The organism is Porphyromonas pasteri, assembly GCF_014647755.1.
Lineage (GTDB): Bacteria > Bacteroidota > Bacteroidia > Bacteroidales > Porphyromonadaceae > Porphyromonas > Porphyromonas pasteri.
Genome location: NZ_BMPU01000003.1, coordinates 1 through 115,343, shown reverse-complemented (window position 1 = coordinate 115,343; position 115,343 = coordinate 1). Strand labels below are relative to the sequence as shown.

General features: G+C 56.4%; 78 protein-coding genes and 2 tRNA genes (1 of these 80 running past the window's edge). 41 read left to right on the top strand and 39 right to left on the bottom strand.

The genetic code is table 11. The features are described 5' to 3' along the window. The 17 genes from rfbA to IEX77_RS05640 form a co-directional block, all read right to left on the bottom strand. Positions 1 to 311 carry the start of a glucose-1-phosphate thymidylyltransferase RfbA gene (gene rfbA / locus IEX77_RS05720; RefSeq protein ID WP_188808093.1) on the bottom strand. 568 nt of this gene lie to the left of the window's left edge, so the window shows 311 of its 879 coding nt (coding positions 1–311); the start codon lies at positions 309 to 311; its stop codon lies beyond the left edge, outside the window. Between the two features lie 122 nt (positions 312 to 433). Next, on the bottom strand, positions 434 to 1,159 hold the full coding sequence (locus IEX77_RS05715) for a Bax inhibitor-1/YccA family protein (RefSeq protein ID WP_188808092.1): 726 nt from the start codon (positions 1,157 to 1,159) through the stop codon (positions 434 to 436). Positions 1,160 to 1,230: 71 nt separating this feature from the next. Next, positions 1,231 to 2,946 carry an outer membrane protein transport protein gene (locus IEX77_RS05710; protein WP_188808091.1) on the bottom strand — a complete coding sequence of 572 codons (1,716 nt, stop codon included), beginning with the start codon at positions 2,944 to 2,946 and terminating at the stop codon, positions 1,231 to 1,233. A 53-nt stretch (positions 2,947 to 2,999) separates the two neighbouring features. Then, positions 3,000 to 4,115 (bottom strand): OmpH/Skp family outer membrane protein, encoded by a 1,116-nt coding sequence (locus IEX77_RS05705; protein WP_188808090.1) that lies wholly within the window; start codon positions 4,113 to 4,115, stop codon positions 3,000 to 3,002. A 274-nt stretch (positions 4,116 to 4,389) separates the two neighbouring features. Next, positions 4,390 to 4,914, bottom strand: coding sequence for a hypothetical protein (locus IEX77_RS05700; RefSeq protein ID WP_188808089.1), 525 nt, complete (start codon positions 4,912 to 4,914; stop codon positions 4,390 to 4,392). Between the two features lie 485 nt (positions 4,915 to 5,399). Further along, positions 5,400 to 5,855, bottom strand: coding sequence for a type III secretion system chaperone family protein (locus IEX77_RS05695; RefSeq protein ID WP_188808088.1), 456 nt, complete (start codon positions 5,853 to 5,855; stop codon positions 5,400 to 5,402). A gap of 589 nt (positions 5,856 to 6,444) precedes the next feature. Next, complete coding sequence (locus tag IEX77_RS05690; RefSeq protein ID WP_188808087.1) at positions 6,445 to 7,173, bottom strand: glycosyltransferase family 2 protein; 729 nt, start codon at positions 7,171 to 7,173, stop codon at positions 6,445 to 6,447. Positions 7,174 to 7,198: 25 nt separating this feature from the next. Beyond that, entirely contained in the window at positions 7,199 to 8,551 is a 1,353-nt protein-coding gene (locus tag IEX77_RS05685) for a glycosyltransferase (RefSeq protein ID WP_229770809.1), read from the bottom strand. 16 nt (positions 8,552 to 8,567) lie between these two features. Beyond that, positions 8,568 to 10,088, bottom strand: a complete 1,521-nt coding sequence (locus tag IEX77_RS05680; protein WP_044115324.1) for a lipopolysaccharide biosynthesis protein — start codon at positions 10,086 to 10,088, stop codon at positions 8,568 to 8,570. A gap of 10 nt (positions 10,089 to 10,098) precedes the next feature. Continuing rightward, a complete protein-coding gene (gene aroC / locus IEX77_RS05675; protein WP_188808085.1) occupies positions 10,099 to 11,217 on the bottom strand; it encodes a chorismate synthase in 1,119 nt (372 codons plus the stop codon). A 91-nt stretch (positions 11,218 to 11,308) separates the two neighbouring features. After that, a complete protein-coding gene (locus IEX77_RS05670; RefSeq protein WP_188808084.1) occupies positions 11,309 to 11,878 on the bottom strand; it encodes an FKBP-type peptidyl-prolyl cis-trans isomerase in 570 nt (189 codons plus the stop codon). A 677-nt stretch (positions 11,879 to 12,555) separates the two neighbouring features. Beyond that, positions 12,556 to 14,988, bottom strand: coding sequence for a translocation and assembly module lipoprotein TamL (tamL, locus tag IEX77_RS05665; RefSeq protein WP_188808083.1), 2,433 nt, complete (start codon positions 14,986 to 14,988; stop codon positions 12,556 to 12,558). 36 nt (positions 14,989 to 15,024) lie between these two features. Then, positions 15,025 to 19,818: a translocation/assembly module TamB domain-containing protein gene (locus IEX77_RS05660; protein ID WP_188808082.1), complete on the bottom strand. Its 4,794-nt coding sequence runs from the start codon at positions 19,816 to 19,818 to the stop codon at positions 15,025 to 15,027. A 28-nt stretch (positions 19,819 to 19,846) separates the two neighbouring features. Continuing rightward, complete coding sequence (locus IEX77_RS05655) at positions 19,847 to 20,935, bottom strand: GDP-L-fucose synthase family protein (RefSeq protein WP_188808081.1); 1,089 nt, start codon at positions 20,933 to 20,935, stop codon at positions 19,847 to 19,849. After that, complete coding sequence (gmd, locus tag IEX77_RS05650; RefSeq protein WP_060935334.1) at positions 20,935 to 22,002, bottom strand: GDP-mannose 4,6-dehydratase; 1,068 nt, start codon at positions 22,000 to 22,002, stop codon at positions 20,935 to 20,937. The genes IEX77_RS05655 and gmd overlap by 1 nt, the downstream gene beginning before the upstream one ends. A 54-nt stretch (positions 22,003 to 22,056) precedes the next feature. Next, positions 22,057 to 24,405, bottom strand: a complete 2,349-nt coding sequence (locus tag IEX77_RS05645) for a transglycosylase domain-containing protein (protein WP_188808080.1) — start codon at positions 24,403 to 24,405, stop codon at positions 22,057 to 22,059. A 284-nt stretch (positions 24,406 to 24,689) separates the two neighbouring features. After that, positions 24,690 to 26,948 (bottom strand): glycoside hydrolase family 20 protein, encoded by a 2,259-nt coding sequence (locus IEX77_RS05640; RefSeq protein ID WP_229770808.1) that lies wholly within the window; start codon positions 26,946 to 26,948, stop codon positions 24,690 to 24,692. 717 nt (positions 26,949 to 27,665) lie between these two features. Here IEX77_RS05640 and IEX77_RS05635 point away from each other — a divergent pair. Genes IEX77_RS05635 through IEX77_RS05625 form a run of 3 tightly spaced genes read left to right on the top strand, consistent with a single transcriptional unit; the run spans position 27,666 to position 30,467 of the window. Further along, the gene (locus IEX77_RS05635; RefSeq protein ID WP_188808079.1) at positions 27,666 to 28,658 is read left to right on the top strand and encodes a lipopolysaccharide kinase InaA family protein; all 993 of its coding nucleotides are present in this window, start codon (positions 27,666 to 27,668) and stop codon (positions 28,656 to 28,658) included. A 3-nt stretch (positions 28,659 to 28,661) separates the two neighbouring features. Further along, complete coding sequence (locus IEX77_RS05630) at positions 28,662 to 30,209, top strand: GH3 auxin-responsive promoter family protein (protein WP_188808078.1); 1,548 nt, start codon at positions 28,662 to 28,664, stop codon at positions 30,207 to 30,209. Positions 30,210 to 30,224: 15 nt separating this feature from the next. Next, positions 30,225 to 30,467, top strand: a complete 243-nt coding sequence (locus tag IEX77_RS05625) for a hypothetical protein (RefSeq protein ID WP_188808077.1) — start codon at positions 30,225 to 30,227, stop codon at positions 30,465 to 30,467. A gap of 88 nt (positions 30,468 to 30,555) precedes the next feature. Here the strand turns inward: IEX77_RS05625 and feoB are convergent, their stop codons facing one another. From feoB to IEX77_RS05610, 3 genes are all read right to left on the bottom strand, one after another. Continuing rightward, on the bottom strand, positions 30,556 to 32,703 hold the full coding sequence (gene feoB / locus IEX77_RS05620; RefSeq protein ID WP_188808195.1) for a ferrous iron transport protein B: 2,148 nt from the start codon (positions 32,701 to 32,703) through the stop codon (positions 30,556 to 30,558). After that, entirely contained in the window at positions 32,684 to 33,679 is a 996-nt protein-coding gene (locus tag IEX77_RS05615) for a metal-dependent transcriptional regulator (RefSeq protein ID WP_188808076.1), read from the bottom strand. Before IEX77_RS05615 ends, feoB begins: the two co-directional genes overlap by 20 nt. Before the next feature lie 159 nt (positions 33,680 to 33,838). Then, a complete protein-coding gene (locus IEX77_RS05610) occupies positions 33,839 to 34,702 on the bottom strand; it encodes a sigma-70 family RNA polymerase sigma factor (protein ID WP_009433515.1) in 864 nt (287 codons plus the stop codon). 1,086 nt (positions 34,703 to 35,788) lie between these two features. Here IEX77_RS05610 and IEX77_RS05605 point away from each other — a divergent pair. From IEX77_RS05605 to IEX77_RS05455, 31 genes are all read left to right on the top strand, one after another. Further along, positions 35,789 to 37,222, top strand: a complete 1,434-nt coding sequence (locus IEX77_RS05605) for a TolC family protein (protein ID WP_229770807.1) — start codon at positions 35,789 to 35,791, stop codon at positions 37,220 to 37,222. A 54-nt stretch (positions 37,223 to 37,276) separates the two neighbouring features. Beyond that, positions 37,277 to 38,311 (top strand): efflux RND transporter periplasmic adaptor subunit, encoded by a 1,035-nt coding sequence (locus IEX77_RS05600; protein WP_188808075.1) that lies wholly within the window; start codon positions 37,277 to 37,279, stop codon positions 38,309 to 38,311. Positions 38,312 to 38,329: 18 nt separating this feature from the next. Continuing rightward, positions 38,330 to 41,479 carry an efflux RND transporter permease subunit gene (locus IEX77_RS05595; protein ID WP_188808074.1) on the top strand — a complete coding sequence of 1,050 codons (3,150 nt, stop codon included), beginning with the start codon at positions 38,330 to 38,332 and terminating at the stop codon, positions 41,477 to 41,479. A 15-nt stretch (positions 41,480 to 41,494) separates the two neighbouring features. Continuing rightward, on the top strand, positions 41,495 to 41,824 hold the full coding sequence (locus IEX77_RS05590; protein ID WP_229770806.1) for a PG0541 family transporter-associated protein: 330 nt from the start codon (positions 41,495 to 41,497) through the stop codon (positions 41,822 to 41,824). Positions 41,825 to 42,545: 721 nt separating this feature from the next. Next, on the top strand, positions 42,546 to 44,948 hold the full coding sequence (locus IEX77_RS05585; protein WP_188808073.1) for an anaerobic ribonucleoside triphosphate reductase: 2,403 nt from the start codon (positions 42,546 to 42,548) through the stop codon (positions 44,946 to 44,948). Between the two features lie 113 nt (positions 44,949 to 45,061). Beyond that, positions 45,062 to 45,571, top strand: a complete 510-nt coding sequence (gene nrdG / locus IEX77_RS05580) for an anaerobic ribonucleoside-triphosphate reductase activating protein (protein WP_188808072.1) — start codon at positions 45,062 to 45,064, stop codon at positions 45,569 to 45,571. Between the two features lie 92 nt (positions 45,572 to 45,663). Next, positions 45,664 to 47,013 carry a DNA recombination protein RmuC gene (locus IEX77_RS05575; protein WP_188808071.1) on the top strand — a complete coding sequence of 450 codons (1,350 nt, stop codon included), beginning with the start codon at positions 45,664 to 45,666 and terminating at the stop codon, positions 47,011 to 47,013. A gap of 174 nt (positions 47,014 to 47,187) precedes the next feature. Continuing rightward, positions 47,188 to 47,886 carry a redox-sensing transcriptional repressor Rex gene (locus tag IEX77_RS05570; protein WP_188808070.1) on the top strand — a complete coding sequence of 233 codons (699 nt, stop codon included), beginning with the start codon at positions 47,188 to 47,190 and terminating at the stop codon, positions 47,884 to 47,886. Further along, on the top strand, positions 47,883 to 48,512 hold the full coding sequence (locus IEX77_RS05565) for a fumarylacetoacetate hydrolase family protein (RefSeq protein ID WP_188808069.1): 630 nt from the start codon (positions 47,883 to 47,885) through the stop codon (positions 48,510 to 48,512). The genes IEX77_RS05570 and IEX77_RS05565 overlap by 4 nt, the downstream gene beginning before the upstream one ends. A gap of 745 nt (positions 48,513 to 49,257) precedes the next feature. Beyond that, positions 49,258 to 53,517: a cobaltochelatase subunit CobN gene (locus IEX77_RS05560; RefSeq protein WP_188808068.1), complete on the top strand. Its 4,260-nt coding sequence runs from the start codon at positions 49,258 to 49,260 to the stop codon at positions 53,515 to 53,517. A gap of 37 nt (positions 53,518 to 53,554) precedes the next feature. Further along, positions 53,555 to 54,238, top strand: a complete 684-nt coding sequence (locus tag IEX77_RS05555) for a hypothetical protein (protein WP_188808067.1) — start codon at positions 53,555 to 53,557, stop codon at positions 54,236 to 54,238. A gap of 15 nt (positions 54,239 to 54,253) precedes the next feature. Further along, the gene (locus IEX77_RS05550) at positions 54,254 to 54,853 is read left to right on the top strand and encodes a MotA/TolQ/ExbB proton channel family protein (RefSeq protein WP_188808066.1); all 600 of its coding nucleotides are present in this window, start codon (positions 54,254 to 54,256) and stop codon (positions 54,851 to 54,853) included. Between the two features lie 2 nt (positions 54,854 to 54,855). Continuing rightward, positions 54,856 to 55,221 (top strand): DUF2149 domain-containing protein, encoded by a 366-nt coding sequence (locus IEX77_RS05545; protein WP_044115356.1) that lies wholly within the window; start codon positions 54,856 to 54,858, stop codon positions 55,219 to 55,221. Positions 55,222 to 55,239: 18 nt separating this feature from the next. Then, positions 55,240 to 58,368 (top strand): SusC/RagA family TonB-linked outer membrane protein, encoded by a 3,129-nt coding sequence (locus IEX77_RS05540; protein WP_188808065.1) that lies wholly within the window; start codon positions 55,240 to 55,242, stop codon positions 58,366 to 58,368. Further along, positions 58,368 to 59,807 (top strand): RagB/SusD family nutrient uptake outer membrane protein, encoded by a 1,440-nt coding sequence (locus IEX77_RS05535; protein ID WP_188808064.1) that lies wholly within the window; start codon positions 58,368 to 58,370, stop codon positions 59,805 to 59,807. The genes IEX77_RS05540 and IEX77_RS05535 overlap by 1 nt, the downstream gene beginning before the upstream one ends. A 29-nt stretch (positions 59,808 to 59,836) precedes the next feature. Beyond that, complete coding sequence (locus IEX77_RS05530; RefSeq protein ID WP_188808063.1) at positions 59,837 to 61,102, top strand: DUF4929/DUF8472 family protein; 1,266 nt, start codon at positions 59,837 to 59,839, stop codon at positions 61,100 to 61,102. Positions 61,103 to 61,948: 846 nt separating this feature from the next. After that, positions 61,949 to 62,806 carry a GLPGLI family protein gene (locus tag IEX77_RS05525; protein ID WP_188808062.1) on the top strand — a complete coding sequence of 286 codons (858 nt, stop codon included), beginning with the start codon at positions 61,949 to 61,951 and terminating at the stop codon, positions 62,804 to 62,806. A gap of 304 nt (positions 62,807 to 63,110) precedes the next feature. Continuing rightward, positions 63,111 to 63,183 (top strand) — tRNA-Gly (locus IEX77_RS05520). 88 nt (positions 63,184 to 63,271) lie between these two features. Then, positions 63,272 to 63,958 carry a MarC family protein gene (locus tag IEX77_RS05515; protein WP_188808061.1) on the top strand — a complete coding sequence of 229 codons (687 nt, stop codon included), beginning with the start codon at positions 63,272 to 63,274 and terminating at the stop codon, positions 63,956 to 63,958. A 99-nt stretch (positions 63,959 to 64,057) separates the two neighbouring features. Further along, complete coding sequence (locus IEX77_RS05510) at positions 64,058 to 66,001, top strand: NAD(+) synthase (protein ID WP_188808060.1); 1,944 nt, start codon at positions 64,058 to 64,060, stop codon at positions 65,999 to 66,001. Positions 66,002 to 66,119: 118 nt separating this feature from the next. After that, positions 66,120 to 66,572 (top strand): copper resistance protein NlpE, encoded by a 453-nt coding sequence (locus tag IEX77_RS05505; protein WP_188808059.1) that lies wholly within the window; start codon positions 66,120 to 66,122, stop codon positions 66,570 to 66,572. A 217-nt stretch (positions 66,573 to 66,789) separates the two neighbouring features. Then, a complete protein-coding gene (locus IEX77_RS05500) occupies positions 66,790 to 67,056 on the top strand; it encodes a SemiSWEET family transporter (RefSeq protein WP_188808058.1) in 267 nt (88 codons plus the stop codon). Positions 67,057 to 67,509: 453 nt separating this feature from the next. Further along, positions 67,510 to 68,100 (top strand): BamJ family beta-barrel-assembly machinery protein, encoded by a 591-nt coding sequence (bamJ, locus tag IEX77_RS05495; protein WP_188808057.1) that lies wholly within the window; start codon positions 67,510 to 67,512, stop codon positions 68,098 to 68,100. 3 nt (positions 68,101 to 68,103) lie between these two features. Next, positions 68,104 to 68,910: an FKBP-type peptidyl-prolyl cis-trans isomerase gene (locus IEX77_RS05490; RefSeq protein ID WP_188808056.1), complete on the top strand. Its 807-nt coding sequence runs from the start codon at positions 68,104 to 68,106 to the stop codon at positions 68,908 to 68,910. A gap of 36 nt (positions 68,911 to 68,946) precedes the next feature. Further along, positions 68,947 to 69,843, top strand: a complete 897-nt coding sequence (gene bamJ / locus IEX77_RS05485) for a BamJ family beta-barrel-assembly machinery protein (RefSeq protein WP_229770805.1) — start codon at positions 68,947 to 68,949, stop codon at positions 69,841 to 69,843. 407 nt (positions 69,844 to 70,250) lie between these two features. After that, positions 70,251 to 71,432, top strand: coding sequence for an SEL1-like repeat protein (locus IEX77_RS08490; protein WP_188808055.1), 1,182 nt, complete (start codon positions 70,251 to 70,253; stop codon positions 71,430 to 71,432). A 247-nt stretch (positions 71,433 to 71,679) separates the two neighbouring features. Then, positions 71,680 to 71,751 (top strand) — tRNA-Met (locus IEX77_RS05475). A 105-nt stretch (positions 71,752 to 71,856) separates the two neighbouring features. Then, positions 71,857 to 72,684 carry a threonine/serine exporter family protein gene (locus IEX77_RS05470; protein ID WP_188808054.1) on the top strand — a complete coding sequence of 276 codons (828 nt, stop codon included), beginning with the start codon at positions 71,857 to 71,859 and terminating at the stop codon, positions 72,682 to 72,684. Positions 72,685 to 72,723: 39 nt separating this feature from the next. Continuing rightward, positions 72,724 to 73,215: a threonine/serine exporter family protein gene (locus IEX77_RS05465; RefSeq protein WP_188808053.1), complete on the top strand. Its 492-nt coding sequence runs from the start codon at positions 72,724 to 72,726 to the stop codon at positions 73,213 to 73,215. A gap of 271 nt (positions 73,216 to 73,486) precedes the next feature. Next, complete coding sequence (locus IEX77_RS05460) at positions 73,487 to 74,413, top strand: DUF2156 domain-containing protein (RefSeq protein WP_229770804.1); 927 nt, start codon at positions 73,487 to 73,489, stop codon at positions 74,411 to 74,413. Then, entirely contained in the window at positions 74,391 to 75,434 is a 1,044-nt protein-coding gene (locus IEX77_RS05455; protein WP_188808051.1) for a GNAT family N-acetyltransferase, read from the top strand. Before IEX77_RS05460 ends, IEX77_RS05455 begins: the two co-directional genes overlap by 23 nt. A gap of 82 nt (positions 75,435 to 75,516) precedes the next feature. Here the strand turns inward: IEX77_RS05455 and trxA are convergent, their stop codons facing one another. The 3 genes from trxA to IEX77_RS05440 form a co-directional block, all read right to left on the bottom strand. Beyond that, positions 75,517 to 75,831: a thioredoxin gene (trxA, locus tag IEX77_RS05450; RefSeq protein ID WP_188808050.1), complete on the bottom strand. Its 315-nt coding sequence runs from the start codon at positions 75,829 to 75,831 to the stop codon at positions 75,517 to 75,519. A 42-nt stretch (positions 75,832 to 75,873) separates the two neighbouring features. Next, positions 75,874 to 79,563 (bottom strand): DNA polymerase III subunit alpha, encoded by a 3,690-nt coding sequence (gene dnaE, locus IEX77_RS05445; RefSeq protein WP_188808049.1) that lies wholly within the window; start codon positions 79,561 to 79,563, stop codon positions 75,874 to 75,876. 812 nt (positions 79,564 to 80,375) lie between these two features. Beyond that, complete coding sequence (locus tag IEX77_RS05440; RefSeq protein ID WP_188808191.1) at positions 80,376 to 81,695, bottom strand: UDP-N-acetylmuramoyl-tripeptide--D-alanyl-D-alanine ligase; 1,320 nt, start codon at positions 81,693 to 81,695, stop codon at positions 80,376 to 80,378. Positions 81,696 to 82,169: 474 nt separating this feature from the next. Between IEX77_RS05440 and IEX77_RS05435 the strand changes: the two genes are divergently transcribed. From IEX77_RS05435 to IEX77_RS05410, 6 genes are all read left to right on the top strand, one after another. After that, positions 82,170 to 82,376 carry a hypothetical protein gene (locus IEX77_RS05435; protein ID WP_188808048.1) on the top strand — a complete coding sequence of 69 codons (207 nt, stop codon included), beginning with the start codon at positions 82,170 to 82,172 and terminating at the stop codon, positions 82,374 to 82,376. Positions 82,377 to 82,443: 67 nt separating this feature from the next. After that, on the top strand, positions 82,444 to 85,431 hold the full coding sequence (locus tag IEX77_RS05430; RefSeq protein WP_229770816.1) for a SusC/RagA family TonB-linked outer membrane protein: 2,988 nt from the start codon (positions 82,444 to 82,446) through the stop codon (positions 85,429 to 85,431). 36 nt (positions 85,432 to 85,467) lie between these two features. Further along, positions 85,468 to 87,012, top strand: coding sequence for a SusD/RagB family nutrient-binding outer membrane lipoprotein (locus IEX77_RS05425; protein WP_188808046.1), 1,545 nt, complete (start codon positions 85,468 to 85,470; stop codon positions 87,010 to 87,012). A gap of 21 nt (positions 87,013 to 87,033) precedes the next feature. Next, positions 87,034 to 88,191, top strand: coding sequence for a glycoside hydrolase family 18 (locus tag IEX77_RS05420; RefSeq protein ID WP_188808045.1), 1,158 nt, complete (start codon positions 87,034 to 87,036; stop codon positions 88,189 to 88,191). A 9-nt stretch (positions 88,192 to 88,200) separates the two neighbouring features. Beyond that, a complete protein-coding gene (locus tag IEX77_RS05415; RefSeq protein ID WP_188808044.1) occupies positions 88,201 to 89,418 on the top strand; it encodes a DUF1735 and LamG domain-containing protein in 1,218 nt (405 codons plus the stop codon). 76 nt (positions 89,419 to 89,494) lie between these two features. Beyond that, positions 89,495 to 90,526: a discoidin domain-containing protein gene (locus IEX77_RS05410; RefSeq protein WP_188808043.1), complete on the top strand. Its 1,032-nt coding sequence runs from the start codon at positions 89,495 to 89,497 to the stop codon at positions 90,524 to 90,526. 105 nt (positions 90,527 to 90,631) lie between these two features. On the opposite strand, the gene folD is transcribed toward IEX77_RS05410, so the two are convergent. From folD to IEX77_RS05390, 4 genes are all read right to left on the bottom strand, one after another. Continuing rightward, positions 90,632 to 91,525 carry a bifunctional methylenetetrahydrofolate dehydrogenase/methenyltetrahydrofolate cyclohydrolase FolD gene (folD, locus tag IEX77_RS05405; RefSeq protein ID WP_188808042.1) on the bottom strand — a complete coding sequence of 298 codons (894 nt, stop codon included), beginning with the start codon at positions 91,523 to 91,525 and terminating at the stop codon, positions 90,632 to 90,634. 181 nt (positions 91,526 to 91,706) lie between these two features. Next, entirely contained in the window at positions 91,707 to 93,752 is a 2,046-nt protein-coding gene (locus IEX77_RS05400; protein WP_188808041.1) for a M3 family metallopeptidase, read from the bottom strand. A gap of 145 nt (positions 93,753 to 93,897) precedes the next feature. Then, complete coding sequence (locus tag IEX77_RS05395) at positions 93,898 to 94,893, bottom strand: class II fructose-bisphosphate aldolase (RefSeq protein WP_044124235.1); 996 nt, start codon at positions 94,891 to 94,893, stop codon at positions 93,898 to 93,900. 333 nt (positions 94,894 to 95,226) lie between these two features. After that, on the bottom strand, positions 95,227 to 96,090 hold the full coding sequence (locus tag IEX77_RS05390) for an aldo/keto reductase (RefSeq protein WP_009433614.1): 864 nt from the start codon (positions 96,088 to 96,090) through the stop codon (positions 95,227 to 95,229). A gap of 824 nt (positions 96,091 to 96,914) precedes the next feature. Between IEX77_RS05390 and IEX77_RS05385 the strand changes: the two genes are divergently transcribed. Beyond that, positions 96,915 to 97,778, top strand: coding sequence for an alpha/beta hydrolase family protein (locus IEX77_RS05385; protein WP_188808040.1), 864 nt, complete (start codon positions 96,915 to 96,917; stop codon positions 97,776 to 97,778). 99 nt (positions 97,779 to 97,877) lie between these two features. On the opposite strand, the gene IEX77_RS05380 is transcribed toward IEX77_RS05385, so the two are convergent. From IEX77_RS05380 to IEX77_RS05325, 12 genes are all read right to left on the bottom strand, one after another. After that, positions 97,878 to 98,459 carry a hypothetical protein gene (locus tag IEX77_RS05380; protein ID WP_188808039.1) on the bottom strand — a complete coding sequence of 194 codons (582 nt, stop codon included), beginning with the start codon at positions 98,457 to 98,459 and terminating at the stop codon, positions 97,878 to 97,880. A 99-nt stretch (positions 98,460 to 98,558) separates the two neighbouring features. Next, complete coding sequence (locus IEX77_RS05375) at positions 98,559 to 100,862, bottom strand: GH92 family glycosyl hydrolase (RefSeq protein ID WP_188808038.1); 2,304 nt, start codon at positions 100,860 to 100,862, stop codon at positions 98,559 to 98,561. Between the two features lie 21 nt (positions 100,863 to 100,883). Further along, complete coding sequence (locus IEX77_RS05370) at positions 100,884 to 101,306, bottom strand: SufE family protein (RefSeq protein WP_044115385.1); 423 nt, start codon at positions 101,304 to 101,306, stop codon at positions 100,884 to 100,886. 18 nt (positions 101,307 to 101,324) lie between these two features. Continuing rightward, positions 101,325 to 102,317, bottom strand: a complete 993-nt coding sequence (locus IEX77_RS05365; RefSeq protein ID WP_188808037.1) for a M28 family peptidase — start codon at positions 102,315 to 102,317, stop codon at positions 101,325 to 101,327. A gap of 46 nt (positions 102,318 to 102,363) precedes the next feature. Then, on the bottom strand, positions 102,364 to 102,963 hold the full coding sequence (locus IEX77_RS05360; protein WP_188808036.1) for a nitroreductase family protein: 600 nt from the start codon (positions 102,961 to 102,963) through the stop codon (positions 102,364 to 102,366). 13 nt (positions 102,964 to 102,976) lie between these two features. Next, a complete protein-coding gene (locus IEX77_RS05355; protein ID WP_188808035.1) occupies positions 102,977 to 103,756 on the bottom strand; it encodes a TatD family hydrolase in 780 nt (259 codons plus the stop codon). A 1-nt stretch (position 103,757) separates the two neighbouring features. Then, complete coding sequence (locus IEX77_RS05350; protein WP_188808034.1) at positions 103,758 to 104,750, bottom strand: polyprenyl synthetase family protein; 993 nt, start codon at positions 104,748 to 104,750, stop codon at positions 103,758 to 103,760. Positions 104,751 to 104,922: 172 nt separating this feature from the next. Next, positions 104,923 to 105,642 carry an energy transducer TonB gene (locus tag IEX77_RS05345; RefSeq protein WP_188808033.1) on the bottom strand — a complete coding sequence of 240 codons (720 nt, stop codon included), beginning with the start codon at positions 105,640 to 105,642 and terminating at the stop codon, positions 104,923 to 104,925. A gap of 266 nt (positions 105,643 to 105,908) precedes the next feature. Continuing rightward, positions 105,909 to 107,447 carry a RagB/SusD family nutrient uptake outer membrane protein gene (locus tag IEX77_RS05340; protein WP_188808032.1) on the bottom strand — a complete coding sequence of 513 codons (1,539 nt, stop codon included), beginning with the start codon at positions 107,445 to 107,447 and terminating at the stop codon, positions 105,909 to 105,911. Between the two features lie 30 nt (positions 107,448 to 107,477). Then, on the bottom strand, positions 107,478 to 110,801 hold the full coding sequence (locus IEX77_RS05335) for a SusC/RagA family TonB-linked outer membrane protein (protein WP_188808031.1): 3,324 nt from the start codon (positions 110,799 to 110,801) through the stop codon (positions 107,478 to 107,480). Between the two features lie 648 nt (positions 110,802 to 111,449). Beyond that, entirely contained in the window at positions 111,450 to 112,583 is a 1,134-nt protein-coding gene (locus IEX77_RS05330) for an HNH endonuclease family protein (RefSeq protein ID WP_188808030.1), read from the bottom strand. A gap of 9 nt (positions 112,584 to 112,592) precedes the next feature. After that, the gene (locus tag IEX77_RS05325; protein ID WP_188808029.1) at positions 112,593 to 113,591 is read right to left on the bottom strand and encodes an adenine-specific methyltransferase EcoRI family protein; all 999 of its coding nucleotides are present in this window, start codon (positions 113,589 to 113,591) and stop codon (positions 112,593 to 112,595) included. Positions 113,592 to 115,343: the final 1,752 nt, after the last annotated feature.

Genomic DNA, 115,343 nt, shown 5'->3' with positions numbered 1-115,343 from the left:
AGGCATACAGAGTCGTCGCCGATGAAGTCCTTGCCGATGAGGAAGGCTTGCGCCAGCCCCTCGGGGCGGGGCTGCTCTGCATAGGAGAAGTGCACGCCGTAGTCACTACCATCGCCGAGGAGGCGACGGAAGGCGGGTAGGTCTTCGGGGGTAGATATGATGAGGATGTCCCGTATCCCAGCGAGCATGAGCACCGAGATAGGGTAGTAGACCATGGGCTTATCATAGATAGGCAGGAGCTGCTTGCTCACACCCTTGGTGATGGGATAGAGGCGCGTGCCTGCACCCCCGGCTAAGACTATTCCCTTCATAGATGGATCGACAATGTAGGAGGATCAGTGCTGCTGCACTGTTATCGTTAGATAAAGGTATAAAAAAAGGGTGAGCTACCCGTCTGGGAGCCCACCCTCTATATCGTGATCTCGGTGAGAACTTAGTTGCGTCTGCCGAGGATGCGGAGCAGGTAGAGGAAGAGGTTGATGAAGTCGAGGTACAGGTGGAGTGCACCGAGGAGGGCGATCTTCTTCGTACGCTCTTCATCACCGATAGACTCTGCTACCAGAGACTTGATCATCTGCGTATCGTAGGCCGTGATACCGACGAAGATGAGCACACCGACGTAGCTGATGATCCACATGAGCGTATCGCTCTTGAGGAAAAGGTTCACTACGGTAGCGATGATCAGCCCGATGAGCGCCATATAGAGGTAACTGCCCATCTTCGAGAGGTCACGCTTCGTGAAGTAACCGAAGGCTGCCATTGCACCAAAGGTCGCCGCCGTGATGAAGAACGTCGAGGCAATGGACTCACCCGTGTAGACGATGAAGATGGGGCTTAGTGTGACCCCACTGAGCAAGGAGTACAATACGAAGCCTCCTGTCGCTACAGGGATGGAGAGCTTCATGATATTGCGTGAGAGGATCCATACCAGAGCGAGCTCACCGATGCAGAGCCCCCAGAAGAGCCCCTGGTTCTCAAATAGGAAATCCAGAAGGTTGGAGTCGGCGACGAAGAGAGCTGTAAGCCCCGTGATAGCCAGACCGAGCGCCATCCATACGAAGGCACGTACGACAGACTGACGCACGAGTGCGGGGAAGTCATAAGCGACGCGTGATGAGCTGAGTGGTTCGTCCTGGAAGGGGAATCGAGAATTGTTCATACTGTGTGTAATGGAGATTTTGATATCAATATGCGGGGCAGGTGCCGAGATACCTGCCCCACGTTGGTTCCTTAGAAGCGGATAGAGAGGGTAGCTACAGCCTTGTGACGCTGGTTCGTCTCCTTGATAGCTTGCATACCTACGAGTCCGTCGGGCTGGACCTTACCTGCACGGATGTCAGCATCCGAAGCATTGAGGTAGGAGCCGTAGTCGTTGACGTAGGGGAAAGCGAAGGTGCGAGCCTTGGTGTCGGAGTAGACGTACGCCAGATCCAGCGAGAGGCTGGGGGTGATGCGGAAGCCTGCACCGAGCGAGTAGCTATTCTGGCTGTCGGGGAGGGTGTAGTGTACCGCAGGACCAGATACGAGTACTTCGGTCGACGCCATGTCACCCTTGAGACGAGCGTTCTTGACGGGCGAAGAGGAGTAGCGATAACCGGCACGCAGGGCGATACGGTCGCTAAGCATAGCTTCGGCACCGAGTCGGACGGTGTGGATACCACCAAAGTTCGTCTTCAGGCGAGCGTTGTCTTCTTCAAAGCCAATCTCACTGCCATCATATTCGTCATAGGTGCTGTTGCTGAGGCGCAGAGAACCACTCGTATAGTCATAGTCAGCGCTGATGAAGCCATGACGACCGATGAAGTAAGCACCACTGAGCCCGAAGCGCCAGTTGCCACGCAGGGCGTAGGAGTTAGCTGCACTCTTAGGCGTGACGACTTCGTTGGCCTTGTTGTTGTACCCGCCGAGGCTACTCGCCTGGAAGTCCATCTTCATAGAGTAGAAGGTGGGTGTGTAGAGCGAAGCACCGAGGCGAAGCCCTTCGACAGGCTCGTAGAGAAGTCCGAGGCCGAGGCTACCTCCGAAGCCTGATACACTCTTAGTGTTTTGCAGTGTCAGGTAGTTGTTGCCACGGAAAGCCTCGTGGTAGTACGATGCCATCTCATAGTCCAGCGAGGAGAGCGTGAGCGCTGCCCCGAAGTGCAGGGCATCATTCGCCTCGAAGCCGAGGGCGATATCGTAGTCGGTGATATTCCCCTTCTCGCGTAGTACGAGGTCTGCGTTGTCGGGTAGACCGATGCTGGGCTGTGGATAGGGCGTCCCATCGGGAGCGGTACTATACATATAAGCCGAGCGATAGCTTCTGCTGCCATTGTCGATATCGATCCATCCTGCGCCAGCACCGAGGATAGACATCCAGGGGATATAGTCGTTCTTAAAGGCTGCAGTCGTGGTGATGTAGCTCTTCTCGAAGTATCTATCGACGTTAGGGGATCGCAGATTGTCGTAGCGAGCGTTATTCGTACGCGCAGCAGAGAAGTCTGCCAGCGAGGAGAAGTTCGCGCTCTGAGGCAGTACTGCCGAAGCGTGGAGCTCGCGGTCGAAGCGCCCTGCATTGCGGATGCTGAAGGCGAAGGATACGGGGCCACGTGAGGCTCTATTCGTCCCAGCCTGATAGGAGAACTCCTCAAAGAGGAACTTCCCCTTCATCTCCTGCGAGGTCGATGTGCCGTACCAGACACCACGGTCGGTACCGAAGCCACCACCGAGGGTCAGCGAGAGACGGTTGTTCCCACGGAAGAGGGAGATCCCCGCAGGGTTGCGTACGAGAGAGGCGACGTCAGAGCCTACGGCACCCATAGCGCCCGAGAGGGCAGCGTAGCGTGCTGATCCTACAGGCTCATGAGGAGAGCCAAGGCGGAAGGCCTCCATCTCACTCTGTGCACTCAGTGATAGGGGTAGGAGGCTCAGTGCCACTACGCCTAAGATCTTATGCTTGATGTTCATGAGTTATCCAGTCTAATAAAGGGAGAGTAAACAATATACCCTTAGGGCAAGTCTTAGCGACGGCGTGGGGGAGCTGTGTAGCCACCGCCACCTCCAGAGTTGGAGTTATTCGTCGAGTTTGAGGAGCCCTGGTCATAGCTGCGCTGAGGATAGCTGTCGTAGCTACGCTGCTGCTGTACAGGACGGCTCTGCTGCGTGCGGGGATAGTCGCTGTAGATCGTACGACCCTGCTGTGACATACTACCCTGATCGTAGGAGCGCTGTGGGCCGATGTAGCCCTGATCGCGTACGCTGGAGTAGGCTGAGTAGCCACTTGAGCGGCGAGTCGTCGAGCGAGCTCCGTGCGAGTAGGGATTGTTGTAGTAGTGCTCGTTGTAGGCACGCGTAGCAGCCCCTGCGGCATAGCCGTAGTAGTAGCCAGGATAATAGCCACCGTAGTAGCCGTCATACCAGCCTCCATAGCGAGAGCCGTAATACCCACCATAGTAGCCACGGGTGTAGCCATAGTAGTAGGGATCGTAGTAGCCCCCATACCAGCTACCGTAGTAGCGGGGATAACCGTAGTAGTAAGAGGAGGTGTAGAAGGGATCATACCATGAGCCCCAGCCCCAGCTGGTACCCCAGCCGAAGCGACTTCCCCAGAAGGGGTCGCTGCTCCCTACGCGTACATAGACATCGGGTCCCGCATAGCGGTAGTCGATATCACTGTACCAAGGGTCTGCGTCGATGTAGACGCGACGAGCACCCTGGATCGTCATCGAGCCATCTCCGTAGAAGCGGCTCAGACGAGAGGAGTAGGGGCCGTAGACCTCTGCACCACCATCCTTCTGGCGCTGCTCCTTGAGCAGACGGCCCAGCTCGCTGCGGGTCAGCGTGATGGTATCTTCGGGCAGGGAGAGGTGCCCATTGTATGCATCGATCTCACGATCGGCCTGCTTCTTCTTGTAGTTGGCGATGAGTGCAGCCTGTTCCTTTTCCCAGGCTTCACGCTCGGCCTTCTCGGCGGCGCGGCGTAGCTCGGCCTTGCGGCGCTCTTCCTTATCGATCTTTTTGAGGTCGCTGCGGCGATAGTAGGCGTCGTCGAGGTACTTGTTGTCGGTCTGCGCCAGGGCAGCCGTACCTGACAGGAGCCCCACTCCCATCAGGAGGAATAGCTTCATTGTCTTCATAAGTCCAGTACGTCTTTATTATTCTATATATCCGTTGTCTTAGGCCCACGCTGCGGCTTTTCACTCTCCTGGGTGGAGAGGCGCATAGTGGGAGTTTACAGCGGTAAAGTTAGCATTTATTTACGAATAGCAAAGCGCGTGCCAGTACTCCCGACTTCTGGTTATTTGTCCAGAAATGTCCGCTATCCTATGTCAAGATGACGTGATGTACGGTCGGAGTACTGCTCTTAGAAGTGCTTCGTAGTCTGCCGAGAGACCCTATGAGAGGAGGTGATTAGTTGGGGAGAGTGGTCGTCGGAGCGATAGGGTTGTTGGTCTCGCTATCGTCACCATTCTCCTTGTTGTACTCTTCGACGAGCTGCTTGAGGGCGCGGTGGTAGAAGGCGACCGTAGAGGCCAGAGCGTCGCTCATACGGAGCGCGAGGCGGTCAATGGGTGTGCCAGGCATGATGAAGGCTTCGACCGAGAAGACGATATCGCCCTCTTCATCGACATAGGCCTTACTGACCTTCTGGTCAAAGTCCGTCTTAGCGCAGGCCTTGTAGAGGAAGGCTTCGTGCACGTCATCGAAGGCAGCACGCTCAAAAGTGGCACGTACGAGGAGGAACTCAGGGTCATCCTCACGGTAGTAGAAGCAGCAGAAGATACCTTCGTTCTTATAGACGATGCGGATCTCGTTGTCGCGCTCGGGGCGATAACCTTCCTTGGAGAGTGCTTCTAAGATCGTAGGGAGTACAGATGAGGGGACGAGAGTCGCAGCCTCGCTATTCTTTTTAGTAAACTTATCAAAAAGTGCCATTGCTCTAACTAAAATTGGTTTGTATTCGACAATGGCCCATGCAGCTTGCGCTATATGGGCTTCTACACAAAGATAACCTTTTGGGGATTAATAGCCTTTTAGGCTCCGTGTGGAAGCAGGGCTTACGCATCAAAATCGGTGGGCTGTATCGAGGAAGTAGCTACCAGCGTGAAGCGGATTCTTTAGCAAACTTGCCCTATATCAGCAGTCCCTTGTAGCTCCTCTTGTGGCACCCTTCTCGCGCTACACGACCCCATAATTACAGTGGTTCGTGGGGGATGCTCTATAGGTTGGTTTGTAGACGACTACAGGTGTGTATGCGGACTACTATTGGTACGGGGGCAAACGACTATTCGTCCCGCATACGAACGACTACACGTTCGTATGCGGGACGAATACTTGTATGAGGGTAACCGACTATTTCTTCTGTGTCCGCCCCTCCATCGGTCGTCTAAGGCGGGGGAGTAAGCACCTCGGAGGAGCCGTTATTCCCCTTTATCCCCAGTAAGATCCCAGTACGTGCGGTGGAAGAACGCAATCGTCGAGCCGAGAGCTTTAGCCATGTGTAGCGCGAGAAGATCAATGGGAGTACCCGAGGGGATGAAGGCCTCCACGGTGAAGGTCAGTTCTCCCTCTCCGTCAATATAAACCTTACCCGCCTTTTGGCTTGCATTCACCTTAGCACAGATCTGATGAAGTAGCAGTTCGTCGGCAGCAGAGAAGGCTCCGCGCTCGAAAGTAGCTTGTGCGAGTAGGAACTCGGGATCATTCTCGAGATAGCAGAAGTTGCAGTAGAGCCCGTCGTCGTCATAGCCCACACAGGATTCGGTCTGACGCTGTGACTTGTACCCTGCTTTAGTAAGTGTCTCGATGATCGTAGGAAGTACGGAGGAGGGCGAAGTCGTGTTCTCCTTCTTTGTGAACTTGCCGAAAAGTGACATAGTGCTTAGTTGTTTTGAGTGAGTATATCCATTCTTGAAGCATGGAGCGAACTGTCTTTTGCAAAAGTACTCATTAAGGGGCGAGTAGCGATAAGCCGTTGGCTACGGTGGAAGGAATTCGAACCAGTACTACTTGAGACTGTTGCGGCAGAGTCCTGCCCTCTATTTATTCTGCTAAGGCATCGCACGCCCAGCACCCCGATATACCTCTCCGAAGTGATACGCAAGCCCTTCGCCTTATCGCGAGTATTCCTCTTATCCAGCGGAGGGAAAAGTGTCCTTCTCGTGAAGGAAAAAGCACCTTCACGTAGTGGTTTTCCTCTGTCTATGTACGTAGTCTTAAAGACCAGGCACGCAAATCCAATTATCCACGTACGTAGATATTAGAGCCACGTACGTAGTCCAAACTTATCTGCCACTCGTCCACAACTTTTATCCCTACGCGGAGCAACAACCTATACCTATACTTGCCCTTTGGGATCAGCGGTACTGCACACTCTCTATATAAGGAAGAGGTCTGCTCCGATGGGCTGTGTAGCCTCGGGGCAGACCTCGGTAAGAGGGCGGGATAAAGTAGGGAGGAGCAGGCTTAGCGCTTGCGGTCGAAGAGGAAGCGCAGATGCTGCAGGACGGTCGTCACGAGTCCGTAGTGGTGGCGCATGACGTGGAAGCGCTCGATGAGCGAGGCGCGATGGTTGGCTGTTGTCGTCCCTTCGTTGAGGTAGAGCGCTATGGGCTCGGGATAGAAGGCTGTGGTCTTGGCTTCCTTGAGTACACGGATGCACCAGTCGACGTCGGCAGAGAAGCGGTAGCTGAGGTCGTAGTGGGGCGAGATGCTTCGCTTAGCGACGAAGGCCTGATGACAGACGAGCATCCCTGCGCGGAAGCTACGCCAGTTGAGCTGGTGAGGAGGGCGCAGGCGTCTTAGGCCGAGGTCGTGGTCTTCGGCATCGATGAGGCGCGTGTCACCGTAGAGTACGTCGGGGAGGCTGTCGCCCGTGCAGGTAGCTCGGACGAGATCCTCGACGGTGGTGGGGCTGGCCAGGGCATCGCCTGCATTGACGTACCATACGTAGTCGCCCGTGGCTCGGTCGAGCCCCTTATTCATCGCATCATAGATCCCCTTATCACGTTCGCTATAGATCTCGGCCTCGGGAGCAAGCTCGCGGACGAGCTCCAGCGTGTTGTCCTTAGAAGCTCCGTCGATGATGAGGTACTGGATGTTCGGGTAGGTCTGTGCCGAGACGCTGCGGAGCGTGCGGGTGATCGTGCTGGCAGCGTTGTAGCAAATCGTAATGATGGATATACGTGGTTGCATCGTAGCAGGCGGGGGGTATAGGTGATTATTCAGCGGAGCTACCTCGGTCAAGTGCCGTGCGGTAGAGTTCCACAAGGCGGGAGGCTACGGCAGGTGCTCCGAAGCGCTGGGCGCTCTCGCGGCAGGTGCGGGGGGAGAAAGCCCCTGCGTCGTCTCGCTCTCGCCCAAGGAGGGCAGCGAGGCGATCGGCATAGACTGCCGTGTCATAGGCGGGAACGAGGTAGCCATTGACCCCGTCAAGGATGATATCTTCGGGCCCCGAGCAACGGAAGCTCAAGGCGGGGGTGCCCACGGATAGGGCTTCGACGAGCGTCTGCCCGAAGGTCTCATAGACGCTCGTGGAGATGAGTACGTCCGAGGCGGCGTAGAGGCTTGCGAGCTGTGCGCGATCACGGATGCTCCCGAGGGCGATGTGGGGAAGAGCGAGGCTGTCGAAGTAGCCCGCACGGCGGATGCCCCCTACGAGTAGGAGTGTTGTGTGCTCGGCGATCTCAGGATGGCAGAGCTGGAGCTGCTGAGCGATCTCCATCAGGAGGTGTGGCCCCTTGACTTCATCATCGAGGCGGGCAGCGACGATGGTGACGTAGTAGCGCCCAGCTTCGCGGGTGAAGGGTGGGGGTGTCGCAGCCGCTGTCTCGGGAGAGAAGAGGCTGAGGTCAATGGGATTGGCGAGGATAGCTGGCGCTCCATAGCGCTGCATCAGTGGGCTTCGCTCGAAGAGCTTGGCTTCGGCACTGCTGACAGCGATATAGCTGAAGGGCTTCTCTGCGAGGAAAGCCTTCTTCCGAAGTGTCGTCCGTGAGAGGTCGTGCTCTCGCTTACTCGCCAGCAGGGGGCAGTAGCCGCAACCCGCTTGGTAGCGTGGACACTCCTTAGCCCCCTCACGCCCCAGCTCCAGAGGGAGGTGACAGATGCCCGTGGCAGCCCACAGGTCGTGCAGGGTAGAGAAGACGGGCTTACCGAGGGCAGCGAGCTTCTTGAGGGTGGTGAGGGAGAGGAAGCCTTGGTTGATCCAATGCAGGTGAAGGATGTCGGCCTCCCTTACCCACGGGTGCGAAGTGATATCACAGCCCCAGCGTGCCGTCGAGACACGGAAGAGGTGCTGACGTGAGCGGCCGTTGCGCAGATAGATCTCCAGTCGCTCGAGGAGGAAGGCTGTCTTGGCCCAGAGGCGTCGTGGGGGGGTATCAGCGACGGAGGCGATACGCTCATCCTCCGTACCCTTCTTCACGACGAGCATACGTACCTCGATGCCGACAGCCGTGAGGGCATCGAGGAGACGGCGACAAGCCTCTGCTGCTCCGCCTCCCTCATCAGAGGTGCAGAGCAGAAGCACGCGAAGGGGCGCTTTGCCTTGGGGACTTGTCGGGAGGCTCATCACGTGTCGGCGGGGATTAGCGGCGTAGGCGCTTGGGGAGCTTGCCCTCGAGCATACTCATCAGCTCAGGCGTGATGCGCAGAGCCAGGAGCGCGAGGAGTAGACCCAGCCCCACGAGAGCCGAGCGAACGAAGAGGTCGATCCATACCGAGCTGAAGGTCGGGAGGAGCGCATCAATGCCCCATGCCACGGCTGCGATCGGTATCAGAAGGAGCATACGACTGGTGAAGGGACTGACGTGCATCTTCACACTCAGCAGGAGCTGCTGCAGGCCATAGCTCACGATATTTGTGAGGAGCATCGCCAGCGCTGCGCCGAGTGTGCCGTAGGCTGGGATGAGGAAGACGGTGGAGACGAACGACATCACGAGTACGCTGATCGTGTAGTAGATATTCCACTTGTAGTAGCGTGAGGTGCTGACGACCGTATGGCTACAGGTCAAGGTCAGCTCGACGAGCTTCGCCAGCCCGAGGTAGAAGAAGATCCACTTACCGCCGGTGAACTGCTCGCCATTGGGCATAATACCGAAGATGTTGTCGATATTCACCCAGATCATCGCGAAGATCAAGAGCCCTGAGAGGAGCTGATAGAAGGCTACGAGGCGGTAGACCTCCTCGACGCGCTTCGTGTCGCCGTGCTTCGCTGCCTCGGCGATCTTCGGAGCTGCCACATTGAGGATAGCGCGCATCGGGATCTCGATGATCGAGACCATATAGAAGGCCATCGTATAGACCCCAGCGGAGGAGAGTCCCCCGCGGTCGATGAAGGCCACCATAAAGAGGTCCATACGCCCCGCCAGCGTGATGCCCACCGAGCTCAGCGTATAGAGTGCCGTATAGCGATAGAAGCCACGGCGCATCTCGGGTGAGACGTAGCTGGGGTTGTGGCGAAGGCTCAGCGAGGTGATCTGCCCGAGGTAGACACCGCTGGCAAGCATACAGACGCCGAAGCTCCCGATGAAGCCCCACACCATCGTCGTGAAGTCGATGTAGCCGAAGGCGTAGAGCAGGTAGGCAGCGAGCTGGAGTACACGCAGGAGTACCTCCTTGATGCCCTTCGGCACAGCTACACGCATCAGCTGGTAGGTGTAGAGCTCGAAGATCGTCCAGCCCATCGTGAAGAGCGTCAGCGGTATCACGGCATAGTAGAAGTCCGCGAGTAGTGGGCTTCTGTCGCTGTAGAGCGACATCAGAGGCCCCTTGGCAAGGATGTAGAGGAGCGTCATCAGCACGGCACCGATCGCCCCGACGACCGTGACGTAGTAGAAGAAGCCGTGGTTCGGCCCGTCCTCAGCGCGGTAGGGGTTGGTCTCGGAGTCGCGGAAGAAGGGGAAATAGCGACTGAGTGAATAGGTCATCCCGAGCATGCCCAGCCCCGAGAGCTGTGTCGCCAGCTCGGGCAAAAGGCGCGTCAAGCCGATCTCCTCGGGAGTGAGGAACTTGGCCAAGATAAAGAAGGTCGTCAGGAAGCCTATCCCGACGCCTATGTAGGTCACGATGGTACCAGTGATACTTTCCTTTGCTGCTACGCTCGCCATGTATAGTTGTCTATCCTCGCTCCGCAGTCAAGTAGGCGCGGTGGAGGAGGTAAAAGTCCATAAGGGTAAGGGCCGTCATCGCCTCGACGATGGGTACGGCACGCAGGGCGACACATGGGTCGTGGCGCCCCGTGATAGAGAGGGAGGTGGGGGTGCCATCAGTGCGGCAGGTCGTCTGCTCGCGACCGATGGAGGAGGTGGGCTTGAAGGCCGTGCGGAAGGTGAGTGGTGCACCCGTGCTGATGCCACCGAGGAGGCCTCCGCAGTGGTTGGTCTGCTGCTCGATAGCCCCTGCTTCGGTGGGGACAAAGGGATCGTTGGCCGCTGACCCATACTCAGAGGCGAGGGCAAGGCCATCGCCTATCTCGAAGCCTCGAGCGGCATTGATGCTCATCATCGCTGAGGCCAAGCGGCTGGAGAGCTTGTCATAGAGTGGCTCGCCTAAGCCTGCGGGCAGGCCATCGACACGGCAGGAGATGACTCCGCCGATGCTGTCACGGCTATCGCGTGTCACGGCTACGGCTGCAGCCATGCGCTCTGCTGTCGCCTTGTCGGGGCAGGGGACGACCTGCTCATAGCGTCTCTGGAGGAGCACCTTATCGCCCTCAGTGAGATGAATCGCCTCATACAGGTGGCTGTCATCATAGTGGACAGCTCCGACTTGACTGAGGTAGGCCGAGATGTGGACGCCTTCGGCTCGTAACCACTGATCACAGAGAGCACCTGCGACGACACGCACGACGGTCTCGCGTGCTGAGGCTCTCCCGCCACCTCGTGGGTCGCGGTGTCCGTACTTCGCCTGATAGGTGAAGTCGGCATGCCCAGGGCGGTAGAGGTCACAGAGCTGTGAGTAGTCCTGGCTTCGTGTGTCGGCGTTGTCGATGACGAAGGCAATGGGTGTGCCCAGCGTCCGCCCCTCATAGATACCCGAGAGGAAGCGTACCTTGTCGCTCTCGCGCCGTGGGGTGGTGAGGTTGCTTCGCCCGCCTTGTCTACGACGTAGAGCCCCCTCGATAGCGGCTTCGTCGATGGCGAAGCCTGCAGGGAAGCCGTCGAGCACACCACCGAGGGCGGGTCCGTGGGACTCACCGAAGGAGGTTAGGCGAAGGAGTCTGCCGAAGGTATTCATCGTGATGGGCGGGTGAAGGGGGTGATATAGCAAAGCACGGATGCCCACGAGCCTAAGGCTCAGGGTATCCGTGCTCTATGATTACGCGTGCTTAGTGGCAGCCACAGCCACCACAGCCACCACCTTCTTCGTGGCCTTCGTGGTCATGGTCGCAGCCACAGCCGCAGCCATCATGTCCGCCGAAGAACTGCTCGATCTCCTCGGGCGTAGCATCGTGGACTTCCTTGATAGCGCCGATGAAGTGGAGGTCTTCGCCTGCCAGGGGGTGGTTGAAGTCGAATACGACGACTTCGTCCTTGATCTCGAGGACGCTACCACGGATGATCTGCCCATCGGGCGTGTGCAGGGGCAGCGTAGCACCTTCGACGACCAGAGCATCGAGCTTACCTTCGCTGTCTACGAAGATCTCACGGGGCAGCTCCTGGACGGCTTCGTCAGAAGGCTCGCCGTAGGCATCTTCGCACTTGAGGACGAAGTCGAACTTGTCCCCTGCCTTGAGGCCGAAGAGCTGCTTCTCGAAGGCGGGCAGCATCATACCCATGCCCTGGATGTACTCCAGAGGACGGTCGGGGGTGGTCTGCTCCATCAGGATACGCTCGTTCTCATCACCGACGTACAGCTCGTAGTCGAGTGCGACGAACTTATTAGGTGCTATCGTCATAATCTACACTATGATATTTAGGATGTGAATAATGGGATGCTCCTACCTCATACAAGGCGGGAGGCATCGCCGAACTGGCGCAAAGTTAGCTAATTCTCACCGAATAGCTTGAGGTGTGCGTTGCCACTGCATAGAGCTTCGTCGTTGCGTCCTCGCTACGACTCTTCTGGGAAGGGTGATGTGAACCTATATAGGATGGCTAAGAAAGCTATATAGCGTTGCACTGATTCCTATATAGCTTTGTGAAGTGACCTATATCAGGTTGTTGCTCCGCGTAGGGACAAAAGTTGTGGACGCGTGGCAGATAAGTTTGGACTACGTACGTGGCTCTAATATCTACGTACGTGGATATTTGGATTTACGTGCCTGGTCTTTAAATCTACGTACATAGATAGAAGAATACCACTACGTGAAGGTGCTTTTTTCTTCACGCGAACGATGCTTTTCCCTTCGCTGGATAAGAGGAATACTCGCGATAAGTCGGAGGGAAAAGCGTATCACTTCGGAGAGGTATATCGGGGAGCTGGGTGTGCGATGCCTTAGCGCTCTAAATAGAGGGTAGGACTCTGCCGCAACAGTCTCAATATAGGTTCGTACCCCTTACCGCTATGGGTCTGGGGTAGCACCTTCGTGAAGATGAGGGAAGGAAGAGGGGTAGGCGCCTTTGCTGTAGCGACTTAGAAGGGGTAGCCGATAGCCAGATGGAAGCCTAAGGCATCGCGGAAGCTGGGGATATTGTACCAGCCACTTCGTGTCGTCTTGTAGGGGAGGTGAAGGCCCACACCGACATCGAAGCGCACGACGAGGAACGAGAGGTCGTAGCGCAGACCTGCTCCCGTACCTACGGCGACTTGGTCGAGGAACTTACCCAACGAGCCTGCTTCGCTGAGTGCAGCCCCAGGGCGAGAGGTGTCGGGGCGCAGGAGCCATACGTTCCCCGCATCGAGGAAGACGGCTCCGTAGCAGCTGCCGAAGAGGTGACGACGGAACTCCGCGTTCGCCTCGAGCTTGAATTCGCCCACGCGGTCCATGAAGGAGTAGGCATTGACGGTCGTGGGATTGTAGCTCCCTGGGCCCAGACTTCGTACCGTGAAGGCACGGATACTATTGGCTCCCCCGACGTAGAACTGCTCGATATAAGGCGCCGTAATGGCATTGCCATAGGGATAGATAGCTCCCGTAGCGAAGTGGGTAGCCAGCGTCTGCTTGCGGTCGATACGGTAGGAGTAGCGGAGGTCAATGGCTGCCTTGACGAACTGTGCGAAGGGCACACCGAAGAGCGTCTTCGTGTCATTGTACTCACGACCAAAGGCCCTCATCGTAGCATTGACGAGATTCCCTGCCTCACTGATTTCGCCCGAGAGCTGCATATAGTGTGGACTGTCGTCCTCGCGGTGGGTATAGGTGAAGCCGTAGCCGATCTTGGGGATGAACTGATTGCTTAAGCTAAGCCCAAGAGCGGGGTTGGCGAGGATGAGCTGGTCGAAGCGCTCCGTCGTGCGGGTCAGCCGAGTGAAGTTCAGGCTGAGCGGCGTGATACGATGACTCCATCTGCTCGATGGCTGGAAGTTGTAGTCCATCGTGAAGGAGAGGGAACGCAGGGTATAGTAGCGTGCGTGATTGACACTCTGCAGAGCGACCTTGAAGCTCGTCGACGTCGGATACTTGTAGTACGCGTCGATGAGGCGAGGGAAGAGGATCGAGGGGAAGGTGAGAGAGAGGTCAGCACCGAGCTGATAGCTATTGATAGACACCGAGTAGGAGTCTGCAGGGCTACGCCCCGTCTGCCACTCATAGGAGCCAGAGACGCTGGCAGAGAGCTTCTCCCCACCGCCGAAGACGTTGCTTCGCTCGATAGATGCTGAGATACCTGGCCCGATGAAGCCCGTCGACTTACGCATGAAGGCCGCCCCGAGGTAGGTGCTCCAGGGCTTGTCCTTCCTGAGGAGGATCATCAGATCGAGCGTGCCGATGCTGTCTGCGACGCTCGAGAAGGTGGGGCGCTGTACGGCTGTCGAGTCGCTCGTGCTACTCATAGCTGTACTATCTACCGCTGTGGAGTCCTTGGTGAAGGTCTCGCGAGGGGTGAAGTAGAACTCTACCGAGGAGAAGGCATTGAGCCCCGTGAGTGCCGATAGTGTACGCTCCTCCTCGAGACTGCTGTAGAGCTTGCCTGGACGGATGCGGACACGGGTCTTCAGCGCACCGGGGCGGACGATGGGGCGGCCCGAGTAGTACAGAGCGATGCTGTCGGTGAGGGCTACGCTATCCGTCGTGGTGAGGTTCGTGGGGGCTTCGGGATCTTCGGGGAGCTGGCGGAGCATGATCTTCCCCACACGCCACTGGCGCAGTGCTTCGGGAGGCGTGCTCGCAGAGAGCACTGTGCGTAGGTTCACGCGCTGCGGGGTGATGAGGGTATCAGCTTCGTAGCCGATGTGCTCGGACTTGAGGTAATAGTAGCCGTGCTCTCGGAGGAAGGCACGGGTGACGGTGCGGTCATCCTCGAGCGCTGCGATGGAGAAGGGACGTCCCTTCTGCAGGGCACTGAGGCGGTGATGGTAGAAGTATCTCCCAGGGCGGATGTAGACACGAGGGAAGTACTGCACGCTGTCCAAGAGGAAGAGTGGGCCCAGCTGCATCTTGTAGTCCACACGAGCCTGCATGGAGTCAGCGGTGGCGGGGATGATCTCGGAGCTGGTCGTGGCGCGGAGGTAGCCGTGCTCGCGGAGTGTCTGCTGGGCGACCTTGGCGCGCAGGCTGGGGCTGACGTCTCGCATCCAGACGGGCTTGGCTGTGAGGCGACGCATCACGCGCCCCGCAAGCGTAGAGTCCGCAGAGAAGTGCATGTAGATAGCAGGGCTCAGGAGTGCAAAGGGGAAGCGTATAGAGCTACTACCGAAGACCGACCCGTTGGGCGCATAGTTGAGGCGCTCCTCGGCAGCGGCTATCGCCTGCTCAGCGTAGGAGTGCTGGGGGCGATCGGAGACCTCGATCTTCCGGATACCTATATAAATCTGGTCATCTGGACCCTGATACTTCCTTATCGAGCACGCCCCGAGAGCGAGGAGTGTGAGGGCGGTAAGGAGGCGGGTAGTGAGACGGATATGCATAAGTGGGATAGGTGTAGATAGGGAGGAGCGGAGGCCTTACTTCGCTTGGTAGCGGAGGGTGGGCATCGAGTCGCTCGTGAGGCTCGGCTGAGTCGAGAGCGTATCGAGACGGGGCTTCCATGCTTGGCGGAAGAGCGTCGTCGTGGTGTCGGTCGTCGTCTTCTTGCGCTTACGGCGGAAGAGGTCGAGTAGGCTGGACATCTTGCGGCGTATGACATAGCCCACCCCCGTCTCGGAGAACTCCCCTTCGAGGACGTTGTCGGTGACGAGCTTGTGGTAGAGACTGAGGTACTGCTCACCGCTCTTATCGAGCTGGTACTGCAGCGATACGTTGTCGAGGAAGGTCTGCCCCTGGTTCGTCACGCCTGCGCCACTCTGCACCTTACCCCCGACGATGATACGTATGCGGTCATTGTAGAAGCGGCGGCTGAAGCTATAGGTGAAGTCCGTGCGAGCAGCCTCACCCGAAGAGCCATCGTAGTGGTCGACGCCGAGGTTGAGGTCGGTGCCTTGGAGGAGCTTGCCTGCGGTCTTGTTGATCTGTGACTGCAGGAGTGAGGTCAGTGCGGAGTTGAGGTCCAGATTGCCTGCCCCCGAGCCACCTGCCAGATACATACCTGTCGCCATAAGGGCGATGGCTTGCTTGCTCTGCTCTTCCTTGGTCATCGTCGAGATGCTATTCTGCACGGAGAGGTTCTCCGGAGCGGAGATGCCGAAGCTGAGGTTCATCTTGCTGACGTAGTCCTTGATGAGGATGCTGACGTTGAAGTTCACACGCTGGGAGTTCTCCGATGAGCTGGATACGGTGGCCTTGACCTTATTGACAGCGGAGAAGTTGAGGTAGGGGTTGGATATCGGTCCTGTCCACGTGAGGGTGCTGGTGGGGTCGATGGAGAAGCACTTATTGCCTACGACGGGGAGGGTGTAGCTCAGCTCGCCACCACCACTCATCTCGTAGCGTCCCGTCATACTCATCTCGCCGTAGGGCGGATAGGTGAAGTGGAGCGTGCCGCCCCCCTGAGCATGGACATAGTCAGTGCCGCCAGCCGTGAGGTCAGCGCCGATACGTACCGAGGGATCCACGTTGATCGTTAGGTTCACATCAAGCCCGCCGAGAGAGGTGGGGGCGACCTCTACCTTCTTGGTGAAGAGGGTGTCGGAGAAGTCGATGAATTGGACGAGCTGGTCTGTCTGCTGGCTGGCTGTCAGCGGGTCTTCGCGCATAACGTAGGTGCAGTTCGTACCGCTGAGTACGTTCACGCTACCGCGGACGCGCAGTGAGGTGAGGGGACCCGTAGCCACCATACGTGTCGAGGCGATGATCCTACCATAGAGGAGCTGGTCGTCGCGGGTGGGGCGAGGCTCGTCGAGGAGGGTCAGCTCATCAGAGGTGATGCGTAGCGAAGCCGTAGCCTGTGGTGTGGTACTCTTACGTATCGAGCCATCGATATAGATTGCCTTCTTCGGATCTCCTGAGGGACGTAGCGCATAGTGGTCGAAGAAGATATCTGAGCCCTCCATGCGTACGGGGATAGAGTCGAGAGCAAGGTGTGTCCCGTAGGCGTTGAGGTTCAGCATACCCTTGTTCAGGTGCATCTGCCCCGAGAGAAGTGGCTCGGTGAGCTTCCCTGAGAGTCTGATACTCCCGTCGGCAGTCCCCGCAAGCGTGGTACTATTCTCCGCGAGGAAGGGGTTCGCAAGCTCCAGCGGGAAGGAGGTAAGTGTGAGCGTTCCCTTGAGCGGAGAGACCTTCTCACGGGGATAGTAGATCCCATCGATGCTCATCGCTGGCTGACCGTTGTAGCCGATTTCCCCAGTGATATAGTGCGAGTCACCGCTACGTGGCTCGTAGAAGAGAGAGGAGGTGAAGTGGCCGAGCTTCTTGTCCTCGTAGCGTAGGTCGCTGATGGAGAGGTCGCCCGAGATCGTCGGCTGCTGGCTGAGGTCGCCCTTACGCTGGTAGTGGACGTCGCCGAAGAAAATCCCACCGACGTCGGGGAGTCCCAGACTGCGGTAGTCCTCAAGATGGAGGTTGTGGATGCCGAGTAGGATATCCTGCACCCCAGGAGTCTCCTCTGTAGCTTGGAGAGAGAACTCCCCTCGCTTCTCGCCTGTGAGCTTGAGTGAGCCGAGGAGGAAGTTGTCTCGCTTACGCAGGCTAAGCTGGTTGTCGGAGTTGATGAGGTAGTCGTTGGAGGCGATGCGTAGGCGGTCACCGAGGAAGTGAAGCTGATAGGCTTCGCCCGACCAGCTACCCGAGGCCTCGGTTGCATGCACGGTTTGTCCCCGCTCATCCTGATAGGAGATATCGAGGTGCCCGCCCTGCAGACTCGCGCGCAGGTCGGTATTGATGGTGAAGCCCTCCTGCTCGCGGAAGTGGGATTTCATCACTGTACCGAAGAGTGCGAGGGACATACTGTCGCCTCGTGCGATGGCTGTGCGCTCGGTGGAGATGTTGAGCTGAGCTGCATTGATGCGGAGGGTGTCAATACGCAGATCGGAGAGGCCCACGGAGCCGCTGATGCCCTCTTGGGGGGAGGTCGCGAGGTTAGCCGTCAGAGAGCCTACAGCGATACGCTGCTCTGCGAGGTAGTAGCGGAGAGGATTGTCTTTGCCCATAGAGAGGCTGAAGGTCGCCTTCGGGAGGTGGACGGCAAGGTCCTCAAGGTACTTCGTCGCGGACTTCCCCGAGGTGATGAGGTCGATCTGACGGAGGGTCTCGTCGAGGAGTGTGGTGACTTCCTTCTGCGCCATAGTAGGACTGGCCTCGACATAGAGCGAAGATTTCATATCGCCCGAGGTGAGGCTCGCATGGATATCTTGCGGCGAGGTGGAGACGTAAAGCTCGGCTCGAGGTGGGGCGACCTTCTCATTACCCATGGTGAAGTTCATCCCGTCGAGTACGGCCTGTATGGTATGCGTGTCCTTTAGGTCGGAGCGGAGCTCTCCCTCGAGGCGGAGCTTCCCTGCAAGAGGTGTCTCGGAGAAGCCTAGGCGCTGGAGGTCAAGGTCAACGAGCTCCAGTCCGATGCCAGTATTGATGCCTTGGTGGGAGAAGATCCCGTCAAGCTGGAGCGTAAAGTTTGCCCCGGGGTTCATGCTGTTGAGGGAGAGCCCGAGGTTCCCCGACTGGAGGGAGCCGTCGAGGGTGATGTCTTGCAGATGCAGGCTACCGCGATTTGCCTCATGCAGTCGGCCTCGGATAGAGAGCTGCGTATGGGGACTGAGTGGATCGAAGCCGCGCCCCTGAAGAGCTACGTCAAGGCTCACCCGCCCGATGGAGTCCTGAGGCATGAAGTGACGGCCATCAATATCCTGTGCCTTCAGTACCAGGTCATAGGTCTTGGTAGCCTCAGTGAAGTGGCCCTTCAGCTGAAGCTTACCCGTGCCCTCCTCTGCTGTGAGATCTCCCTCATAACGGCCTCGACGGATGTCGACGTCGCCAGAGATCGTGAGGGGGCTGGGGATGCGATAGGTCTTAGCTTGCTCGGGTGCGAGGAGGCCGAGGAGAGTATTGGCCTTGGGGCCTACACGGCCACGGAGCTTGAGACGGCCCGAGCGGTGCATCTCAAGGACTTCGCTGAGCGTACCCGAGAGGTTGAGGTCAAGGATGTCGGGCCACTTGAGCTCGGCCTGACGAATCTGTATCGCGGTGAGTGTCCCCGTCAGCTCGGTCTGCATCTTGAGTGGAGCGAGGAGGCGGTGGCGGGCAAAGGTGTTGAAGAGTTCGCGTCCATCAGGGGTCTCTTGGAGCGTCTTACCAGCGAAGAGAAGGATGTCCTTGATGCCGAGAGAGGTGTTGGTAGATAGCTCCAGCTGTGCCTTGCGGTCGGACTGTAGGAGGCTCCAGGGCATAGAGAGATAGCCCTTGATGGAGGAGGCGTCGGTGATGAGGTCAAGTCCATCAAGGCGCATAGCAAGGCTGTCCATCTGATAGCGTCCGCTGAGATGGAGGAGCTTCAGCCCCGATTGCTCACGGAGCTGTGCGTGCCGTAGAAGGAGGCTAAGTCGCATACCCTCAGAGTCAATGTCCTCACCCTCGAGGTGGAGGTCATGGAGCTGGATGTGCTGGGGATCGAAGAAGGGTAGCTTGGAGAAGTTCTGGTCGACGGAGTAGCGCAGGCTTTTCGCATCGATCTTGGTGTGCGCGACCTGGAAGCGCATCTTGTTGAGGTCAGCTTCTCCGCGGTCGATCTTGAGGCGGTCGACATCCGCATCGATGAGGAGTGAGTCCAGCGGCATAGCGACCTCAATGCGAGTCTTCTGCAGGTCGATCTCGCCAGCACGGATGAGCCACTTCAGCGGCTCACTCTCTTCCTCAGGCTTCTTCGTGGTGTCGGTCGAGTAGTAGCGGATGTAGCCCCCCTGGGTCGTGAGGCGGTTGAGGTCAACGCGCTCCTTGTTGAGATCAACGAAGAGCTGCTCGGCAGTGGCTGCTGGGAGGTGTACTTGCAGGAGACTCAAGCCGAGGCTATCGCGCTGATTGTAGGTCAGGCTGTCGAGAGCAATACGAGGAACCTCGACTTGGCTGTCGAAGAGAGGACGTAGGGCAGGGGAGAGGCTGAGTGACCCGACCGAGATGAGTGTGTCGCCGGGACTGCGGAGGACCTGTAGCTTCTGAAGCGAGAGGTCAAGGGGGAAAGCGAGATGGATGTTCCCGACAGATACCTGCATCCCAGTCTTCTCCGATAGGTAGGCAGCGGTGCGCTGTACGACAAAGCGCTGCACGGGCGGTACGTATAGTAGTACTGCTACAAGAAGAATTAGGACGAAGGGCGTGAGGAGGATTCCCCACAAGATACGCTTGATATACTTGGAGCGTCGGGACATCTCAGACGAGGTCGCTTCGGGGATGCTATTAGTGGGTGCGGTACCAGTCGAAGAGGCGCTGTACGCCATCCTCGATCTCTACCTGATGTTGCCAGCCAAGGCTGTGGAGCTTCTCTACGGAGGTGAGCTTGCGCATTGTGCCGTCGGGCTTGGTGCTGTCCCATTCGATGCGCCCTTCGAAGCCGATGGTGCGGGCGATGAGCTGTGCCAGCTCTCCGATTGTGATCTCCTTCCCTGTGCCGATATTGACGTGGCAGTTGCGGATGGGGCTACCATCTTGGGGACAGAGTGAGCGGAAGTCCGTATTGAGAAGGATATGTACTGAGGCATCAGCCATATCTTCACTCCAGAGGAATTCTCTCAGCGGACGGCCTGAGCCCCAGAGGTTGACCTGGCCAGGGAGGATGCCGAAGCGCTCGAGGAGCGTGAGGATAGTGGCCTCATCTCCCGTGCCGTCTTCACCAGTGACGGGGTGCTTGCTGAGGTCTGTGCGCACGGCTTGCCAGTCACCATATTGCAGGCGATCGGCAAGGTAGATCTTGCGGATCATCGCGGGTAGGACGTGGCTATTCTCGAGGTGGAAGTTGTCGTTGGGGCCGTAGAGGTTCGTCGGCATGACTGCGATGTAGTTCGTGCCGTACTGGAGGTTGAAGCTCTCGCACATCTTGAGTCCTGCGATTTTGGCGATAGCGTAGGGCTCGTTGGTGTACTCCAGAGGAGCAGTGAGGAGGGCTTCTTCGCGGAGAGGCTGCTCGGCCTCTCTGGGATAGATGCAGGTGCTGCCGAGGAAGAGGAGGTGCTTTACGCCGTGGCGGAAGCTCTCTCCGATGACGTTCTGCTGTATCTGGAGGTTGTCGTAGATGAAGTCAGCGCGGTAGGTATTGTTCGCCATGATTCCCCCGACGTGTGCTGCTGCGAGGATCACTGCCTCGGGGCGCTCCTCATCAAAGAATGCACGTACAGCGACGGGATCCGTGAGGTCCAGCTCACTATGGGTACGGCCGATGAGGTTGGTGTAACCACGCTGCTCGAGGTTGCGCCAGATAGCGGAGCCTACGAGCCCACGATGCCCTGCGACATAGATCTTGGTCGAAGGGGAGAGCTTGGGCGAGTCCATTAGGCGTGCTTGTGGGATTGGACATAGGCAACATCATGGCGTACCATAATGCGTACCAGCTCTTCGAAGGAGGTCTTGCTGGGATTCCAGCCGAGGAGTTCCTTGGCCTTCGTGGGGTCACCCAAGAGGGTTTCCACTTCGGCGGGGCGGAAGTACTTCGGGTCAACCTCGACGAGGACGCGACCTGTGGCGATATCAATACCACGCTCTTCGACGCCTTCACCCTCCCAGCGTAGGTCGATACCTACCTCGTGGAAGGCGCGCTCGGTGAACTCACGTACAGAGTGCTGCTCACCTGTAGCGATGACGAAGTCCTCAGGGGTGTCGTGCTGCAGCATGAGCCACATGCACTCGACATAGTCACGGGCATAGCCCCAGTCGCGCAGGGCACTGAGGTTCCCGAGGTAGAGCTTGTCCTGCTCTCCTGCTGCGATACGAGCAGCGGCGAGGGTGATCTTGCGGGTGACGAAGGTCTCGCCACGGCGCTCACTCTCGTGGTTGAAGAGGATGCCGTTGACGGCAAACATACCGTAGCTCTCGCGGTAGTTCTTCGTGATCCAGAAGCCGTATAGCTTAGCTACCCCATAGGGGGAGCGAGGATAAAAAGGTGTCGTCTCACGCTGGGGGATCTCCTGCACTAGACCGAAGAGCTCGGAGGTCGAGGCCTGATAGATCTTCGTTTTCTTCTCCAGCCCCAGGATGCGGACGGCCTCGAGGAGGCGTAGCGTACCCGTGGCATCGGTCTCAGCGGTGTACTCAGGTACATCGAAGGAGACCTTCACATGGCTCTGTGCTGCGAGGTTATAGATCTCGTCGGGCTGGGTCTGCTGGATAATGCGGATGAGCGAACTGGAGTCGGTCATATCGCCATAGTGCAGGTTGAGTGCCCGACCACGCTTCATGTCGCGCACCCACTCCTCGAAGTAAAGGTGCTCGATACGCTCCGTGTTGAAGGACGAGGAGCGTCGGATGATACCATGGACTTCGTAGCCCTTCTCGATGAGGAACTCTGCGAGGAAGGAGCCGTCCTGGCCCGTTACCCCGGTGATGAGTGCGACCTTATTCACGTGTCTATTATTGGTCTTATCTATTCGGTATGCAGTAGGGGTTCCTACCCCTCTTTAGAATGGGGAGTAGGAGCTTGTGGAGTCGGGGTTGACACCCTCGTAGATCTCGACGGCCTCATCGCTATTGCCTGCGTCGTAGCAGGGCGAGAAGCCCTCGGGGAGCTGGAAGGGTATATTAGCGAGGTAGCCGAGCTTGCTATCTCCGTAGACCTTCTTGAGGAACTTCCCGAAGATAGGCAGTGCAGCCGCCGCCCCCTGACCGAAGGCCATGGAGTTGAAGCGTACGCTACGCTCTTCACCACCTACCCAGCAGCCAGCTACGAGGTCGGGAGTGAAGCCCATGAACCACGCGTCACTATTATTCTGCGTCGTACCGGTCTTACCACCCAAAGGCATCTGCAGGCCGAAGGAGGAGCGTAGGCGTCCCCCCGTCCCGCCGTTGACGACGTTCTGGAGCATGTAGAGCATCTTGTGTGCGGCATCGGCGGTCAGTACCTCAGTCATCTTCGGAGCGAAGGTCGCGACGATATTGCCGTGCATATCCTCGATCTGAGTGACGAGGATGGGGTCGACACGTACGCCATCATTAACGAAGGTGGTGTAGCCCGAGACCATCTCACCGATGGTCGCTTCGGGAGTACCGAGCGACATAGCCATCGTAGCCTCGATGGGGCCACGTAGACCATAGCTCTCCAAGAGACGCTTGAAGGTCAGCGGAGAGGTACGGCTCATCAGCTCGGCCGTCACCCAGTTGTCGGAGTTCTGAAGCCCCCATTGGATGGAGACCATCTCACCGACGCGGCGGTGGTTGGTATTACGTGGAGTCCAGGTCTGCCCATTGTCAAGGCGATAGGTACGCTGTACGTGGAGGACCTGATCGCAGGGAGAAGCCCCGTCGATCATCGCCAGAGAGTAGAGGAAGGGCTTGATGATAGACCCCGTCTGACGGCGCCCGTCAGACACCATGTCGTACTGGAACTGGGAGAAGTTGATGTCACCCACATAGGCCAGGACGTGGCCGTTGTGCGGGTTCATCGCTACGAAGCCCGAGCGAAGGATCCCCTTCATGTAGCGGATCGAGTCGAGGGGCGTCATCACCGTATCACGCTGACCACGCCAAGACCAGACCTGCATCTTCGTCTTGCGGTCGAACTGCGCACGGATCTCCGAGTCTGACAGCCCGTCCTCCTTGCCCAGACGCCAGCGCTCAGACTGGCGGATGGCGCGCTCAAGGATCTTCTTACGCTGGTCGGCAGAGATCGAGGTACTGAAGGGGTCGCCACCACGAGCACGGCGCTCGCGGTCGAAGGCTGGCTGGAGATGCCCTGCGAGGTGCTCCTCGACGGCCTCCTCTGCGTAGCGCTGCATGGCGGGGTTGATCGTCGTGTATATCTTCAGCCCGTCCGTATAGATATTGTATGGGGAGCCGTCAGGCTTGCGGTTCTTATTACACCAGCCGTAGAGTGGGTTCGTCTCCCACTGGATGCTGTCGTCGCGGAACTTGGCGTACTGCCACGAAGCATAGTCGCTGCGGTCGGGCTTGTCTGCCATCATGATCTTGCGTAGGTGCTCACGGAAGTAGGGGGCTACACCCTGCTTGTGGTCCATGCGGTGGAAGGACGTCTTGATGGGGAGGCGTGAGAGGGAGTCGACTTCACGCTCTGTGAGGTAGCCGGCCTTCTCCATCTGCTGGAAGACGGTGTTGCGTCGCTCCATAGGGAGGGGGCTATTAGCACGGAGGATGGGGTTGTAAATAGAGGGGTTCTTACACATCCCGATGAGCATCGCTGACTCCTGGAGGTTAAGCTCAGCGGGCGTCTTGCCGAAGTAGGTGAAGGCAGCCGAGCGGATCCCTACAGCGTTGTAGAGGAAGTCGAACTGGTTCAGATACATCGCCAGGATCTCCTCCTTCGTGTAGTAGCGCTCGAGCTTAGCTGCGATGACCCACTCCACGGGCTTCTTCATCATACGGGTGAAGAAGTTGGAGCTGGGAGGAGAGTAGAGCATCTTCGCGAGCTGCTGGGTGATGGTGCTACCACCCCCTGCACTCTTCTGCTGCAGGATACCCGTCTTGAAGATGGCACGTGCGAGCGAACGGAAGTCAATCCCCGAGTGCCCCTCGAAGCGAACGTCTTCCGTAGCGATGAGGGCCTTGACGAGGTTGGGGGAGAGGTCCTTGTAGTCGACGAGGACGCGGTTGGAGCCCCCGTGGGCATAGGAACCGATGACCTCACCATCAGCGGCGAGGACCTGTGAGGCGTATTTGTCGATCGGGTTCTGAAGCTGCTCGATCGGGGGCAGGTAGCCTATCCACCCCATGGAAATAGCGAAGATACCGCCTAAGATGCTTATCCAGACCAGTGCAAAGGTCAGCCAAAGCAAGGACTTGATCTTATGTTTCATCTAATAATTTATCATCTGTCACCCCTTCATTGGTGGGCGATGAAATTGCCCCAAAGAGGTGCTGTGGAATGCCCGTTCTCCGTCTGGATCCACGGGCGCATACTCGGCACAAAGTTATTAACTTTTCCCTACTTATTGGAGAGTAGGCTTATCGCTTAGCGGTAGGAGGGGAGGTCGATGAGGGGAGAGGTACTATATGAGCCGTCCCCAGATGAGCGGTATCTCGCTCGTCTGGGGACGCTGTCATATATATTATGGTATAGCCGCTGTGGCTACTGAGAGGCTTAGTGCACGATGATCTCGTCACAGAAGATGAAGTGCCCAGCTGAGCGGTTGTTGCTTGCCTTCACGCGGACGTAGCGCGCACGCTCCTTCATCGGGAAGGAGAAGGTCTCGAAGACGGGCTTATAGATATCCTCAGAGGTGAGTGTCTTCTGGCGAGCTACGCTACGGAAGTTCACACCGTCGTCACTCAGGAGGATCTCTACATCACCGGGCATGTAGACCCACTGGACGCGCTCCTGCATGAACTTGGCGAAGATGTGGCTGAGCTCCGTCACGGCACCGAGGTCGATCGTCACGTCCATAGGCGAGGTGAAGCCCTGCCAGCGTCCATCGAGGTAGGTGGGCGTACCACGCACGCCATCGATGAGGGCGCGTGAGCCACCTGCGGTGTAGCGCTCGTTCCACGTGCAGTCGTTGTAAGTGATCTTCTTGCCGATAGCTTTGTGGTAGTCGGTGCGGAAGGAGATCATAGGGGCAGCATCGATCATCTTGTCGCCCTCGAAGAGGCGGGCTTTGACGATGAGGGAGTCGCGTGAGGTAAGAGGCGTACCTGTGTAGCGAGGCGAGCGAGCTGTGGGCTCTGTGCCGTCCGTCGTGTAGCGGATGTCGGCTGTGGGGCGCTCACTGTCGAGGCTTACAGAGACGAGGTGCTTCACGGTGTCGACCTCATTGATGGCGGCGATGCGGCGCAGAGGATAGACGTTGATGCCACGCTTCTTGAGTGCGGGGACGTGGTAGTTCACACGTGTCAGGAAGTTCTTATAGTCACGATCCTGCTGGGGCGTCCATGCGACTTCCGAGAGCGCCAGGATACGGGGGAAGAGCATGTATTCGGCATGGGGCTCATCGAGGACGTACTCCGTCCAGAGGTTGGCCTGCACACCGAGGACGTGCTTGGTCTCGGCAGGCGTCAGCTCCTTAGGTATGGGGTTGTACGAATAGATCTTCTCCAGAGGGATGAAGCCGCCATTAGCGCGGGGCTCGTGGTCGGACTCACGCTGATAGAGGTCCAGATAGACGTGGCTATTGGGGGTGAGGATGACATCGTGCCCTTCCTTGGCAGCCTGGATCGCACCCTCTTCGCCACGCCAGCTCATGACCGTAGCGTCGGGAGCGAGACCACCCATAAGGATCTCATCCCAGCCGATGAGCTTGCGACCCTTGCTGTTGAGGTACTTCTCGATACGGCGGATCATATAGCTCTGGAGCTCATGCTCGTCCTTGAGCCCCTCGCTCTTCATGCGTGCCTGACACTTAGCGCACTTGCTCCAGTGCTGCATCGTAGCTTCGTCGCCACCGATGTGGATGTACTTCGAGGGGAAGATCGCCATGACTTCGTCGAGGATATCTTCGAAGAACTTGAAGGTCTTCTCATTCCCGATACATACATCGGAGTTCTCAAAGGCCCATTCGTTGAGACAGCTCAGCTCGGGATAAGCAGCGAAGATCTCGTTGCTATGTCCAGGGAGCTCGATCTCGGGGATGACTGTGATGCCGAGTCGGGTAGCGTGGTTGAGCACGGCATGGATGTCCTCCAGGCTGTAGTAGCCGCCGTAGCTCCCAGGGGTGCCTTCGTCGACAAAGCGGCGATCCTTCTGCCACCACTGGTCCCAGTCACTTACTGTGCGGAAGGCTGCCTTCTTCGTCAAGAGGGGATATTTCTTCGAGGGGAAGCGCCAGCCCCCACCGTCGACAAGGTGCCAGTGGAAGCGGTTCAGCTTATAGCGAGCCATCTCATCCAAGAGGCGGATGATCATATCGCGGTTCATGAAGTGACGTGATACGTCGAGCATCACGCCGCGATAGGCCAGACGTGCTGAGTCGGTGATGGTGAGGTAGGGTAGGGCTTCTCCGTACTGCTGGGTGATCTGCAGGAGGGACTGCGTACCCTGTCGGAGACCCGCTTCATCACGGGCCGTGAGGGTGATACCCTGCTTGCCGATCTCAAGGCGGTAGCCTTCGAGGCCTGGGACGGAGGCATCGAGACGGGTCGTGATAAGACCCTTCATACGGCCCTTGGCAGCGGTCGTGGTGAAGGACTGCTTCTTGAGTCCGTCGCTGAGGGAGGCAGGTGCTCCAGCGGAGAGACGGAGGGTACGGGGCAGACGGAGCGTACCCGTGCCATAGGTGACGCTTACGGGGCGTGGGATGAGCTGAAGGCTATCCACAGCCGCCTCAGCCTGAGTCGCGAAGAGGCTCGTCAGGGAGAGGGACAAGGCGAGTGCCGTAGAGCGTAAGCCCTGGGTAGTCATTCGCATAGTGCTGTCGTATGTAACTATTTAGAGGGTGAATATATTCCGAGTATCTGCAAAGATAGCTCTTCCATAGTGCCCTGCAATAATAGGGGGTGGTGATAACCTATATTGCTTTGTGCTCTGACCTATATAGGATGGCGAAGAAAGCTATATAGCTTTGGATCGACTCCTATATAGCTTTCGGTGCGAAGCTATATAGCTTTGTGAAGTGACCTATATTAGGTTGTCGCTCCACGTAGGGATAAAAGTTACGGACGAGTGGTAGATAAGTTTGGGCTACGTACGTGGCTCTAATATCTACGTACGTGGATATTTGGATTTACGTGCCTGGTCTTTAAGACTACGTGCGTAGATAGAAGAATACCACTACGGGAAGTGCTTTTTTCTTTGCGAGAAGGACGCTTTTCCCTCCGCTGAATAAGAGGAATACTCGCGATAAGGCGAAGAGCTTGTGTATCTCTTCGGAGAGGGATATCGGGGAGATGGGCGTGCGATACCTCAGCACTCTAAATAGAGGGCAGGACTCGCGGCAACAGGCTCCTCTATTCATTCGTGTACCAAACGAATAGTGGTTTGCAAATCAACTTTGCCTCCATACGCTTGCTGATGAGGAGGCTATTTTGATGCAGGAGCCTCGTGCTCCAAGCAATGGGCGGGGATAGTTTGTATCTTTGCTACTGAACCACGGCGAAGGTCTTCGCCCCTAATGATACGAAAGATTTGCTCCGATATCACAGCATCGTCCCCGAGGGTGAGGCCCTTTTGACCCAGCTCCTCGGCTATATTCACCTCCACGAAGGGGGGAGCAGCGAGCTCCCTCCAGCGGTGCATATCACCGAGATCTACCGCGGGCGCAATGTCCTCTATCGTGTCGAGTGCCCCGAGGGGGACTTTACGATCAAGCACTTCGGGCGCTTGTCGCTCCTACGCCGCCTCTACTACGGCTGGACGAACTCCAGTAAGGCACGCCGCTCCCTGCTGAATGCTGTACAGCTCTTGGCCTACGGTATTGCTACGCCCGAGCCTATCGGCTATGCCGAAGAGCGGAGCGCACTGGGCGGTCTCGAGGACAGCTATTACGTCACGCGCTACCTCGCCTTCACGGGGGCCGACCTTCAGCATGAGGCTCGCTCGGGTGAGGTCAATGAGTCGCTGACGCGTGCGCTGGCTACCTTCCTCGCCGAGCTCCACGAGTGTGGTATCGTACATGAAGATCTCTCGCCTGGGAATATCCCCTATATATATGATCGCGCGAAGGAGGAGTACACGTTCATGCTCGTCGATCTGAACCGTATGCACTTCACCGCTACTCCGCTGAGCCTGCGTGCGAGTATCCGCAATCTTGATCGCCTCTTTGCCCATCCCCGTGCTACCGAAGCTCTCGGGCGTGCCTATGCTGAGGCGCGAGGCTGGGATCCTGCTGTAGTGCAGCCTGCCCTCGAGGCTGCCTGCGATAGCTTCTGGCTTCACCGCCTACCGAAGCTGGCGCTGCGCTATGCCCAGCGCGCCGAAGGGATGAGTGCTCCCACCTTCCTCCGTCACTACAATGCTTATCTCCGCTGGCGTCGCCTGCGTCATCTCTGTCCCATCGGGAGCTGGCAGCGTGCACTCCATGCCCGCGAGTCGGCCTTCTATACGCGCTACCTCGAGGTCGAGGACGTGCGCCGTGCACTCGCCAAGCGTGAGAACTATCCCCATACCCCCCTCTCTTAGTCTATGGATCTCAAGACCAGTCTCGTCTATCAGGTTGCGAAGCTTCGCCTACGCCGTATCGAGCAGTATGCCACACGTGCCGAAGAGCTTCAAGCTGAGCAGCTCCGCCATATCCTCGCCCGTGCGGCCCGCACTGACTTTGGGCGTCGCTATGGACTTACCCGCAAGACTACGTACAGCTCCTACTGCACTGATGTACCCATCGTAGACTACGAGGGGCTGAAGGCCGATATCGAGCGTATGACTCGTGGCGAGCGTGATATCCTTGTCCCTGGGTCTTGCCAGTGGTTCGCCAAGTCCAGCGGTACGACGAGCGACCGCAGTAAGTACATCCCCGTACCCTATCTCCATCTGCAGGACTGCCACTATCGTGGTGGGAGCGATGCGCTGTGGATCTATCTGAGGAACTACCCCGACTCCCGCTTCTTCACGACGAAGGGGCTCGTCCTCGGGGGAAGTCACAGCCCTATGCCCCTGAGCGGAGGTAAGGCTTTCTCGGGTGACCTCAGTGCCATCCTCGTCGAGCACATGCCACTTCTCGGAGATATGCTCCGTGTGCCTTCGCGCGAGACGCTCCTGATGAGCGAGTGGACTGCGAAGATGCAGGCCATCGTGCAGGAGGTCGCCACCGCACGTGTGGGGAGTCTCTCGGGTGTGCCTTCGTGGATGCTCGTCCTACTGAAGGAGGTGCTCCAAGCTACGGGGCGCGAGTCGATCACCGAAGTATGGCCCGACCTGGAGGTCTTCTTCCACGGGGGGATTAGCTTCACTCCCTACCGCAGTACCTATGCTGAACTGATCCCCTCTGAGCGTATGCGCTACGAGGAGACGTACAATGCCAGTGAGGGCTTCTTCGCTATCCAGGATGACCCAGCTGAGGCGGGGATGCTCCTGATGCTGGACTATGGGATCTTCTACGAGTTCATCCCTCTGGATGAGCTACCTGCCTCGGGCGACTACTCGAGCTGTCGTGCTCTCCGTCTGGAGGAGGTCGAGCTCGGGCGTGACTACGCTATGGTCATCTCGACTCTGGGTGGGCTCTACCGCTACATCATCGGCGATACGGTGCGCTTCACCTCGCTCCACCCCTATCGTATCGTCATCACAGGCCGCACGAAGCACTTCATCAATGCCTTTGGTGAGGAGGTGATGGTCGCCAATACCGATGCGGCGCTGAGCGAAGCCTGCCGTCGTGATGGCCGTGCACGTGTAAGCGAATACACGGCTGCGCCACGCTTCTTCCTCGACGAAGGGAAGGGCCGCCATGAGTGGCTCATTGAGTTCGAGGAGCCTCCTCGTGACCTCACGACATTTACCTCCGACCTCGATACTGCTCTGCGCGCGCTGAACTCCGACTACGATGCTAAGCGCTATGAGGATATGACCCTCCTTCCGCTCACGGTAGACGTTGCTCCGAAGGGACTCTTCCACCGCTGGCTCGAGAGCGAAGGTAAGCTCGGGGGGCAGCACAAGGTGCCACGTCTCTCCAACAACCGCCACTACCTCGAGGCGCTTCTTGCCCTCGTCACGCCTTCTTCCTCCGAACTATAATCCTCCCTCAGCAGTATGAAGTCGATCAAGCTCCGCATCCTTCTGCTCCTCCTCTATCTCGTCGTCCTCGGGGTGTACCTCTATCCCAAGGGCGCATCGCTCTCGGATCCCGCAGGCGTACAGTGGCTTGCTGTCATGGGTGGTACGCTGCTGGTCATCGTCCTGCTCTTCCTTGTGCTACGCTACCGCGAGCGACGCCGTGATCATGCCGAGTACGGCTATTACCCCAAGGACGAAAAGGATAAGACGGAGCGCTAACGCCCTCTGCTCCATCGTATAAGATAAAGGCTGAGCCCTCCCACTGTGGGAGGGCTCAGCCTTTATCTTATGGAGTCGTGATGCCCGTCTACGAGAGGAAGCGCCAGAGGCCAGCCACGATGACCGTCGTGATGATCCCGAGGCCGAGGGGTAGAAGGACCGAGAGGAGCGTCCAGCGAATGCTGTGGGTCTCCTTGTAGATCGTGTAGATCGTGGTGCTACAAGGGTGGTGTAGGAGGCAGAAAAGCATCATACAGACTCCCGTCATGAGCGTCCAGCCACCACTCTGCAGGATAGCGAAGGTCTCTGCATCGCCGCCCTCCATCAGTACGCCAGCATCGCCTCCAGTACTGCCGATGACCAGCGTCGTCAGCATCAGCACCGTGGGTATGACGACCTCATTTGCAGGGATAGCGAGGAGGTACGCGAGGAGGATCACGCCATTGAGCCCCATGAAGTAGCCCGGCGTGTCGAGTAGGCGGATGAGGTGTGCTGCTATGCTTTCGCCTCCGATCTGCACATTGCACGTCAGCCAGATGAGGGCTCCAGCAGGAGCGGAAAAGACGAGGGCACGCCAGAGGACGATGAGTGTGCGGTCGATGACCGAGGTGTAGAGCGTACGCCAGAACTGCGGTGGACGGTAGGGCGGTAGCTCGAGGTGGAAGGTCGATACTTCGCCTCGCAGCACGGTGTGAGAGAGTACCCATGAGGAGGCGAACATAACTCCGATGCCGAGCAAGACGATGGTGAGCACTGCACCGATGCTTGCCAGTCCAGCATAGGCCGTCGGCACGGCAGCCCCGATGAAGAGCGAAGCTAAGAGGATCTGTGTCGGCCAGCGCCCATTACACAGCGAGAAGTTATTCGTGATGATAGCGATGAGGCGCTCGCGCTCACTGTCGATGATACGAGTAGAGACAACTCCAGCAGCATTACAGCCAAAGCCCATGCTCATCGTGAGGGCCTGCTTGCCGTGGGCGCCACTGCGACGGAAGAGTTCGTCGAGATTGAACGCGACACGGGGGAGATACCCGAAGTCCTCGAGGAGGGTGAAGAGCGGGAAGAATATCGCCATCGGCGGGAGCATCACCGAGACGACCCATACCGTGGAGAGGTACACGCCGTCGATGAGGAAGCCCGTCAGCCACCAGGGACTGCCCCAGCCAGCGAGTGTGGTCTTGAGGAAGGGATGGAGCGTCCCGACGAGGACATTGCTGAGGAGTGAGGAGGGATAGTTCGAGCCGATGATCGTGAGCCAGAAGACACCACCCAGCAGAAGTAGCATGATGGGGAAGCCCCACAGGCGGCTGGTGAGGATCCTATCCAGCCGCACGTCGAGTGGCAGACGGCCCGAGGCGTAGGCTTGCACGACGACCTCCGAGCAGATACGATAGGCATCCGCATAGATCGCTTCGGTGAGCTGATCGTGGAAGTTCTCCCCGATCTCGATATGCACGCGACGGGCTAAGTCGAGTAGCTCAGGCTTGTCGAAGCGGCTGATGATCGAGGGATCTTCCTCGATGAGGCGGTAGGCTACCCAGCGACTATTTGGTACGGTGGGGTAGAGCCTCTGTATCTCGGCCTCGAGCGTGCTGATGGCTTGCTCGGTGCGCTCGGGTAGGCGGCTCTTGCGGTAGGGCGTGCAGGGGATCTCGCCGAGGGCTACACCACGCACCGTCGAGAGAAGCGTGTCGATGCCCTTCCCCGAGCGTGCACTCGCCCCGACGACGGGGATGCCGAGGCGACGGGAGAGGCCGTTGAGGTCAATCTCGATCTTGTTGCGCCGTGCTTCATCAAGGAGGTTGACGCAGAGCACGGCCTTATCGGTGATCTGGAGCACCTGCAGGAGGAGGTTCATATTGCGCTCCAGGCGGGTCGCATCCGCTACGACGACCGTCACGTCGGGGCGTGAGAAGAGGATGAAGTCACGTGCGATCTCCTCATCCTCCGACGTGGAGGAGAGGGAGTACGTGCCAGGGAGGTCGACGATCGTATATACGTCGCCGTCGTAGGCGAACGACCCCTCGGCCTTACCTACGGTCTTGCCGGGCCAGTTGCCCGTGTGCTGCTTGAGGCCGGTGAGGGCATTGAAGACGGTGCTCTTCCCCGTGTTGGGGTTCCCCGCCAGAGCGATGGTGAAGCGCGCATCCTCGGTGTGCTCGCCACGGCGCTGCAGGGTAGAGGCGGGGCAGGCGGCGCAAGAGGAGCAGGCGGAGTTATTCAGTTGCTGAGGCATGGGGACGTTGGATGAGGATGTATCGGGCCTGATCATGGCGTAGAGCGATAGCGGCTCCACGCACGATATAAGCCGTGGGATTGCCTAAGGGACTGTGCATGTCGATGCGGATCGAGCTACCACGCACGAAGCCGAGGTCCATGAGACGGCGGCGCATAGCTCCGCGGCAGGAAGGGGAGAGGCCGAGGATCGTGGCCTCTACACCCTCGGGCAGTCGGGTCAGACGTATCGTGTCTTCGGAATGGCTCTCCTTCAGCTCTTCCTCCTTGGCGGGGCGAAGGGTGAGAGCCACAAAGGCGAAGGTCGGGAGCTCTAAAGCTTCTCCCTCGTAGTAGATCTGTGAGCGGGCGCTCTCGAGGCGATTGAGTCGGAAGAGAGAGTCACGTGTCAGCCCTGCGTCGATCAGTAGGCGGAAGCTCTCGGGCTCGTCGTCCTCGATATGCTCGACGTAGTACCACTGACCTTCTGTTAGCTCTTCGATAGAGAGGCTGTGCGGTATAGTAGGCTCGGTTCCTTGGCTCGTGGGGATGGGGTCGCCGTGTGGGTCGAAGAGCGGGTTGCCCAGCAGGCGGGCGATACGCTCATGCTCACGCTCGGTGAGCTTATGCTCCTCGGCGTGGGCGATGCGGTGCCAGTCCTCGGGGGCATAGCCCGAGTGCTCGGCGAGATAGAGCTCGTAGAGGCGGTGGGCACGTGTCAGCTCAAGGGCGCGCTGTCGGCCTGCTTCGGTGAGGCGCAGGGCTCCAGGCTCGGTGAGTCCCTCGCGCTCCAGCTCACGCTGTAGGGCTTCGAGTTGCTCGGGTGAGAGGTGAAGGTCGCGCGAGGTGAGGCGGTCGGGAGCCTTACCTGTGCTCTTCTCGTGGTCGTAGAGCTGCTTGAGGAGGTCCTCCGCCTCGGTCTTGCGCGTGAGGCGCTCGGGCAGGAGGTGTAGACGCTGGAGGTAGCTGACCAGATCGAATGTACGGCGTCGCTTCATAGATCTTGGTATGAGGAGGAAGGTGTGCCCTGTGATGTGGGGCAACGAATGGTCTAAAAAGAAGAATGGCTACGCACGAGAGCCCATGCGTAGCCATATAGATGGGCGCCTTGCTTCTCCTGCCTTAGGGGGGAGATGGGCGGAGGCGAATGTGAGGCGTTAGCCTAAGTAGGGCTTGAGGGAGGCGCAGAAGCTCTCCTGACGCAGACGGCGGATAGCCTTCTCCTTGATCTGGCGGACACGCTCACGAGTGAGGCCGAATTTCAGACCGATCTCCTCGAGGGTCATCTCCTGACCACCACCGATACCGAAGAAGAGCTTGACGATCTCAGCTTCGCGCTCGGAGAGGTTCATCAGCACCTGATCGATTTCCTTCGAGAGGGACTCGTTCATCAGGGTGCGGTCTGCGTTGGGGGCGTCTTCGTTGACGAGCACGTCGAGGAGGCTATTATCCTCACCATCGACGAAGGGAGCGTCTACGGAGATATGGCGACCAGATACCTTGAGGGTATCGGTGATCTTGTCTTCGGGGATGCCGAGCTCCTTAGCGAGCTCCTCGCTGGAGGGCTTACGCTCGTTCTCTTGCTCGAACTTAGATAGGGCCTTGGTGATCTTGTTCAGCGTACCGACCTGGTTGAGTGGCAGGCGGACGATACGGGCTTGCTCTGCGAGCGCCTGCAGGATGGACTGACGGATCCACCATACGGCGTAGGAGATGAACTTAAAGCCTCGGGTCTCATCGAACTTCTCTGCGGCCTTGATCAGCCCGAGGTTGCCCTCGTTGATCAAGTCAGGCAGGGAGAGCCCTTGGTTTTGGTACTGCTTAGCTACTGATACGACGAAGCGGAGGTTGGCACGGGTCATCTTGTCAAGAGCCTTGCGGTCGCCACGCTTGATGGCCTGGGCAAGCTCTACCTCTTCTTCGATAGTGATCAGTTCTTCTCGGCCGATCTCCTGGAGGTAGCGGTCCAGGGACTGGCTCTCTCTATTAGTAATCGACTTCGAAATCTTTAGCTGTCTCATTCTTCTACTTCTTAATTGTCCGGCTCAGTCTGCTCATCGCCTCTCCTGCATGTGGAGTAGAGGACAAGACGACGAAGCCCACGTGGCCCGCTCGGGGGAGTGTAGCACGTGCGACGGTTTACTATTCCTACTTATGCTTGCGAAGTCCGTGAAGCACTCATGGCATCCTATCCCTATCTCTATAATATATGGTGCTCCCTGTGTTGTCTTCAGTGGGGCACACCGACCTTACGAGTCCCGTGTCGTAGGGATGGATGGTGGAGCGCATCAAGGCATGCGCGCACGACACCCGAGAGAGCATCGTGCACCTAATCAACTACAAAGATACCACATTTGTTTTATTTTGTGATGAGATTTCCAGGGGTTCCGCATCAAAGAGCCCTCCTCATCAGCAGGTCGTATTCAGGTGAAGTCGGATTGCAAACCCCTATTGGTTTAGAGTGCGAACGACTATTCGTTTGGCATACGAATGAATAGTGGAGACTGTTGCGGAAGAGTCCTGCCTCCTACTTATTGTGCTAAGGCATCGCGCACCCAGCTCCTCGATATGCCTCTCCAAAGCGATACGCAAGCCCTCCGCCTTATCGCGAGTATTCCTCTTATCCAGCGGAGCGAAAAGTATCGTTCTCGTGAAGAAAAAAGCGCCTTCCCGTAGTGGTTTTTCCGCATCTATGTACGTAGTCTTAAAGACCAGGCACGTAAATCCAAATATCCACGTACGTAGATATTAGAGCCACGCACGTAGTCCAAACTTATCTGCCACGCGTCCACAACTTTTATTCCTACGCGTAGCAACAGTCTTATATTGGTCAGCGGGTGGACTTATATAGGTTCATATCACCCCCTCGATGAAGTGGTGCTACCTCCCTTTCGGAGCAAAGGTGGATGGTACTATGGGGAGTAGGGAGATCTTGCGCTTGGGCGGGCTGGATGCTGCAGGGGAAATGGGTGGATGTTGTACCATATTACGCTAAGAATAGTCCATTCTTCGCTATTTGTATCTTTGTGTGAACTAACGTATCTCCCCTATGTTGTGAAGGAGAAGTACACCTCGTGTATGCGCGAGGACCTATTATTATATAATGTATGAGTAAGACGAATTCCCCGAAGCTTTGGCAGCCCGGTATGTGGGCCTTAGCGCTCGGGATCATTGCCCTGCCTGCGACGCTACAGGCGCAAGATAAGCCCGCCGAGACGGAGATGATCATCACCAAGGATCAGTTCTCCCTCACGCTCAATGATGCTGTACGCATCGCTCTGGAGATGAGTCCCACGCTACAAGCTACCCTCCTCGGTATCGACGGGGCGAAGTATGATCAGAAGAAGAATCGTGGCTCGCTCCTGCCGAAGGTCAGCCTCTCGGGCTCCTATGGCTATATGCTCAAGAAGCAGAAGGTCTACTTCGGTGATATGGGCGGCTCGGGCTCTCCTATGGGGAGTTTCTTCCCCGATGACGGGATCGAGATGGGGCAGACGCACTCTCTGCAGGGCGGTGTCAATGCGGGTATGGCACTCATCGCTCCACAGCTCTGGGCTTCACTCAAGCTGGATAAGGAGGCCGTCGCGCTGGCCGAAGAGAAGGCACACGGCTCGAAGATCGATCTGGTGGCTGAGGTGAAGAAAGCGTATATGGCCGTCCTCCTCGCACAGGAATCCCTACGCGTGCTGGAGGCGAACTATGCCAATGCACAGGCCAACTATAAGGATATCGCGAATAAGTACCAGCACGGGCTCGTCGCCGAGTACGACAAGATCCGTATGGAGACGCAGATGAAGAATGTCCTGCCGAATGTCGTGGCAGCGCGTACCGCCGTGCGTCTTGCTGAGGCGAAGCTGAAGGTCGTTATGGGGCTTCCCTTAGAGACTCCTATCACCGTCACCGAGCATCTGGTCGACTACAAGGATCGTGTCTATCAGCACCTCCCTACCGAGAGTGCTGCGATCTCGCTACAAGACAATAGCACGCTGCGCCAGCTCGACCGCCAGGGACGCCAGCTTGATGCTGCACTCCACGTCAAGCGTATGGCCTATATGCCGACGCTCTCGCTGAGCTTTACCTATCAGTATAGCTTTGCTTCGGATAAATTCCATCTCGATGACCGCAAGCGCTGGAGCCCCTTCTCTACGATCGGCCTCTCGCTCGACGTGCCTATATATAATGGTGGTGCGCGTGGCAATGATGTCCGCTCCACCGAGGTTCAGATCCGTCAGCTGGCAGCTCAGCGTGTGGCTGCAGAGAGCCAGCTTCGTCTCGGGCTGATGAATAGCGTGAGTGAGCAGAAGACGGCCCTCGAGCAGTTCGTCTCCGCGCAGGATGCCGTGGCTACGGCAGAGCGTGGTCATAGTATCGCTGAGGTGCGCTACAAGAGCGGTGCGGGTACCCTCCTCGAGCTGAATGATGCCGAGACTGCCCTCCTGCAAGCTCGTCTCAACTACAGTCAGGCCATCTACAACTATATGGTCGCTGTCTACTCCCTCGATGCTCTCAAGGGCGAGGGCCTTCCTGTGGAAGTGAAGTAACATCCCTTCCTTCCCTCTTCCCCATTGTACAAACTATAAGAATAAGATAAGAAGATGATCTCGCAGAAGACCATTAAGACCCTGAGCCTTGCCGTGCTGAGTGCTGGGCTCCTCGCCAGCTGCTCCTCCTCGTCCTCGAGTAAGGCTACCGAAGAGCAGAGTGCTGACACCGTTCGCCTCGTCGAGGTAGCTCCCGCAGAGATGCGTGCGCTTAACCTCTCGGAGGAGTTCACCGCCCAGCTCGAAGCTAAGGTGGTCAATAACATCACTGCGCAGGCTGGCGGTCGCCTCAAGCAGCTCCTCGTCAAGGTCGGTGACCGCGTAGGTGCTGGGCAGGCCGTGGCTCGTATGGAGGCTACGCAGGCTGCACAGGCACAGATCCAGCTCGCTGATGCTAAGACGAACTTCGCCCGTATGGACGAGCTCTACAAGGTAGGTGGCGTCTCGAAGGCGCAGTGGGAGCAGGCTAAGAGCGCTGTCGATCAGGCGAAGCTCGCCTATGGCAATGCCGCGGAGAACACCGTGCTGCGTAGCCCTATCAGTGGCTTCGTCACGGCGAAGAACTACGACAATGGGGATATGACTTCTCCCCAGCTCCCTGTCGTTGTCATCCAGCAGATCGCACCCGTCAAGGCTGTCATCGGTGTCTCCGAGCAGTACTACTCCTACCTGAAGAAGGGCGCAGCAGCGACCCTCTCTGTCGATGCTCTCGGCGAAGAGACCTTCAGCGGTATCGTCACGAATATCTTCCCCACGCTTGACCCCGTCACGCATACGGTATCTACCGAGATCGAGGTAGCGAACAAGGATCTCAAGCTTCGCCCAGGGATGTACGCCCGTGTACACCTTGACTTCGGTACGAAGGAAGCCCTCACCGTACCCGACAAGGCTATCGTCCGTCAGGCAGGTAGCGGTGCACGCTATGTCTATGTCTTCTCTGGTGGCAAGGCCGTCTACCGTGCGGTAGAGCTTGGTCAGCAGCAGGGCGATCTCTATGAGGTCGTCAGTGGGCTCAATGCTGGAGATCAGGTCATCACCTCTGCGCCCTCTAACCTCAAGAACGGGCTCTCTGTCAAGCTCCGTAAGTAATTCAGCTAAGCGTCTGCTATGAGTATTTACGAAACCGCCGTACGGAAGCCCATCACTACCGCCCTGATCTATGTGGCGATAGCTGTACTTGGGCTCTTCGCGCTCTCTCGACTCTCTATTGAGCTGATGCCGAAGACCGAGACGACCAACGTCATGGTCGTCACCTCCTATCCCGGTGCCAGCGCCGCGGATATCGAGACGAACATCTCCAAGCCCCTTGAGAACTCGCTCAATGGTATCGACCGTCTCAAGCATATTACCTCGAAGAGTCAGGACAATTCCTCGGTCATCACGCTGGAGTTCCGCGCTGGTACTGCCATCGCGGAGGCTACGAATGATATCCGTGACAAGCTCGATGCGATCTCGGATTACCTGCCTGCGGGGGCTAAGAAGCCGACGATCTTTAAGTTCAGTACGAGCTCGATCCCCGTGGCCATCCTCTCGGTCGAGTCCGAGGAGAGTGCCTCGGGGCTGTCGAAGCTCTTGGAAGACCGTGTCAGCAACCGCCTGCAGCGCATCGATGGCGTCGGGACGATAAATATCTCTGGTGCCTCTAAGCGCGTCGTGCAGGTCTACTGTGACCCCACGAAGCTCGAGGCTTACCACCTCACTCTGGCGCAGATCTCGCAGCTCATCGGTGCGGAGAATGTGAACATCCCTGCGGGGCAGATTGACCTCGGCTCGCGTACCAACTCGATCCGTGTGCAGGGGGAATTCACCGATCCTATGCAGCTCGGCTCGATCATCGTGACGAGTGTCGGCGGGAAGGACATCTATCTGCGCGACGTCGCAGAGATCAGGGACACCGTCGGGGAGCGTCAGCAGGAGAACTTCGTCAATGGGAAGAGCGGTGCTATCGTCATGATCACGAAGCAGGAAGGCTCGAACTCTGTCGAGATCGCTCGTCAGATCCGTGCTGCCCTCCCTGAGATCCAGCAGAACCTCCCCTCGGACGTCAAGATCGGCTATCTCATTGATACCTCGAGCTTCATCGTCAATACGATCGATTCGCTCCAAGAGACCATCATCATCACCTTCGTGATCGTGGTGCTCGTCGTCCTCTTCTTCCTCGGGCGCTGGCGTGCGACCTTCATCATCGTCCTCACGATCCCGATATCGCTCGTCGCCTCGTTCATCTACCTCCTCATCTCGGGGAACTCGCTGAATGTCATATCGCTCTCCTCGCTCTCCATCGCCATCGGTATGGTCGTCGACGATGCTATCGTGGTACTGGAGAACGTCACGACGCACATCGAGCGCGGGAGCTATCCCAAGCAAGCTGCCGTACATGCTACCAATGAGGTCGGTATCTCGGTCGTCGCCTCTACGCTGACGATGCTCGCGGTCTTCCTGCCGCTGACGATGATGCCCGGCGAAGCTGGGCTGATGTTCCGCCAGCTGGGGTGGAGTATCAGTATCGTGATGATCGTCTCTACGGCAGCAGCCCTCTCGCTGACGCCGATGCTCACCTCACAGCTCCTGAAGCGCAATGAGAAGAAGAGCCGACTGTCCGAGAAGATCTTCGCTCCTATCAATGCCTTCCTCGGCAAGCTGGATGCGCTCTATGCTCGCCTCTTGGGCTGGGCTGTCCGTCACCGCCGTGCGACTGTAGCTATAGCCTTCGGGATCTTCGCCCTCAGCCTTGCAAGCCTCACCTTCATCAAGACCTCATATATGCCGAAGCAGGATGTGGGCTTCATCGAGGTGAAGGCCGAGCTCCCCGTCGGTACCCGTGTTGATGAGACGCGTCGTCTGAGCCTCGACCTCGACAAGCGTATGCGTGAGGAGATCCCCGCTATCCAGACGGCATCCATGACGGTGGGGCAGGCTGGTGACGGCGACTCGTGGTCGCTCATGCAGGACAATGGCTCCAATATCATCTCCGGCTACATCGGTCTGCGTCCTCGCTCTGAGCGTACGCTCTCACAGGACGAAGTGTCCGATAAGCTCCGTAAACTCCTCGCCTCCTACCCTGAGCTCTCTTCGTATAGTGTGACGACGGGCGGAGGTGCCAACGGTAATAATACAAGTGGTGTCACGCTCGAGATCTATGGTCAGGACTTCTCTGAGACCGATACCTATGCGCGTCAGCTCCGTGAGGAGATGGAGAAGAGCAGTACGACCTCGGGTGTCACCATCAGCCGTAAGGACTACGTCCCTGAGATTCGCTTCGTCTTCGACCGCCAGAAGCTCGCTGAGAATGGGCTGAACTTAGCCACGGCATCCTCCTACCTGCGCTCTGCTGTCAACGGGACCATCGCCTCGTACTTCCGTGAGGATGGGAATGAGTATGATATCCGTGTCAGCCTCGCTCCTGGGGCGCGTCAGTCACTGCAAGACCTCTCCAGCCTGCTGGTCTATACGCCGCAGGGTAAGACTCTTCGCCTCTCTGATCTGGGGCATATCGACGAAGCCTTCACGCCTCCTACTATCGAGCGTAAGGACCGTAGCCGTGTCATCACGCTCTCCCTCACGCCTACGCCTGGCGTCCAGCTGAGCGAACTCGTCGGGAAGCTCAACGAAGTCCTCGCCGCTCACCCCGTACCCTCGGGTAATGTGAGCTACAAGATCACGGGGGCTTATGAGAGCCAGCAGGAGACCTTCGGCGACCTCACGACGCTGATGCTTCTGATCATCATGCTCGTCTTCATCGTGATGGCAGCGCAGTTTGAGAGCCTTGTTGACCCCTTCGTCATCATGTTCTCCGTGCCCTTCGCCTTCTCGGGTGTCTTCATTGGTCTCTTGATCACACAGGTGCCTCTCGATACGATGTCGTTCATCGGTCTGATCATGCTCATCGGTATCGTGGTGAAGAATGGTATCGTGCTCATCGACTACATCCGTCTGTGCCGTGAGCGTGGTATGGGCGTCGCCAAGGCCGTGACGACCTCGGGTAAGTCCCGTCTGCGCCCTGTGCTCATGACGACGGCCACGACCGTCCTCGGTATGGTGCCTATGGCCCTCGGTATCGGTGAAGGCTCTGAGATGTGGCAGTCGATGGGGATCACGGTCGCTTGGGGGCTCTCGATCTCCACGCTGGTGACCCTCGTGCTCATCCCCACGCTCTACGCCGCTCTCGAAGCTCGTCGTATCGTCCGTGAGCGCAAGAAGCTCGAGAAGAAGCTCGCTACGCGCGCCGCTGAGAAGACGCTTGCCGCCCAACACTAATCTCTCCACCACGCTATGGATAAGTATCAAATGTTCGCCCCCGAGCAGCCGATGAAGACCGTCTTCATCACCTACAATCAGGCCTATCACGAGATCATCGTGCGCCTGCTCACTAAGATGAGCCTCCGTGGTTACACCTCCTTTGAGCGGGCTCAGGGCCGTGGCTCGAAGACGGGGGAGCCGCATATCGGTGACCACGCTTGGCCTACGATGAACTCGGCGATGTACGTCATCGCTCCCGAGACACGTGTGCCTGAGCTGCTGGAGCGCCTGCGTGCGCTGGACGAAGCTACCCCCGACCAAGGACTTCGTGCCTTCGTCTGGGCTGTCGAAGCGATGATCTAAGTTCGCCTCTTCGGCAGGCTACGGCCTCGCTTCCTTCCCTTTCTTACGGTATACGCCCCGCGCTGTGATCGCCCGATCCAGCGCGGGGCGTGTCGTATATATACGGGTGGGAGAGGGGCGGCTATTGGAGCTCGCAGCTTCGCTTCTATTGAGAGGTAAATGCGACCAGTACTGGTCGGCGAGTTGACCAGTACTGGTCACTCGTGTGAGCAGTACTGGTACGATAGGGTGAGTAGTACTGGTTCGCTTGCTAACCAGTAGTGGTCGCTTTTTTGATCTGTGGAGGCGTTGGCTATGATGCTGTGGGATAGCTTGTTGTTTCGGTGCGGGAATGGCGGGGATTTCACTCCCGATATAAGTTGTCTCTTGGGGGACTTGAGGAGCTGGTGAATAGGGGCTATGTTTTCCACCTTCGGTTGGTGGATATTTTCTCCCTTGAAGGGGCAAAAAAACTTCCTCCCGATCTTGCCTTCGAGAGATAATTTGGCCGATCGGTGCGTAACCGCTGATTGATGTCGAGAGCAATACCCCGATGGATAGCGGGCTGTAGAGGTTGTGGATAACTTTTCCCTGCGGATGTGTGTAACCCTATGGATAAATGCATACATTTGTCTCGGTCCCGATGCCACTCCCTCGAGCTGGTCGATCGCCTTGACGAAGGAGAAGGGTAGGGCCGACCAACCGAAACTTAACTACAAACTACGCAACTACTTAAGATCCTATGGGACAAGAGTCGATCTACATCCTCAAGCGGGATGGAAGTCAGCAACCTTATGACGGCGAGAAGATCCGCAGTGCTGTCGATAAGGCCTTCCGTGCGGCAGGCCTCTTTGATGAAGAAGGCTATGCTCTCCGTATCGAGTCACTCATCCAGACAGAGCTCTGTCATCGCAATGCTCAGGTCGCCGTCGAGGAGATCCAAGACCGTGTCGAGGCTGAACTGATGAACCTCGCGCCTCAGGTCGCTAAGAAGTACATCATCTATCGTGAGTGGCGCACCGTCCAGCGTGAGAAGCGCACGACCCTCAAGCGCACTATGGATGGTATCGTCTCCATCGAGAAGAATGATATCAATCTGGGCAATGCGAATATGAGCGCCTACACGCCCTCGGGTCAGATGATGACCTTCGCCTCTGAGGTGACGAAGGACTATGCGATGAAGTACCTCCTCTCGGCACCCTTCGCTCGTGCTCACGCTGCGGGAGATATTCACATCCACGACTTAGACTACTATCCTACGAAGACCGCTACGTGCGTGCAGTACGACCTGGCGGACCTCTTTGAGCGAGGCTTCCACACGAAGAATGGGAGCATCCGTACCCCACAGAATATCCAGAGCTACGCCACACTCGCGACGATCGTCTTCCAGACGAATCAGAACGAGGAGCACGGCGGGCAGGCTATCCCAGCCTTCGACTTCTTCATGGCACCAGGTGTGCGTAAGACCTTTATCCGTCAGCTCGCCGACCGCCTCCTCTATGCCCACTGCCTTCTCTCGGGGAGAAGCCTCACGGATGAGGAGCGTAAGGGCTTCGTCGACGCACTCCGTGGCCTCGAGCCCCCTCTCGCCCATACCGATGCTGCAGCCGAAGCTCTCGCTGCTGGCCTTGAGCGTATCGGCTGTCAGCTCCCCGCTACGGCTGTGCGTCTTGCCCTCGAAGAAGCCTATCAGCGCACCAAGCGCGAGACTCATCAGGCGATGGAGGGCTTCGTGCACAACCTCAATACCATGCACTCGCGTGGCGGTAATCAGGTCGTCTTCAGCTCGGTCAACTATGGTACCGACACCTCCGAAGAGGGCCGTATGGTCATCCGTGAGCTCCTCGCTGCTACCGTCGAGGGCTTAGGCCAGGGCGAGGTGCCTATCTTCCCCATCCAGATCTTCAAGGTCAAGGAGGGCGTGAACTACTCCGAGGCAGACTATGCGAAGGCACAGGCAGACTTCGCTGGGGCACTCGCTGGGAAGTACACCTTTGAGACGCCGAACTTCGACCTCCTACTCTTGGCGTGTAAGACGACGTCGCACGCTCTCTTCCCGAACTTTGTCTTCCTCGATACGCCCTTCAATCAGCACGAGCTCTGGCGCGCCGATGACCCGAAGCGTTACCTGCATGAGATCGCTACGATGGGCTGCCGTACGCGCGTCTTCGAGAATGTCTGCGGGCCCAAGACCTCTGTCGGGCGCGGAAACCTCTCGTTCACGACGATGAATCTGCCTCGTCTGGCTATCGAAGCCTCTCGCCGTGCCCAGCGTGAGCTCCCTACGGCTCCCGTGGAGCAGCAGCAGGAGCGTGCAAGGGCACTCTTCCTCGAGTCGGTGCGTGAGATGGCTACCTTCATCGGTGACCAGCTGCATGAGCGCTACCTCTACCAGCGCTCGGCCTTAGCTCGTCAGTTCCCCTTCATGATGGGCAATGACGTGTGGAAGGGTGGTGCAGCCCTCGCCCCACAGGACGAAGTGGGCTCGGTCTTCGACAGCGGCACGCTTGGTATCGGCTTCATCGGCGGGCACAATGCGATGATGGCACTCTATGGTGAGGGTCATGGACGCAGCGACCGCTCTTGGCAGACGCTCTATGATGCCGTGCAGGTGATAAACGAAGTGGTGCGCGAATACAAGCAGAAGTACCACCTCAACTACTCTGTCCTTGCTACTCCTGCCGAAGGCCTCTCGGGGCGCTTCACCCGCATGGACCGCAAGCGCTACGGCATCATCCCTGGGGTCAATGACCTCGACTATTATGTGAACTCCTTCCACGTCGACGTGCGCGAAGAGATCGGTATGCACGACAAGATCCGTCGTGAAGCCCCCTTCCATGCGATCACGCTCGGTGGGCATATCAGCTATATCGAGCTCGATGGCGAGGCGAAGAAGAATGTCTCCGTCATCCTTAAGCTCGTCAAGACAATGAAGGATACGGGTATCGGCTACGGCTCGATCAACCACCCCGTAGATACGTGTCAGGACTGTGGCTATCGTGGGATCATCTACGATAAGTGCCCCGTCTGTACCAGCGATCGCATCGCTCGTCTGCGTCGCATCACGGGCTATCTCACCGGTAGCCTCGAGAGCTGGAACTCTGCTAAGCAGGCAGAGGAACACGACCGCGTGAAGCATCACTGATCCTCCCAACTCATACTATTAAGCAGCTGACGAAGAGCCTGGGTCCCGAGGCGGCTCCCCGCCGACGGGCTCCAGGCTTCGTCTTATCCATCCCCCTCCTCACCCCCGTCTCCGTGCGCCTTCTCAACGTCTATCGTGAGAGCATCAGCGATGGCCCTGGCCTTCGCTACTCGATCTATCTGGCTGGTTGCCGCCATGCTTGCCCAGGATGTCACAATCCCGAGAGCTGGTCGGCCGAGGCGGGTATTCCTCTCACCGAGGAGGTCCTCAGTGATATGATCGAGGAGATACGGGGCAATTCTCTCCTGGACGGCATCACCGTCTCTGGGGGAGATCCCTTCTATGATCCCACGGCTCTTACTACGCTCTTAGCACGCCTACGACGTGAGACGGGGCTGTCGATCTGGTGCTACACAGGCTTCACGGTGGAGTACCTCCTGCAGTCAGAGGCGCATCGCCCCGCGCTCGAGTTCATCGATGTGCTCGTCGATGGCCCCTTCGTCCAGAGCCTTCTTGACCCGCGCCTCTACTTCCGCGGTAGTCGTAATCAGCGCCTTGTACATATCGATCACGGCGTACCACTCTCTGAGGCGGCACTCTCGTTCCTCGATGATGCCTTCTGAGGCGCACTCTTGCTGTCTCGAGCCTTCTCCTTATCTTTATATCTCACGGGGGCTTCCCCTGCTGACACATCCACTTACCTTCCTATTAGACGATGATCTACTTCCTTGGGGCACTCTGCCTCGTCTTCCTCGTGCTCTTCCTCTACGCAGGGAAGCGCATCAAAGAACTTACTGATGTAGTCGCAGCCGCTGAGCGTGCCGAGCATGAGAAGGCGCTCGAGCTCAAGGCCCTTGAGACGAAGCTCCAGACGACTGCAGAGGCACATCAAGAGCTTCGCCAGCGCTACGACGCCCTCCAGCAGAAGGCTGATGAGGCCGCCGTGAGTCTGGCTGCCGTCGGGACCGAGCGTGCAAGTCTCGCTGCCGAGCTGGAGAAGCTCCAGGCAGAGAAGGGCAAGCTCGCCGAAGAGCTGCGCGATAGCTTCCGTGCTGTCGCGAATGACATCATGCGCGAGCGTACCGAAGACCTCGACAAGCGCACGAAGGAGACTCTCTCCCCGCTGCGTGAGGATCTCAAGCGCTTCGGTGAGCAGGTCGATAAGACCTACCAAGAAGAGGCGCGCGAACGCTTCAACCTCAAGGACTCCATCGAGAAGCTCATCCTCCGCAGTCAGGAGATCAGTCAGGAGACCACCAGCCTCACGCGTGCCCTGCGTGGCGATAGCAAGGTGCAGGGCGACTGGGGTGAGCTGGTCCTCGAGCGCATCCTCGATCAGAGCGGGCTCATTCGTGGCGAGCATTACTTCGTGCAGGAGACGCTGCGTGATGAGTCGGGAGCGGTCATCACGACGGGAGATAGCCGTGGCGGCCTTCGCCCCGACGTCATCGTGCGCTACCCCAATCGGGGTGCCATCGTCATCGACAGTAAGGTCAGCCTCACCGCCTATGCACGCTATGTCGCCGCTGAGACAGACGCAGAGCGTGACCAAGCACTCAAGGAGCACCTCCTCAGCCTACGCAAGCATATCAATGAGCTCTCGGGTAAGCGCTACGAAGAGTACACCGAGGGCTCGCCGAACTTCGTCATGCTCTTTATCCCCAACGAGCCCGCCTACACCATAGCGCTCGCTCACGACCCCACGCTCTGGGAGGAAGCCTATCGGAAGAATGTCGTCCTCATCAACGGCACGAACCTCATCGCTGCCCTGCGTATGGCGCAGGATATGTGGCAGCGTGATAGCCAGCAGCGCAATGTCTTGCAGATCGTCGATGAGGCGGGTAAGCTGTATGATAAGTTCGCTACCTTCTCCGAGACCTTCCTGAAGATCGAGAGCAAGCTCGAGGATGCGCAGAAGGCGTTTGGCGAAGCTAAGGGCCAGCTCCGTGATGGTCGTGGCGATATCCTCGGCCGCTTCGATAAGCTGAAGGCGCTGGGAGCGAAAACGAAGAAGGCACTGCCAGGCGGTATCCAGCCCCCTGCAGCCTCCTCCGAAGATGAATAGCCTTCACTTCTCTGCGGAGATCGATAGACCTAACTAAGCGCGACAGCCAGCTATCCTCTTACGGGATAGCTGGCTGTCGCGCTCTTGTCGGGGAGGGATATACTACGGGGCTTCGTATTGAATTCGTAAATTTGTACTCACCAGGAATAAGATCACTTACTTAAACGATTATAAATGGCTAAATCTAAGGACGAGAAGAAGCGCAATGGAATTATCCCCGAGCCGACGCTGCGCCGACTCCCTTGGTATCTCTCCTTTGTAAAGCTTCTCCAAACAGAAGGACATAAGTACGTCTCCTCGCCCCGTATCGCTTCGGGAGTCGGGGTCGATGCTGCGCTCGTGGCAAAGGACCTCTCGTATGTAGAGCTCCAGGGGCGTACACGCGTCGGCTATGAGACGGAGGCTCTCATCAATTACCTCGAGGAATTCCTCGGCTTCACGAAGCGTCATCAGGCCTTCCTCATCGGTGTCGGGAGCTTGGGCTCTGGACTCCTCTCGGACAAGGGGCTACGACAGTTCGGTCTTGAGGTGACTGCTGGCTTCGACGTCGCTGAGGATATCATCGGTACGGAAGTATCGGGGATCCCCGTCTATCATATCGATGAGCTGGCGACACGTATCGAGAGCGAAGGCATCAAGATCGCCATCCTCACCGTACCTATCCTACAAGCTCAGCTGATGACCGACCGCTTGGTGCGTGCCGGTATCCGTGCGCTGTGGAACTTTACGCCCGTTCGTATCCAGACGCCCGACCACGTCGTCGTGCAGAATACCTCGATGTATGCGCACCTGGCACTGATGTTCACCCGCATGAAGGCGCTCCAGGAAAGTCAACCTACTACCCCCACCAGTAAGCCTCGCTCCAGCCGATGAAGATCTTAGGCGTAGGCTTCAATTACCGCCCGCACGTAGCCGAAGCATCTCAGCTCGGCCTTCCTGAGCAGGCGGTAGATAGCCCTCCACTCTTCTTCCACAAGGGTGATGCGCTACTCAAGCCCCGCACGCCCTTCTTCCTCCCCGATATGGGTTCGTCCATCGAATACGAGGCGGAGCTGGTCATCCAGATCAGTCGGGTAGGGAAGTGCATCGCCGAGCGCTTCGCCCATCGCTACTATGAGCGAGTGACGGTGGGTATTGACTTCACGGCACGCGACATCCAGCGGCGTGCTATGGCTGAGGGCCGTCCGTGGCTGGAGGCTAAGGTCTTCGACGGCTCGGCTGTCGTAGGCGAGTGGCTGGACAAGACGGCGCTGGGCTATCCCGAGCGCCCCATCTCCTTCTCACTACGGCGGGATGGAGAGGTAGTGCAAGAGGCTGATAGCTCGGAGATGATCCATAGCTTCGATGCGCTGATTGCCTATGTGAGCCGCTCCCAGACGCTACGTATGGGTGACCTCATCTTCACGGGCACCCCTGCAGGTGTCGGGCCTATAGCTATCGGGCAGACCCTCGAGGGCTTCATCGGAGAGCGCAAGGTGCTCCACGTCCCCATCAAGTAGCTGGCTACCCTTTCGTGTAGGCCACACCCCATCGCCCCACCGATCCTATCGCGATCGGTGGGGCTTTTTTGTGTCTTGCGTAATGGTCTCATATAGTAGGTGTATAGGTGCGTCGGTAGAGCTATATAGGATGGCGAAGAAAGCTATATAGCTTTGGCCTGATTCCTATATAGCTTTGCTTGGATTCCTATATAGCTTTGTGAAGTGACCCATATTGGGTTGTTGCTCCGCGTAGGGATAAAAGTTGTGGACGAGTGGCAGATAAGTTTGAGCTACGTACGTGGCTCTAATATCTCCGTGCGTGGATATTTGGATTTGCGTGCCTGGTCTTTAAGACTACGTACGTAGATAGGAGAATACCACTACGTGAAGGCGCTTTTTCCTTCACAAGAACGATGCTTTTTCCTCCGCTGGATAAGAGGAATATTTGTGATAAGGCGCAGGGCTTACGTATCACTTCGGAAGGGGTATATCGGGGAGCTGGGCGTGCGATGCCTTAGCACTCTAAATAGAGGTCAGGACTCTCGGAAGCAGTCTCATTAGATGTGGGGAGAGTTAACGCTGATAAGCTGTGTCTATACCTATATATAGGTTGTCTATGTGGGGGCAAATCCCTATTCATAGGTATTTACTCGCCTCCTTGTAGCCTATAACTTTGCCTGCTAATTTCCACCCCTGTGTCTATGCGGGTCTGTGGGGAACATGAAGCAGAGATAATATATAAGGTATAAGCTATATGAGTGACATGAAATCGGCATCCCGTAGTAAGCGCCTGCGTCGCTTCCTCTTCGGAGGGATTGCCCTCGCCCTTGTCGCCCTCGTCGCCTACTTTGTCTGGGGACGCTATGGGTCGACGACGCGCATCGCCCTGGTGAACTTCCCCGGCTATCAGTCTTCGGGGATCATCCTCTCCAACGACAATAAGCACGTCCGCTATGACGAGCTGGAGCAGGGGGATATCGATAAGTTCGACAGCTACGATTGCGTCCTGGCCTTCGGTATGGGCCTCAAGTGGAATGATGAGCAGCGTGCCGAGATCAAGAAGCTGGGCGATAAGGGTCTTCCTATCAAGGTCGTCTATGCTACGACGAAGGAGAATGAGATCTCCAGCCTCGAGACTGCAAAGGATCAGCGCATCAGCGAGTACCTTGACAACGGGAATAAGAAGAACTACCGCTCTCTGTCACACTATATCCGTCGCTACATCGACGGGAAGAAGTGGTTCGCTCCCGAGCCCGACTCGGTAGCTCCCAGCTCGGCCGACGTCTACTACCATCTCGATGAGAATGTCGCCTTCGATAAGCTCGCCGACTACGAGGCCTATATCAAGAAGCAGGGCTTCTATCATGAGGGGGCGAAGAAGGTCCTCGTCATCGGGGGGCTCAACGATCCCTTCAGCGGCAATAAGCAAAACCTCGATAGCCTCATCACCAGCCTTGATCGTGCGGGGCTCAATGTCTATCCCGTCTCTTCCTTCTCTGACCGCCTCCGCTTCATCCAGGAGGTCTCACCTGACCTCATCATCCACTTCCCTCACGGACGTATCTCGATGATGGGTGGTGACCGTGTCGTCGAATACCTGCGTGAGCGTAATATCCCCGTCATCGCACCCCTGACGCTCATGACCAGTCGTGAGGAATGGGAGGCTGATCCACAGGGTATGATGGGGGGCTTCCTCTCTCAGACCCTTGGTATGCCCGAGCTTGATGGAGCTATTTATCCCTACGTGCTCACCACGCAGGAGAAGAATGACGACGGACTCTACGTCCTCAAGGCTGTACCCGAGCGCCTCAAGAAGCTCACCGAGCTGGTACAGCGCTTCCTCACTCTGCAGACCAAGCCCAATAGCGAGAAGAAGCTCGCTATCTACTACTTCAAGGGCCCTGGGCAGGAGACGCTCGCAGCACAGGGTATCGAAGTCGTGCCCTCGCTCTACAACCTCCTGCTCCGTCTCAAGGCTGAGGGCTATAACCTCACGGGGCTCCCTACGGATGTGAAGGCCTTCGAGGCGCAGCTGATGCGCGAAGGTCCCGTCATCCAGTCCATTGCTGGCGGGCAGATGGAGGAATACCTCAAGACGGGTAATCCGGCTTGGGTCGATAAGGCAGACTTCGATAAGTGGATCGCCGAAGACCTGACGCCCCTTCAGATCAAGGAGCTGGAGGAGATCTATGGCCCCACACCTGGGAGCTACATGACTCGTACCTCTTCGGCTGGTACACCGCAGCTTGCAGCTACACGCATTCAGTACGGCAATGTCGTCCTGCTCCCTCAGCCTGTAGCGGGTATCGGTAGTGACAACTTCGCTATTGTGCACGGTGCCGCTTCGCCTCCTCCCTATCCCTATGTCAATGCCTACCTCTGGGCTCGCCACGTCTTCGGGGCAGATGCCTTGATGCACTTCGGTACGCATGGGAGCTTGGAGTTCACCCCGAAGAAGCAGGTCGCACTCAGCGCCAATGACTGGGGCGAAGCACTCATCGCACCTTACCCACACTTCTACTATTATACGATCGGGAATATCGGGGAGAGCATGATGGCTAAGCGCCGCTCTTACGGTAGCCTCATCTCTTATATCACCCCTCCCTTCGACGAGAGCAAGACGCGTCATATCTTCACTGACCTGCAGCAGGCCATCGAGAAGTACTACGAGCTGAAGGAGCCTGCGGCGAAGGACACGCAGAGCCTGGCGGTGAAGAAGCTCGCTGTCGGCCTCGGTATCCATCGTGAGCTCCGCTTAGACTCCATCCTCACGAAGCCCTATACGGCTAAGGATGTTGAGCGCATCGACAACTTCGCCGAGGAGATCGCCTCAGAGAAGGTCAATGGCCAACTCTATGTCACGGGCGTGCCCTACACCCCAGCGAAGACGACCTCGACTGTGCTAGCGATGACGGCTGATCCCATCGCTTACGCCAAGGCGCGACTGGATCGCCTGCGTGCCGCTCAGCCCATCGATAATACAAGCAATAAGCACCGCTTCTATAAGGAGTACCTCCAGCCCGCTCAGCAGCTCGTCCGTGGCATCCTCGCCTCGGGCTCGGTGAGCGAAGCTACCGTCCTCTCCTATGGGGGCATCACGAAGGAGCAGCTGGAGCGTATCCATGCACTCGCTGCACCTAAGAAGCCCATGGGTATGAAGGCGGCTATGGCAGCTGCCAAGGGCGATAGCAGTAAGTCGGGCGGTAAGCCTACCCGCCTCGATCAGATCCGTGGCGGTAGCCTCAAGGATAAGCCCGCTGGTCATCCTGGCGGTCATCCAGGGGGTAAGCCTCAGGGACACGCTGCCGACACGCCCGAGCCATCAAAGAAGGAGCGGGATGAGATGGAGGCGGTCACCGAGCTGGAGCGCGCTATCCTCAACGTCATCACCTATCGTGATGCCCTGCAGAATAGCCCTCGCCTCGAGCTTGATGCTACGATCAATGCCCTTAACGGGGGCTTCACCGCACCCTCGTCGGGTGGTGATGCCGTCGCCAACCCTCAGGCTGTACCCACGGGGCGTAACCTTTATTCGGTCCGTGCCGAGAGCACACCTTCGCAGCGTGCGTGGAGTCAGGGCGTACAGCTCGCTCAGGCTACACTGAAGGCCTACAAGGAGCAGCACGGCAAGTATCCCACGAAGGTCAGCTATACCTTCTGGAGCAGTGAGTTTGTCGAGACCGAAGGGGTGACTATCGCCCAGGTGCTGTATATGCTCGGGGTCGAGCCCGTGCGCTCGCAGTTTGGCTCGGTCGAGGATGTTCGCTTGATCCCCACCTCCGAGCTGGGGCGCCCACGTATCGACGTGGTCATCCAGACCTCGGGACAGTTCCGTGACCTCGCAGCTTCGCGCCTGGCGCTGATCACGAAGGCCGTCGAGCTGGTCGCTTCTCTCGGCAAGGAAGATCAGGAGAACTACGTCGCTGCAGGCTCCGTCGCCACGGAGAAGGAGCTCGTCGAGCAGGGCCTTTCGCCTAAGGAAGCCCGTGAGCTGGCGAATGTCCGCATCTTCGGTGGTATCAATGGTATGTATGGTACCGGCATCCAGGAGATGGTCACCTCTGGAGACAAGTGGGAGCAAGAGAAGGAGATCGCTGATGTCTATCTGAACAACATGGGTGCCGCCTACACCGGTAAGCAGGAGGACTGGGGGCGCTTCGTCAAGCCTCTCTTCCGTGCTGCACTCAAGAATACCGACGTCGTCGTGCAGCCACGTCAGAATAATACTTGGGGTGCACTGAGCCTCGATCACGTCTATGAGTTCATGGGTGGCCTCACGCTCTCGGTACGTAATGTCACGGGGAAGGATCCCGATACCTATCTCGCTGACTACCGCAACCACAGCAACATGCGTATGCAGGACCTCAAGGAGGCTATCGGCGTCGAGAGCCGTGCTACCGTCCTCAACCCTGAGTACGTGAAGGAAGTCCTCGCCGGTGGCGCGAACAGCGTGGCTAACATCACAGAGGTCGTCACCAACACTTACGGGTGGAATGTGATGAAGCCCGAGGTCATCGACAAGGAGCTCTGGGATCAGCTCTACGATATGTATATCCGCGACGTCAATAACCTCGGTGTTGCCTCGGCATTCGAAGGGAAGAGCCCCGCAGCTCTCGAGGAGATCACCGCTGTGATGCTCGAGACGGCTCGTAAGGGGATGTGGAAGGCTTCACCCGAGCAGCTCTCTACGCTCGCCCAGCGCCATTCGGAGCTCGTCGCTAAGTACGGCCCCTCGGGTGGTGGTATGTCGGCGGATAATAAGAAGCTCCGTGCCTTCATCTCCGAGCAGCTCTCTCCCGAGGCCGCTAAGCAGTATCAGTCTCAAATGAAGCAGATGGATGAAGGCTCTTCGGCCGATGCTCCCAGCCAGGATGGTATGGTGATGAAGAAGGAGACGGTCGCTGATCAGGCTGGTGCCGTGACGCGTAGCTTCAATGGCCTATGGATCGTAGCTGGTGTCGCTGTCCTCTTCATTGGCCTCCTTGTCCTCCTGCGTCTCAAGCGCCGTCGTGATGCTGAGTAGTCCCCTGATGCTAACCTCTATCTTCTCGGTGTAGCTGATGGAACTCGTCGTCCAGATCCTCCTGCTCTTCATCATCGTAGCCTCCGTGCTACGCCTCTCCTTTGAGCGGGGCTGGATCATCCCCACACTCTTTGCTGTCGTGGCAGCTGTCTTCGTCTACTTGACCTATCCCTATGCGATTGAGCAGACGAAGACCGGCCTCGCAGCCTATATCGCCAACCGCTCGCTACGTGAGTATGCAGCTATCTTCATCTCGCTGGATGTGGCACTCATCGTGGCCTACAGCTTCTCCCGTCTGAGTCACCCACGTGGTCGAAGGGGTAGGGTGATAGCCTTCCTCCTGCGCCTCTATCCAGGGGTGCTTATCTTCCCCGTGCTCTTCTATCTGCAGTCGACGCTGATCTTCGCCCTGCCTGGGATGGACTTCGGGGTTGTCTCCCTCCTCCTTGCCGCAGGGACGGTGGTGCTCCTGCTGGGGCTTACCTTCCTCTTGCGCTTCCTCCTGCCCGAGGAAGAGCAGCGCTTGGAGGTGCTCTTCTTAGTAGAGCTCTTTGTCTTCATCCTCGGGATCATCGCTTCGGTCGATGAGACCATCCGTATGGCACCCACCGAGAGCCCCATCCAGTGGAGTGGGCTGGTGCTGACCCTTGGCATCGGACTGCTGTGCTTTGCCGTGGGCTACTTCGCTCCCCGCATCCGTCGATCACTAAAACACAAATAATATATACCCGCACTTATGGATCAGATATCCAAGGTACTCTTCGTCATATCGAATAGCCTCCTCATCCCCGACATCCTCTTCCTCATCATCCTCTTTATCCGTTCGCTCATCCTCGTCGGGGGCTTCTATAATAGCTTCATGCAGCGCCGCCGCATGAATGCACTCCTCGGCGATGTGCGTACTCTGAATGCTGGGAACCTCTCCGAGCTGTCGGGCCGACTGCCTAAGTCCAACCGCTCTCCCTTTATTGATCACCTTGATGACTTGCTCACGCGCGAAGGCCTCACGGAGGACTATGCAAACTATGTCATCAGCAGCTACGAGAATGTCTGCGAGAAGGACCTCTCCCTCTCTAAGCTCCTGACTAAGGTCGGCCCCGTGCTCGGTCTGGTCGGGACGCTCATCGCTATGAGCCCAGCACTTGTCGGTCTCTCCTCGGGGGATATCGGTGCGATGGCCTACAACATGCAGGTCGTTTTTGCTACCACCGTCGTCGGTCTGGTGATCAGCTTGGCGGGTCTGGTGACCCTGCAGTACAAGCAGCGCTGGTACACCAAGGATGTCGCTCTCCTCGACTACATCTCTTCGCTTCTCCTTGATAGCCGTACGAAGTAACTATGGGACGCAAGCCACGCCGCCCGAGCAAGCTCATGCAGGGCGAAGATACCGACCCACTGACCGTCGTCGTCAACCTCTTCGACGTATCCATGGTCTTCGCTGTCTCCCTCATGGTCGCTATGGTGATGAACATGAATATGACCGAGGTCTTCACGCAGGAGGACTTCTCCGTGGTGAAGAATCCTGGGAAGGAGAATATGGAGATCATCACGAAGAAGGGTGGTAAGATCGAGCGCTATACCCCCTCTGATGAGAAGACCGATAAGTCCAGCTCCCGCGGTCGCCGTGTCGGTGTCGCCTATGAGATGGAGGATGGTCAAGTCTATTATGTCCCCGAGGACGCCCTACCTGCTGAGTCAAAGTAGTTCCCTTTACCCTCATATATGCCGCAGACCAAGCTCCTGCTGACCCTCTTGACGAGCCTGACACTTAGTGCTGGGCTCGCTCTTCCTCCTCTTGCTGCTGCACAGATCACTCAGCAGACGACGGCCTTCACCATCACGGGCGCTGTCGTCGAGCGGGATGGTAGTCCTCTCTACGGGGTGATCGTCCGAGCTGGGAATGCTAAGACGATGACCAACGCAGGCGGCCGCTTCACGCTGACCCTTGCCACACGGCCCGAGGGCGGACGCCAAGCTCTCACCCTCTCTGCTGTGGGGAAGAAGACCCAGCAAGTGACCTTCGTCGAGGGTCATCCGCTCCGTGTCGTCCTCGAGGATGCTGTCGGGGAGATCAAGGAGGTCGTCGTCCGTGCTCGCCCCAATATCAATGCCCTTGACCTACGTGCCCGCTCGGGTGTCGTGGCACAGGTCGATATGAAGCTCCTGGCGCAGAAGCCGATGATCGACCTCTCGCTGGCGCTTCAGGGTGCTGTGCCTGGGCTCACTGTCGTCAATCGTGGCGAGCTCGGTATGAAGCCGGAGATACGTATCCGTGGCAACAACTCCTTCACCAAGGGCGATGCTGCCAACGAGCCCCTCTATGTGCTCGACGGGAAGATCATCTCTCCGCAGGCCTTTATGACGCTCAATCCGCTCGATATCCGTGAGATCAAGGTACTCAAGGATGCTGTAGCGACAGCGCTCTATGGGGTGAAGGCTGCCAATGGCGTGCTGGAGATCTCCTCACGTCGTGGCGTCTCGGGCCCTATGTCGATTAGTCTCAGTACGCAGGCGGGTGTCACGCTACGTGGCCGTCAGACTACGACGATGATGGATACTGACGAGAAGCTCGAGCTGGAGCGACGTATGCAGGTGACCACTGCGCCGGGCTACCTCTTCTCTCCCGACTTCATCTCGTCAGCGACGCTCAGCGACCTCCGCCAGAGCTATCAGTCGACACTCGGTATCGCCCCGACGTGGACGCGAGAGGAGTATCTGGCTTACGGGAGCAGACAGCTTGATTCCCTGCGTCAGATCCATACGAACTGGTGGCACGACCTCATTCGCCCCAATTCCTATCAGAGCCACAACCTCAGCTTGCGTGGTGGGAGCCAAGATGTGACCTACTACGTCTCGGGCAACTTCTCCCGCCAAGGTGGGCAGCTGGAGGGCAATGATACCAAGCGCTTCACTCTGACCAATAGCCTCGACTGGCAGAGTCGCCTCGGCTTCGTCTCGCTCGGCCTCACGGGTGGCTATGCCAAGACCAATAGCCCGAATAGCAGCGACTTCAGCCCTGAGCAGCTGGTCTATGAGCTTAACCCCTATGAGACGAAGAGCTCACAGCAGCTCTTCTCCTACCCTGGGCGCAAATACAGCGACCTCACGGGGCAGTTCCGTCGCTGGACGAAGGAGGTTCGCTTCGGTACAAGCCTGAGTGCTAACCTCCGTCCCTTCGAGGGGATGCAGCTGGATGCTGTCCTCGGCCTTGACTACGTGCTCAATGAGAGTGAGCAGATCACTCCCGCTACGGCCTATAGTGAGGTGATGCGTCGCCGTCCCATCGAGCGAGGGATGATCTCCGTGGGGAAGAATACCGACTTCAACTACTCGGCCAACCTTCGTGCGACCTATCAGCGTCTCTTCGCCGAGAAGCACGATCTCAGTATCTCTGCCAATACCGACTACTACTACAGCGAAGGCCGTCTGCTCTCGGTGACGGGGCATGGTATCGGCCTGCAGGAGTATCTGGCGGGGGTGAACAAGGGACTCACGTCAGTAGACCTACGCCCCGACTTCTCCGGCTCTAACGCCACATCCGCTCAGCTGGGCTTTGGGCTGGCTACGGGCTATACGTATGATAAGAAGCTCGACCTCTTCGCTGCTTACAAGGCGGATGCCTCAAGCCTCCTGCCCCGAGACAAGCGCTGGAATACTGCGTGGGCACTTGGTGGAGGCTTGCATCTTGAGGAGCTTCTGCCCTTCCTACGTGGTGGAAGTCTACTGACGGGGCTTGGACTAAAGGCTTCGTGGGGGCTGACAGCAAGCCTCGGGGGGATTACCTCGGCCTCAGCTGTGCCCATCTTCTCCTACCAGCAGAGCTCCTTCTACGCAGATCAGTACCGCCTCATCCGCCTCTCCACTCTCTACAATGACCGCTTGAAGCCCGAGCAACTCAAGAGTGTGGACCTCGGCCTCTCCGTGCAGCTGGCTCATGCCCATACGCTCGATGTGAACCTCTACCGCCGCGATACGAAGGATGCCCTCATCATGACGGATATCCCAGCGAGCAACGGCTTCCTCTCGATGCTGGATAATGTCGGTAGTCTGCGTAATGAGGGGGTGGAGCTCTCTGCTTCGTCTCGCCTTCTTAGCGGTGAAGACTGGCGCCTCTCGCTCCGTGCAGCCTTGGCCTATAATCGTAGTAAGGTGCTCGACCTCTATGGGAAGACCGCCATCTATTCGGGCGACAATGTCTACCCCGACTACGAGGTGGGTCGCTCCTACGACTATGTCTATGGGCTGGATGCCCTTGGGGTCAATCCACTCTCGGGCGACCTGATGTTCCGTGACCGACAGGGTGCGGAGCAGAGCTTCGGTAAGACGATCGTGCGCGATGACCTCGTGGGTATCGGCTTCCGTACGCCACCCTATACGGGTACCTTCGGCCTGACCTTCGGGTACAAGGCGCTGGAGCTGGATGCGCAGTTCTACTATGTCTTCGGGGGCTTCAAGGCCTACTCGATGACCTACGTGCGTGGGGTCTCCGATGTGAATAAGAATGCCATCGCGGGGCAGGTGTCCCGCACGTGGTTTGCCCTCGGTGATGAAGATCGCCTCTATCCCAACCCACGAGCGGGGACGCAGACCTTCAATAACCTCTCCCACTATCCCAATACACGGATGATCTCGCGCAGTGACTACCTGCGTCTCTCGATGCTGAGCCTGCGCTACCGCCTCTCTTCATCACTGCTGCGCCATATGGGCGATGTCGTGAAGTACGCTACGATAGCCCTGCAGGGCTCGAACCTCTTCACGCTCACGCCGTATAAGGGTGGTAGCCCTGAATCGGGTACCTATGACCTCGGCGTGCAGCCCGTCCTTACCCTTCACCTCAATCTCAACTTCTGATGTCCTTGCTTCTCCGACGCTCTGCGCTACGGGCGCTCTGCTCCGTCCTCGCGGTAGTGCCATTCCTCTCGGCCTGCTCGCTGGATATCCCCGTGGAGAATGAGTTGACCGACCCGAAGGCGATCTCCTCCGTGCAGACGGCTTACGAGGCACTTGCCTCCGCCTATAGCTCCTATCCGAAGGTAGAGCTTGAGCTTAGTCTCCTCTCCGACGAGCTGGTGCCCACGCATCGTGCCAGCCAAAGCCCGCAGATGGCGCAGCTCTATGCCTATACCGACTATGCCCTGCAGAGTCTGGCCTCTGACCTCTGGTCGGGCTACTACGAGACGATCAAGGATGCGAACGCTGTGCTCGTTCGACTCCCTGACCTCCGCTCACGCCTCTCTTCTGCCGAGCAGCTCCAGCTCGATTACCTCGCAGGAGAGGCGAAGACCCTTAAGGCGCTCTCTTACCTCCAGCTCCTCCAGCTCTTCGCTACGCCCTATGATGATGCCGAGCATACGGGCGGGATCATCCTCAAGGATCGTGTGGAGCGTGAGGAACTCCCACGTAGCACGAAGGCCGAGACGGTGCAGGCTATTGAGCGCCTGCTGAAGGAAGCCCTCACGGCTTTCGACACGACGACGCGCCCGCCCTACGGCTCTGCCCCAGGCTTCGTCAATGCCGCTACGGCTCGCGCACTCCTCGCTCGCCTCTATCTCTATGCTGGTGACTGGGCTAAGGCCGAGGAAGTGACTCGCACACTCGTCCCCGCGATGCTCTCCACGTCGATGGTCCCCACGACACCTCTTGCTTGGGCGCAGGGTGCATCTACTATAGCCCTCTTCGCCAGCTCGGTGCCCGTGACCTACTATAATAGTATCTACGCTCAGGCAAAGTCGGCTACTAATGCGACCTACCAGCTTCCCCAGCGAAGCTACTTGGCCTCGACAGACCTCCGTCATCGCAGCTATGCCCTCGACAGCACTCTGCAGGTCGATGCTACCACGACCCGCTCGCTGCAGATCATCGGGAAGTATGCCGCCCTCCTCTTCGCTGGAGGGCTCCCTTCTTACAACTGTGTCGTCCGCACAACCGAGCCTATCTTCCTGCGTGCCGAGGCCTTAGCTCGCAGTGGTGATGAGGCGGCTGCACGCGACCTCCTCAATAGCTACCTCCGCCTGGTCGGTGCAGATGAGGTCGCTTCGACCGTGATGGGCACTGCTCTTATCAATGCTATCATCGCCGAGAAGGCGCGAGAGTTCGCCGGCGAAGGCCTACGCTTCTTCGACCTCAAGCGTCTGAGACTACCTATCGAGCACTATACCCCCAATGAGGAGCGTGTCTCCCTCACACTGCCAGCAGGGAGCTACAAGCGCACCCTGCCACTGCCCGCCTCCGAGCGCTCAAATAAGAACCTCGGGGCACAGAACCCTGGGTGGCTAGAGCTTACCCATTGATCTCATCCTTTTACTATCGTATCTCCATTATGAAGACTTCCCTTTATCATCGCTTACGGAGCATCGGGGCCATCGGGCTCTTCTCCCTGCTCCTCCTCTCGCTCCTTCCCTCGTGTGCGAAGGATACCCCCGACAATAAGTATCGTGGGGAGAATAAGATCCAGCTGCGCCTGCCTGACGGCTCTCGCTCGGTCCTCATAGCTGCGACCTCTACCTCTCCTATTAAGGTGACCGTACGCCTGACCTCTCGTCGCACGGATGCGGTCACGCTGCAGCTCAATCTCACGGGCGAAGCTGCCTCATCCCTCACGCTCTCCTCGAAGACGCTTACGATCCCCGCAGGTCACCTCGAGGGAGAGGTCGTCATCACGCCTTCGGCTAAAGAAGTGACGACCCAGCAGCAGGCCAAGCTCTCCGTCACGTCCGCTGCCTCGGGTCTGATGGTCGAGGGCGATCTGACCATCACGATCTCGCCCTTACCCGTGTGGACGCCTACAGCAGCTCAGCAGGCGCTCATCGACGGCTATCGCGCCAAGGGTATCGACCTATCCACGATCCTCGGCTATCATACGGTCGAGGGTACTGTCGATTGGGCGGGCTTTACCGAGTATGACTATGGTACGGACATCCACTCGCAGGCCACCTGGCGCATCAGCGGTGCCACGATGCTCGTCGAGCTGAGTGACCGTGCTACGGCCGACCAGCCCGTACTGAAGTTCTCATACAATGCCCTTGGTCTGAACGATATCTATAAGAAGCTCTGGGACGGCTACACGGTCAATAACCTTAACTACTTCTATACCGAAGGGGCATCAGGTCTGGAGGTGATGAAGGCCATCAACTGGACGCAGACCTCGGCTGAGACCTTCAATGTCGTGCTGGACAACGTCCGTGTGAATGCTTCCACGGGTACGCTCGCCTTCACGGGCAAGCGTCTCTCGGGTATGCCTGCGACTTATCCGCTCCGTGAAGACGAGTCGGACAGCCCCATCGTCGTACCCTTCACCTACGAGTCCTCGGTATGGACGCGTGTGATGGCGAAGATCGCTGCTGAGCCTACCTTCAAGAAGACGGTCGAGTCGGCCGATGGGCTGATGGAGCTGTACAGCGTCCTCTCCAACACGGGTATCGACGAAGATCGTTCGGCTGAACTCGACGTAACCGAAGGCCATTACGTGAAGCCCGAAGGGAAGATTGATCTCAAGAAGGGTACGCTTTCCTTCACGTTCCCCTTCCACGGCTACAACTCGGATTACTATTCGGTGGTGAAGGTGACTTCGCAGCAGCGCAAGTAACTCCCCACACATTGCCACTCTAAATACCCGCCCCCGAGGCCGTCTGACTGTTCCGTAGTCAGCGGCCTCGGGGGCGGTCTTTTGTTGGGTAGGGGAGATGCTCCCGCAAAGGCGGTGGGAATGAGCCTCTACGGAGACTGTTGCGGCAGAGTCCTACCCCTACTTATTGTACTAAGGCATCGCACACCCAGCTCCCCGATATGCCTCTCCGAAGAGATACGCTTTTCCCTTCGCCTTATCGCGAGTATTTCTCTTATCCAGCGGTGGGAAAAGTGCTGTTCTCGTGAAGAAAAAAGCACCTTCATGTAGTGGTATTCTTCTATCTATGTACGTAGTCTTAAAGACCAGGTACGTAAATCCAAATATCCACGTACGTAGATATTAGAGCTACGTGCGTAGTCCAAACTCATCAGCCACTCGTCTACAACTTTTATCCCTACGCGGAGCAATAGTCTCCTACGGGTAGATGTTTTCGACCCGTATTGGTTGGTATAGGTGACCAGTACTGGTCACATCGCGGACCAGTACTGGTTCGTTTTCTTGAGTTTGTGTGACGTGTTGAGTTCCTCCATCAGCGTGGCTTCGCAATACTCCCACGTACCCCTCCATCTGAACCTCGGGGCTTGAAGGGTTATCCTTATGTTGTTGGTGTGGGTGTTAGTTTTTTTTTCTATACTTGTAGTGGAGTACGCAATCTCCATTAAGATACATACTATGCAGCCGCAGAATCTAAATCATCGTATGAAGAAACTCCTCTTTTCTTTGCTCCCTCGTCCACGAGACTTGGCAGTACCCCCACGCACCTGTACGTCCCTTCGTCATAAATGTGCTGAAGCCAGTATCCTATTGGCAAGCATTTTATTTGTCCTTATCTCTTGCCCTACGGCCTTTGCTCAGGAAGTGTCCTCGCTGGGTAAGCTTGGTACGGAGCGAGTCGACTCCGTGAAGAAGATGGTCGTCGATACCGCGAAACTTCGACTACTATATAAGTGTACCTACCGCCCCGACACGGCCAACCTGAAGCGGGAGGGTGAGGCTTGGCGTCTTCTGCAGGTGGGGTCGCATGCGACGAAAGAGTGGACGATGGGGGCAGCGCGCATCGATTCACTGCGTGATGCCTCGGCTGCTCAAGGGCGGACTTGGATGGAGATCTTACCGCTCTATATGGGCGCACTCTCTCAGCAGGCGGGGGACAATCAGATGATCCTTGCGGATATGAGGAGCGGTGTGCTTACGGAGCAGAACAACATAGTCGTAGATGAGTACCTCTACGAGGAGCCTATTCCTACACAAAGGTGGGAGTCGCTTCCTGGAGATACGACCCTCCTCGACTACCCTTGTCGCCGAGCAAAGACCCACTTTCGAGGCCGTGACTTCATCGCTTGGTATACCGATGAGTTACCCTTTAGTGTCGGGCCTTGGAAGTTCTCGGGTCTTCCGGGACTGATCCTCTGTGTCTATGATACGCAGCGTCACTATGTGTACGAAGCCGTGGGGCTGGAGTATGCTAAGGCGGGCGAACTGATTTACCTCAGTCCCCGCTCCAGCGAGCAGCGGGTGAGCCGACTGGATTATCTCAAGGGCAAGGCAGCCTATGCCCGTGATCCAGCTGCTTATATGCGACAAATCCCTGGGGTGATTTACTCCAAGGAGACCCTTCGTCGGATGAAGCCTCGCTCATACAATCCACTGGAGCGCGAATAGCGATCTCTATTCTGCCTCTCTCTGAGGGTACGGAGCAAAGCGGTAGAAGACAAGGATAATAACGAGTAGTCGGACTCTCTGAGCTTCACCTATGACGCACTCTAATTATGAAGTCGCGCGCTGTAGGGTGCAGAGGTAAGGCTACAAGGGCTTCTTACTGGGGGAGTCTTACAGAAGGAGGGTGGATGTAGCCTCAGTCTGAGCCTCGGATTTGGAGGCGGAAGCACAGGTGAAATCCTCTTGCAGAATCAAAAGTTCTTCCTATCTTTGCGGACAAGAAAACCCCTTGAGGGGTCTTAACCCTGCGGTAGTAGCTCAGTTGGTAGAGCATCAGCTTCCCAAGCTGAGGGTCACGAGTTCGAGCCTCGCCTACCGCTCACTATGTGAGGGGGTATCCTTCTTTCCAGAGGAGGGATATCCCCTCGCTATTTGCTACATACACTACTCTCTAAGCTCATTCACGTAATGATGACTACTCCACTTCTCGGGGTAGACCTCGGTCAGATCGCCTCAGCGATAGGGCATGAGTTTACCCTCTTCAGCCTCGACGAGCTCTACAAAGCGTTCTTCACGCTCTTCGTCACCATCGATATCATCGGAGCTATCCCCATTATCCTCTCACTTAAGTCCAAGGGGAAGACCTATCACTCCGCACAGGTCGGCATCTATTCGGGGATTATCCTGATCGCCTTCCTGCTCGTAGGGGAGCCGCTCTTAGGGTCTTTCGGCGCGGATATCTCGACCTTCGGGGTCGCTGGGGGGATCGTGCTCTTTGTGATGGCCGTCGAGATGATCTTCGGTATCGAGATCTTCAAGTCTGAGGACGACTCGAGCGGCAATACGACCTTCGTGCCGCTGGTCTTCCCGCTCTTTGCGGGGGCTGCCTCGTTCACGACGCTCCTGACGCTCCGCTCGGCTGGTATCGCGATGATCAATCTGGCACTGAGTATCGTGCTGAACATGGTCCTCGTCTACCTCGTCCTGCGCTATGTCTCGCTCCTCGACCGTATCCTCGGTAAGAACGGGGTCTACATCCTACGTAAGTTCTTCGGGGTGGTCCTCCTGGCGATCTCGGTGAAGTTCATCACAAAGAATCTGATCGAAGTCATCGCCATGGTACAGCATGGGGTGGCCGCTCTCGGACAATCGTAATCACCATCCTCCTTGCGTGCGTGGGGAGGCCTCATAGACGGCATGCGTGTATCCTCGGCAGGGGCTGCACGCATATCGCCTCTATAAAAGCAATGTAATATGAAGCATGGATTTGTCAAGGTCGCAGCCGCTGTCCCCTTCGTGCGGGTCGCTGACTGTGAGTATAATGTCGAGCGAATAGAGGCTCTGGTACTGGAGGCTGACGCCAAGGGCGTAGAGATCATCACCTTCCCAGAGCTCTCCATCACGGGCTATACGTGTGGAGACCTTTTCCTCCGCCCTTTCCTCAACGATCAGGCTGAGGCTGCACTGCTTCGCCTTGCAGAGCGTACGGCACATACCTCGGTGCTCATCATCGTCGGTATGCCTATTCGCATCCAGTCACAGCTCTTCAATGCGGCTGTCGCCCTTCAGTCGGGGCAGATCCTCGGGGCTATCCCCAAGACTTATCTGCCGAACTACCGTGAGTTTCAGGAAGCACGTTGGTTCGCTGCTGCGCGTGACCTCAAGCTGGCTCACGTACAGATCGGCCGCTTCCAAGTGCCTATCGGGCACAACGTCCTCTTCCGCTCAGGCAAGCTCACCATCGGTATAGAGATCTGCGAAGATATGTGGACGCCCTACACCCCAGGGACACGCCTGGCTCTCTACGGGGCACAGATCATCTTCAACCTCTCGGCGAGCAACGAGCTGGCTGGGAAGAATACCTACCTGCGTAGCCTCATCAGCGGGCTCTCCTCGCAGAACCTCTGCGGCTATGTCTATGCCTCCGCTGGCTATGGTGAGAGCTCTACGGATACCGTCTTCACGGGTAAGGGCTTCATCGCCGAGGTCGGTAAGCTCCTCATCGAGACTCCGCGCTTCACCTACGAAGAGCGCCTGATCATCAGCGATATCGATGTGATGCGCATCGACAACGACCGTATGATGACCAATAGCTTCAATGACTCGATCGTCGACCACACCGAGCGTGGCCTCCTGATGGAGATCCCCTTCCGTCTGCGCACCCACGAGGAGTCGCACGATGTAGACCGTCAGATCGAGCAGAATCCCTTCCTCCCCGAGAGCCGCAAGCGTGACGAGCGCGCCGAAGAGATGTTCGACATTCAGGTCTGTGGTCTCTCACAGCGCCTGCGCTTCATCGGGGCGCGTCATGCCGTCCTCGGTATCTCGGGTGGCCTTGACTCGACGCTAGCACTTCTGGTCACCGTGGCAGCCTTCGATGCACTGGGTCTCCCACGTGAGGGCATCATCGCTGTGACGATGCCTGGGCTGGGTACGAGCGACCACACGAAGAACAATGCCATCGAACTGATGCAGGGGCTTGGCGTCACGTCACGCACCATCGATATCACGGAGGCTTGTATGCAGCACTTCGCTGCTATCGGGCACGATCCCGAGGTGCAGGACGTCGTCTTCGAGAATACGCAGGCTCGTGAGCGCACGCAGATCCTTATGGACCTGGCGAATAAGTATAACGCTCCCGTCATCGGTACGGGTGACCTCTCCGAGCTGGCTCTCGGCTGGTGTACCTTCAACGGCGACCACATGTCGATGTACTCGGTGAATGCGGGTATCCCCAAGACAGCTATCCAGATCATCGTCTCGCGTATGGCTGAGATCGGGAAGTTTGGTGCTGAGCTCTCGAAGGTCCTGCGCTCCGTCGTCGATACGCCTATCTCTCCCGAGCTGAAGCCTACCAATGCTAAGGGTGATATTGATCAGAAGACCGAGGATGTCGTCGGCCCCTATGAGCTACATGACTTCTTCCTCTACAACTTCCTCGGCTACGGCTATCCACCTCAGAAGATCTTCTATATGGCGAAGGTGGCCTTCAAGGATAAGTACGATGCGAAGTCCATTAAGCGCTGGCTACGCGAGTTCTATCGCCGCTTCTTCGCCCAGCAGTACAAGCGCAACTGCCTGCCTGATGGGCCTAAGGTGACGGCTGTGAGCCTCTCGCCACGTGGCTACTGGCGTATGCCCAGTGACGTGTCTTCGAATGCTTGGCTCGCTGAGGTTGATGCTTTGTCCGAAGAGTAGTCAGAGGGCATTGTACATTGAATAGTATTTTTTTGTACGTTTGTAGCCAGTTCGAGTTCCTGATATGTCAGCATGGTGCTGGCGGGGAGCTTGACTAAACAACACACATAGTACGATTATGAAGAAAGTATTTGTTTCATTCGCAGTACTGGCACTGGCACTGGCCTCTTGCCAAGGTAACACGGAGGCTTCGCAGAGCGATAGCCTGAATCAGGACTCTGTAGCTGCTGCAGTAGTAGACTCTACCGCTAACGTAGCTAACGAAGCTGCACTGGGTACCTACGAAGGTACGATCCCAGGTGCTGACGGCTCGGTGAAGACGACCATCGTCCTCAACGCAGACGGCACGTACAGCAAGCACGAAGAGTTCTCTAAGGCAGGCGCTGAGCCCATCGATGAGAACGGGACCTACAAGCTCGGTGCTGATGGTCTGCTGACGCTCATCACGCCTTCGTCCAACCTCGAGACCTACTACAAGGTAGGTGAAGGCAAGATCACGCTGCTCGACCAGACGACTAAGCAGCTCCCCGAAGGTGAGCTCGCTGCCCAGTACGACCTCGCAAAGAAGTAAGTCACCAACCGATACCCGCCTCTTGTGCGGGAATAACCCTCAGGGGCTATGCCTACAGCGCAAGCTGTGCAGGCGTAGCCCCTGCTCTTTTGTGCCCTGTCGTGGTCGGTGATCTTGCTGAAGAAGCGGCTTGGTAGAGCGGGTGGGGGGGACGAGTTTGTATGGTTTTTATACCTTTGCGCCCGATAAGATTGTATTCATTAATCCTAAGAAGTATATGGCAAAGACTAAGTTCCTCACCATCTTGGGTACCGTCGCTTCGGTGACTGCTATCCTCATGTATGTCTCTTATATCAGCACGATCCAGGGCAACCTCAATGGTCAAAAGGGGGACTGGATCCAGCCTCTCGTCGCAGCGATCAACTGTACCCTCTGGGTCTTCTACGGCCTGCTCCAGCAGCCTAAGCGCGACTGGCCTATCGTGATCGCTAACGCTCCCGGTATTGTCTTCGGTCTGGCAGCTGCCATCACGGCGCTGATGTAGTCCGACTCCTTCTGGTAAAGACTTCCCCGATATAGCTTTCGGCCCCGCCACATATCTACCGCCCTATGGCGTAGTATGTGGCGGGGCCGAAGTGCTTCTGTATAGGACGGAGTAGAGTGGGGGAGTATAGGGAGGTGCGACGACCTATATAGGTCGATGGGGTGACCAATATATATAGGTCCCGATGCGAAGCAGTATAGGTTACATAGAGAGACCTATATTGGTCCGAGCAGTGACCTATATAGGTTGATTTGCCCTCCTCATGTAGTCGCTCGGGAGCGTGCCGTATGACCAAGTGCCAGAGGTCGCCGTAGGTCTTTGCTTATACCACTATTTCCTCCTGCTCCGTGCGGGCTTTGCAACGAGGTAAAAATGACTAACTTTGTCCTCTGATATGCATTTGTATCTCGCTACGAGATGCACTCCCCACATCACAGACAATATATAAGTACAATGAATAAAGTAAGCTATGCCCTCGGGCTGAGCATCGGCCAGAACTTCCGCGCCTCTGGCTTCGATGAGATCAATCTGGATGACTTCCTTGCTGGTGTACGTGACGTACTCGAAGGCGCTGAGCCTCAGATGACCTACGACGAAGCTAAGGTCGTCATCAACGACTACTTCCAGGAAGTACGTCGTAAGGCCGTCGAGCAGAACAAGGAAGCAGGCGAAGAATTCCTCAAGATCAACGGCCACAAGACGGGTGTCGTCACCCTGCCCAGCGGCCTGCAGTATGAGGTCATCAAGATGGGTGACGGCCCCAAGCCCGAGCTCACCGATACGGTCGAGTGCCACTACCACGGCACGCTGATCAATGGTCAGGTCTTTGATAGCTCGATGGACCGTGGCCAGACGGCTAAGTTCCCCCTACAGGGCGTCATCAAGGGGTGGACGGAGATCCTCCAGCTCATGCCCGTAGGCTCGAAGTGGAAGGTTACGATCCCCTCGGATCTTGCTTACGGCGACCGCGGTGCTGGTGAGATGATCCAGCCCGGTAGCACGCTCATCTTCATCATCGAGCTCATCGCTATCGTCGGTAAGTAAGGGATGAAGCAGCTTACCAAGCACCTCGCCCTGTCGGCAGGCCTTCTCGTCGCACTCGCCTCCTGCTCGCCCAAGCTGAGCAAGCAGAAGAGTGCTGCTCTCACTACTCGTCAGGATAGTGTCGCCTATGCCTTCGGCGTCCTCAATGGGCAGGCCTTCTCCGAAGTCCTCTCCCGTATGCCTGGCGACACGCTGAGCCGTCAGCAGATCCTTGCTGCCTTCGGTGATGTCCTCCTCGGGCGCTCGACGAAGGTCTCGGCATCTGCAGCTAAGGCGATCTTCGACGAGTATGCTGCGGATCTGCAGCAGGCTGAGACGCGTCGCACGGCAGCTTCGGCTGACTCCGTCCTCGCAGCCAACAAGGCTAAGGAGGGTGTGAAGGTCACTGAGAGCGGCTTGCAGTACCGCGTGCTCCGTGCCGCACAGGGCACGCGCCCCATGGCACAGGATACGGTCGTCGTCCACTACAAGGGGACGCTCCCCTCGGGGAAGGAGTTCGACAGCTCCTACAAGCGTGGTGAGCCTGCCGTCTTCCCCCTCTCTCAGGTCATCGCTGGCTGGACGGAAGGTATCTGTCTGATGACGAAGGGCTCGAAGTATGAGTTCCTCATCCCTGCCTCCCTCGCCTATGGCGATCGTGGTGTCAGCGGTGTCATCCCAGCTGGCTCGCCCCTCTTCTTCGAGGTCGAGCTGATCGACGTGCGTCCCTTCAAGGCTGCTCCCTCGAGCGAAGAGCACGTCTCAGAGGCTTCCTCCTCTACTACCCCCAAGGCTGCTAAGCCCCGCAAGGCAGTCAAGCGTAAGAAGTAACAACAGAATATCAATCCAATATCTATCAAAAGAAAAATGAAAAAGATCTCAATGCTCCTGGCTGCTTCGGCCATGGCTCTCGGTATCTTCTCTTGCTCTAAGAGTGGCTCTGCTGACCTTAAGGATGGTGCTGATAGCGTATCTTTCGCTGTCGGTTTCGGTAATGCTACCGAGCTCGTCAACGCTATCCAGGGCGCAAAGGCTCAGGGTGAAAACGTAGACTCTGCACTCTTCTTCAAGGGCTTCGAAGAAGGCTTCAACAGCGACACGACTAAGCTGTGGTACTACGTCGGTCAGATGCAGGGCGTCCAGGCTGCTATGCGCTTCAAGGACGACTCTACGCTGAAGAAGGCTGCCTTCATGGCTGGCTTCAAGAAGGCGCTCGGCCTTGACTCTGCTGCTCGTGCTAAGCAGGCTGACAGCCTCGGCGCTATCGCTCAGTCCTACTACGAAAAGAAGCAGGAAGTAGAGCGCGCTAAGTACGAAGCTGAAATGGAAAAGCAGATGGAAGAGCAGTACGGTGAGAACAAGAAGAAGGGTGCTGAATTCATCGCTAACTACAAGAAGGAAGCTGGCGTGAAGACGACTGCTTCTGGTCTGGCTTACCAGGTCCTCAAGGAAGGTAACGGTGCTACGCCTAAGGCTACGGATATGGTCCAGGTGAACTATGTCGGTAAGCTCATCGATGGAACGGTCTTCGACGAATCAAAGGGTACGCCTGCTGAGTTCCGTGTTGACCAGGTCATCAAGGGCTGGACGGAAATGCTTCAGCTGATGAAGGTCGGTGAGAAGGTCAAGGTCGTCATCCCTCAGGAGCTGGCTTATGGTGCTCGCTTCGCTGGCGAAAAGATCCCTCCTTTCAGCACGCTGGTCTTCGAAATCGAGCTGCTGAAGATCTCTGCTGCTAGCGCTGCACAGCCCGACTCTCTCTAAGCTATCGGCGCGTCCCCGCGCTAATCACTTATCTCCCCATGTGGCTGCACTCCTCGCTCGAGGTGTGCAGCCACATGGCTTTTTTTATGCCATCCATAAGGCTCCTGTTACGCTGTAGGGATAGGAGTAGAGAGTGAGTAGAGCGACTCTATTGGGGTAGCATCTACGCCAAAAATGCTGGTATACTAAAGTGTGTATCTTTGTAGAGGTCGTTGAGATGTGCTACCAATCTTGTCTCACAAAAGGAGCGTGTCACGCTCCATCATTCACGTCCCCTTATCTCACACATAATTCGCACTATGTCTAATCTCGATACTTCTACAGAACAGCCTTCTTTCCCAACTGCAAATAAGCTGAAGTGGTGGAAACCGGTGGCGCTCATTCTTGGGGTAGCTCTCATCCTTCTGATGTTTATATTCTCCAATGAGCTTGAGTTCTACTGGTACCATTATAGAGCAAATCGGGGGGATGCTGAAGCGCAGTTTAATTTAGCTCTTTGTTATGATGAGGGTAAGGGCGTTGCTTTAGACCAAGCAGAAGCTGTCCGTTGGTATCGTCGGGCTGCTGATCAAGGAAATGCCTCCGCACAGCATAATTTGGGCGTTTGCTACTCTCAAGGAACGGGTGTCCCTCAGGATTATGTAGAGGCTGTCCGATGGTTTCGTCGGGCTGCAGATCAAGGAAGTGCTATAGCGCAGAATGCTTTAGGCGTTTGCTATGAAGAAGGTGGTGGTGTCCCTCAGGACTATGCAGAAGCCGTCCGCTGGTATCGTCTGGCTGCCAATCAAGGATATGCTGCGGCACAGAATAATTTGGGCAGTTGCTATGATGGAGGGGTCGGTGTTCCTCAGGACTATGTAGCAGCAGCTCGCTGGTATCGTCTTGCTGCTGATCAGGGGCTGTCTTCTGGGCAGTATAATTTAGGCCTTTGCTATGAGTTGGGTCGGGGTGTTCCTCAGGACTATGCAGAGGCCGTCCGCTGGTATCGTCTGGCCGCCGATCAGGGAAATGTTGATGCTCAGAATAATTTAGGTACTTGCTATGAAGCCGGGGTGGGTGTCCCATTGGACTATAAAGAAGCCGTCCGCTGGTATCGTCTGGCCGCCGATCAAGAGAGTGCTGAAGCTCAGAATAATTTAGGCACTTGCTATGCCTCTGGTAAGGGTGTCCCTCAGGACTATGTAGAGGCCGTCCGCAGATATCGTCTCGCTGCCGATCAGGGACATCCCTTCGCTCAGTATAATTTAGGTGTTTGCTATGACTCGGGTAAGGGTGTCCCTCAGGACTATGCCGAAGCTGTCCGCTGGTATCGTTTGGCTGCCGATCAGGGGGAGGCTGCTGCTCAGAATAATTTAGGCACGTGCTATGGCTCGGGTCGGGGTGTCCCCCAGGACTATGTAGAAGCCGTCCACTGGTATCGTCTGGCTGCTGAGCAAGGTGATGTTGATGCACAATTCAACTTAGGGTACTTTATGTATAAAGGACTTGGCGTGAAGCCTGATCACAAGGAAGCTCTCGTTTGGCTGAGGAAGGCAAGTGCCCAAGGAAGTGAGGAGGCAAAGACGTTCCTGAGTGAGATCGGAGAATGATGAGATAGCGGTTCTTTTTACTCCCTCCGAGATGTGATCGTATCCCTTCGCAGGTTGATATTGATTTGCCATTAGGATTGCTCACTGGTCATCCTTATTTCACTACTGCAAAGTAGTTTCTGAAGCAGGGGGAGCGTGGGGAAGATGGAGATAAAAACTGGATGAAAGGATGCTGTCGTGCAACGGGATTTTTACGTTGTTTTGGTTATTAAGAAAAATGTAGTACCTTTGCAGTGCAAAAAGATAGCGCGGAGTGGAGCAGTGGTAGCTCGTTGGGCTCATAACCCAAAGGTCGTAGGTTCGAATCCTGCCTCCGCAACAAAGATGATCAGTCAAAGCTGATACCAGAGCCTCCCCTGAATTCCAGTGGAGGCTCTTCTTATTCATACTACACTTACTATTTTCTTCACCTCTCACGGTAATTATGGCCCAATCGAAACCTTGTCCTCTGCGTGAGGATATTGACAAGGAGCGTCTCTTGGACTTCTTATTGCGCTATGCCACGACGCAGACAAGCGTCGGCGTGCAGACCAATCGTATCGTAGTCAATACGACGCGTATCGCCCATGCCTATGGCTACGAGCCGACGATCATGACCTTCCAGCGCAATATGACGATGACACTTAGCCCTGTCTTAGGCGATGGTCGTCACTCCTATCGTCCGCTGGATGCGCATCCTGTATCTGGGATGCTGCAGCATAGACATGGCCCCCTGAACTTCTTCTTCAATGCAGAGCTGAGCCGTCTGTCTTGGTACACCTACGATAATCACCCAAGTCTCGACGAACTCGAAGAGCGCTTCGAGAAGATCCTCAATACACCTCCGATGAATCGCTGGCTTGTGCTCTATCTGATCAGCCAGGCGAACATGGCCTTCTGCCTGCTCTTCGGTGGCGATCTGATGTCGGGGCTCTTCGTCTTCCTTGGTACGTTCTGCGGCTTCCTCCTGCGTCAGGAGCTGAATCGCCGTCACGTCTATCACTATCTGACGGTAGTCCTCTCGGCCTTCGTCGCTTCCTTCGTCGTCGGTCTCGGTGCGAAGTTCGGCTACGAAGAGTTTCCTAAGATTGCCCTAAGCGCCAGTGTGCTTTACCTTATCCCTGGCGTCCCCTTCATCAATGGTATGATGGATATCCTCGATGGCTATATCCTCAACGGCATCTCGCGTCTTCTGACAGCGGTGATGATCGTCGTGAGCATCACCGTAGGCCTCTCTGTCACGCTGATGTCCCTTGGTCTCTCGCTTCTCTAACCTCTTATCACCATCGCAATCGTATAGGACTACGCTACTATGGACTTCCTCCTTATCTTAGAGAAAGGCTTCTTTGCCGCTATCGCTGCCTTGGGCTTCGCCGCCGTTGGTAATCCTTCTAAGGCGGCCTTCCGATATGTTCCGATCATCGCTTTCTGTGGGAATGCCCTGCGCTTCACGCTGATGACGTATGCGGGCATGAATATCGCCATCGCCACATTCTTCGCAGCGGTCTTCGCTGGCTTCATCGCTGTGGGCTTTGCCTATCATGCCCGCTACCCGATCGAAGTCTTTGCCTTCCCCGCTCTTCTGCCTATGATCCCAGGTCAGTTCGCCTACCGCTCTATCTTGGGCACGATTCGCTTCATGGAGTCGACGCAGGAGGTGGCGCAGGAGCAGTATCTTCCGGGCATCATCTCGAATACGATCACGGCACTGCTGACGATGTTTGCCCTCGGAGTGGGCGTCGCCATCCCGCTATTCATGTGCTACCAGGCCTCCTTCCGCATGACGCGAGGCGAGGCGAAGTAGTGAGAAGGCACGGCTTCTCCGAAGGCCTTCTTCGCTCACCTATATAAGTACAGAGAGAAAGGTATATACCCTTCTGCCGAAAGTAATATAACCTCGGGTCAGAAGTTATATAACTTCCGAGGAAAAGTAATATAACTTTTGCCGAAAAGTAATATTACTTTTGAGTGAAAGTAATATAACATTCGGCTGAAAGTAATATAACAATTGGGATCATCGTCTGGAAGCGCGCCCGAGGGCATGCTAATCGGTGGTCCCAAGCTATTCGATGTATATGGATTTATTGCACTTTACCCCCATCACAGCGGCCTCGAGAGAGGAGATAACGGCTTATACGCTCACCAACCAGTCCCGTATCTGCGATCTGGCGTTCGCTAACCTCTTTGGCTGGGCTGTGAAGTATGAGACGAGCTACGCCATAGCTGACGATACGCTCTTCATTCGCTTCACCTCGTCCGCACGTCCACATCCAGCGTACCTTATCCCTATTCGTCGGGGTGGGGGCTGTGGCTCGGATGCGCTGGATCGGCTACGTCACGAGGCCGATGCAGGTGGTTATCCGCTCGTCATGATGGGGATCACGCCGCATTGTCGGGAGCATCTCGAGGAGCTTTGCCCTGGCGCCTTCACCTTCCTCGAAGACGAAGGAGCGGCGGACTACATTTATCTCCGAGAGCGTCTGGTCAGTCTCTCGGGGAAGGCGCTGCAGTCGAAGCGCAATCACGTCAATAAGTTCGAGAAGCTCTACCCTGATTTCAGCTACGAACCCATCACAGGAGCCAACGCGCTGGAGTGCCTTGAGGTCGAGAAAGCCTGGCTACAGCAGCACGGCAGCGAAGACCAAGGCGAGGACAAGGAGCAGGAGGTCATCCTGCGTCTCCTCTCTTCCTTCGACGAACTGCAGCTCTCGGGTGGCATCCTGCGTGTCGGCGGGCAGATCGTCGCCTTCACTATCGGTTCGCCCATCAATGAGACGACCTTCGGTGTGCACATCGAGAAGGCCAACCGTGACTATGATGGCGCCTTCACTGTGATCAATAAGCTCTTCGCCGAGACCATCCCCGAGCGCTACACCTATGTGAATCGCGAGGAGGACTTAGGTATCGAGGGGCTCCGCAAGGCCAAGCTCTCCTACAAGCCTGATATCATCCTGCAGAAGATCGCTGCAGTCCTGCGCCATGAATGCCCCACTGAGCCCTAAGGCACGGGATGCCTATCGCCTTTGGCAGCTCTGCTTCGGGGATACGGATGCCTTCCTCTCATCGTACTTTAGTGAGGTCTACCGCGACGATAGCACGCTCATCGGCTATACCGAAGGAGTAGCGACGACGCACCTGCAGTATCTCCCCGTGGAACTTTCTTCGGGTGGCGAACGCTTGCCCGTGAGCTATGTCGTGGCAGTATGTACGCATCCCGACTACGCTGGACGTGGCTTGATGAAGGAAGAGCTGAAGACTGCCCTCAGCCTATCGCAAGAGCGTGGCGATGTCGCTTCACTTCTCTTGCCTGCCGAAGATTGGCTCTTCGATTACTATACGAAGGCTGTGGGCTATGCTCCCATTCCTGTCGCCGTGACGACAACCTCCCTTGACGCCGTGCTCTCTGAGTCTGACCCCGAATGTGAAGGGGCGACGCTCGTCCAATACCTCACTACCGTGGAGTGTGCAAGCAAGGCGTCACAGCTCCTGCATACTCCTGCACTTTGGCGTGTAGTGACCGAAGACTACCCGACAACTGAGGGCTATGTGCTTCGTGAGCATCGCACGGCAGAGGGCAAGATCAATGGCGCGCTCTTCTACGTAGAGCGGGAGGACGAAGTCGTTGTACAAGCTATCTACGGAAGCTCAGCAGTGCGAGAAGTCTTGCTTCAAGAGCTATCCGATTCGGCGAAGAAGGTGAGCTATTATCTTCGTCCCGAGGGAGGACGAGGGGTAGGGGAGGAGCGACGGGGAATGATTCGCCTCCTCGATCCTCTACGCTTCCTACAGCATCTCGCTACGCTTCATCCCGACCTTAGAGGTGCTTGGGCTTATAGTGACGAGCTGTTCCCTGCGCTCGATGGGCTATATACAGTCGAGGGTGGGGTAGTGCGTCGCACGGCTTACCCTACTTCGGATGCCTATCCTAAGTGCCGCACGACGGCAGAGCTATTTGCTCAGCTTGGGAAGTCCCTTGGCGAGGAGCTGAGCTACTCGCTACGCCTCTTCTTCGAGGCGGTATAATTCGGCTATAAAAGAGATAAGGGCTGTACCACCCAGCAGGTGATACAGCCCTTATGCTATTTCCGGCTATCGGATATGGAGCTTAGAGCAGCCCTTCGATAGACTTCTTCAGAGCGTCCTTGCTCTGAGCGCCGACCTTCTTCTCTACGACTTCACCGCCCTTGACGAAGATGATCGTAGGGATGTTGCGTACACCGAAGCGGTTGGGAAGCTCGGGATCCTGGTCGACGTCGCACTTACCGATGACGACCTTACCTTCGTATTCCTTTGCGAGCTCTTCGATGATGGGAGCCACCATCTGGCAGGGGCCGCACCAAGTAGCACTGAAGTCGAGGACTACGGGCTGGTCGCCGGCGATGAGCGTGTCGAAGTTCTGGCTGTTGATTTCTAATGCCATAATTGTTTCCTTTCTTATAGGTGAGACTAATATTATTACTTACTACTTAGCTGTCATCTCGATGCCGTACTGACGGCAGAAGTCGAGGAGGATAGGTGTCGGAGCTATCATACCTTGGTCATAGGTGAGCTCGACATCATTGCGCCCCGTACCATCCGAGAGTCTTATTGATAACATAGCAGAGCCGCTATTGTTCGATATGATCTCTCCGAGCTCGCTGATGATGCTCTGATTGACGATGCGTACATCGATATTCAGGTGGATGCTGGAGATGATTCGGTCGATGACATCACTCAGCAGGCTCACGCGCTGGATATTCAGCTCCAGCTCTTCGCCGTAGCGGCGCTTCTGGATGACCCCTTCGACGAAGACGAAGAGCCCCTTCTGGCAGTACTGCGAGTAGCTCACATAGTTCCCACTAAACAGCGGAATCGTACACGAGCCTTGTGTATCCTCGATCGTGATGCGAGCATAGGGGTCGCCACGCTTGGTCGTTCCGATAAAGACGTTCGACACCATACCGCCGAAGGAGACTTGACGGCCTTCGCCGAGAGCCTCTGGGTCATTCATCATCTGTGCATTGACGGGGCAGTAGCACTCGAGGAGTACGCGGTAGGGGTCAAGCGGATTGCCTGAGAGGTAGAGCCCGACGAGCTCACGCTCCTTATTGAGACGCTCCATATCCGAGAGCTCGACGAAGTGCGTCGGAGGTGTGGGGCGTGGGATCTGTAGGGCATCGTCATCGCCTCCGAAGAGGGAAGACTCATTGAGGCTCTGCTCTGCCTGGCTGACCTGACCGAAGCGCACGAGGGCGGAGAGGAAGGAGTCATCATTCCCCGTCTCCATCGGTGCGCTATAGATCTCACGCTGCAGGCCGAAGCTATCGAAGGCACCGGAGAAGATGAGGCTCTCAAGCGTCTTCTTATTGACGATGCTCATGGGCACGCGCTCGAAGAAGTCATAGACATTCTCGAAGGGCCCATTCTCCTCGCGCTCACGGATGATCATCTCGACCGCTGAGCTACCTACGCCCTTGATGGCGTTAAGCCCGAAGCGGATGTTGCCGTCTTGGTTCACGGAGAACTTGAAGTCGGACTCATTGATATCTGGCGTGAGTACGCGGATGCCCATAGTACGGCACTCGTCCATGAGCTTGATGATTTCGGAGATGTTGTTGAGGTTGCGGCTCAGCGCACCAGCCATGTACTCCGCGGGGTAGTTCGCCTTGAGGTACGCTGTCTGATAGGCGACCCAGCTGTAGCAGGTAGCATGGCTCTTGTTGAAGGCGTAGCTGGCGAACTTCGCCCAGTCGGCCCAGATCTTCTCTAGCGTGTCCTCCTTGTAGCCCTTCTTCGTGCCACCAGCGAGGAACTTCACCTTCAGCTCGGCCATCTTGTCGGCAAGCTTCTTACCCATCGCCTTACGCAACCCGTCGGACTCCCCACGCGTGAAGTCGGCGATCTCACGGGAGAGTAGCATTACCTGCTCCTGATAGACGGTGATACCATAGGTGTCCTTGAGGTAGCGCTCCATACATGGCAAGTCGTAAGTGATGGGCTTACGGCCGTGCTTGCGGTCGATGAAGTCGGGGATGTAGTCCATAGGCCCTGGGCGATAGAGGGCGTTCATCGCGATGAGGTCCTCGAAGGTCGAGGGCTTCAGCTCGCGCAGGTACTTCTGCATCCCAGCGGATTCGAACTGGAAGGTCCCGACGGTCTTCCCCTCGGTGTAGAGCTCGTAGGTCTTGGCATCATCAATGGGGATCTTGTCGATGTCGATCTCGATACCGCGGCTCTTCTTGATGTTCAGCAGGGCTTCCTTGATGACCGAGAGGGTCTTGAGCCCGAGGAAGTCCATCTTGATCAGGCCCGTAGACTCGATGACCGAGCCTTCGTACTGCGTCACGAGCATGCTCTCGCCCGTGGCCTTGTCCTCGGCGGTGCTCAAGGGGACTACGTCGCTGATATCCATCTTCCCGATGATGATACCGCAGGCATGCACGCCCGTACTGCGGATGTTGCCCTCGAGCATCTGAGCGTACTTCAGCGTATCGTGAAGTAGGGGATCGGGGCTAAGAGAAGCCTGCTTCAACTCGGGGACGTGCTCAATGGCTGCCTTGATAGAGATGTTCTTGACATCGGGGATCTTGTCAGGGATGAGCTTCGTGAGGCGGTCACTCTCCGAGAGAGGGAGGCGCTGCACGCGTGCGACGTCCTTGATGGCACTCTTGGCGGCCATCGTGCCATAGGTGACGATATGGGCTACACGCTCGTAGCCGTACTTCTCCGTGACCCAGTGGAGCACATCCGCACGCCCGTCATCGTCGAAGTCCACGTCGATATCAGGCATGGAGATACGGTCGGGATTGAGGAAGCGCTCGAAGAGGAGGTCATAGCGGATGGGGTCGATATCCGTGATACCGAGGCAGTAGGCTACGGCTGACCCTGCAGCCGATCCACGCCCAGGGCCTACGAAGACGCCCATATCACGGGCGGCAGCGATGAAGTCCTGCACGATGAGGAAGTAGCCAGGGAAGCCCATGCCAGAGATGACGCCCAGCTCGAAGTCGATACGCTCACGTACCTCGTCGGTGATGCCCTCTTCGCCGTACTTGCGGCGGGCACCCTCATAGGTCAGATGACGGAGGTATTCGTCGGCATTGGCGAACTGCTCGGGGATGGGGAAGTCTGGCATGAGAGGATCGTTCTCGATGCTATAGAGCTCGACCTTGTCGCAGATCTCCTGCGTCGTGGCGAGCACCTCGGGTAGGTCGGCGAAGAGCTCGTTCATCTCTGCCGTCGTCTTCAGCCACTCCTGCTTGCTGTAGCGCATGCGTCGGGGGTCGTTGAGGTCCTTACCCGTGCTGAGACAGATGAGGCGGTCGTGCGCCTCGGCATCCTCTTCGTTGAGGAAGTGAACGTCGTTGGTAGCGATGACCTTCACACCATGCTTCTTCCCCAGCTCGAGGAGGACAGCATTGACCTGCTGCTGCTTTTCGTAGGTCTCTTGGTTACCGAGCGGGTTGTCGGTCTTGTGACGCTGTAGCTCGAGGTAGAAGTCATCACCGAAGAGCCCCTTGAACCACTCGATGCTCTTCTCCGCCTCGTCAATATTGCCGTACATGATGTGCTGGGGGATCTCCCCACCGAGGCAGGCCGAGGAGGCGATGATGCCTTCGTGGTGTGCCTCCAGCAGCTCCTTGTCGATACGTGGGCGGTAGTAATAGCCGTCGATCCACGAGCGTGAGACCATCTTGATGAGGTTCTTGTAGCCCGTGAGGTCCTTCGCTAAGAGGACTAAGTGCCAGCCACTATTGTCCACGGATTGATTGGGACGATAGGGGTTGGGGACGTTAGCATCCTTCTTGAAGCGCGAGCGACGAGCGCAATAGACTTCGCAGCCGAGGATGGGCTTGAAGAGAGGCTTAGCTTCGGCCGCCTGCAGCTGTTCTCGCAGCTCGCTCAGCTTAGCTTCGTCCTCAGCACTACGCTCCTCCTGCTCCTCAAGGGCCTTGATCTGCTTCTTAAGATCCTTGCGCTCGCGAAGCAGGGGGCCGTTCTTCTTATTGACGTAGTCAAAGAACTCCTTGATGCCGAACATAGCACCGTGGTCCGTGAGGGCGATGCCTGGCATACCGTCGGCCATAGCTTTGTCGACAAGGCCTTTGATCGAGGCCTGGCCGTCAAGGAGGGAGAACTGTGAGTGTACGTGGAGGTGTACGAAAGGCTGCATAATGACTGAAAATGAATGGATTGCGAGGGCGGCTTCCTCTGCAGTGTGGTGCAAAGTTACCGCAAATAGCTCAGAATTCTGTGCCCCGAGAGGAGAAAAATTTCCCTCCCGAGAGCTCGATCTTTGTAGTGCTTTGAGGTCTAAATCAATACACGGAAAACTTACGCTTCGCGGAAGAAAAATTCGTTCCTCCGCGACTAAAAGCCATCATCCCGTAGAGCAAAACTTCCGACCACGCACGTAGTCCTAAAATCTACGTGCGTAGACTTTAGGTTTTACGTGCGTAGTCCTTATGTCCACGTACGTAGACGAAGGTATAGCTGTATGACTTCGGAGAAATAGCCCCCTAAGCACGAGCGAATAATACCAGTGATCGACGATTATTTTCAAATAACGTGCATGAAACAGGTGTGGTGGTCTGTCGGTGCAGGAGTACTCAGGATGTAGAAGCCCCTCTACGAAGTGCGTCGCGACTGAAATGGGAGGGTGACGATAAAAGAAGTAGGTCACTCACATGATACTCGGTGAGTATCGGTGAGTGACCTACGCTTGGGGGAGCCACGAGCAGATTAAGTGAAAACTCCGAAAAACAGGATTTGAGATCCCCGCCCCCTTTGTAATCTACTCTGCTCGCCATAGGCGAGGAGACCCGAAGGTCTCGGTAGCCCGCCATTGGAGGAGAGGGTTGCCTCGGTTTTCAACTTAGTACGATGAGTTTCCCAATCGACAACGTGGCTCTTTTCTTTTGTTCTACTACAAAGATAAGCATTTGTTCGGATCTCGTCAATACGGTAGATCTATGCGCTCTTTGCTTATAGTGAGGGGAGGAGACGGCCGAGGTGGATGCCGTTGGAGCCCTTGACGAGGATGAGGCTGTCCGTGATGGGCTTTGCCTCGATGCGTGCGATGAGCTCCTCGACCGAGGAGAGAACGTGGTCCGAAGCTCCGAGCTCCTCTACCCAATGCGGACCGCAGAGGTAGATCGTCAGCGGCGAGGCGGTGTGCGCCTTGAGACGGGCATACAGTTCCTGATGGGCTTCGTGGCTCGACTCGCCCAGCTCGTTCATATCGCCGAGGATGACGGTGCGTGGACGATCCAGAGGCTCAATGTGGAGGAAGTTGTCCAGCGCCGTGTGCATACTCGATGGGTTGGCATTGTACGCATCTGCGATGATTTGGTTGCCACGGGCGGAGGTGATGAGCTGAGAGCGGCTGTTGCTGGGGGTGTAGCTGGTGAGGGCTTCGTCGATGCGCTCGGGAGCTACGTCGAAGTAGAGACCGATGGTGATCGCTGCGAGAGCGTTGGCGAGGTTGTAGTCCCCGACGAGGTGAGTCTGTACGCTACGCTGCTCGATGCCGAGGGTGGGGCAGGCCCAAGAGAAGTGGAGGAAGAGCTGGTCGCCAGTGCTGGGGGTAGCTTGCCCGACGATACGTGCCTCGGGGTCGGTGCCGTAGTCGATGCGATCGATACCTTCGCTCATCTCCTCGAGCGTCTTGTCTTCGGCACGGAAGAAGACGATACCCTTGCGTGCGCGGAGGCTATCATAGAGCTCGCCCTTAGTGCGGCGTACCCCTTCGATGGAGCCGAAGCCCTCGAGGTGCGCCCGACCGATGTTGGTGATGAGTCCGTAGTTGGGCTCGGCGATGCCGCAGAGCTCATCGATGTCCCCAGGCTTGCTGGCTCCCATCTCGATGAGAGCAAGCTGATGCTCAGGGGTGAGGCGCAGGAGGGTTAGGGGGACACCGATATGATTATTGAGGTTGCCCTCGGTATAGAGGAGGCGGTAGGTCGTCGAGAGGACGGCTGCGGTCAGCTCCTTCGTCGTCGTCTTACCATTCGTCCCAGTGATCGCGATGACGGGGATGTCCAGCTGCTGACGGTGGTGGCAGGCGAGCTGCTGCAGAGCCTTCAAGCTGTCTTCGACGAGGATCGTGCGCTCGTCGATCTGTGCGGTGGGGTCGTCGATGATAGCGTAGGCAGCACCAGCCTCCAGTGCGGTACGGGCATACTGATTGCCGTCGAAGCGCGCTCCGCGCAGGGCGAAGAAGATGCAGCCCTCGGGTAGCTGGCGGGTATCGGTGCTCACCACGGGGTGGGCGAGGTAGATGGAGTAGAGGTCTTCTATCGTGATCATAAGTCGGGTCATAAGGGAGTAGGGGAGTGGGAAGCGCCCTACGGTGACACTACTATTATATATGGTGACACAAAGGTACTACATAGCCTCAATACCGCGTAGATAGGCTGGGATTCATCTCGGGGACTGCTGTGAAGAGTAGCTACCTCCGTCCTTTCCCTACCTATTGTTGTTAGGTGTATGGCATATTATTGTATAGGGGGAGGGTATGCTATTATATAGGTGTATGGTATGATTTGCTCACCTTTGTGCCTCGCCCTTCCCTTGCGCCTTCTATCTGACTTGCGGAAGAGGGGACGCAAACCACTATACTTCCTTAAATTTTTTATTAAGTGGAGGATTGAAAAGCCTTATACTCTGCATGTTATTTATCCCTATCTTTGTCCCCCAGATTGTAACGGAAGGTACATGGATAAGCATTCGGGCGTGATGCCCCTTTTACTCTCAAATGACTCTGCATATGTGTGTCGCATGGCTTGCGATATGCGCGAGTGGTCGGTGGCTATGCCCCTCATTGAGGAGATGGCGACACAGATGGACAGCTCCATTTGGTCGACGCGTCAGACCTATACCTCCTACCGATATAATAATAGAGCCCAGAAGATGCTCGGCTATGGCCGTCAGCTCTTCGGGGCTTTTCTTTTGTGTGCCCCTCAGCTCCGTGCTCCACGAGCATAGATGAGGGACACCTGTGTGTTGCCTATTTTTTAATGTTTCAGATATGAAGAAAGTACTATCTATCCTCATGATCCTCTTCTTTACGTTCGCTACCGCGATGGCGCAGGGTAAGAGTATCAGCGGGGTCGTCCTCGACGCCGCTAATCATGAGCCTGTGATCGGGGCTTCTGTCCTGGTCAAGGGCGTACAAGGCCAAGGTGCTTCCACGGACATCAACGGGAAGTTCAGCCTGAAGAACGTGAAGGCAGGTGCGGTCCTCGTAGTATCGTCCATCGGCTACAAGAAGATCGAAGTCCCTGTCGGTAACCAGACCGAGCTCAAGATCGAGCTCCCCAGTGAAGACAATCAGGTGGAAGCCGTTGTCGTCACCGCTCTCGGTATCAAGCGCTCGCAGAAGGCCCTGAGCTATAATGTCCAGGAAGTCAAGAGCGACGCTCTCACGACGGTGAAGGATGCCAACTTTATGAACAGCCTCAATGGTAAGGTGGCTGGGGTAAACATCAACGCCTCTTCCTCGGGTCTCGGTGGTGCTACGCGTGTCGTCATGCGTGGTCCTAAGTCGATGAACCAGAGTAACCAGGCTCTCTACGTCATCGACGGGATACCCATCATCAACACTAACGGTGGTGAGACGAACGGTCGCTACTCTTCGCAGCCTAAGGGTGAAGGTATCTCTGATATCAACCCTGACGATATCGAGTCGATCAGCGTCCTCAGTGGTCCTGCTGCTGCTGCACTCTATGGTGCAAGCGCTGCTCAGGGGGTCATCATGATCACCACGAAGAAGGGTAAGGATGGTCGCGTGCAGGTCATGCTCTCCAACAGCACCTCCTTCTCTCGTCCCTTCGTCATGCCTCGCTTCCAGAACGAATTCATCAGCGCTCCTGGTGACGTGAAGAGCTGGGGTGCACAGACGGCTTCTCCCTATGGGAAGTTCGATCCCGCTGACTTCTTCAACACGGGTTCTAACATCCAGAACACGGCTTCGCTGACTATCGGTAACGCGAAGAATCAGACGTACCTCTCTCTCGGATCAACTAATGCTGCTGGTATCATCCCCAACAGCAAGTACGACCGCTACAACTTCAACTTCCGCAACACGACGAAGTTCCTCGAAGATAAGCTGACGCTTGACTTCGGCTTCAACTACATCCGTCAGGGCGACCAGAACCTCATCGCTCAGGGTGAATACCTCAACCCCATCGTACCTCTGTATCTCTTCCCCCGCGGTGAGAACTTCGATGGTGTACGTACCTATGAAGTCTATGACCCTGTCCGTAAGATCTACGTCCAGAACTGGAACTACGGTGATGCTTACTCACAGCAGAACCCCTACTGGGTCGCTAACCGCATGCTCACCACGGGCAGCAAGGATCGCTACATGATCAACGGCTCGCTCAAGTGGAAGATCAACGAATGGATCGACATCACGGGTCGTGCTCGTGCTGACGTCATCAATAGCTTCGACGAAAGCAAGCGCTACGCTTCTACAGCTACCCTCTTCACGGGGTCACCGTATGGCTACTACTCTTACAGCAAGGGTAACAACACCTCACTCTATGGTGACGTGATGGCCAACATCAACAAGCGTATCGACGACTTCTCTATCGCTGCTAACGTCGGGGTGTCTACCAACCGCTCTTACAACGACGCTCGCGGCTTCCGCGGCGGTCTCCGCTCTATCTCTAACGTCTTCGATCCTAACCAGATCGACTACGGTCAGCCTACTGCAGGTAATGCTCCTATATACACTAATAGCTCGCACATCACGAACTCTGCTTTTGCAAGCGTAGAAACGGGCTGGAAGAACATGGTCTTCCTCACGCTTACGGGTCGTGAAGACTGGGACTCTGCTCTGGCTCACACCACGGCTAACCCCTTCTTCTATCCCTCTGTCGGTCTCTCTGGTGTCATCTCACAGATGGCTAAGATGCCTAAGTGGGTCAACTACCTCAAGACGCGCCTCTCTTGGGCTAAGGTAGGTTCGCCTATTCCTGCTCAGATCTCTTCTCCCTACCGCTATACCTACGACCCCGCATCGCAGAGCTATGCTACGGTCACGTATAAGTTCCCGGATGACTTCAAGCCTGAGCTGACCTATTCATGGGAAGCTGGGGTAACGGGTAAGTTCTTCCGCAACCGCCTGAGCCTCGAAGCTACGATCTACCAGTCCAATACGAAGAATCAGACCTTCCTCATGCCTCTCTCGTCGGCCTCCAACGGCTATAACAGCGAGTACATCCAGGCAGGTAATGTTCGTAACCGTGGTATCGAGCTTTCTCTCGGCTGGACGAGCCAGTTCGGCGAGCTGGAGTGGACCACGACGGGTACCTTCAGCGCTAACCAGAACCGCATCGTTGAGCTGATCCCTGGTCGCAAGGATCCTATCTCTAAGGGTGGTCTGAAGGGTGCTGACGTCTACCTCCGCGAAGGTGGTACGATGGGTGATATCTACATCAACACCGGTATCAAGCGCACTCCCGAAGGTTATCCTGTCCTCTCTACTGATGGCAAGATCATTCCCGAGACGCTTGACAACCCCATCTATAAGGGCTCTGTACTGCCTGATGCTAACCTCGGCTGGAGCAACGAATTCAACTGGAAGGGTCTGAACGTGGGCTTCATGTTCTCAGCTCGTCTCGGTGGTATCGTCCTCTCTCAGACGCAGGCGATCCTCGATGAGTACGGTGTATCTCAGGCTTCTGCTGATGCTCGTAAGGCTGGTGGTATCGCTGTCGGTAACGGCCGCATCGATGCTCAGGGCTACTACTCTGTAGTCGGTGGTGCAAGCCCCGTCTGGTCAGAGTACATCTATGATGGTACGAACGTCCGCCTCCAGGAAGCTCACGTCTCCTATCTCATCCCTAAGAAGCTCCTCGGCGATAAGGTCCGCCTCTCGCTCGGTCTGACGGCACGTAACCTGCTGATGATCTATAACAAGGCTCCATTCGACCCCGAGCTCACCGCTTCTACTGGTACCTACTACCAGGGCTTCGACTACTTCATGCAGCCCAGCCTGCGTAACCTCGGCTTCACGGTGAAGCTCCAGTTCTAAGCGTATTCTTAGAGACGTTTATTAAGAATGTATCTTATGAAGAAGAATCATATCGCCAAGGGGCTCGGCATCGCTGCCCTGTCACTCGCCTTGGCCTCCTGCACCAGTGGCTTTGAAGAAGCCAACCGCCCTGGCGGTAGCCAGAGCAAGGAGGTCCTGCAGCGTGATAACTACAATATCTCCTCCTTCCTCGTTCAGCTGCAGAATGTAGCTTTCCCCGAGCAGGAGAACGCATACCAGTGTAACTTCGACCTCGTGGGTAACTACCTCGGTCGCTACTTCACCTACGCTAACAACGGCTGGAGCTCTAAGAACTTCGCCACCTTCAGCGCTCCAAGTGGCTGGCTCGGGTGGTCAAACTCTCAGATCCTCGTCCCTGCAAAGAGCGCGTTCGCTGAAATCGCAAGCCTCGCTGGTAAGGAAGACCTCAACTACAACTGGGCACTCATCATGCGTGCTCACACCTTCCTCGCTCTGACCGACAAGTATGGTCCTATGCCCTTCGGCCTTGATGCGACCAACCTCGAAGGTTACAACTCTCAGGAAGCTATCTATAAGGCTCTCGTAGCTGACCTCGATGCTGCTGCAAGCAATATCAACGCCTTCGTCCTGGCTAACCCAGGTCGTACGGTCAATGAGGCTGCAGACAAGATCTACTCTGGAGACTTCTCCAAGTGGGTCAAGCTCGCTCACTCACTCAAGCTTCGTATCGCTATCCGTATGCGCTATGCTGCTCCCGCTCTGGCTCAGCAGTACGCTACTGAGGCCGTGCAGGCTGGTGTCATCGAGTCTTCGGCTGACAACTGCGCTATCACCTATATCCCTCGCGGTCTTTACAAGACTTCGGTCGAGTGGGGTGACTCTCGTGCTTGCGCCGACATCGACTCCTACATGAACGGCTACGAAGACCCTCGTATCCCTGCTTACTTCGCGGCTCCTGCTAAGGCTGGTGACCGTAAGCTCATCGGCTGTCTCGCTGGTGCTGACGTGAAGAATAAGAACACTGCTGACGAACTTTATTCGGCTGCTGCTGTCACGAAGAACTCCCCCAGCGTATGGCTCTCTGCTGCTGAAATGTGGTTCTGCCGTGCTGAAGGTGCTCTGGCCGGTTGGTCGGGCATGGGTGGTACTGCTAAGGACCTCTATGAGCGCGGGGTGAAGGAATCCTTCATCCAGTGGAATGTCTCTGGCGCTGATGCCTACCTGCAGAGCAACAAGACTCCTGCTGACTACAAGGATGCCGATGGTGGCTATGGTAAGGATATGTCCGCTACCAGCACCATCACGCCTAAGTGGGATGACTCAGCTTCTGAAGAAGCTAAGCTCGAGCGTCTGATCGTCCAGAAGTGGATCGCTCTCTTCCCCAATGGTCAGGAAGGCTGGTCGGAAATTCGCCGTACTGGCTATCCTAAGGTCTTCGCGCTCCCCGTCTCCACCAACGGCTACACCATTCACGTGGCTAACCGTATTCCCTACGACGTCAACGAGCGTACCCGTAACCAGGCTAACTACAACGCAGCTCTCGTCACCCTCGGTGGTGCTGATGACTACGCTACGAAGCTCTGGTGGCAGAAGAAGTAACTATAGCTAACGAATCAAGAAATGAAGATCAAGAATATCCTCGCGGTATCGGCTCTCGCTCTGACCACGCTGGCTTCGTGCAGCAAGTGGACGGACATGGAGATCCAGCATCCCGAAGACCTCACCCAGCCCAACCACTCAGAGGCCTACTACAAGGCTCTGCGCGACTACAAGAACTCTGATCACCAGATCGCATTCTCTTACTACAGCGCTTGGACGGGTGTTGGTACGAATATGCAGAGCTCACTGATGGGCCTGCCCGACTCTGTAGACCTCGTCTCTCTCTGGGGCGGGTGGAAGAATCCAACTGAAGCTCAGCTTAAGGACCTTCGCGCTGCACAGCAGAAGAAGGGCCTGAAGGCGATGATCTGCTTCCTCGTCCTCGATATGGGCGCTGGTATCACCCCAGATCCTACGGATGCAGAAAAGGCTACTCTTAAGAGTGGCGAAAAGTGGACGCATAAGTATTGGGGCTGGAGCACTGAGCAGACGGAAGAAGGTAAGGCTGCTCGCCGTGCTGCTGTCGTCAAGTACGCTAATGCTATCTGCGACCTTATCGACAAGTATGGCTATGATGGATTCGATATCGATGCTGAGCCAAGCTATATTCATCCCTTCCATACGGACTATGAAATGTGGCGTACCGATGTGGAGAATGGTGTGCCTACGCTCATGACGCTCTTCATCGAAACGCTCGGTAAGCGTATTGGCCCTATGGCTGAGACGGAAGCTGGTCGTAAGAAGGTCCTTGCTGTTGACGGTCAGCCCGATGCTCTCCCCCCAACGCATGCCAAGTATTTCAACTACTTCATCATCCAGGCTTATAGCAACAGAGTATGCTATCAGAATCCACACTTCCAGGGAGCCCTTCGAGTCTTTAAGGATGTACTCTCTGTGGAAGAAATCTGTAAGAAGAGCATCTTCGTGGTAAACTTCGAATCGGGCGCTACTCGTGGTGGTGAAGCCGAACTCGGACAGATCCTCAACTTCGCCCTTCAGAACCCCGTCGTCGATGGTGTCACCTACCGTAAGGGTGGTGTCGGAGCCTTCCGTGTAGACCTTGAGTATGCCGTCAATACGCCTGACGTCGTGAACGGGATCGACATGAAGCCTGTCAAGGGCCTCTCTTATCCCTGGTGGCGTCGTGCTATCCAGCTTATGAACCCCCAGATCAAGTAGACGAATCCAATGAAGATCAATAAATATCTCCTCGGAGTCGTAGCTGCTGCTGCACTCCTCAGCTCCTGTAACGACAGAGAACTCAAGGAGCTCACGAATCAAGCCTACATCGCTCAGACGGGTACACAGGCTGGGCGTCTCGGGTCACTCCAGCTCGGAGACAGCGAAGTCTCTACGGATATCAATATCCGTATCTCTTCGCCTCAGAGCAAGGACCAAACCTATGCACTCGAGCTGAGTCAGGAGGCTCTCAATGAGTACAACAAGATCAATGGGACTGCCTTCACGATGCTCCCCGCAAGTCAGGTGGCTCTCTCCTCCTCGCAGGTTGTCGTCAAGGCTGGTGCTGTCTTCTCCGAAGCGGTTAAGGTAACTCTCCAGCCTCTGACGCAGGAGCAGATGAACCTCGGTAAGAAGTATGCTGTCGCCTTCAAGCTCAAGAGCGTAGATGCCTCTACCCCTATCCTTAATGGGGCAGATACCTACGTCTATGCTATCAAGACGATCACCTCAGCAAGTGCTCCTATCCTCGGTACGTATAAGGGAAGATACTATCGTGCCATTGCTCGTGGTATTCCTGAAACGAGCCTTGAACGCTTCACTATCGAAATGCGTGTCAATATCAATGGGCTGAATAAGAATAACCAGGCGATCTTTGGTGCTTGGGCTCAAGGCTCAGAGATCTACATGCGTTTCGGTGATGCTAACCCCCCATACAACTACCTGAACATCAAGTTCGGTAATGGTGGGCAGATCGACCGTACCTTCGAAGGTGCTAAGACGGATACGTGGTATCACATTGCCCTCGTTTACGATGGGGCACAGGCTACGCTCTACGTCAATGGTAGCAAGGTCGTCAGCACGGACAAGCCTGCTGGTCGTACCTTCAAGCTCAACGATGCTATCCACGTCGCTGGCTCGGGTGCTGCATGGTTTGTCAATGCTTGTATCTTCAGCGAACTCCGTATCTGGAATACGACTCGTACGCCTGAGCAGCTGAAGGATAACGAGTACACCGTAGATCCTACGACCCCAGGTCTCCTCCACTACTGGAAGATGAACGAAGGTCAGGGTGGCACGTTTGCTAATTCGATCTCTGGTGGTCCTGCTCTCAACGTCTATGGTGTGTCATACGATGAGAACAACCCTGGTAACAGCCAGATTCTGACTCCAGTTTGGGTTTCCAACGTTCGCTCTGACGGTACTGGTACGGTTAAGGTACCCTAATCGTAATATTGGTGGTACGGCACGCCCCTCCCAGCGCTGGGAGGGGCGTGTACGACCCCTCTAATAGAAGTTTAATATGCAAAAGACTCTATCTATAGCTTGCGCAGCGCTCTTCCTTGGCCTCACGTCTTGTAGCAAGAGCTTTGATCTGGATACTCCTCTCTTTGATAAGACCGAGACACAGACTGCTGCATCCGTAGCGTATATCAAGACGGGTGAATTCGACCTCGCTAAGTCTATCAAACCTCTTACGGTTACGCTAGAGGGAACGACCATTTCTGAGTTCACTGCTCAGGAGCGCTATGTCTACCTCTCCAAGCCCGTTGATCAGGATGTGACGGTGACTGTAGCTCTCGCTACGTCGGAAGCTTCTATCGCTTCCTTCACCAGCACCCTCTCAACCAACCCTGGCTATAAGGTCGCTCCCGAAGGCTATGCTAAGCTTTCTACCACGACCGTAACCATCCCTAAGGGGCAGACGAAGAGCTCTTCAGCTATCACCATCAGTGTGGGTGATAAGTATGCCGAGATCTCTACGGCTAATGCTGCTACGGAGTACTATGTTATCCCTGTCCAGGTATCTGCTGTCTCGGGCTCATCCACTGTCGGTGTCAGCCAGGACTATGGTACCTACTTCATCCCTGTGAAGAAGAGCTTCCAGAATATCGGTTACTATACGCGTGGCCCTCAGGGTACGGCGCTTGCTTCTACGGATGTTACCTATGAAGTTTCTACAGCATACTCTAGTAGCTATGGCAAGGGCAATCTCTATGATGGTGACGCCTCTTCTGCATGGTATGCTCAGTTTGCAGATAGCTCTCCATGGGTATCAGGTATCCTTACTAGCGGTACGAAGAAGTTTACAGCTATTCACTTTCAGGGAACGAATGGTTCTATGAATGCTGAGCAGATTGAGATCTTCACGACGCAGGACGGCACGACCTGGACTTCTCAGGGAGTACTCTCCGCATCCTACCTCAATCAAGAAAGCTCTGCTACCGTTCGCTTCCTTAATCCTATTGAGGCAAAGGGCGTGAAGATCCTGGGTATTAATTATTCATTTGGATACTTCGGTATCGGTGAGCTGACCTTCTACGCAGAGAACTAAGCTTCTCCCTCCTACTAAAAGACCTCAGGGGCTGTATCTCCATCGTGAGATACAGCCCCTGAGGCTTTTTATTCCCTTCGCAAAGGAGGGGACGGTGTGTGCGAATTAGTCCTCAGCTTGCTTAGCTGCTGCGAGGGTATTCAGCATGAGGGAGATGATGGTCATCGGGCCGACGCCACCAGGGACGGGCGTGATGTAGGAGGCGAGGGGTGCTACTTCATCGAAGGCTACGTCACCGGTGAGCTTGAAGCCACTCTTACGCGAAGCATCGGGTACACGCGTCGTGCCTACGTCGACGATGACGGCACCAGGGCGCACCATATCGGCCTTGAGGAACTCAGGCACGCCGAGAGCTGCGACGATGATGTCTGCCTGCAGACAGAGCTCCTTGATGTTGGGGGTGCGGCTGTGGCAGACCGTGACGGTGCAGTCGCCAGGAGTACCCTTGTGCAGGAGGAGCTGTGCCATGGGCTTGCCGACGATATTGCTACGGCCGAGGACGACGCAGTGCTTACCACGTGTCTCGATGTCGTAGCGGCGAAGGAGCTCAATGATCCCCTGAGGGGTCGCTGACACGAAGCAGGGAAGGCCGATGCTCATGCGCCCTACATTGATGGGGTGGAAGCCGTCGACGTCCTTGCTGGGGTTGACAGCTTCGATGATACGCTGCTCGTTGATGTGCTTCGGCAGGGGGAGCTGTACGATGAAGCCATGCACCTCGGGGTCGTTATTCAGACGCTCGATCTCGCTGAGCAGACGCTCTTCGGTGACGTCGTCCTCAAAGCGGATGAGTGAGGAGCGGAAGCCCACCTCGGCACAGGTCTTGATCTTAGCTGCTACATAGGTCTCGCTGCCGCCGTCATGGCCGACGAGGATAGCTACCAGGTGAGGGGCTTTTTTGCCAGCTGCGACGCGGGCTGCTACTTCGGCTGCGATCTCCTGCTTGATCTGAGCGGAGGTTGCTTTACCATCGAGGAGCTTGTAGGTTTGTTCTTTCATTGGGGTAGTACGATGAATGAGTAGGTGGGCGGATAGACTCCGCTCTGAGCCCTAAGGCTTATCAAAGATAGGCAAAGTTTAGCGCCTATGAGGTAGATCTACTTATGAAAAAGCCCCGCCCCACAGACCTCGCGGAGAGGCTGTGGGGCGGTACTGCTTTATTGGAGTGGAAGGCGTACTCTTAGCGCTCGATGCCGTCACGACGAAGGAGGGCATCAATGGTGGCCTTCTTGCCACGGAAGCTCTGATAGAGATCCTCGGCATCACGGCGGTCACCTTGACTCAGTACCTCACGGCGGAAGCGCTCAGCTGTAGCCGTAGAGAAGATCCCCTCTTCTTGGAAGGCAGCGAAGGCATCGGCATCCAGCACTTCGGCCCACTTGTAGCCGTAGTAGCCAGCTGCATAGCCACCCGAGAAGATGTGCCCGAAGGAGGTGCTCATCTGGCAAGGTGCAGGCGTGGCGGGCAGGAGCTGGGCCTTCTGCCAAGCCGTATCTTCGAAGGTCTTTGTGTCAAGGCCCTCGGCGAGTGGCTCGGTGATCGTGTGCCAAGCCATATCGAGGTAGCCGAAGCTCAGCTGACGACAGGCAGCGTAGCCTACGAGGAAGTGGCGGGCACGCTCCATACGCTCCATAAGGACCTCGGGTAGTGCTTCGCCCGTCTGATAGTGTACGGCGAAGCTCTGGAGCCACTCACGCTCGTCCAGCCAGTTCTCCATCAGCTGGCTGGGTAGCTCGACGAAGTCACGGACGACATTGGTCCCGCTGAGCGAGCCGTGACGGCATGTGGAGAGCATACCATGCAGGGAGTGACCGAACTCATGTAGGAAGGTGCGTACCTCACCTGGCGTGAGCAGGGCGGGACGATCGGCCGTGGGCTGGGTGAAGTTCATCACCAGCACGATGTGGGGACGATGGTCTTCACCCTCGGCAGTGTGATACTGCTCCTGGAGGTTGTTCATCCAGGCACCGCTCTGCTTGCCCTCACGAGGGAAGAAGTCGGTGTAGAGAAGTCCAAGATAGCTCCCATCGGCATCGTGCACCTCGTAGGTATGTACGTCGCTGTGGTAGACGGGCAGATCCGTACGCTCGGTGAAGCGGATGCCGTAGAGGCGTGTTGCCAGCGAGAAGATAGCATCCGAGACGCGCGATAGCTCGAAGTAGGGGCGTAGCTCTTCTTCGTCCAGCTCATAGAAGGCCTGCTTGTAGCGCTCTGCCCAGTAGCTCCAGTCCCAGGGCTGGAGGGGGAGCGCAGCTCCTGCCTCGCGTGCGAAGTTAGCCACTGCTGCAAGCTCCTTCTCTGCCACAGGCTTGTAAGCCTCGAGGAGCTCGTCGAGCAGCCCATAGACTGCCGTCGTGCTACCTGCCATACGGCGGGCGAGGACCTTCTCAGCAAAGCTCTTGGAGCCTAAGAGCTGGGCAAGCTCCAGACGCAGGTTCGCGAGGCGACGGATGAGCTCTCTATTGTCATATGCGTCTCCAGCAGCCCCGACAGCCATCTTTGCCAGATACATCTTTTGGCGTAGGGTGCTCGAGGGGCAGTGCTGCATGAAGGGGAAGTAGCTGGGGGCTGAGAGGGTGAAGAGCCAGCCTTCGCCCTTACCCTCCTTCTCTGCCAGCTCGCGTGCTACGGCGAGTGTCGAGTGGGGAAGCCCTTCGACCGCAGCAGAATCATCGACGAAGAGGCGGAAGCGCTGCTGGTCCTTGAGGTTGTTTTGTCCGAAGGTGAGGCTCAGCTCGCTCAGCTCACGCTTGACTTCGCGCAGTCGCTCCTTCTCCTCGGCAGGGAGCTGGGCACCGCTCTCGCTGAAGCCTTCATAGCAGCGCTCGAGGAGGCGAAGGTCTTCGGCATCGAGCTGGAGGCTCTCACGTGTCTCCCATACCTGGCGTATCCGCTCAAAAAGGGGCTCGGAGAGGGTGATGAAGGAGGAGAGTGCCGAGAGCTCAGGGCTAACCTCCTGACTGATCTGCATCAGTTCGTCCGTAGCCTCAGCATGTAGGAGGTTGTAGAAGCTACCTGATACCCACTCGAGGAGGGCACCGGAGCGCTCGAGAGCAAGGATGGTATTGGCGAAGGTGGGGGCTTCGGGCGAGGCGATGATGACCTCTACCTCACGGCGCTTCTCTTCGATAGCCAGACGGAAGGCCTCGCGGAAGTCCTCTGTCTTGAATTGGTCAAAGGCATAGGCTCCGCGGGGGAGCTGGCTGGGCTGACAAATACTATTCATGTCGTCAGTGATACACGGGAGGGGGTGAAAAGAAAGCTACCTGCCTTCGTCGCAGCCACGCGAAGGGGCAGGCGAAGGCAGGTAGCCGTATGGTGTATCCCTCCAGCGGAAGGCCGCAGGGGTAGGATACGTAGGGATCGACGTCTTAGAGGCGGTCGTTAGAGCCGAGGACGTTGATGATCTTGTGTTCGTAGAGCTTCTTGAGAGACTCACGAGCTGGACCGAGGTACTTACGTGGGTCGAATTCAGCAGGGTTTTCTGCGAAGACCTTACGTACAGCAGCGGTCATAGCGAGACGGCCGTCAGAGTCGATGTTGATCTTGCAGACAGCGCTCTTAGAAGCCTGACGGAGCTGCTCTTCGGGGATACCGACAGCATCCTTGAGGGCACCACCGAACTTGTTGATCGTAGCGACTTCGTCCTGGGGTACGCTGGAAGAACCGTGGAGTACGATGGGGAAGCCAGGGATCTGCTTTTCGATCTCAGCGAGGATATCGAAGCGGAGGGGGGGAGGTACGAGGATGCCGTTAGCGTCGCGGTGGCACTGCTCAGGCGTGAACTTGTTAGCACCGTGTGACGTACCGATAGAGATAGCGAGTGAGTCAACACCCGTCTTGCTGACGAAGTCAACAACTTCTTCGGGCTCGGTGTAGGTGTGGTGCTCAGCTACGACATCGTCTTCGATACCAGCGAGGACACCGAGTTCACCTTCGACCGTCACGTCGAACTGGTGAGCGTACTCAACGACAGAGCGTGTCAGAGCGACGTTCTCGTCGTAGGGGAGGTGCGAACCGTCGATCATCACAGAGGAGAAGCCCATTTCGATACAGCTCTTGCAGAGCTCGAGGCTATCACCGTGGTCGAGGTGAAGGGCGATCTGAGGATTGGGGCAGCCCAGCTCCTTAGCGTATTCTACAGCACCCTGAGCCATGTAGCGCAGGAGCGTCTGGTTAGCGTACTTACGTGCGCCGCTGGATACCTGAAGGATGACGGGAGACTTGGTCTCTACTGCAGCGCTGATGATAGCCTGCAGCTGCTCCATGTTATTGAAGTTGAAAGCGGGGATAGCGTAGCCACCCTTGATAGCCTTTGCGAACATATCGCGGGTGTTCACAAGACCCAGTTCTTTGTAACTAACCATTACTGTTCCTATTTATAGTTGATACGTTTATCGTTCTATGCAACAAAGATAAGGGAAATATATGTAAAACGGTTCGATATACTTAAATTTTTCAGGAAGTTGAGGCTACTCCTCTCCCCTCATAAAGCTTGTATCTCGGGAATGGTGCTGACTATTGGGGTATTCATCTCCTGATTTACCCTCTGCTCTCACCCCATATTCGTCTCACTTTTATGGGGTTGTGGGTATCGAAATGTGAGGGTGTATAAAGCACGGAGAGCCGACTCTACTCAGTAGAATCGGCTCCCCTTATTCGCTCTTAGGCGGTTTTTATCTTCTCAGAAGTCGAGGCCTTTACTTCCCCTTGCGTGGGGCAAAGCCCATGAACATCTTCGTGACCTCGGGGTCATGATGGCTGGGCATGACGAAGGAGTGCCCCGTGTCCAGCTTCAGGATCTCCTGCATCTCGCTCTCTGTCAGCGTGAAGTCAAAGAGCTGGAAGTTCTGCTCCATGCGCTCCTTGCGGGTAGACTTCGGTATGATGATGATACCACGCTGCAGGAGATAGCGCATAGCTACCTGTGCTACCGTCTTGCCATGAGCGGCGCCGATCGTGAGCAGGGTCTCATTGTTGAGGAGTTCGCTACTTGCTTCGGCAAGGGGGCCCCACGACATTAGCTTCACACCCAGCTCATCCATATAGCGACGCTCCTCGATACGCTGGGTGAGGACGTGGGTCTCGACTTGGTTCACAGCGGGTACGATATCCGTGAAGTGACAGAGGTCAATGAGGTGGTCGGGGTAGAAGTTGCTCACGCCGATAGCCCTTACCTTACCCTCCTTGAGGGCATCTTCGAGGGCGCGATAGGCATTGTAGCGATCGCCAAAGGGCTGGTGAATCAGCATGAGATCGATATAGTCGGTGCCGAGCAGACGCAGGCTCTCATCCAGGCTACGCTTCGGGGCGTCACCCTCGAAGTTGGATATCCAGATCTTGTCCACGATGAAGACTTCATCACGGCTTAGACCACTCTTTTTGACTGCGCTACCGACACCTGCCTCATTCTGATAGATCTGTGCCGTGTCGATCATGCGATAGCCTACGCTCAGGGCATCGGCTACACAGCGCTCAGCTTCGTCGGGAGAGACCTGATACACGCCGTAGCCCAAGAGGGGCATCTCGACGCCGTTGTTTAGTGTGATTGTCTTCTGTTCCATACTGTTGGGAAGGGTTGATTGTTCGGGATAAGAATGAGAGTTTATGGGCGATGAGTGTCCCCGCACTATGGCGATAACAACTCGTCTTCTTGCAAGGTTTCCCCATGTGCGAGTACGGAGAGAGAATACCCACCCATATAGGAGGGAAAGACAACCTATATGGGTCGCTGGGCTGACCTATATAGGTCGCCGAGCTGACCAATACTGCTTCGCTTCGTGACCTATATAGGTTCGCTCAGTGACCAATATGAGACTGTTGCCGCGAGTCCTGCCCTCTATTTATTGTGCTAAGGCATTGCATGCCCAGCTCCCCGATATCCCTCCCCGAAGAGATACACAAGCTCTTCGCTTTATTGCGAGTATTCCTCTTATCCTGTGGAGGAAAAAGTGTCCTTCTCGCGAAGAAAAAAGCACCTTCCCGTAGTGGAATTCTTCTATCTATGCACGTAGTCTTAAAGACCAGGCACGTAAATCCAAATATCCACGTACGTAGATATTAGAGCCACGTACGTAGCCCAAACTTATCTACCACTCGTCCATAACTTTTCTCCCTACGCGGAGCAACGGCCTGATATAGGTCACTTCACAAAGCTATATAGGAATCAGTCCAAAGCTATATAGCTTTCTTCGCCATCCTGTATAGGTTCACCCCGCGACCAACATAGGTTCACTCAAGGGGGGGGTAGTGGGAGCTTATCCATAGGTATGAGTGAAGTGGGAGATATCCTGTGAAGCCCTTATCTTTGCTAAGGTGGATTGGGGGGGGCTTCCCCATACCACTACTATCGTATCTCCTGACTTCACTCTTATTTAGATAGACTATCATGAAGAGAACATTCAGCCTACTCTTGGCGCTTATGACGCTGACCTTGGCCTTGAGCTCCTGCTCCTTCTTCCGCTCCGCTGGGATGCAGAGCCGTCGCCACGTGCTACCCGAGCAGCGTATTAGTATCGAGGAGGTGTATAGCTCGCGCGATCACCTCGGTATCTATGGTCGCCTGTACCGCCCGGTTGGAGTCAAGGGGCGCCTACCGCTGGTCATCCTCAGTCACGGCTTCGGCGTGACGCACCGTGACGGTGAGGGCTATGCCGAGCTCCTGACGCGTATGGGCTACCTCTGCTATACCTTCGACTTCAACGGTGGTGGACGTGAGAGCCTGAGTGCTGGTGCGACGACAGATATGTCTGTCCTCACCGAGCAGGCAGACCTCAATGCGGTCATCGATCAGCTCAAGCGTCGCTCCGACGTCGATCCCCGACATATCACCCTCTTGGGCTTGAGCCAAGGCGGGCTCGTCTCCGCCCTCACTGCGGCATCGCGCCCCGATGATATCGCTTCGCTCATCTTGATTTATCCCGCCTTCAGCATCCCTGAGATGGTGCGTAAGCAGTGGGGCGAGTATTCGAAAATCCCTCTGGCAAACACCCTCTGGGGAATGCGTCTCGGGGAGAAGTACTACAAAGATGTGTGGAATATCGACCCCTATGCCGTCATCGGGCGCTTCCAAGGCCCTGTGCTGATCCTTCATGGGGATAAGGATCGTATCGTAGAGCAGTCCGTATCGGATCGTGCGGCCACCATCTACAAGAATGCCGAGTACCACGTGATCCCAGGTGGTGAGCATGGCTTCTCTGGAGAGGCCCTTCAGCAGGTCAAGCGCTACATCCAGACTTTCATGAAGCGATAGCTACGGAGAACCCTCCTTGATAGAAACAGCTCCGCCCCGATCGTCCATTCTATGTGGGCGGTCGGGGCGGAGCTCTTTGATGAGGTGTGCTTGTGCGGGCTAAAGATTGTAGCTGAGACCGACAGCGAAGGCCATGAGGTCGGGGTAGCCTGGGACGAAGGTCGTCGCTATGTCGAGCTTGGAGCTGAGAGCGAACTTATACTCCAGCTCGCCTCCGTACCAGAGGAACTTACGCTGCCACTTGTCCGTGGGGCTACCCTCGAAGTACTTCGTGTCGACGTACCCAGGCAGGCGGTACCAGTTGCGTCGGTAGATCCATGTCGGTCCGATACCACCGTAGAGGCGATGCCGCCCGATGTGGAAGATACGAGCACGTAGGCCGATACTCGTCACACCAGCAAGCTGGGCTGTGCAGTCAGCATAAAGCCCTTGGATACCCTTGACGGAGAGGATCTCGGGGATAATGAAGTACTCGTAGGAGAGTAGGGCGCCCAGATCAACTACGAAGTAAGCCTCGGGGTCCAGGCGGTTCGGCATCAGCTTGGCATTGGGCCTCCCGCTCAGAGGGTGGAAGCTGAGGCCCATGAACTTCAGGCTGATGTTTTGACGGCTCTGCCCTTGTAGGGGGAGTGAGCAGAGGATGAGCCCGATGAGGGCGTATAGGAAATGGCGTATACGCATAGATGAGGGGGGATGAAAGCGTAGCGCCAGCTTCTACGTGGAGCAATGGGATTGCTGTCGGAGACGCTGGCGCTACATGCTTAGGAGAGCTGGTGCTCCTTAGCGTCGGGGCTTGGGACCCATGACGATGGTGAGCTTGCTATTGGGATGGATATCCTTGTGCGTGAAGGTGAGGCTTTCCGTGATGTCACGTCCGTTGATGGAGGCCTGCTGCACGTACTTATTCTCCTTACTATTGTTACGCACCTCGATAGTGAAGATGCCCTTGGGGAGCTGGATCTTCGCCATATCTACGAGCGGACGGCCGATGGTGTACTCGGCTTTCCCTGGGCAGACCTGATAGAAGCCCAGCGCACTGAGGACGTACCAAGCAGACATCTGACCGCAGTCCTCGTTGCCAATGATACCCGCAGGCGTAGGCTTGTAGAAGTGTCGCAGGACGGTGTCGAGGATTGCCTGACCCTTGTGTGGTGCAGCGGTGTAGTTGTAGAGGTAGGCGATGTGATGGCTGGGCTCGTTGCCGTGTGCATACTGCCCGATGAGGCCCGTGATGTCACCCGACTGCTCAGCCCCATCAATACGTGAGGACGTGGTGAAGAGCGTATCGAGGTTACGCTCCAGCACCTCACGACCACCCATGAGCTTGAGGAAGCCCTCCATGTCGTGGGGCGCGTAGAAGCTCCACTGATAGGCATTGCCCTCGGTATAGTCGCTCTTCTCGTGAGCGGAGAAGCGGGGGTTGAAGGGTGTGAGGAACGAGCCATCACCCTTGACAGGGCGCATGAGGTTTGTCTCACGATCCCAGTAGCGGCGGTAGTAGAGCCCGCGCTGGTCGTAAGCCTTAGCTACGGAGTCGAGGCCTGCAGCCTCAGCGATCCGGGCGATACACCAGTCATCGTAAGCCATCTCTACACCCCAGCTGACGCTCTCGGGGACGGAGTCGCAGGGCACGAAGCCGTAGCGCTCCTTGTAGTAAGGATGGCGCGTGATGAGGTCGAGCTCACGCGTACCGGCGAACTTCTCCGCCAGATCAGCGCGATAGATCGAGCTACGCTGCGCAGCCTCCGTCCAGTGACGCAGATCTTCACTTGTAGCCAGACCCTTAGCAACGAGGTCGGCAAGGATGCTCACCGAGTGGTAGGCAGGCATACAGCCCGTATAGTTCGAGGCGAGTGGCCAGCGTGGGAGGATCGTCCCTTCGTCATAGTCGCTGACGAGGCTCTTGCCATAGCGCAGTGCCTGATCGGGGTCGATGATCGTGAGCAGAGGATGCAGCGCACGATAGGTATCCCAGATAGAGAAGACGGTGTAGTGACCTTCTTCGGGGCGGGGATTCTTATGGATAGCCTTGTCCATGCCACGGAAGCTACCATCGACATCCTGATAGTTGAAGGGGGCGATATGCGAGTGGTAGAGTGCGGTATAGAAGTTCTTTAGCACTGCTGTGTCAGAGGTCTCGATGCGGATCTTGCCGAGGAGATCAGCCCAGATACGGCGGCTCTCGGTGCGTACAGCCTCGAAGTCCCAGTCGGGGAGCTCTGCCTGCATATTGCGCTCAGCACCCTCGGGAGAGACAGCCGAGAGACCGACCTTAACGAGATAGGGCGTGCTCCCCTTGGGGAGATAGAGGTGGAGCTTCAGGTCAGCCGTGTCACGCTCGACGGCGAAGCCTGCGCTGAGTCGCTGACGCTCACCATCACGATAGAGGGCGATGCTATCGGCAGGCGTGGAGAGGCGGAGGATGTAGCTCATCTGATGATGCTCTGCCCAGCCCTTGGTGTAGTAGGTGCCGACGATAGTCGAGTCATTGACGAGGCGGAAGTCATTCCCCACGACCTTATGCCCCCAGTTGGGCTGGAGGATATGACCGAGGTCAAGGAGGAGCTTGCGGTCTGTGCTGTCAGCATAGGTAGCTCGTAGGAGTCCGACGCGGTCGGTGGAGGTCAGTTCAGTCTGGATACCGAAGTTCTTCAGACGTACCGAGTAGTAGCCAGGGGAAGCAGCTTCCTCTGCCTTGTCGAACTGAGCTATGGGGCGCAGCGTGTCAGCTCCGCTATAGGGAAGGATCGCCACATCACCGAGGTCACCAATACCCGTCCCTGAGAGGTGGGTGAGGCTGAAGGCATAGATGACGCTGTCGGACTCATGGTAGCCACTGCTGGCATCCCATCCGATGAGGTGGGTGTCAGGGCTGAACTGCACCATCGCATTTGGGCGTGTAGCCCCTGGGAAGGTGTGTCCGTGCTCACCCGTACCGATGAACGGATCGACGAAACTCAGAAGATCCTCGCTGGAACTACTGCCCGTAGTCTTCGAGGAGCAGGCCGGCAGGAAGAAGGTGGCCGCAAGGAGGGCTGCTGAGGACGCGGCAAGCGACCTCAGTGAATGGGGTAATAGATGCATGAGATAGGGTGAGATAGATACTTAGCTTTGGCTGGCGAAGGCTGCAGCGAAGAGACGCATCTGACGGAGCATCGAGACGAGCCCGTTGGAGCGTGTAGGGGAGAGGTGCTCGGAGAGACCTATCTCCTTGATGAAGTACAAGTCGGAGTCGAGGATGTCCTGTGGCTTCTGATCATTGAGGACACGTAGCAGAAGGCTGACGATACCCTTAACGATGATCGCGTCGCTCTCTCCCTGGAAGTGCACGCGCTCACCGTCAAAGTGGGCGGTGATCCACACGCGACTCTGGCACCCCTCGATGATATTGGTCGGGGTCTTGTCGCTCTCGGGGAGTGGCTCTAAGGTATTGCCGAGGTCGATGATGAGCGCATAGCGGTCCATCCAATCGTCCAAGGCAGAGAATTCTTCTATGATCTCGTCTTGTAGTTCGTTGATTGTAGGCATGGAGTGTGGGTGAAGTGATTAGATGTCCTCTCGGATCGTGGTGGCTACGGTCTCGCCGACAGCACGCAGGGTCTCTATGTGGATGACGTTCATGTTGTCTGCTGAGGTGTGCCAGTGAGCCCCAAAGCCCGTGGCTCTATTGGGGTCGAAGTTGATGATGTCCACGCAAGGGATACCACGATAGCGGATCACGGGGCCGTGGTCATCGGTCATCTGTCCGCCATTAGCCTGGACGAAGTAGTCGCCCCAGCCAAGCTGAGCAGCGGTCTGCCAGAGGGCGGAGAGTAGGGGGCGGGCATATTCTCGTGAGAGACCCTCCCAGTAGAAGCGGGCACCTTGGGAGCCGACCATGTCGAGGAGGATACCCCACTTAGCCTTGTAGTCACTCTGGTGGGGGTGCTGTGCCCAGTATTGTGAGCCGAGGCACCAGCTGTCTTCGTCTTCGCTCTGACCACCATCTTCGAGGTCAAAGAAGACGAAGTCCAGAGCCTTCCCCGAGGGGTTTAGGCTCTCTTGACGAGCAAGCTCAAGCAAGACGGCGACACCGCTGGCACCGTCATCTGCCCCCTGGATGGGCTCACCCTGACGCTGTACGACAGGGTCGTGGTCAGCTACTTGGCGGGTATCCCAGTGAGCCATCAGAAGGATGCGGTCCGTACCCTCGGGAGTGCGGGTGGCGATGATATTCGTTCCTGCCGCCTGCTTGCCGAAGTGGTCCTTCCCCTCGAAGCGCTGTAGGGTCACCTCGTAGCCCCACTGACGTAGCTTCTGCTCTATCCAGGCGGCAGTCGCACGATGTCCTTCACTGCCAGGAGTGCGCACACCAAAAGCTACTTGCTGCTGTATGTACTGGTAGGCAGAGTCAGCGCTGAAGGGGGCCGCAGTGCGTCTCTCGGCGCTTTCGCTGTCCGTGCTGTCGGTACTCTGTGCTTGGCTCTTCGTGCCACCGCAGCTGATGAGAACTGCGCTGAGGCCTACACTGAGGAGATAGAGAAGGGGGGACTTAGGCATAATCTTCTTATTCTTGCTCTTGGATGAGGAGGGATATGAGATGACCTTAGAAGATCGAGGGCTTGTTGGGCTCGATGATGATTTCGCTCAAGGGACGCTTGGGTACGTGATGACGCCCTTCTTCGTCGCGCCAGTAGCGGACGTCTTCGGGGCTACGTGCTTCCTCGAGGATGACCTCTTCGGCTGGCTTGCCGATAGCGACGATCGCATTGATAGATAGGTGCGTGGGCAGATCTAGGCGACGTGTGATCTCACCCTTGCCGTGGCCAGAGAAGATACAGACGCCATAGCCCGCATCTGTAGCCAGCAGGCCCAGCGTCTGGAGCTGGATGCCTTCGTCAAAGCGAGCTGCGGGAGCGATATCGGTGTCGATGAGCTGGAGAAGGTAGGCACGAGGGCGCTCACCCACTGCGGGACCATCCCACTCGGGGAGCATAGCAGCCCAGTGCTGGAGCTCTGTGATCTCGTGACAGAGGGCTTCGTCCGTGATGATGATATACTTCAGTGGCTGGACATTGCGTGATGATGGCGTCTGGCGGACGACGTCCAGCCAGCGGAGGATCTGCAGGCGGTCAATGGCTACCGATTCGTCAAAGCGGCGGTAGGTGCGATCCTTCTTGATAAGAGTCTCGATGAGCGAAGACATAGATAGTGGAGATTTAGTATTCGGGTAGTGCGAAGAGCCGGCGTGCATTCTCGCTGGTCTTCGTGATCAGTGCATCGTTAGTCAGCTCGTAGCAACTGGCTACGAAGCTCGCCGTGTGGGGGAGGAAGGCTGGTTCATTGCGCTTGCCTCGCTTGGGGACGGGCGCAAGATAGGGAGCGTCAGTCTCCAGCAAGAGCCGCTCCAGGGGGATGGAGGCGACGTACTCCTTGAGCGAGCTGTTCTTAAACGTCACGACGCCATTGATCCCGACGTAGAAGGAGGGGAAGGACAGTGCCTCCTCAAGCTCCTCGCGTGTGCCAGTGAAGCTGTGGAAGACTCCGCGAAGCTGTGGGAGATTGACTCGACGCAGCGTATCGAAGGCATCAGCAAAGGCCTCGCGGATATGGAGGATCACGGGGATATCAAGCTTAACCGCCCAGTGGAGCTGGCGCTCGAAGGCTTCGATCTGCTCCCGCTGATAAGTTGTATCCCAATAGTAATCCAGCCCGATCTCGCCGATAGCTACATGAGGGCGCTGCGAGAGCTCCCGCTCCATATAGTTGAGCTGGGAGGTGTAGTCCTCCTTAACATAGGTCGGGTGCAGGCCGATGGTGGGGAAAAGTCGATCGGGATGTGCGGCGCAAAGATCAAGGACGCGAGGATAGCTCTCTGCATCGACATTGGGCAGGACCATCTGCCCAACACCAGCCGCAGTGGCGCGTGCGAGCATCTCGTCACGGTCCTCGTCGAACTCCTCTCCGTATATATGTGTGTGGCTGTCGATGAGCTGCATGCTACTTCGTACGACCGGAGAGGGTGTGGAATAGAGAGAGAAGGAGCTCGCGCCCTTCTTCTCTGAGAGGAAGCTGCTCCACTCCGTGGTAGGCTTCGGCCGTGAGGCGCTCGATCTCTGCCTCGGCATAGAGGCGTGTGCCCGCCTTATCGTAGAGTGCGCGTACCTCATCGATGTAGGCTCGGCGCTCCTCGGGTGTGTAGGTCAAGATCTCTTGCAGGCGCTTGAGATCCTCGCCCTGTAGCTGCTCTAATGTATATAGGAGAAGGAGGGTCTTCTTGGCATTGACAATGTCGCCACCGATAGGCTTACCAAAGGTCTTCTCATCGCCATAGACGTCCAGTAGGTCATCTTGGATCTGGAAGGCCAGCCCCAGCTGGATCCCCACAGCGTAGAGTGCGCGGGCTTGCTCTGCCGTGGCACCGCCGACGAGTGCTCCCAGCTCCAGTGATGAGCCGAGCAGTACGGAGGTCTTCAGGCGGATCATCTCCATATACTCCTCGACGCGGACCTCGGAGCGAGTCTCAAACTCCATGTCATACTGCTGCCCGACGCATACCTCGAGGGCCATCTGGCTGAAGCGAGGAAGGAGCTCGGCAAGTAGGGACTTGTCTGCGACCTCTGCAAGGGATGCATAGGCCTCGATACTCATGGCATCACCTGATAAGATTGCGGTGTTGTCACCCCATCGACGATAGACCGTCTCTTGCCCACGGCGAAGTGGAGAGCGGTCCATAAGGTCGTCATGAAGGAGCGTGAAGTTGTGGAAGATCTCAAGGGCTACGGCTACGGGGAGGGCACGCTGCCAGGCTTCGGTGAAGGCGACAGCTGCAGCGCAGGCCAAGAGTGGGCGGATGCGCTTGCCTCCGAGGCGCAGGGTGTAGTCGATGGGGGCAAAGAGCCCTTTGGGAGAGCGAGTGCCAAGGGAGCGGGCTGTGAGCTGCTCCTCTACGGCCTCACGGATGAGCTTGAGCTTCTGTTGGTCTGGGTGCATTGTCATAAGACGCTATTGTCGGCGATGTGCCTTTTACAAAGATACGACTTAGCCAGCGAATAAGCCCCATCGCTGAGTCTGGGGATAAAAGAGGTTCGGGCAGATGCTCCACTGTGGAGAGCATCTGCCCGAGCTGTATGTGTCGCCTCCGTGGGGAGTGCGTGAAGAGGTCTTACTGCAGAGAGAAGACGATAGGGATGACGTAGCGCGTACGTACAGCCTTACCCTGCTGCTTACCAGGCTTCCACTTTGGGATGGACTTGACCACGCGGACAGCTTCCTTGTCAAGTGCGGGGTCTACGCCCTTGTAGACTTCTACAGCGGTAGCTGAGCCGTCACGCTCTACGACGAAGCGGACGATGACCTTACCCTGGATACCTGCATCCTGTGCGCTCTCTGGGTAGCGGAGGTGATCCTGCAGATACTTACGGAAGGCGTTCATACCACCGGGGAACTCTGGCTGCTCTTCTACGACTTCGAAGGGCTCGTCAGAGAGCTCTTCGGTAGGCGTGCCTGGTACATCCTTGGGGCCGAAGGGGATGTTGACGGGAGGAAGATCCTTGCCTTCATCGGCAGAGACGAAGGTGGGCTTATCGACCTTGACGTTGTTGTCTACGACCTTGAATTCCTGAGGCAGCTGGATCTCGGTCTGCTGGGGCTGCTCCTGTGGCTTAGGCTCTTCAGGCTTATCCTCAGGTTGCTCTTCCTTGACGAGGAGCGCTTCTTCCATTTCGGTCTTGTGGCCAGCTCCATCAAGGTTGCCTGCTTGGGCAACAGAGCTACGCCACTCCAAGCTTACGAAGGTCAGGGAGAGTGCTACGACGAGACCCAGTAGGAGCGAGAGCCCCTTGCCCTTCTCGAGGTCAGCTTCTGGTGACTTCTTGATTTCCATACCGTTTACACTGTATCTTTAGTGGTTGATGTTGATCCTGTACGTTGCGTACACTTGTTTTCTTGACCACAAATATACGAATATATTCGTCTACATACTATATGTAGGCAAAAGATTTATCCGCGAGCTTCGCATGAGGAGGGATGATTGCTCGTAGAGGAGGGATAAGCACCCCTATTTTATATAGGTATAGCGCCCCCGTAGCAAGAGAGCTACGGGGGCGCTATCGCTTAGAGGATGGCTCGATGAGAGCCTATGGGATTCAGCTACTTGATCAGCGGGTTATTGGTCGTTTCGTTCTGAGGAATTTCATACACGAGACGAGAGTCATTCCACTTGATGGCCTCTTCCTTGAAGAAGAGACTACGAGCTGAGCGCTTGTTGTCGTACTTGAAGCGCTTGATCACCGTCAGGGCAAGACCTTCACCCCACATTTCGACACGCCAGTTGTAGAAGATCTTTTCCAGCAGCTCATCGTGGCCGAGAGCCGTGATGTCTGTCTCTACAGTGGAGTACTTATCAGCAGCGGTACGCTCCTTGAGGAGCTTCAGCAGGATGGTCTTTGCAGAGGCATCATCACCATTACGAGCGGCAGCTTCGGAGGCGATGAGGTAGATCTCAGCCATACGCATGAAGACGATGTCGCTTAGCCAAGTGCGGTCAGCCATAGTGCCGATGGGCTTACCCGTAGCGGAGAAGAATTTGTTCCAGGGTATCCCACTCTTGGGGTGGAACCAATCCTTACGCAGGTCGTACTCAGGGATCTGATCCTGAAGGTACTTGTTGATACCCTTGCGGGCACCGACGGCAGCATAGCTATAGGTGTAGATATCCATATGCCCCCAGAAGCTTCTCAGTGAGCCTGTGATATCCTCAGTGATATCAATAGCCCAGATGAATTCAGGAGTCTTATAGTTGTTGAAGCCGTTGGTCGTCAGTTCGCTGGCAGGGATGAGGGGGTAGTTGGTGGCTTGATTCGTGATCACGTCATTGGCTACCGTGTAAGCTTCGCTCCACTTCCCCAGATCCATGTAGGCACGAGCCAGAGCGCCCTTAGCTACTGTCTGGTCTATGTACTGGCGGTCAGCTCGCTGCATGCCAGAGACGTCCATAGCAGCGATACCCTCGGTGAGATCCTTGACGATCTGGGTATAGAGCTCTTCGATGGTAGCGAGCTTCTGTGGCTTGCTGGCATCGTCGGTAGCAGCATAGATGGGTACTACAGTGAGGCTCTTTGTATCGGTTGCATAGGGCTTGCCGTAGAAGTGCACCAGGTTGAGATAGGCTAAGGCGCGAAGCGTCTTCACCTGCCCCCAGTCAAAGATGTCCTTCATTCTCTTGGCCTTCAGATTCGGCTCCGTCGTCACTTCGGGAGGCGTCGTGTCACCCGTGCTTGAGCGGAAGAAGCTATTGGCCATTGATATCGTGCGGTAGCTGATACGCCAGACGGCATAGTTGAGGCTCCCATCTCGCTTATACGAGAGTAGGCGTGCTGCCTCTTGGAACCATCCATAGCCCAGCCCCCCTTGCAGCTCCATATCGCCAGACATGAGGTCAGAGCTGATATCAAAGGCCTTCTGTGCGAAGTCATCGTGACGGCTGGAGGATTGCCCATTCTTGAAGAAGGTACTGAGGATACCATTGATGTATCCCTCATTGATACCATCATTCCACTGGCTGGCCTTCTTGAGCTGATCGGCCGTGAATAGCTGGGAGGGATCTTGCTCGAGGAAGTCCTTCTTACAAGCCGAGAGAGCGACCAGGGCGAGTGCAGCCCCTACGAAGGTTCTTATACTTGTACGCATAGTATATAGGTGTATAAGAGGTGAGACGAATTAGAAGCTGATGCGTGCCCCTGCGACGAAGGTCGATACAGGCAGGTAGCGGTTCGTACCTGAGCCCCCATTGAGGCTGGTCATAGCAGCGTAGCCCTTACGAGCGGAGATGAGGAAGAGGTTGTCACCGCTGACGTAGACGGAGGCGCTGTTGAGGCCGAGGTGCTTCATCAGACTCTTGGGCAGGTCGTAGCTGATACGAGCATTGCTAAGCGTGAGGAAGGAGCGGCTCGTGAGGAAGCGCGTAGAGGTCGAGTTAGCGAACTTAACTGCTTCCACGTTGTGCGTGAGGATAGGCAGATCGGTGTGCTTGTCGGCGCTCCAGTAGTTGCGGATATCCTTGTGCCAGTTGCGGGTACCGATGACGCTACCGCTGCTCATCAGCTCAGCGTAGACACCGTCATAGCCCCAACCGCCGAGGCCGTAGCTGAAGTTCGTCGAGATGCTGACGTTCTTGATCTGCACGTCGAAGCCGAAGCCACCGACGAAGTCGGGGATAGCGCTCTTGCCGACGAATTCGTTGACAGCCTTGTTGTAGTCCGAAGTCGTCGTCTCGGTGAGTGCCTTAGCGTCACCACCCGTGCTGATGTACTTTTCGTAGTCGGTGACGTAGGCATCATTGCCACTGGCATCCTTGTAGGTGTAGGCCTTCCACATAGGCAGCCCTTCATTGCTGACACCCTTCCAGATAGGCATATAGTAGTCGAGTACGGAGTGACCCTTCTTGTAAGCATAGTTGCCATGGAGCTCGTAGTGCTTGGGTACGCCGAAGGGGTCGACGGGCATGATGAGCATCTTGTTCTTGTAGTAGCCACCATTAGCGCGGACGTTCACAGAGATGTCCTTGCTCTTGTAGGCCTCCCAGTTAAGCTCGACTTCAAGCCCGTTGTTGCGCAGGCGACCTTCGCTCACAGGGTAGTAGGCATAGCCAAGTGAAGGAGCGACTTGCTTCTTGAAGAGCATGTTGTCCGTCGTCTTGACGAAGTAGTCGACGTTGAGCTCGAGAGCGTTGAAGAGGCGAGACTCGAAGCCCACGTTGAAGGTGCCAGAGCGCTCCCACTGCAGGGCACTGTTACCCTTGGCGTAGAAGGAGAACGAGGGAGAGTTATTGAAGTTGTCTACTTCGTAGAAGTCGTGGTAGAGGTAGTAGTTAGGAGTAGTACTACCATAGGCGAGGTTCAGGGACTGGTTCCCCAGGACACCATAGCTGGCCTTGAGCTTGAGGTTGTTGATCCACTTGACCGAGGAGAGGAACTTTTCCTTACTGATGATCCAAGCGGCACCTACCGAGCCGAAGGTACCCCAACGGTAGTCGGGAGCGAAGCGAGAAGAGCCATCTCGGCGAACCGAGGTGCTCAGGTAGTACTTGTTCTGATAGTCGTAGCGAGCTTGACCGAAGTAGCTCTCGATAGCGTAGGTCAGGCGGTAGCCAGAGATATCACCACGGATGAGACCGTCATCGAGGGTGGTTACGTTCCCGAGGATGAGCTTCTTCTTGCCCGAGTAGTGGAAGTCGAGCTCGTTCTTTGTGGCTTCGTGAGCGATGAAGGCATCCACGGTGTGGTCACCGAAGGTCTTGCCCCAAGAGAGGATCTCGTTGAGCGTCCAGCTGAAGTCGTTTTCATTCGTATTGGAGATACGGCCGATCTTCGCAGCATCCCCGTAGTAGGGGTTGGCCAGCGTTTCGTTCTTGGAGGCCGTAGACTGGAAGCCGTAGGTGACGGCGAGCTTGAAGTCCTTGAGGAAGCGATACTCGAGGTTGAGGTTCCCCGTAGTGAGGTTCGTGAGGTCTTCGTCGCGGTCGAGGCGGACAGCACCAGCAGGGTTGATACCACCAGCATAGGCACGGCTACCTTCGGAGGTCTGACCGTAGTCGTAGCTCTTACCGCCAGGGATCTTGGGGTCATTGACGAGGTTCCCGTTCGCGTCATGCTCGAAGACAGGGTAGATCGCAGGGATCTGGTTGACGAACTGGAAGCCGTTGTTGGAGTTGCTCCCCTGGCCTGGGCTCTTAGCGAGTGAGCGAGAGTAGGCGAGGCCGAGGCTTACCTTGAAGTCCTTAGTGGGGCGGACGGTGACGTTGTTACGTAGGTTCAGGCGATTGAATTCGGAGCTGATGTAGTACCCGATGTTGTCCTGATACCCCAGCGAGGAGGAGAAGTTGACCTTCTCAGAGCCACCTGATACGCGTACATTCGTTTCCGTGATGCGACCGGTGCGGAAGATGTGATCACGCCAAGACTCAGGCGTATAGAGGCGCTTGTAGCTGTTGTTGAACTTACCCGTGTTCACATCGATCATCTGACCTGAGCCAGCCTTCCAGAGATTGTAGTGATCCCAGATACCGGTAGCATCTTCGCCACCTGCGAGGATCCCAGGGAAGAAGAGCAGGTCGGCTGCGTTCTTAGGAGCATCAGCGATAGTCTTGCCAGCGGCGAACTTGGCGTTGGGGTTGGTATAGAGCTGGTTAAGCTTGTCCTTAAGGCCGAAGCGTTCGTAGGTGTTCTTCATGGCCTCATAGGCTACCTCCATGTATTCTTCAGGGGAGTCGATGACATCGTACTGGGGAAGGTAGCGGACATTGATCCCACTCTTGATCTCGGCGTCGAAGGAGAGACGACCAGCCTTACCCTGCTTGGTGGTGATGAGGACGACCCCGTTAGCAGCGCGTGCCCCGTAGAGTGCGGTAGCCGAAGCGTCCTTGAGGACCGTGAGGTTCTCGACGTCGGCCATGTTGAAGCCGCTGAGGAGGCTGGTGTAGGGTACCCCGTCGATGACGTAGAGAGGTGACGTGCTGGAGTTCACAGAGCCGATACCACGGATCTGTACCGTAGCGGCTGCACCAGGCTGGCCGCTGGTCGTGAAGACCTGGACCCCAGGAGAAGCCCCTTCGAGAGCCGAGGTGATATTAGATCCCGTCTTCTTCGTTAGGCTGGCGACGTCGATACGAGCAGCTGACCCCGTGAAGGAGTTCTTAGTCTGCGTACCATAGGCGACGACGACGACCTTATCGATCGACTTTTCCTCATTCTTTAGGGTGATCTTGAGCTCTTGCCCCGTGATGGCTACGGTCTGGGTGAGGTAGCCAATGCTGGAGACCTTGAGTGTCTTAGCCTCGGCAGGGAGACGGAGTGTGAACTTCCCGTTGACGTCGGTCAAGACCCCGTGGGAGGGGAACTCGACGCAGGTCACGGATGCGGCGACCACGGGCTCCTTGTCATCTGCAGCGATGACGACACCGGTGACGGTGACTTGCTTTTTCTGAGCCCACGCTACTCCTATAGAGATGCAGAGGAGTAGGACGAAGAGTAAACTCTTTCTCATTAGACTTGTGGTGATTAGGGTGAAACGGATGTTAGACTGCTGTGGGGGAGTGTGACCCTTGGGTGATGATTCCTCGGTCGTCATCTCGCTGTGGTAAAGATGTGACGTGTGATATTTGATGTGTGTGCCACTGCGAGATGAGGAGCTCTGTTGAGGAGCATGCGGCCGCTTGCCACAAGCATTCCTGCGGTCTGGTGGTAGTGCAGTCTGTCGATGTGAGGGGAGGTGGTACTCGGATCTCCCTCGCTCCATGGCAGTCTGTGTGCTATATCAGACTCTATGAGCAAAGGTAGCAATCTTTCTTTCCTATGCAAGTCCGCTGGTAAATACCTCCCTTCAGGGGCGCTATACTTCTCTTGTATAGCTTTTTAATTATCTGAAAGATGGTGTGTTCCCATGCGGATACTTATTTAATTTCTTTATGTAGGGTGCGTATATGCTACCGCACGTTGCGCTACTTCGGGCTCGTGTATGAGAAGTCTTTGTGTTGAGTGGTACCGAGGATAAGTAGGAGGAGAGCCCCAGCCGAATGTCTGCTGTCAGATCATTCGGCTGGGGCTCTCCCTTATATATTATGGTGTAGAGGTGGCGACTACTCCTTTGCCTAATAAGGCAAGGAGGCCGTGTGCTGTCTACCTCTATCCGTAGCTACTTATTGCTCTTGCGGCGGTTGCAGTCTCGGCAAAGCATCTGTAGATTCTCTATCTCGGTCTTCCCGCCCTTGCTCCAAGGCTTGATGTGGTCGCCCTCCATCTCCTCGTACTTGTACTTCTTCCCACAGCAGGTGCAGATCCCGCCCTGCTGCTCGTAGACGGTGCGCTTTTGGCTGTCGCTGAAGGCTCGGATGCCGAGCAGGCTCGGGTCATCGTTCCCGATCGCCTTCTCCAAGACGTACTTATAGATGCCACTCTTCTTAGTCACATCATCATCAGCCATCAGGGTGGCAACCTCCTTCTCCAGTGCTATTGGGTCGTAGGTGTTCTTGTGGTATCTGTTGTAATAGATCCCCCAGGGAAGCCCTTTCATCTCCTTGCGATAGGTGGGGAAGAGCAGCTCGACCCATTCGATGACACGTCGGAAATAATCCCAAAGGTCTTGGGCATTCGGATCCTGCTGGTGCTTCATCATGCACTCCTCGATGCTCTGTTTGGGGTTCTCTCGGTCACCATACCAATAGATCACGGTCTCCAGGTAGTCCTGTCGGTTAGCTGTTCCCTTGAGGTACTTGCTCCCAAGCCCGTAAGCGGCACAGCCCGTCTTGCTGAAGTAGCGCTTCGCATCTGATACCCAGGGGCCTATATAGACCGCATTGCGTAGCTCTTGGTCGGTAAGCTCTTCGCCTGCGATATTGATGGTCTTGAACCACTCGAGCTTCTCACTCTCTGTCCCATCGCAGATATAGACGGTGAGTTCGTAGTCAAGAAGTTGCACCCTTAGGTCCTCTGGAAGCGTGTGGAATGCCTGAGGCTGCTTGATGCCAAAGAGTCCAGCACAGGAGAAGTCCCCATCGAGGAAGGTGCAGATAGATAGCGTTCTTTGCTGACCATCGATGAGCTCATAGCGCCCATTCCCATGATCAGCCCAGTACATGACGTTTAGCGGGTAGCCTTTGCTAAGGGTATCGATGACCGCTTGCTGTTGCTCGGGTTTGTAGACGAATTCGCGCTGGTAGGCAGGGCGTACATCCAGCTTGCCTCCATAGGCGACGACACCATTGTCGCCGTTGTCTTGATATCCGTTGAATAGATCACGGACTTTAATGTGTACGAGTTGAATGTTCATAAGCTCTTGCTATTTGCGTTTACGGATAAGTATGCGTGCGTATACGATTCGCCCTTCTACACTCCCATCCTTATCTTTAATTAGGCCATGGGGCTTTTGGGGAGCTCTATTCCCGATGATAAAGTCATTCGCGTCGAGTATCTCGAACTGATCGGGGTTGTGCTTATCCAGGTAGGTAATGGGTACTCCCATTACTCCGTCATAGTCACAGGGAATATCAGCGGTCTTATTTACGTTGATTGCATCGTAGTTATCGTAGTGGGGGTATTCCTCTGGCCTATACTTCTTGTGAAGGATAAGTGCCTGGTGACGTTGGGGAAAGTCTAAGTTGGTAAACCAACGTACACCCTTCATGCGTATGAATTTTCGCCCGTCACCATCTATGCGGGAACTCGCAGCTTCCAGGGGGTAACTGCTTGGTATCTCAAACTCACGGTCTCCGCTATGAATGCTTGGCCCTAGCCAGATCTGCTCACTCTGTACGAAAGGGAAGATCTCCTTATAGGTGACGGCATTTATATTACCGATGATGATAAACTTCTTCTGGTATTCGATCAGCTGAGCGATGTATTCACGGAAGAGAGAGAAGGGAGGATTGGTGACGACGATATCTGCTTCTTTGAGGAACTCGATACACTCTTCACTGCGGAAGTCCCCATCCCCTTTCAGCGGATGCACGAGTCCAGCGATATTCGGGTTAGGTGGTATGCCGATATCTTCTCCCTCGTAGACGAGGTAGACCGCCTGCTCGGTCGCACTGACAGAGAAGAGATCTGGATTTTGATTCTTGTAGCAGGTCGTGATGAGCTTCTTGAGACCGAGGTGATGGAAGTTTAGGACGAAGTAGTAGAAGAAGTTGCTCATCCTAGGATCGTCACAGTTGCAGAGCACCGTCTTGCCTGCGAAGTGTCCTCGATAGTGCTTGAGCTCAGCGTCGATGTCCGCCAGCTGGGTGTAGAATTCATCCTTCTTCCCCTTCTTGGCTTGAGAGAGTTGGTTGTTTGCCATAAGCGCATAGCATAATTGGGCGCTGGCTATCTCTCGGGTGGGCTACTCAGGGCTTGGGTACAAAGAGAAGCGTAGACGCGCCTCTCTCCGTACCTTCAGGCCCTAGGAATAGCCCACGTCACAAGAGATAAGTCACGCCTACGCTATGCGCAGGCGTTCACTGACTTATTCGAGCGACGTAGCTTAGAATTTCCTAGGTTCGAAGGTACTTTCCGAATAAATAGCAAACGCTATGTTAGTACTAAAGATGGAGTGCTATTGGCAGACGCTTCTGCCCGACTCCAAGTGCAAAGGTATGGATAATCGGATACCTCCGCAATGGTAGGAAGACTGCATCGGAGTGTGAGGAGCAGGTGTATGCGCTACTGCTTTTTCGCAGGGCTTTCCCTGCTTAAGTGAAGGCGTATAAATCATACTTCGCGAGGAGGTGGGGTGAAGCAATAGTTGTTTGCGTCTGGTTCAATAGTTGTTTGGGGTACAAACGAATAGTTATTCGCATACGAAACGAATAGTTGTTTGCCCCTCAAACCAATAGTCGTTCATATGCAGACCAATAGTTGTTTGTGACTGGATCTCTTGAGCTTCATCTGTGAGGCCCCATAATGACGAGGCGCATTAGTGGGGTGGGGAAGTCGTCTCTTACAGGGGTGTTTTCGAGACCTTCGCATAGAGGGTGATGTGAACCTATATTGGTCGCTGGGTTGACCTATATAGGTCGCATCAACAACCTATATAGGTTCGCACGACGACCAATATAGGTCGACTCACTGACCAATATAGGTTGATATTATGTCCTTCTATAGGGCTTTGGGATGGTGTCGCAGTCAGAGCTTCTGTCGCATGCGGACGGTGTGGGAGTAGCTAATCTTCAGCTCTGCTCCCAATTATATAATGTACGCGCGCGAGAAGTGGAGTGCTCGCGGGGAGAAGTAAGTGTGCGGAGTTCCTATGTAGATATATGGGTGCGTGGGTAGAGCTATATAGGACGGTGAAGAAAGCTATATAGCTTTGTGAAGCGACCTCTATTTAGGTTGTTGTTCTGCGTAGGGATAAAAGTTGTGGACGAGTGGCAGAAATGTTTGGACTACGTACGTGGACGATAAATCTACGTACGTGGATATTTGGGTTTACGTGCCTAGTCTTTAAGACTACGTGCATAGATAGAAGAATACCACTACGGGAAGGCGCTTTTTTCTTCACGAGAACGATACTTTTCCCTCCGCTGAATAAGAGGAGTATTTGCGATAAGGCGAAGGGCTTGCGTATCACTTCGGAGGGGTATATCGGGGAGCTGGGCGTGCGATGCCTTAGCACTCTAAATAGAGGGCAGGACTTTCGGCAACCGTCTCTATTTGGAAGTACGGGGATTATTGCTGTATCTTTGCAGTCGCAAGTCAGGCGGACGAGCAGCGAATGACAGGGTTTAGATCGAGAGTGGTAACGAAAAAGTTTCACTCAAGATTTGGTGGAGTGAAAACTTTGCTTTATCTTTGCACTCGCAAAAGAAACGAACGGCCTAGCGGTGACGCGGGTAGTTTGACTTTGAGAGATCTTTGAGATAATTGATATTGACAAACAGAAGTGTAGTAACAAACGTTTAGGGAAATGAAGACCTAACCGTCAATTACGACCTTTACTTAGGTAGAGATACACTAATAAATCTGAAGCAAGAATCATTTTTAGAGCAAGACAAACAGAACAAAGTACAATAAAAATATTGACAATGAAGAGTTTGATCCTGGCTCAGGATGA

Bases quoted from the DNA above. Each gene is read 5' to 3' on its own strand.
- IEX77_RS05345 (WP_188808033.1), bottom strand. From the start codon at position 105,642: ATGGAAATCAAGAAGTCACCAGAAGCTGACCTCGAGAAGGGCAAGGGG.
- IEX77_RS05465 (WP_188808053.1), top strand. From the start codon at position 72,724: ATGGACTTCCTCCTTATCTTAGAGAAAGGCTTCTTTGCCGCTATCGCT.
- tamL (WP_188808083.1), bottom strand. From the start codon at position 14,988: ATGCATATCCGTCTCACTACCCGCCTCCTTACCGCCCTCACACTCCTC.
- IEX77_RS05455 (WP_188808051.1), top strand. From the start codon at position 74,391: ATGAATGCCCCACTGAGCCCTAAGGCACGGGATGCCTATCGCCTTTGG.
- IEX77_RS05355 (WP_188808035.1), bottom strand. From the start codon at position 103,756: ATGCAGCTCATCGACAGCCACACACATATATACGGAGAGGAGTTCGAC.
- IEX77_RS05705 (WP_188808090.1), bottom strand. From the start codon at position 4,115: ATGAAGACAATGAAGCTATTCCTCCTGATGGGAGTGGGGCTCCTGTCA.
- IEX77_RS05690 (WP_188808087.1), bottom strand. From the start codon at position 7,173: ATGCAACCACGTATATCCATCATTACGATTTGCTACAACGCTGCCAGC.
- bamJ (WP_229770805.1), top strand. From the start codon at position 68,947: ATGAAAAAGATCTCAATGCTCCTGGCTGCTTCGGCCATGGCTCTCGGT.
- IEX77_RS05385 (WP_188808040.1), top strand. From the start codon at position 96,915: ATGAAGAGAACATTCAGCCTACTCTTGGCGCTTATGACGCTGACCTTG.
- IEX77_RS05610 (WP_009433515.1), bottom strand. From the start codon at position 34,702: ATGAGACAGCTAAAGATTTCGAAGTCGATTACTAATAGAGAGAGCCAG.
- IEX77_RS05395 (WP_044124235.1), bottom strand. From the start codon at position 94,893: ATGGTTAGTTACAAAGAACTGGGTCTTGTGAACACCCGCGATATGTTC.
- IEX77_RS05350 (WP_188808034.1), bottom strand. From the start codon at position 104,750: ATGCACCCAGACCAACAGAAGCTCAAGCTCATCCGTGAGGCCGTAGAG.
- folD (WP_188808042.1), bottom strand. From the start codon at position 91,525: ATGAAAGAACAAACCTACAAGCTCCTCGATGGTAAAGCAACCTCCGCT.
- IEX77_RS05470 (WP_188808054.1), top strand. From the start codon at position 71,857: ATGGCCCAATCGAAACCTTGTCCTCTGCGTGAGGATATTGACAAGGAG.
- IEX77_RS05540 (WP_188808065.1), top strand. From the start codon at position 55,240: ATGCCGCAGACCAAGCTCCTGCTGACCCTCTTGACGAGCCTGACACTT.
- IEX77_RS05530 (WP_188808063.1), top strand. From the start codon at position 59,837: ATGAAGACTTCCCTTTATCATCGCTTACGGAGCATCGGGGCCATCGGG.
- IEX77_RS05410 (WP_188808043.1), top strand. From the start codon at position 89,495: ATGCAAAAGACTCTATCTATAGCTTGCGCAGCGCTCTTCCTTGGCCTC.
- IEX77_RS05505 (WP_188808059.1), top strand. From the start codon at position 66,120: ATGAAGAAAGTATTTGTTTCATTCGCAGTACTGGCACTGGCACTGGCC.
- IEX77_RS05625 (WP_188808077.1), top strand. From the start codon at position 30,225: ATGAAGTCGATCAAGCTCCGCATCCTTCTGCTCCTCCTCTATCTCGTC.
- IEX77_RS05420 (WP_188808045.1), top strand. From the start codon at position 87,034: ATGAAGATCAAGAATATCCTCGCGGTATCGGCTCTCGCTCTGACCACG.
- IEX77_RS05390 (WP_009433614.1), bottom strand. From the start codon at position 96,090: ATGGAACAGAAGACAATCACACTAAACAACGGCGTCGAGATGCCCCTC.
- IEX77_RS05325 (WP_188808029.1), bottom strand. From the start codon at position 113,591: ATGGCAAACAACCAACTCTCTCAAGCCAAGAAGGGGAAGAAGGATGAA.
- IEX77_RS05400 (WP_188808041.1), bottom strand. From the start codon at position 93,752: ATGAATAGTATTTGTCAGCCCAGCCAGCTCCCCCGCGGAGCCTATGCC.
- IEX77_RS05550 (WP_188808066.1), top strand. From the start codon at position 54,254: ATGGATCAGATATCCAAGGTACTCTTCGTCATATCGAATAGCCTCCTC.
- IEX77_RS05335 (WP_188808031.1), bottom strand. From the start codon at position 110,801: ATGAGAAAGAGTTTACTCTTCGTCCTACTCCTCTGCATCTCTATAGGA.
- IEX77_RS05330 (WP_188808030.1), bottom strand. From the start codon at position 112,583: ATGAACATTCAACTCGTACACATTAAAGTCCGTGATCTATTCAACGGA.
- IEX77_RS05425 (WP_188808046.1), top strand. From the start codon at position 85,468: ATGAAGAAGAATCATATCGCCAAGGGGCTCGGCATCGCTGCCCTGTCA.
- IEX77_RS05670 (WP_188808084.1), bottom strand. From the start codon at position 11,878: ATGACGATAGCACCTAATAAGTTCGTCGCACTCGACTACGAGCTGTAC.
- dnaE (WP_188808049.1), bottom strand. From the start codon at position 79,563: ATGCAGCCTTTCGTACACCTCCACGTACACTCACAGTTCTCCCTCCTT.
- IEX77_RS05600 (WP_188808075.1), top strand. From the start codon at position 37,277: ATGATCTCGCAGAAGACCATTAAGACCCTGAGCCTTGCCGTGCTGAGT.
- IEX77_RS05375 (WP_188808038.1), bottom strand. From the start codon at position 100,862: ATGCATCTATTACCCCATTCACTGAGGTCGCTTGCCGCGTCCTCAGCA.
- IEX77_RS05680 (WP_044115324.1), bottom strand. From the start codon at position 10,088: ATGGCGAGCGTAGCAGCAAAGGAAAGTATCACTGGTACCATCGTGACC.
- IEX77_RS05570 (WP_188808070.1), top strand. From the start codon at position 47,188: ATGGCTAAATCTAAGGACGAGAAGAAGCGCAATGGAATTATCCCCGAG.
- IEX77_RS05710 (WP_188808091.1), bottom strand. From the start codon at position 2,946: ATGAACATCAAGCATAAGATCTTAGGCGTAGTGGCACTGAGCCTCCTA.
- IEX77_RS05510 (WP_188808060.1), top strand. From the start codon at position 64,058: ATGAAGCATGGATTTGTCAAGGTCGCAGCCGCTGTCCCCTTCGTGCGG.
- IEX77_RS05605 (WP_229770807.1), top strand. From the start codon at position 35,789: ATGAGTAAGACGAATTCCCCGAAGCTTTGGCAGCCCGGTATGTGGGCC.
- IEX77_RS05545 (WP_044115356.1), top strand. From the start codon at position 54,856: ATGGGACGCAAGCCACGCCGCCCGAGCAAGCTCATGCAGGGCGAAGAT.
- bamJ (WP_188808057.1), top strand. From the start codon at position 67,510: ATGAATAAAGTAAGCTATGCCCTCGGGCTGAGCATCGGCCAGAACTTC.
- IEX77_RS05590 (WP_229770806.1), top strand. From the start codon at position 41,495: ATGGATAAGTATCAAATGTTCGCCCCCGAGCAGCCGATGAAGACCGTC.
- IEX77_RS05695 (WP_188808088.1), bottom strand. From the start codon at position 5,855: ATGTCACTTTTCGGCAAGTTCACAAAGAAGGAGAACACGACTTCGCCC.
- trxA (WP_188808050.1), bottom strand. From the start codon at position 75,831: ATGGCATTAGAAATCAACAGCCAGAACTTCGACACGCTCATCGCCGGC.
- IEX77_RS05685 (WP_229770809.1), bottom strand. From the start codon at position 8,551: ATGAGCCTCCCGACAAGTCCCCAAGGCAAAGCGCCCCTTCGCGTGCTT.
- IEX77_RS05360 (WP_188808036.1), bottom strand. From the start codon at position 102,963: ATGTCTTCGCTCATCGAGACTCTTATCAAGAAGGATCGCACCTACCGC.
- IEX77_RS05380 (WP_188808039.1), bottom strand. From the start codon at position 98,459: ATGCGTATACGCCATTTCCTATACGCCCTCATCGGGCTCATCCTCTGC.
- IEX77_RS08490 (WP_188808055.1), top strand. From the start codon at position 70,251: ATGTTTATATTCTCCAATGAGCTTGAGTTCTACTGGTACCATTATAGA.
- IEX77_RS05515 (WP_188808061.1), top strand. From the start codon at position 63,272: ATGATGACTACTCCACTTCTCGGGGTAGACCTCGGTCAGATCGCCTCA.
- IEX77_RS05415 (WP_188808044.1), top strand. From the start codon at position 88,201: ATGAAGATCAATAAATATCTCCTCGGAGTCGTAGCTGCTGCTGCACTC.
- IEX77_RS05365 (WP_188808037.1), bottom strand. From the start codon at position 102,317: ATGCCTAAGTCCCCCCTTCTCTATCTCCTCAGTGTAGGCCTCAGCGCA.
- IEX77_RS05595 (WP_188808074.1), top strand. From the start codon at position 38,330: ATGAGTATTTACGAAACCGCCGTACGGAAGCCCATCACTACCGCCCTG.
- IEX77_RS05460 (WP_229770804.1), top strand. From the start codon at position 73,487: ATGGATTTATTGCACTTTACCCCCATCACAGCGGCCTCGAGAGAGGAG.
- IEX77_RS05490 (WP_188808056.1), top strand. From the start codon at position 68,104: ATGAAGCAGCTTACCAAGCACCTCGCCCTGTCGGCAGGCCTTCTCGTC.
- IEX77_RS05645 (WP_188808080.1), bottom strand. From the start codon at position 24,405: ATGAAACATAAGATCAAGTCCTTGCTTTGGCTGACCTTTGCACTGGTC.
- IEX77_RS05340 (WP_188808032.1), bottom strand. From the start codon at position 107,447: ATGCGTACAAGTATAAGAACCTTCGTAGGGGCTGCACTCGCCCTGGTC.
- IEX77_RS05585 (WP_188808073.1), top strand. From the start codon at position 42,546: ATGGGACAAGAGTCGATCTACATCCTCAAGCGGGATGGAAGTCAGCAA.
- IEX77_RS05500 (WP_188808058.1), top strand. From the start codon at position 66,790: ATGGCAAAGACTAAGTTCCTCACCATCTTGGGTACCGTCGCTTCGGTG.
- IEX77_RS05700 (WP_188808089.1), bottom strand. From the start codon at position 4,914: ATGGCACTTTTTGATAAGTTTACTAAAAAGAATAGCGAGGCTGCGACT.
- IEX77_RS05640 (WP_229770808.1), bottom strand. From the start codon at position 26,948: ATGCGAATGACTACCCAGGGCTTACGCTCTACGGCACTCGCCTTGTCC.
- IEX77_RS05565 (WP_188808069.1), top strand. From the start codon at position 47,883: ATGAAGATCTTAGGCGTAGGCTTCAATTACCGCCCGCACGTAGCCGAA.
- IEX77_RS05660 (WP_188808082.1), bottom strand. From the start codon at position 19,818: ATGTCCCGACGCTCCAAGTATATCAAGCGTATCTTGTGGGGAATCCTC.
- IEX77_RS05560 (WP_188808068.1), top strand. From the start codon at position 49,258: ATGAAATCGGCATCCCGTAGTAAGCGCCTGCGTCGCTTCCTCTTCGGA.
- IEX77_RS05430 (WP_229770816.1), top strand. From the start codon at position 82,444: ATGATCCTCTTCTTTACGTTCGCTACCGCGATGGCGCAGGGTAAGAGT.
- IEX77_RS05555 (WP_188808067.1), top strand. From the start codon at position 53,555: ATGGAACTCGTCGTCCAGATCCTCCTGCTCTTCATCATCGTAGCCTCC.
- feoB (WP_188808195.1), bottom strand. From the start codon at position 32,703: ATGCCTCAGCAACTGAATAACTCCGCCTGCTCCTCTTGCGCCGCCTGC.
- IEX77_RS05370 (WP_044115385.1), bottom strand. From the start codon at position 101,306: ATGCCTACAATCAACGAACTACAAGACGAGATCATAGAAGAATTCTCT.
- IEX77_RS05655 (WP_188808081.1), bottom strand. From the start codon at position 20,935: ATGGACTCGCCCAAGCTCTCCCCTTCGACCAAGATCTATGTCGCAGGG.
- IEX77_RS05615 (WP_188808076.1), bottom strand. From the start codon at position 33,679: ATGAAGCGACGCCGTACATTCGATCTGGTCAGCTACCTCCAGCGTCTA.
- aroC (WP_188808085.1), bottom strand. From the start codon at position 11,217: ATGAATACCTTCGGCAGACTCCTTCGCCTAACCTCCTTCGGTGAGTCC.
- IEX77_RS05715 (WP_188808092.1), bottom strand. From the start codon at position 1,159: ATGAACAATTCTCGATTCCCCTTCCAGGACGAACCACTCAGCTCATCA.
- IEX77_RS05575 (WP_188808071.1), top strand. From the start codon at position 45,664: ATGATCTACTTCCTTGGGGCACTCTGCCTCGTCTTCCTCGTGCTCTTC.
- IEX77_RS05435 (WP_188808048.1), top strand. From the start codon at position 82,170: ATGGCTTGCGATATGCGCGAGTGGTCGGTGGCTATGCCCCTCATTGAG.
- IEX77_RS05630 (WP_188808078.1), top strand. From the start codon at position 28,662: ATGGATCTCAAGACCAGTCTCGTCTATCAGGTTGCGAAGCTTCGCCTA.
- IEX77_RS05535 (WP_188808064.1), top strand. From the start codon at position 58,368: ATGTCCTTGCTTCTCCGACGCTCTGCGCTACGGGCGCTCTGCTCCGTC.